Source organism: Streptomyces sp. NPDC037013 (genome assembly GCF_055607265.1).
The window spans coordinates 619,156-709,430 of the sequence record NZ_JBVJRV010000006.1; the positions used below are offsets into that span (position 1 = coordinate 619,156).

Annotated in this window: 82 protein-coding genes and 1 pseudogene (1 of these 83 running past the window's edge); 52 read left to right on the forward strand and 31 right to left on the reverse strand. The window is 72.0% G+C overall.

What is annotated here, in order from left to right; translation table 11 throughout:
- The 6 genes and pseudogenes from ACZ7DY_RS25070 to ACZ7DY_RS25095 form a co-directional block, all read left to right on the forward strand.
- Positions 1–913: the 3' portion of an aldehyde dehydrogenase family protein gene (locus tag ACZ7DY_RS25070; protein ID WP_471138580.1), read on the forward strand. 545 nt of this gene lie to the left of the window's left edge; only the last 913 of its 1,458 coding nucleotides appear in the window; its start codon lies beyond the left edge, outside the window; it ends in the stop codon at positions 911–913.
- Between the two features lie 131 nt (positions 914–1,044).
- Positions 1,045–1,779 carry a S1 family peptidase gene (locus ACZ7DY_RS25075; RefSeq protein ID WP_471138581.1) on the forward strand — a complete coding sequence of 245 codons (735 nt, stop codon included), beginning with the start codon at positions 1,045–1,047 and terminating at the stop codon, positions 1,777–1,779.
- Positions 1,780–1,909: 130 nt separating this feature from the next.
- Positions 1,910–2,461, forward strand: a complete 552-nt coding sequence (locus ACZ7DY_RS25080; protein ID WP_471138582.1) for a DinB family protein — start codon at positions 1,910–1,912, stop codon at positions 2,459–2,461.
- Between the two features lie 29 nt (positions 2,462–2,490).
- The gene (locus ACZ7DY_RS25085) at positions 2,491–3,132 is read left to right on the forward strand and encodes a PadR family transcriptional regulator (RefSeq protein WP_471138584.1); all 642 of its coding nucleotides are present in this window, start codon (positions 2,491–2,493) and stop codon (positions 3,130–3,132) included.
- A gap of 76 nt (positions 3,133–3,208) precedes the next feature.
- The gene (locus ACZ7DY_RS25090; RefSeq protein WP_471138586.1) at positions 3,209–3,985 is read left to right on the forward strand and encodes a MerR family transcriptional regulator; all 777 of its coding nucleotides are present in this window, start codon (positions 3,209–3,211) and stop codon (positions 3,983–3,985) included.
- Between the two features lie 149 nt (positions 3,986–4,134).
- Positions 4,135–4,782, forward strand: a pseudogene (locus ACZ7DY_RS25095) (DedA family protein); the annotation flags it as partial.
- 49 nt (positions 4,783–4,831) lie between these two features.
- Here the strand turns inward: ACZ7DY_RS25095 and ACZ7DY_RS25100 are convergent.
- Positions 4,832–6,505 (reverse strand): threonine/serine exporter family protein, encoded by a 1,674-nt coding sequence (locus tag ACZ7DY_RS25100; RefSeq protein ID WP_471138587.1) that lies wholly within the window; start codon positions 6,503–6,505, stop codon positions 4,832–4,834.
- Between the two features lie 117 nt (positions 6,506–6,622).
- On the reverse strand, positions 6,623–7,114 hold the full coding sequence (locus ACZ7DY_RS25105) for an inorganic diphosphatase (protein ID WP_055701044.1): 492 nt from the start codon (positions 7,112–7,114) through the stop codon (positions 6,623–6,625).
- Between the two features lie 124 nt (positions 7,115–7,238).
- Between ACZ7DY_RS25105 and dacB the strand changes: the two genes are divergently transcribed.
- The 7 genes from dacB (at position 7,239) to ACZ7DY_RS25140 (ending at position 16,122) form a co-directional block, all read left to right on the forward strand.
- A complete protein-coding gene (dacB, locus tag ACZ7DY_RS25110; protein ID WP_471138589.1) occupies positions 7,239–8,741 on the forward strand; it encodes a D-alanyl-D-alanine carboxypeptidase/D-alanyl-D-alanine endopeptidase in 1,503 nt (500 codons plus the stop codon).
- Positions 8,742–9,006: 265 nt separating this feature from the next.
- Positions 9,007–10,140, forward strand: a complete 1,134-nt coding sequence (locus ACZ7DY_RS25115) for a zinc-dependent metalloprotease (RefSeq protein WP_471138591.1) — start codon at positions 9,007–9,009, stop codon at positions 10,138–10,140.
- A gap of 233 nt (positions 10,141–10,373) precedes the next feature.
- Positions 10,374–11,411 carry a tRNA lysidine(34) synthetase TilS gene (gene tilS / locus ACZ7DY_RS25120; RefSeq protein WP_471138593.1) on the forward strand — a complete coding sequence of 346 codons (1,038 nt, stop codon included), beginning with the start codon at positions 10,374–10,376 and terminating at the stop codon, positions 11,409–11,411.
- A 53-nt stretch (positions 11,412–11,464) separates the two neighbouring features.
- Positions 11,465–12,025: a hypoxanthine phosphoribosyltransferase gene (gene hpt, locus ACZ7DY_RS25125; protein ID WP_055565725.1), complete on the forward strand. Its 561-nt coding sequence runs from the start codon at positions 11,465–11,467 to the stop codon at positions 12,023–12,025.
- Between the two features lie 198 nt (positions 12,026–12,223).
- Complete coding sequence (ftsH, locus tag ACZ7DY_RS25130; protein WP_471138595.1) at positions 12,224–14,245, forward strand: ATP-dependent zinc metalloprotease FtsH; 2,022 nt, start codon at positions 12,224–12,226, stop codon at positions 14,243–14,245.
- 141 nt (positions 14,246–14,386) lie between these two features.
- Positions 14,387–14,992, forward strand: a complete 606-nt coding sequence (gene folE, locus ACZ7DY_RS25135; protein WP_471138597.1) for a GTP cyclohydrolase I FolE — start codon at positions 14,387–14,389, stop codon at positions 14,990–14,992.
- A gap of 101 nt (positions 14,993–15,093) precedes the next feature.
- Complete coding sequence (locus ACZ7DY_RS25140) at positions 15,094–16,122, forward strand: aldo/keto reductase (protein WP_471138599.1); 1,029 nt, start codon at positions 15,094–15,096, stop codon at positions 16,120–16,122.
- Between the two features lie 115 nt (positions 16,123–16,237).
- On the opposite strand, the gene ACZ7DY_RS25145 is transcribed toward ACZ7DY_RS25140, so the two are convergent.
- From ACZ7DY_RS25145 to ACZ7DY_RS25170, 6 genes are all read right to left on the reverse strand, one after another.
- A complete protein-coding gene (locus ACZ7DY_RS25145) occupies positions 16,238–16,723 on the reverse strand; it encodes a DUF3180 domain-containing protein (protein WP_471138600.1) in 486 nt (161 codons plus the stop codon).
- A 46-nt stretch (positions 16,724–16,769) separates the two neighbouring features.
- Positions 16,770–17,381 carry a 2-amino-4-hydroxy-6-hydroxymethyldihydropteridine diphosphokinase gene (gene folK, locus ACZ7DY_RS25150; protein ID WP_471138601.1) on the reverse strand — a complete coding sequence of 204 codons (612 nt, stop codon included), beginning with the start codon at positions 17,379–17,381 and terminating at the stop codon, positions 16,770–16,772.
- On the reverse strand, positions 17,378–17,737 hold the full coding sequence (gene folB, locus ACZ7DY_RS25155) for a dihydroneopterin aldolase (RefSeq protein ID WP_471138602.1): 360 nt from the start codon (positions 17,735–17,737) through the stop codon (positions 17,378–17,380). Before folB ends, folK begins: the two co-directional genes overlap by 4 nt.
- Positions 17,738–17,982: 245 nt before the next feature.
- On the reverse strand, positions 17,983–18,513 hold the full coding sequence (locus ACZ7DY_RS25160) for a nuclear transport factor 2 family protein (RefSeq protein WP_471138604.1): 531 nt from the start codon (positions 18,511–18,513) through the stop codon (positions 17,983–17,985).
- On the reverse strand, positions 18,510–19,382 hold the full coding sequence (gene folP, locus ACZ7DY_RS25165; protein WP_471138606.1) for a dihydropteroate synthase: 873 nt from the start codon (positions 19,380–19,382) through the stop codon (positions 18,510–18,512). Before folP ends, ACZ7DY_RS25160 begins: the two co-directional genes overlap by 4 nt.
- A gap of 30 nt (positions 19,383–19,412) precedes the next feature.
- Positions 19,413–21,233 carry a phosphatidylglycerol lysyltransferase domain-containing protein gene (locus ACZ7DY_RS25170; protein ID WP_471138607.1) on the reverse strand — a complete coding sequence of 607 codons (1,821 nt, stop codon included), beginning with the start codon at positions 21,231–21,233 and terminating at the stop codon, positions 19,413–19,415.
- A gap of 249 nt (positions 21,234–21,482) precedes the next feature.
- Here ACZ7DY_RS25170 and ACZ7DY_RS25175 point away from each other — a divergent pair, with 249 nt between their 5' ends.
- Positions 21,483–22,601, forward strand: coding sequence for an alpha/beta hydrolase (locus ACZ7DY_RS25175; RefSeq protein ID WP_471138609.1), 1,119 nt, complete (start codon positions 21,483–21,485; stop codon positions 22,599–22,601).
- Positions 22,602–22,604: 3 nt separating this feature from the next.
- Here ACZ7DY_RS25175 and ACZ7DY_RS25180 read toward each other — a convergent pair whose 3' ends face one another.
- On the reverse strand, positions 22,605–23,762 hold the full coding sequence (locus ACZ7DY_RS25180) for an ABC transporter ATP-binding protein (protein ID WP_471138610.1): 1,158 nt from the start codon (positions 23,760–23,762) through the stop codon (positions 22,605–22,607).
- 158 nt (positions 23,763–23,920) lie between these two features.
- On the opposite strand from ACZ7DY_RS25180, the gene ACZ7DY_RS25185 reads away from it, so the two are divergent.
- From ACZ7DY_RS25185 to ACZ7DY_RS25200, 4 genes are all read left to right on the forward strand, one after another.
- The gene (locus ACZ7DY_RS25185) at positions 23,921–24,649 is read left to right on the forward strand and encodes an ABC transporter permease (protein ID WP_471138612.1); all 729 of its coding nucleotides are present in this window, start codon (positions 23,921–23,923) and stop codon (positions 24,647–24,649) included.
- Positions 24,646–25,308 (forward strand): ABC transporter permease, encoded by a 663-nt coding sequence (locus tag ACZ7DY_RS25190; protein WP_471138614.1) that lies wholly within the window; start codon positions 24,646–24,648, stop codon positions 25,306–25,308. Before ACZ7DY_RS25185 ends, ACZ7DY_RS25190 begins: the two co-directional genes overlap by 4 nt.
- Before the next feature lie 45 nt (positions 25,309–25,353).
- Positions 25,354–26,322: an ABC transporter substrate-binding protein gene (locus tag ACZ7DY_RS25195; RefSeq protein ID WP_471138615.1), complete on the forward strand. Its 969-nt coding sequence runs from the start codon at positions 25,354–25,356 to the stop codon at positions 26,320–26,322.
- Between the two features lie 98 nt (positions 26,323–26,420).
- Positions 26,421–27,575, forward strand: a complete 1,155-nt coding sequence (locus tag ACZ7DY_RS25200; protein WP_471138617.1) for a hypothetical protein — start codon at positions 26,421–26,423, stop codon at positions 27,573–27,575.
- A gap of 72 nt (positions 27,576–27,647) precedes the next feature.
- On the opposite strand, the gene ACZ7DY_RS25205 is transcribed toward ACZ7DY_RS25200, so the two are convergent.
- Both ACZ7DY_RS25205 and ACZ7DY_RS25210 read right to left on the reverse strand, forming a co-directional pair.
- Positions 27,648–28,973 (reverse strand): PH domain-containing protein, encoded by a 1,326-nt coding sequence (locus ACZ7DY_RS25205; protein ID WP_471138707.1) that lies wholly within the window; start codon positions 28,971–28,973, stop codon positions 27,648–27,650.
- A 62-nt stretch (positions 28,974–29,035) separates the two neighbouring features.
- The gene (locus tag ACZ7DY_RS25210) at positions 29,036–29,551 is read right to left on the reverse strand and encodes a PH domain-containing protein (RefSeq protein WP_471138619.1); all 516 of its coding nucleotides are present in this window, start codon (positions 29,549–29,551) and stop codon (positions 29,036–29,038) included.
- Positions 29,552–29,676: 125 nt separating this feature from the next.
- On the opposite strand from ACZ7DY_RS25210, the gene ACZ7DY_RS25215 reads away from it, so the two are divergent.
- Positions 29,677–30,840, forward strand: coding sequence for an NADH-quinone oxidoreductase subunit D (locus tag ACZ7DY_RS25215; RefSeq protein WP_471138621.1), 1,164 nt, complete (start codon positions 29,677–29,679; stop codon positions 30,838–30,840).
- Here the strand turns inward: ACZ7DY_RS25215 and ACZ7DY_RS25220 are convergent.
- A complete protein-coding gene (locus ACZ7DY_RS25220; RefSeq protein WP_471138622.1) occupies positions 30,805–31,866 on the reverse strand; it encodes an SAM-dependent methyltransferase in 1,062 nt (353 codons plus the stop codon). The two genes, ACZ7DY_RS25215 and ACZ7DY_RS25220, sit on opposite strands and share 36 nt — an antisense overlap.
- A gap of 105 nt (positions 31,867–31,971) precedes the next feature.
- Here ACZ7DY_RS25220 and ACZ7DY_RS25225 point away from each other — a divergent pair, with 105 nt between their 5' ends.
- Positions 31,972–33,174 (forward strand): DUF7134 domain-containing protein, encoded by a 1,203-nt coding sequence (locus ACZ7DY_RS25225; protein ID WP_471138624.1) that lies wholly within the window; start codon positions 31,972–31,974, stop codon positions 33,172–33,174.
- A gap of 117 nt (positions 33,175–33,291) precedes the next feature.
- Positions 33,292–33,963 carry a response regulator gene (locus ACZ7DY_RS25230; protein ID WP_471138625.1) on the forward strand — a complete coding sequence of 224 codons (672 nt, stop codon included), beginning with the start codon at positions 33,292–33,294 and terminating at the stop codon, positions 33,961–33,963.
- 24 nt (positions 33,964–33,987) lie between these two features.
- Here ACZ7DY_RS25230 and ACZ7DY_RS25235 read toward each other — a convergent pair whose 3' ends face one another.
- Positions 33,988–35,094, reverse strand: a complete 1,107-nt coding sequence (locus ACZ7DY_RS25235; protein ID WP_471138626.1) for a DUF5937 family protein — start codon at positions 35,092–35,094, stop codon at positions 33,988–33,990.
- 271 nt (positions 35,095–35,365) lie between these two features.
- Here ACZ7DY_RS25235 and ACZ7DY_RS25240 point away from each other — a divergent pair, with 271 nt between their 5' ends.
- Positions 35,366–35,611 carry a hypothetical protein gene (locus ACZ7DY_RS25240; RefSeq protein ID WP_471138627.1) on the forward strand — a complete coding sequence of 82 codons (246 nt, stop codon included), beginning with the start codon at positions 35,366–35,368 and terminating at the stop codon, positions 35,609–35,611.
- On the opposite strand, the gene ACZ7DY_RS25245 is transcribed toward ACZ7DY_RS25240, so the two are convergent.
- Positions 35,568–36,749, reverse strand: coding sequence for a threonine aldolase family protein (locus ACZ7DY_RS25245; protein WP_471138628.1), 1,182 nt, complete (start codon positions 36,747–36,749; stop codon positions 35,568–35,570). The genes ACZ7DY_RS25240 and ACZ7DY_RS25245 overlap by 44 nt on opposite strands.
- A 147-nt stretch (positions 36,750–36,896) precedes the next feature.
- Between ACZ7DY_RS25245 and ACZ7DY_RS25250 the strand changes: the two genes are divergently transcribed.
- From ACZ7DY_RS25250 to ACZ7DY_RS25300, 11 genes are all read left to right on the forward strand, one after another.
- Complete coding sequence (locus ACZ7DY_RS25250; protein WP_471138630.1) at positions 36,897–37,820, forward strand: Rossmann-like and DUF2520 domain-containing protein; 924 nt, start codon at positions 36,897–36,899, stop codon at positions 37,818–37,820.
- Between the two features lie 5 nt (positions 37,821–37,825).
- Positions 37,826–38,830, forward strand: coding sequence for a pantoate--beta-alanine ligase (panC, locus tag ACZ7DY_RS25255; RefSeq protein ID WP_471138631.1), 1,005 nt, complete (start codon positions 37,826–37,828; stop codon positions 38,828–38,830).
- A gap of 55 nt (positions 38,831–38,885) precedes the next feature.
- A complete protein-coding gene (locus ACZ7DY_RS25260; RefSeq protein WP_471138633.1) occupies positions 38,886–40,607 on the forward strand; it encodes an L-aspartate oxidase in 1,722 nt (573 codons plus the stop codon).
- 2 nt (positions 40,608–40,609) lie between these two features.
- Positions 40,610–41,608 carry a carboxylating nicotinate-nucleotide diphosphorylase gene (gene nadC / locus ACZ7DY_RS25265; RefSeq protein WP_471138634.1) on the forward strand — a complete coding sequence of 333 codons (999 nt, stop codon included), beginning with the start codon at positions 40,610–40,612 and terminating at the stop codon, positions 41,606–41,608.
- Positions 41,608–42,414: a type III pantothenate kinase gene (locus tag ACZ7DY_RS25270; protein WP_471138635.1), complete on the forward strand. Its 807-nt coding sequence runs from the start codon at positions 41,608–41,610 to the stop codon at positions 42,412–42,414. The genes nadC and ACZ7DY_RS25270 overlap by 1 nt, the downstream gene beginning before the upstream one ends.
- A gap of 95 nt (positions 42,415–42,509) precedes the next feature.
- Positions 42,510–42,722 carry a hypothetical protein gene (locus ACZ7DY_RS25275; protein ID WP_471138636.1) on the forward strand — a complete coding sequence of 71 codons (213 nt, stop codon included), beginning with the start codon at positions 42,510–42,512 and terminating at the stop codon, positions 42,720–42,722.
- A gap of 659 nt (positions 42,723–43,381) precedes the next feature.
- Complete coding sequence (locus ACZ7DY_RS25280; protein ID WP_471138709.1) at positions 43,382–44,020, forward strand: hypothetical protein; 639 nt, start codon at positions 43,382–43,384, stop codon at positions 44,018–44,020.
- 14 nt (positions 44,021–44,034) lie between these two features.
- Positions 44,035–44,214, forward strand: coding sequence for a hypothetical protein (locus ACZ7DY_RS25285; RefSeq protein WP_471138637.1), 180 nt, complete (start codon positions 44,035–44,037; stop codon positions 44,212–44,214).
- Positions 44,215–44,397: 183 nt separating this feature from the next.
- On the forward strand, positions 44,398–44,865 hold the full coding sequence (locus tag ACZ7DY_RS25290; protein WP_471138711.1) for a BlaI/MecI/CopY family transcriptional regulator: 468 nt from the start codon (positions 44,398–44,400) through the stop codon (positions 44,863–44,865).
- A 9-nt stretch (positions 44,866–44,874) separates the two neighbouring features.
- Positions 44,875–45,444, forward strand: coding sequence for an amino-acid N-acetyltransferase (locus ACZ7DY_RS25295; protein ID WP_471138638.1), 570 nt, complete (start codon positions 44,875–44,877; stop codon positions 45,442–45,444).
- A gap of 264 nt (positions 45,445–45,708) precedes the next feature.
- Complete coding sequence (locus tag ACZ7DY_RS25300; protein WP_471138639.1) at positions 45,709–46,047, forward strand: histone-like nucleoid-structuring protein Lsr2; 339 nt, start codon at positions 45,709–45,711, stop codon at positions 46,045–46,047.
- Here the strand turns inward: ACZ7DY_RS25300 and ACZ7DY_RS25305 are convergent.
- Positions 46,026–46,616: an SCO3374 family protein gene (locus ACZ7DY_RS25305; protein WP_471138640.1), complete on the reverse strand. Its 591-nt coding sequence runs from the start codon at positions 46,614–46,616 to the stop codon at positions 46,026–46,028. The two genes, ACZ7DY_RS25300 and ACZ7DY_RS25305, sit on opposite strands and share 22 nt — an antisense overlap.
- Positions 46,617–47,056: 440 nt before the next feature.
- Here ACZ7DY_RS25305 and ACZ7DY_RS25310 point away from each other — a divergent pair, with 440 nt between their 5' ends.
- A complete protein-coding gene (locus tag ACZ7DY_RS25310; RefSeq protein WP_363248329.1) occupies positions 47,057–49,585 on the forward strand; it encodes an ATP-dependent Clp protease ATP-binding subunit in 2,529 nt (842 codons plus the stop codon).
- A 96-nt stretch (positions 49,586–49,681) separates the two neighbouring features.
- On the opposite strand, the gene ACZ7DY_RS25315 is transcribed toward ACZ7DY_RS25310, so the two are convergent.
- On the reverse strand, positions 49,682–52,246 hold the full coding sequence (locus ACZ7DY_RS25315) for an NACHT domain-containing protein (RefSeq protein WP_471138641.1): 2,565 nt from the start codon (positions 52,244–52,246) through the stop codon (positions 49,682–49,684).
- Positions 52,247–52,311: 65 nt separating this feature from the next.
- Positions 52,312–54,873: an NACHT domain-containing protein gene (locus ACZ7DY_RS25320; protein ID WP_471138642.1), complete on the reverse strand. Its 2,562-nt coding sequence runs from the start codon at positions 54,871–54,873 to the stop codon at positions 52,312–52,314.
- A gap of 607 nt (positions 54,874–55,480) precedes the next feature.
- Here ACZ7DY_RS25320 and ACZ7DY_RS25325 point away from each other — a divergent pair.
- On the forward strand, positions 55,481–56,137 hold the full coding sequence (locus tag ACZ7DY_RS25325) for a M23 family metallopeptidase (protein ID WP_471138643.1): 657 nt from the start codon (positions 55,481–55,483) through the stop codon (positions 56,135–56,137).
- 34 nt (positions 56,138–56,171) lie between these two features.
- On the opposite strand, the gene ACZ7DY_RS25330 is transcribed toward ACZ7DY_RS25325, so the two are convergent.
- Positions 56,172–56,765 carry a TetR/AcrR family transcriptional regulator gene (locus ACZ7DY_RS25330; RefSeq protein WP_471138644.1) on the reverse strand — a complete coding sequence of 198 codons (594 nt, stop codon included), beginning with the start codon at positions 56,763–56,765 and terminating at the stop codon, positions 56,172–56,174.
- A 154-nt stretch (positions 56,766–56,919) separates the two neighbouring features.
- Here ACZ7DY_RS25330 and ACZ7DY_RS25335 point away from each other — a divergent pair, with 154 nt between their 5' ends.
- Positions 56,920–58,596 carry an MDR family MFS transporter gene (locus ACZ7DY_RS25335; protein ID WP_471138645.1) on the forward strand — a complete coding sequence of 559 codons (1,677 nt, stop codon included), beginning with the start codon at positions 56,920–56,922 and terminating at the stop codon, positions 58,594–58,596.
- A 141-nt stretch (positions 58,597–58,737) separates the two neighbouring features.
- Here the strand turns inward: ACZ7DY_RS25335 and cseC are convergent, their stop codons facing one another.
- From cseC to ACZ7DY_RS25360, 5 genes are all read right to left on the reverse strand, one after another.
- The gene (gene cseC / locus ACZ7DY_RS25340) at positions 58,738–60,111 is read right to left on the reverse strand and encodes a two-component system sensor histidine kinase CseC (protein WP_471138646.1); all 1,374 of its coding nucleotides are present in this window, start codon (positions 60,109–60,111) and stop codon (positions 58,738–58,740) included.
- A 124-nt stretch (positions 60,112–60,235) separates the two neighbouring features.
- Positions 60,236–60,949, reverse strand: coding sequence for a two-component system response regulator CseB (cseB, locus tag ACZ7DY_RS25345; protein ID WP_471138647.1), 714 nt, complete (start codon positions 60,947–60,949; stop codon positions 60,236–60,238).
- Positions 60,950–61,002: 53 nt separating this feature from the next.
- Complete coding sequence (locus ACZ7DY_RS25350) at positions 61,003–61,605, reverse strand: hypothetical protein (RefSeq protein ID WP_471138648.1); 603 nt, start codon at positions 61,603–61,605, stop codon at positions 61,003–61,005.
- Positions 61,606–61,634: 29 nt separating this feature from the next.
- Positions 61,635–62,174, reverse strand: coding sequence for a SigE family RNA polymerase sigma factor (locus tag ACZ7DY_RS25355; protein WP_055567865.1), 540 nt, complete (start codon positions 62,172–62,174; stop codon positions 61,635–61,637).
- A gap of 243 nt (positions 62,175–62,417) precedes the next feature.
- Positions 62,418–63,374 (reverse strand): HhH-GPD family protein, encoded by a 957-nt coding sequence (locus ACZ7DY_RS25360; protein ID WP_471138650.1) that lies wholly within the window; start codon positions 63,372–63,374, stop codon positions 62,418–62,420.
- 150 nt (positions 63,375–63,524) lie between these two features.
- Between ACZ7DY_RS25360 and ACZ7DY_RS25365 the strand changes: the two genes are divergently transcribed.
- Positions 63,525–65,165, forward strand: a complete 1,641-nt coding sequence (locus tag ACZ7DY_RS25365) for a sensor histidine kinase (RefSeq protein ID WP_471138651.1) — start codon at positions 63,525–63,527, stop codon at positions 65,163–65,165.
- Positions 65,166–65,239: 74 nt separating this feature from the next.
- Complete coding sequence (locus ACZ7DY_RS25370; protein ID WP_471138712.1) at positions 65,240–65,866, forward strand: response regulator; 627 nt, start codon at positions 65,240–65,242, stop codon at positions 65,864–65,866.
- A gap of 16 nt (positions 65,867–65,882) precedes the next feature.
- On the opposite strand, the gene ACZ7DY_RS25375 is transcribed toward ACZ7DY_RS25370, so the two are convergent.
- On the reverse strand, positions 65,883–66,626 hold the full coding sequence (locus ACZ7DY_RS25375; RefSeq protein ID WP_471138652.1) for a phosphatase PAP2 family protein: 744 nt from the start codon (positions 66,624–66,626) through the stop codon (positions 65,883–65,885).
- Between the two features lie 194 nt (positions 66,627–66,820).
- Here ACZ7DY_RS25375 and ACZ7DY_RS25380 point away from each other — a divergent pair, with 194 nt between their 5' ends.
- Entirely contained in the window at positions 66,821–67,660 is an 840-nt protein-coding gene (locus tag ACZ7DY_RS25380; RefSeq protein WP_471138654.1) for a hypothetical protein, read from the forward strand.
- 15 nt (positions 67,661–67,675) lie between these two features.
- On the opposite strand, the gene ACZ7DY_RS25385 is transcribed toward ACZ7DY_RS25380, so the two are convergent.
- Positions 67,676–68,665, reverse strand: coding sequence for a GlxA family transcriptional regulator (locus ACZ7DY_RS25385; RefSeq protein WP_471138655.1), 990 nt, complete (start codon positions 68,663–68,665; stop codon positions 67,676–67,678).
- Between the two features lie 96 nt (positions 68,666–68,761).
- Between ACZ7DY_RS25385 and ACZ7DY_RS25390 the strand changes: the two genes are divergently transcribed.
- Positions 68,762–69,055 carry a DUF1330 domain-containing protein gene (locus ACZ7DY_RS25390; RefSeq protein ID WP_471138657.1) on the forward strand — a complete coding sequence of 98 codons (294 nt, stop codon included), beginning with the start codon at positions 68,762–68,764 and terminating at the stop codon, positions 69,053–69,055.
- Between the two features lie 26 nt (positions 69,056–69,081).
- On the opposite strand, the gene disA is transcribed toward ACZ7DY_RS25390, so the two are convergent.
- Both disA and radA read right to left on the reverse strand, forming a co-directional pair.
- The gene (gene disA / locus ACZ7DY_RS25395) at positions 69,082–70,206 is read right to left on the reverse strand and encodes a DNA integrity scanning diadenylate cyclase DisA (RefSeq protein WP_471138659.1); all 1,125 of its coding nucleotides are present in this window, start codon (positions 70,204–70,206) and stop codon (positions 69,082–69,084) included.
- Between the two features lie 90 nt (positions 70,207–70,296).
- A complete protein-coding gene (gene radA / locus ACZ7DY_RS25400; protein WP_471138660.1) occupies positions 70,297–71,706 on the reverse strand; it encodes a DNA repair protein RadA in 1,410 nt (469 codons plus the stop codon).
- A 266-nt stretch (positions 71,707–71,972) separates the two neighbouring features.
- Between radA and ACZ7DY_RS25405 the strand changes: the two genes are divergently transcribed.
- Positions 71,973–73,802 carry a BACON domain-containing protein gene (locus ACZ7DY_RS25405; protein ID WP_471138662.1) on the forward strand — a complete coding sequence of 610 codons (1,830 nt, stop codon included), beginning with the start codon at positions 71,973–71,975 and terminating at the stop codon, positions 73,800–73,802.
- 57 nt (positions 73,803–73,859) lie between these two features.
- Here the strand turns inward: ACZ7DY_RS25405 and ACZ7DY_RS25410 are convergent, their stop codons facing one another.
- Positions 73,860–74,792 (reverse strand): DUF3109 family protein, encoded by a 933-nt coding sequence (locus ACZ7DY_RS25410; protein ID WP_471138664.1) that lies wholly within the window; start codon positions 74,790–74,792, stop codon positions 73,860–73,862.
- 71 nt (positions 74,793–74,863) lie between these two features.
- Here ACZ7DY_RS25410 and ACZ7DY_RS25415 point away from each other — a divergent pair, with 71 nt between their 5' ends.
- From ACZ7DY_RS25415 to ACZ7DY_RS25435, 5 genes are all read left to right on the forward strand, one after another.
- On the forward strand, positions 74,864–75,796 hold the full coding sequence (locus ACZ7DY_RS25415) for a Ppx/GppA family phosphatase (protein WP_471138665.1): 933 nt from the start codon (positions 74,864–74,866) through the stop codon (positions 75,794–75,796).
- A gap of 153 nt (positions 75,797–75,949) precedes the next feature.
- The gene (locus tag ACZ7DY_RS25420; RefSeq protein ID WP_471138667.1) at positions 75,950–76,774 is read left to right on the forward strand and encodes a sugar phosphate isomerase/epimerase family protein; all 825 of its coding nucleotides are present in this window, start codon (positions 75,950–75,952) and stop codon (positions 76,772–76,774) included.
- Positions 76,771–77,403 carry a TetR/AcrR family transcriptional regulator gene (locus tag ACZ7DY_RS25425; RefSeq protein ID WP_471138669.1) on the forward strand — a complete coding sequence of 211 codons (633 nt, stop codon included), beginning with the start codon at positions 76,771–76,773 and terminating at the stop codon, positions 77,401–77,403. Before ACZ7DY_RS25420 ends, ACZ7DY_RS25425 begins: the two co-directional genes overlap by 4 nt.
- 196 nt (positions 77,404–77,599) lie before the next feature.
- The gene (gene ilvD / locus ACZ7DY_RS25430; RefSeq protein WP_471138670.1) at positions 77,600–79,453 is read left to right on the forward strand and encodes a dihydroxy-acid dehydratase; all 1,854 of its coding nucleotides are present in this window, start codon (positions 77,600–77,602) and stop codon (positions 79,451–79,453) included.
- Between the two features lie 148 nt (positions 79,454–79,601).
- Positions 79,602–79,910 (forward strand): SH3 domain-containing protein, encoded by a 309-nt coding sequence (locus ACZ7DY_RS25435; RefSeq protein ID WP_471138714.1) that lies wholly within the window; start codon positions 79,602–79,604, stop codon positions 79,908–79,910.
- 61 nt (positions 79,911–79,971) lie between these two features.
- Here the strand turns inward: ACZ7DY_RS25435 and ACZ7DY_RS25440 are convergent, their stop codons facing one another.
- The gene (locus ACZ7DY_RS25440) at positions 79,972–82,275 is read right to left on the reverse strand and encodes a protein kinase domain-containing protein (RefSeq protein ID WP_471138672.1); all 2,304 of its coding nucleotides are present in this window, start codon (positions 82,273–82,275) and stop codon (positions 79,972–79,974) included.
- A gap of 176 nt (positions 82,276–82,451) precedes the next feature.
- On the opposite strand from ACZ7DY_RS25440, the gene ACZ7DY_RS25445 reads away from it, so the two are divergent.
- From ACZ7DY_RS25445 to proC, 5 genes are all read left to right on the forward strand, one after another.
- On the forward strand, positions 82,452–82,991 hold the full coding sequence (locus ACZ7DY_RS25445) for an EamA/RhaT family transporter (protein ID WP_471138673.1): 540 nt from the start codon (positions 82,452–82,454) through the stop codon (positions 82,989–82,991).
- A gap of 564 nt (positions 82,992–83,555) precedes the next feature.
- Positions 83,556–84,308, forward strand: coding sequence for a class I SAM-dependent methyltransferase (locus ACZ7DY_RS25450; protein WP_471138674.1), 753 nt, complete (start codon positions 83,556–83,558; stop codon positions 84,306–84,308).
- A gap of 55 nt (positions 84,309–84,363) precedes the next feature.
- Positions 84,364–85,221 carry an ABC transporter ATP-binding protein gene (locus ACZ7DY_RS25455; RefSeq protein WP_471138675.1) on the forward strand — a complete coding sequence of 286 codons (858 nt, stop codon included), beginning with the start codon at positions 84,364–84,366 and terminating at the stop codon, positions 85,219–85,221.
- Positions 85,218–85,955: an ABC transporter permease gene (locus tag ACZ7DY_RS25460; protein WP_471138677.1), complete on the forward strand. Its 738-nt coding sequence runs from the start codon at positions 85,218–85,220 to the stop codon at positions 85,953–85,955. Before ACZ7DY_RS25455 ends, ACZ7DY_RS25460 begins: the two co-directional genes overlap by 4 nt.
- 135 nt (positions 85,956–86,090) lie before the next feature.
- On the forward strand, positions 86,091–86,915 hold the full coding sequence (proC, locus tag ACZ7DY_RS25465; RefSeq protein WP_471138679.1) for a pyrroline-5-carboxylate reductase: 825 nt from the start codon (positions 86,091–86,093) through the stop codon (positions 86,913–86,915).
- A gap of 209 nt (positions 86,916–87,124) precedes the next feature.
- Here the strand turns inward: proC and ACZ7DY_RS25470 are convergent, their stop codons facing one another.
- Positions 87,125–87,703 (reverse strand): cysteine hydrolase family protein, encoded by a 579-nt coding sequence (locus ACZ7DY_RS25470; protein ID WP_471138681.1) that lies wholly within the window; start codon positions 87,701–87,703, stop codon positions 87,125–87,127.
- Between the two features lie 74 nt (positions 87,704–87,777).
- Between ACZ7DY_RS25470 and ACZ7DY_RS25475 the strand changes: the two genes are divergently transcribed.
- Positions 87,778–88,779 carry a GlxA family transcriptional regulator gene (locus ACZ7DY_RS25475; RefSeq protein ID WP_471138683.1) on the forward strand — a complete coding sequence of 334 codons (1,002 nt, stop codon included), beginning with the start codon at positions 87,778–87,780 and terminating at the stop codon, positions 88,777–88,779.
- Here ACZ7DY_RS25475 and trpS read toward each other — a convergent pair.
- Complete coding sequence (gene trpS, locus ACZ7DY_RS25480; protein ID WP_471138684.1) at positions 88,734–89,744, reverse strand: tryptophan--tRNA ligase; 1,011 nt, start codon at positions 89,742–89,744, stop codon at positions 88,734–88,736. The genes ACZ7DY_RS25475 and trpS overlap by 46 nt on opposite strands.
- Between the last annotated feature and the right edge of the window lie 531 nt (positions 89,745–90,275).

Consider the following 90,275-nt stretch of genomic DNA (forward strand, 5'->3'; position numbering starts at 1 on the left):
ACCCATTCTCGGCGGCGCCCTGGTCGCCAAGGTCTTCGAGGACGCCGGACTGCCCGGCGGGCTGCTGAACGTCGTCATCACCGACATAGCCGAGATAGGCGACGCGCTCATCGAGCACCCGGTGCCGAGCGTCATCTCCTTCACCGGCTCGGACGCCGTCGGCCGGCACGTCGCCACGGTCTGCGCCGCCAACTTCAAGCGTTCCGTCCTCGAACTGGGCGGCAACAGCGCCCTGATCGTCCTGGACGACGCCGACATCGACTACGCCGTGGACGCCGCGGTCTTCAGCCGTTTCGTGCACCAGGGCCAGGTCTGCATGGCGGCCAACCGCATCCTCGTGGACCGGTCCGTGCAGGCCGAGTTCACCGAGAAGTTCGTCGCCAAGGTCGCGTCGCTGAAGGTGGGCGACCCCGCCGACCCGGCCACCCACATCGGCCCCCTGATCAACTCCTCCCAGGCGGAGGCCGTGTCGACGCTCGTCGAGCAGACGGTCGGCGCCGGCGCCACGGCGCTGCTGCACGGGCGCACCGACGGCAACCTCGTGACCCCCTCGGTCCTCACCGACCTGCCCGCCGACTCCCCGGTCCTGGACCAGGAGATCTTCGGCCCCGTGGCGCTCGTCCTGCCCTTCGACGGCGAGGAGGAGGCGGTGCGCATCGCCAACGCCTCCCGGTACGGCCTGAGCGGCGCCCTGCACACCGGTGACATCGAGCGCGGCGTACGGCTCGCCAAGCGCATCCGCACCGGAATGATCCACATCAACGACGGCACCGTGCACGACGAGCCGATCGTGCCGTTCGGCGGCGAGAAGCACTCGGGCGTCGGCCGGCTCAACGGCGACGCGACGGTGGACGCCTTCACCACCCAGAAGTGGATCTCCGTCCAGCACGGCAGGTCGCGCTTCCCGTTCTGACCCGACCGCCCGAACGCCCGCCCATTCTCGTCGGGTTCACGCGGAACGCTTCTGCTCCGAGGGGTCTCTCAGTAGCTGTACGGCTGGAGTGGCCGTACGGCTGTTACCCCCTCTGAGAGGAGTTGTTCCGCATGGCGCGTCGCGTTCACGTACTGCTGCTGGCCATCCTGGCGTTGGTCGCGGGCTCGGTGTTGTCGTCCGCCCCGGCCTCCGCGGTCATCGGCGGATCGAAGAGCACCTATGCCCCGTGGGCGGTGCGCATGCTCGTCGACGGCAAACCGGCCTGCACCGGGACGGCGGTCGGCCGCCAGTGGATCCTCACCGCCTCGCACTGCTTCTACGAGCAGGCACGCCCGGTCCCCGACCGGCGGATCTCCTTCCGGGTGGGCAACCTCGACGTGCGCAGGGGCACCACGGTCCGCCCCATCCGCGGCAAGCGCGTGGGCAGTGCACACGCCGACATGATGCTCGTCAAGGTCCCGCCGATGAACGTCCGCACCGCGCGCCTCTCCACGGCCGCCGTCCACCGCGGCCAGGCCGTGCGCGTGTACGGGTGGGGCGCCACCTGCACCACGGACGAGAGCGCCTGCCAGTCCAAGGTCCTCAAGCAGTCGGAGCTGAAGGTCGTACGGGCCGACGACCCCAGCTGCGCCGGACACACCGCGCCGGGCGGCCCCGACTTCTGCATGAAGAAGGTGTCCGGGATCCCCGCCGGCGGTGACTCCGGCGGCCCGGTGATGACCGTCGGCCCGCGCGGCTCCGAGATCCTCGTCGGCGTCTTCAACGGCTCCGACCGGGAGAAGAGCGCCGAGGCCGGCGAGGTCTCGCAGCAGCTCTCCTGGATCCGCTCGGTCATCCGGCGGTAACGGCACGGGCGGCACGCACTTCACGGAGCCTTGCGGACAGAACCTGACCGCAAGGCTCCGTAGCGTCTGGGGTGTCGGAAAAACCGGCGGAACGGCGCCCGCGCGAGCGGGCCGGAGAGAGGCGGACACCATGGTCACCCACGTCAGCGCGGAAGCCCACGGCGACGAGCGCGGCGCTCTGCTCGCCTTCGTGGAGGCCCAGCGCGGCGGCCTGCGCCGCTCGGTGCTCGGCCTGACCGACGACGAGGCGAGGGCGCGGCCCAGCGCCAGCGAGCTGTCCCTCGGCGGCCTGGTGAAGCACGTCGCCGAGACCGAGCTGAACTGGCTGCGCATGGCCCAGCGGAAGCCGAACGACCGCGCCCGCACCCAGGAGACCTGGGGCGAGAGCTTCCGCCTCGTGGACGGCGAGACCGTCGCGGAGACCCTGGCCTTCTGGGACGAGGTCGCCCGTGAGACGGAGGAGTTCATCCGGTCGGTGCCGAGCCTGGACGACACCTTCCCGCTGCCCGAGGCGCCCTGGTTCCCGAAGGACGGCGCGGTGTCGATGCGCTGGCTGATGCTGCACCTCGTCGAGGAGATCGGCCGGCACGCGGGCCACGCCGACATCATCCGCGAGTCCCTCGACGGAAAGACCGCGTTCGAGCTGGTGGCGCTGGAGCAGGGATACCCTAGTCAAAATTGATGACCCGGGGGCGAGGAAGGGCGCGGTAGATGTCTGCGATCCGGCTGCTGGTACTGGGAGCCGTGCGCCAGCACGGCCGCGCCCACGGCTACCAGGTCCGCAACGACCTGGAGTACTGGGGCGCCCACGAGTGGTCCAACGCCAAGCCCGGCTCGATCTACCACGCCCTGAAGCAGCTGGCCAAGCAAGGTTTCCTGATCACTCATGAGATCGCGCCGTCCACGGCCGGCGGCCCGCCGCGCACCGAGTACGAGATCACCGAGAAGGGCACCGAAGAGTATCTGACGCTGCTCCGCGGTGCCCTCGTGGAGTACGGCCAGAAGCCGGACATGCTCACGGCCGCCCTCGGCTTCATCGTCGACCTGCCGCGCGACGAGGCCGTCGCACTCCTTGAGGAGCGGCTCGCCGGGATGGCGGCCTGGCGGAAGACCGTCACGGAGTACTACACCCCCGAAGAGGGCCCCGGGCAGCTCGGGCACATCGGCGAGATCATGAACCTCTGGGTGCACCAGGCCGACGGCGGCGCCGAGTGGACGCGCGGGCTGATCGAGCGGATCCGCGGCGGCGCGTACACGTTCGCGGGCGAGGGCGCCCGGTTCGTCGCCGTGCTCGCCGACGGCGAGGAGAACCCGTACGCGACGGGGGAGCGGCACACCGGGGACGGCGGCTGACGCCGAATGCGGCTTGCACCTCACGCGACGTGAGGACCCAGGCTGGTCCGCGTACGGAAGAAGAAGGGCGGAAGCCATGAGCTACTCCGTGGGACAGGTCGCCGGTTTCGCCGGGGTGACGGTGCGCACGCTCCACCACTACGACGCGATCGGCCTGCTCGTGCCCGGCGAGCGCAGCCACGCGGGCCACCGGCGCTACGGCGACGGGGACCTCGACCGGTTGCAGCAGATCCTGTTCTACCGGGAACTCGGTTTCCCCCTCGACGAGGTGGCGTCCCTCCTGGACGACCCGGACGCGAACCCGCGGGATCACCTGCGCCGCCAGCACGAGCTGCTGACCGCGCGGATCCACCGGCTCCAGGAGATGGCCGCCGCCGTCGAGACCGCCATGGAGGCGAAGAAGATGGGCATCAACCTCACGCCCGAGGAGAAGTTCGAGGTCTTCGGGGACCACGACCCCGACCAGTACGCGGAGGAGGTCGAGCAGCGCTGGGGCGACACGGAGGCCTACCGCGAGTCGCAGCGCAGGTCCGCCTCGTACACCAAGGACGACTGGAAGCGGATCAACGACGAGTTCGCCGCGGTCCACGCGCGCGTGGCCGACCTCCTTGCGGCGGGCGTGGCCGCAGGCTCCGAGCAGGCCATGGACGCGGCGGAGGAGCACCGCCGCTTCATCTGCGCGTACCACTACGAGTGCTCGCACGAGATGCACACCTGCCTCGGCGAGATGTACGTGTCGGACGAGCGCTTCACCGCCTTCTACGACGCCATCCGCCCCGGCCTCGCGGTCTACCTCCGCGACGCCATCCTGGCGAACGCGGCGCGCAAGGCACCTCACGGCGAGGGCCGCTGAGGCCGCGCACGGGCTGAAGGGGGGCCGGGAATCGCCCGGCCCCTGCCCCGTGAGGGAGAGTGGAACCCGGCCCGGCCGCCCGGCGTTGATAACTTTGGGCGGCTGCACCCGCCGCCGCACCGCCCCCTCACCCTCAGGAGCCCGGAACCGTGACGACGCTTGCGCTCGGACCAAGCTGGTTGGATCCGGATCATCTGCTGAACCAGTTCGGCATCTGGGGCCTGCTCGTGATCGTCTTCGCCGAGTCGGGCCTGCTGATCGGCTTCTTCCTGCCGGGCGACTCGCTGCTCTTCACCACGGGCCTGCTGATCACCACGCACAAGCTGGACTTCCCGCTCTGGCTCGCGGTGCTGCTGATCTGCGTCGCCGCGATCCTGGGCGACCAGGCGGGCTACCTCTTCGGCAAGAAGGTCGGCCCGTCGCTCTTCAGCCGCCCGGACTCCAAGCTCTTCAAGCAGGAGAACGTGGTCAAGGCCCACGAGTTCTTCGAGAAGTACGGGCCGAAGTCGCTGGTCCTCGCCCGTTTCGTGCCGATCGTGCGGACCTTCACGCCGATCATCGCCGGCGTCTCCGGGATGCGGTACCGCTCGTTCATCACGTTCAACGTCATCGGCGGTGTCCTGTGGGGCGCGGGTGTCACCCTGCTCGGCTCCTGGCTCGGGAACATCGAGTTCGTCCACAAGAACATCGAGGCGATCCTCATCCTGATCGTGCTCGTCTCGGTGGTGCCGATCGCCATCGAGTTCCTTAGGGCGCGCGGCAAGTCCAAGAAGGCGGCGGCGGCCGCGGGCGGCCCGCAGGCTTCCCGGGGCCGCCACGCGAAGCGCTGAATCCTCCGCCCCTGGGTCAGAAGCCCCTGGTCCGCTTGGCCGCGCGGCGGTTCGCCGCCGACGCGGCCCCCGGCACCTTAAGGATCAGCCGGGATACCTCGCTCCCCAGGTTCACGCCGATCGCGATGGCCAGGGCCGTCGCGACGGCCTTGGTGAGCGAGTTGATGCCCGTGTTCAGGTCGTTCTGGGCCAGGGCGAGCAGCCCGAAGTACGTCGCGCTACCGGGCAGCAGCGGGCCGATCGCGGCCGTCACGTACGGCAGTGACGAGGCGAACCGGTAGCGCGAGAAGAGCTGCCCGAACAGCCCCACCAGACCGGCCGCCACCGCCGTCGCGGCCACGGGGGAGAGCTCCAGCGGCGTCTGCGCGAGCGCGCCGAACATGACCCAGGCGATACCGCCGTTCAGGGTCACCATCAGCACGGTGTTACGTTCCTGCTGGAGCAGGATGGCGAAGGCGAGACTCAGCGCCATCGACGCCAGGATCTGGATGACGGGGCGCGACGAGGTCACGCCGAACTTCGTCTCCGGGGTCAGATTGGTCGCGTCGAGCATCACGCCGAGCGACAGCACGAGCAGCACGCCGCAGACGATGCCCACGATCAGGTACATGACCTCCAGCAGGCGTGCCGCCGCGGTGATGTAGTAGCCGGTCAGGCCGTCCTGTACGCCCGCCACCAGGGCCCGCCCCGGGATCAGCGCGAAGAGCCCACCGGTGATGACCGCCGACGCCATGGACGCCTCGGTGTGCACGAAGCTGAGGGCCACGCCCATCCCGGCCGGCGGCATCGCGGCGCCCACGAACTGGTAGAACTCCGGCAGCCCGCGCCCCGCGCAGAGCCACGCGAGACGGTCGCCGAGCATCGCGCCGACGGCGGCCACCAGGAAGACCAGCGCGCCACCGCCCACCAGGACGGAGGCGGAGCCCGCGAGGAGTCCGCTGGCGGCCGTGAGCGCCCAGCCGGGGTAGGGGTGGCGGTTGCGCCGGATGCCGGCGAGGCGGCGGTAGGCCTCCTCAAGGGAGACCTCCAGATCCGGGTCGCTGATGTCGTCCACGAGGTGGAACACGGCCGCGAGCCGCGTGTAGTCCGTGCCCCGGCGGCGCACCGTCCTGGAAGCCGTCACGGGGTCGTCCACCAGGGACGGCTGGTGCGAGATCGACAGGAGCGTGAACGTCACGTTCGGCTCGCAGCGGTCCAGGCCGTAACTGCGGCAGACGGCGAACATCGCCGCCTCCACGTCCTCGGCGCCCTCACCGCCCGCGAGCAGCAGCTCGCCGATACGCAGGGTGAGGTCGAGCACACGGGGAACGGCGGGCGCGGAATCGCCCTCCTGCTTCTGGGGGACCTCCGGCGCGGGCCGCTCGGTGACCGGCATGCGCAGCATGGTGCGCATCTGGTCCTGCCAGGGGACCTCCTTGGTGAGCTTCACCAGGGGGACGCCCTGGGCGGGCGTGAAGGCCGGCGGGGCGTTGCGGGAGCTGTAGGTGTGCGGCGTGGTGAACGCCGACTTCTCGGTCTCCTGGGTCGTCGAGGACGGCGCGGCCAGACCGGTGGGGACGGCGAACTCGGATGTCGTCTGGGACTCGTCCTCAGGAGCCGGTGCCTGCGCCGCCACACCGCTGGGCTGCACGAAGGCACTGCGGGCCTCGTCCGACTGAGGCTTTCGGTCCTCGGCCTCCTGCTCGGCCACTGATGCCCTCACTTCTCATAAGACTCGTACGCACCCTCCGTATGGCCAGTATGGGCACAGATACACGAACGGGCCGTGCGACCCCGTGGGTCGCACGGCCCGCCCGGGGCGAGTGGCTCAGTGGCCGCCCTCGTCCTTGAAGCGCTTGTAGGAACGCTCGATCTCGGCCTCGGCGTCGGCGCGGCCCACCCAGTCGGCGCCCTCGACGGACTTGCCGGGCTCCAGGTCCTTGTAGACCTCGAAGAAGTGCTGGATCTCCAGGCGGTCGAACTCGGAGACGTGGTGGATGTCGCGCAGGTGCTCGACGCGCGGGTCGGAGGCCGGCACGCAGAGCAGCTTGTCGTCGCCGCCCGCCTCGTCGGTCATCCGGAACATGCCGATCGCGCGGCACTTGATGAGGCAGCCGGGGAAGGTCGGCTCGTCCAGGATGACCAGGGCGTCCAGCGGGTCACCGTCCTCGCCGAGGGTGTTCTCGACGAAGCCGTAGTCCGCGGGGTAGCTGGTCGACGTGAAGAGGCGACGGTCCAGACGGATCCGGCCGGTCTCGTGGTCCACCTCGTACTTGTTCCGCGAACCCTTCGGAATCTCGATGGTGACGTCGAACTCCACGGGTGGCTCCTCCATGATCAGCACATACTTCGGGTGATTAAGTGTCCCTCACGCAGATGTGTGATCGCGAAAGGGGCTGGTCGTCGTGCCGGAGCTCAAGCCTTGGCAGCGGCCTCGACAGCTTTTGAGACAGCTGGCAAAGCCTTCCGCCACCAAGCCCGCCGGGTTCCCCGGGAGGCTCTCGACATGGCAGCTCACGGCTGGGTCCGCCGCATTCGGCCTGGTCATCGCGGTCGGGGCGGTGGCCGCGGCCGGCCCTTGGGACTCCACCGGTCAGCGTACGGCGGAGCGGGACCTGGCCGCTTCCCAGGAGGCCCGGGGTGGTGCAGATCACGCCGGTCGCGGGCCCGGCGGGGAGCCCGGCGCGGCCCCCAGCGCCCCGTCGGTGCTCACCGGGCTCGGCGCGCCCGCGGGCGTGGCGCCCGCGCCGACCGACCGCGCCCTGGCCGACGTGCTCGACCCGCTCCTGAAGGATCCGGCGCTCGGGCCCGAGCGGTCGGCCGTCGTACTGGACGCGGCCTCGGGCAGGCGCGTCTACGGCAAGGGGGCGGACGAGGGCCTCACCCCCGCGTCGACCATCAAGATCGCCACGGCGGTCGCGGCGCTCTCCGCGGCGGGTCCGGACCACCGCATCACCACGAAGGCGCTCATCGAACCCCCGTCCGGTTCGTCCGGCGCGCCGGACGTCCTCCTGGTCGGCGGCGGCGACCCCACGCTCACCGCCCGCAAGGACGGCCGCTACACCGACACCGCGGCGAGCCTGCGCACCCTCGCCGAGGACACGGCCCGCTCCCTGAAGAGCCGCAAGATCGACGAGGTCAAGCTCTCGTACGACACCTCGCTGTACTCCGGCCCCGACCAGCACCCCATCGGCCCCAACGAGAACATCACGCCGGTCAGCGCCCTGATGGCCGACGAGGGCCGCCTCGACGACTCCTCCAGCGGGCCCGCGCCGCGCACCGGGGACCCGGCGGGCGACGCGGCGAAGAAGTTCGCGGGCTTCCTCAAGGACCACGGCGTCAAGGTCACCTCGGACCCCGGCCCCGCCAAGGCCTCCGACCGCGCCGAGTCCCTCGCCAAGGTCGAGTCGCCGCCCCTGTCGGCCCTGGTCGAACGGATGCTGACGCACAGCGACAACGACATCGCCGAGGCGCTGGCCCGCCAGACCGCCATCGCCACGAAGGAACCGGCGAGCTTCGCAGGCGCGGGCACGGCGGTCCACGCCCAGCTGGAGAAGTTGAAGCTCCCGCTGGCCGGCACCAAGTTCGCCGACGGCAGCGGCCTGGACCGCGCCGACCGCGTCTCCGCCGACCTCCTGGCCACGCTCCTGGACCGCGCCGCCGACCCGTCCCGCCCCGGCCTGCGCTCCGTGGTGACGGGCCTGCCCGTGGCGGGCTTCACCGGCACGCTCGTCGACCGCTACCCCGAGGACTCCCCGGGCACCGGCGTCGTCCGTGCCAAGACGGGCACGCTCACGGGCGTGAACAGCCTCGCGGGCACGGTGGTCGACGCGGACGGCCGCCTCCTGGTCTTCGCCTTCATGACGACGGGCACGACGGACCCCCCGGCAGCGCAATCGGCCCTGGACCACATGGCCTCAACAATCGCCAACTGCGGCTGCCGCTGACACCCCCGAACCCCGACCGAGCCGAGGCGCCGCCCCCCCAAAGCCCCGGCCCGCCAAACGCCGACCGAGCCGAGGCGCCGCAAAGGGGCGCGGGGAACTGCGCGAGCAACCACACCCCACCCGCACCCGACAAAGACACACCACGCCACCCCACCCCACCCCACTCCCATCCCCCCACCCCCTAGGGGCCAAGCTCCCGGCTCCCGGGGCAACGTCAGGGGTGCAAGCCCCTCCACCAGAGGGAGCGACCACGTACCGTTGACGCATGACGAGCATCGGTGGTGCGGAGATGGTCGACTGGAACCTCGCGGTGGCGACCGCGACCCGGCTCGTACGGCCGGGCCCAGAAGTGAGCCGCGACGAGGCACGCGCCGTCGTCGCCGAGCTCCGTCGGCACGCCAAGTCCTCGGAGGAGCACGTCCGTTCCTTCACGAAGATGGGGACGGAGGAAACGCACGACACACCGGTCCTCGTGGTCGACCGGGCCGGCTGGATCCGGGCCAACGTCGCCGGTTTCCGGGAGATCCTCAAGCCCCTCCTCGACAAGATGCAGGACAAGCGCGGCGGCGGCCCGGGCGGCGCCGTCCTCGGTGCCGTCGGCGGCAAGGTGACCGGCGTGGAGCTCGGCATGCTCCTGTCCTTCCTCGCCTCCCGCGTCCTCGGCCAGTACGAGACCTTCGCCCCGGCCACCCGCGACCTCCCCGCCGGGTCGAACGGCGGCGGCAGGCTCCTGCTCGTCGCGCCGAACATCGTGCACGTCGAGCGCGAGCTGGACGTGGACCCGCACGACTTCCGGCTCTGGGTCTGCCTCCACGAGGAGACGCACCGCACCCAGTTCACCGCCGTGCCCTGGCTGCGCGACCACCTCGAAGGCGAGATCCAGTCGTTCCTCGGCGAGACCGAGGTCGACCCGATGACGTTCCTCGAGCGCCTCAGGGAAGCCGCCCAGTCGGCCGTGAGCGGCCGCGGCGAGACCGAGGGCGACGAAGAGGCGTCCGACGGAGGCCGCTCCCTCGTCGAGCTCGTGCAGAGCCCCGCCCAGCGCGAGATCCTCGCCCGGCTGACCGCGGTGATGTCCCTCCTGGAGGGCCACGCCGACTTCGTGATGGACGGCGTGGGCCCGGACGTGGTGCCGTCGGTGGGCGAGATCCGCGAGAAGTTCAAGGAGCGGCGGGCGCGCGGCGCGAGCCGCCTCGACCAGGCGCTGCGCAAGCTCCTCGGCCTCGACGCGAAATTGCGCCAATATCGGGACGGGGAGCGCTTCGTGCGCGCGGTCGTCGACCAGGTCGGCATGGACGGCTTCAACCGCGTCTGGACCTCGCCGAACACCCTGCCCACGAAGGCGGAGATCGCCAAACCGGCGGACTGGGTCGCGAGGGTGCACCGTAAGGGAGACTGACAGGCCGGATGCGGCCGATGGCAGGAGAACGCCCCCGCAATCACCCGTCCGAGGGACCGTAGGCGATGGGTAGGCGTGCAATGCTCGGGGAACGGCTCGGCTCTGTCACCATCGACACACTCTGAGTGACCGAACTCCAGGTGGAGAAGGACCCCGGTGGGTCCGGATCCTCCCGGTGGGTCCTGAGTGACTGGTCCGAGGCTCACCCCCGAACTTCATGAAGGGAACCGGACATGGGTCCCCATCCTGCGGTCGCGGCGATACGCCTGGCGGTCCGCCGCGTACTCCACGACGTACTGACAGACGTACAGCGCAGCTCCGAGAACGCCCCCCCAAGGCCCCCGCACGAGCAGCCGCCGACGCCGCTCGTGCTCGTCGCGTGCTCCGGCGGTGCCGACTCCATGGCACTCGCCTCCGCGCTCGCCTTCGAAGCCCCCAAACTCGGCATCCGGGCCGGCGGCATCACCGTCGACCACGGCCTGCAGCCCGGGTCCGACCTGCGTGCCGCCGAGGTCGTCGTGCGCCTCACCGCGCTCGGCCTGGCCCCGGTCGACTCCGTCGCCGTGCGCGTCGGCCGGGACGGCGGCCCCGAGGCCGCCGCCCGCGACGCCCGCTACGCGGCCCTGGACGCCGCCGCCGAGCGGCACGGCGCGGCCGCCGTACTGCTCGGCCACACCCGCGACGACCAGGCCGAGACGGTGCTGCTCGGCCTCGCCCGAGGCTCCGGGATCCGCTCCCTGTCCGGGATGGCCGAGACCTCGGGGGTCGCCGGCCGTTACCGCCGCCCCTTCCTGCAGATCGACCGGCAGACGGCCCGCAAGGCCTGCATGGTCCAGTCGCTGCCCGTCTGGGACGACCCGCACAACGCCGACCCGGCGTACACCCGCTCCCGGCTGCGCCACGAGGGGCTGCCCGCCCTGGAGAAGGCGCTCGGCAAGGGCGTCGTCGAGGCGCTCGCCCGGACGGCCCAGCTCTCCCGGGACGACGCCGACGCCCTCGACGCGTGGGCCGCCCAGGCGGAGGCGACCGTGCGCGACGCCGCGGGCCTGCTGGAGTGCGCCAAGCTCTACGCCCTGCCGCCCGCAGTGCGCCGCCGCATCGTGCGCCGGGCCGCCATCGAGGCCGGCGCCCCCGCCGGCTCGCTCTTCGCCCGGCACATCGAAGAGGTCGACCGTCTGATCACCGGCTGGCGCGGTCAGGGGGCCATCAATCTCCCGGGCAAAGTCGTGGCCCAGCGGCAGGGTGGCAGACTGGTGATCCGGCAAGGCTGAGAGAGCCCCGTGTTGGTTGCGGGCCCTGTCGGCCGGTGGGACGACCGAAAGTGATGCGGGTGGACGCGAAAGACATGGGCACCGACCTCAAGTCGGTGCTCATCACCAAGGAAGAGATCGACGCGAAGCTGGCCGAGCTGGCCGCCAAGGTCGACGCGGAGTACGCGGGCAAGGACCTGCTGATCGTCGGCGTCCTCAAGGGCGCGGTGATGGTCATGGCGGACCTGGCGCGTGCGCTGTCCACCCCCGTCACGATGGACTGGATGGCCGTGTCGTCGTACGGCGCGGGCACCCAGTCGTCCGGCGTCGTGCGGATCCTCAAGGACCTGGACACCGACATCAAGGGCAAGCACGTCCTGATCGTCGAGGACATCATCGACTCCGGTCTGACGCTGTCCTGGCTCCTGTCGAACCTCGGCTCGCGCGAGCCCGCCTCCCTCGAGGTGTGCACGCTGCTGCGCAAGCCCGAGGCGGCGAAGGTCGCGATCGACGTGAAGTGGATCGGCTTCGACATCCCGAACGAGTTCGTCGTGGGGTACGGCCTCGACTTCGCCGAGAAGTACCGCAACCTCCCGTTCGTGGGCACGCTCGCCCCGCACGTCTACGGCGGCTGACCCCTCTCGGCCCGGTCCGGGACGCGCTGCCCACGACGTCGGGGAACCCTCACCCGTTTCCCACCGTTGAAGCATGCGAAGGCGGTATTGCCAGCAGTCCCAGGCGGCTTCGGGTCACAATGCTGGGGTACCGTCCGAAGAACAGTCTTTATCAAACTCACTATGGCAGGAGGGACGGGGCGTCATCGCTCCGTATGGATGGACGTGAAGCGATACTTCCGTGGGCCAGTCATGTGGATCGTGCTGGCCGTCCTTGCCGTGGTCGTGTTGATGCAGGTCGTCGGCTCGTCCGGTGGCTACAAGACGGTGGACACCGGCCAGGTCGTCCAGGCGATCAACGACAACAAGGTCGAGTCGGCCAAGATCACCACCGGTGACGAGCAGATCATCAAGGTCGAGCTCAAGGATGGCCAGAAGGTCAAGGGCAGCAGCAAGATCCAGGCGAGCTACATCGGCGACCAGGGCGTCGACCTCGCCAAGTCCCTGCAGTCCAAGTACCAGACCAAGGACATCCCGGACGGTTATACCGTCTCGCCGTCGAAGCAGAACCCCTTCGTCGGCATCCTGCTCTCCCTGCTCCCCTTCGTCCTCATCGTCGTCGTCTTCCTGTTCCTGATGAACCAGATGCAGGGCGGCGGCTCCCGGGTCATGAACTTCGGGAAGTCCAAGGCCAAGCTCATCACCAAGGACACCCCGAAGACGACCTTCTCCGATGTGGCGGGGTCCGACGAGGCGGTCGAGGAGCTCCACGAGATCAAGGAGTTCCTCCAGGAGCCGGCGAAGTTCCAGGCCGTCGGCGCCAAGATCCCCAAGGGCGTGCTCCTCTACGGCCCGCCCGGTACGGGTAAGACCCTTCTGGCGCGCGCCGTCGCCGGTGAGGCGGGGGTCCCCTTCTACTCGATCTCCGGTTCCGACTTCGTCGAGATGTTCGTCGGTGTCGGTGCCTCCCGTGTGCGTGACCTCTTCGAGCAGGCCAAGGCGAACGCCCCGGCGATCGTCTTCGTCGACGAGATCGACGCGGTCGGCCGCCACCGCGGCGCCGGCCTCGGCGGCGGTCACGACGAGCGCGAGCAGACGCTGAACCAGCTGCTCGTCGAGATGGACGGCTTCGACGTGAAGGGCGGCGTCATCCTGATCGCCGCCACGAACCGGCCCGACATCCTCGACCCGGCGCTGCTGCGCCCCGGCCGTTTCGACCGGCAGATCGCCGTCGACCGCCCGGACATGCAGGGCCGTCTGGAGATCCTCAAGGTCCACCAGAAGGGCAAGCCGGTCGCCCCGGACGTGGATCTGGGCGCGGTGGCGCGTCGTACGCCCGGTTTCACCGGCGCCGACCTGTCGAACGTGCTGAACGAAGCGGCGCTCCTCACGGCGCGCAGCGACAAGAAGCTGATCGACAACCACGCGCTCGACGAGGCGATCGACCGCGTCGTGGCCGGTCCGCAGAAGCGGACCCGGATCATGTCCGACAAGGAGAAGAAGATCACCGCGTACCACGAGGGCGGACACGCCCTGGTCGCGGCGGCCTCACCGAACTCGGACCCGGTCCACAAGATCACGATCCTCTCCCGCGGCCGGGCCCTGGGTTACACCATGGTCCTGCCCGAGGAGGACAAGTACTCGACCACGCGCAATGAAATGCTCGACCAGCTCGCGTACATGCTGGGCGGGCGCGCGGCCGAGGAGCTCGTCTTCCACGACCCGACGACGGGCGCGGCGAACGACATCGAGAAGGCCACGGCCACCGCACGCGCGATGGTCACGCAGTACGGCATGACCGAGCGGCTCGGCGCGATCAAGTTCGGCGGGGACAACACCGAGCCGTTCCTCGGGCGCGAGATGGCGCACCAGCGGGACTACTCGGAAGAGGTCGCCGCGCTGGTCGACGAAGAGGTCAAGAAGCTCATCGAGACCGCGCACAACGAAGCGTGGGAGATCCTCGTCGAGAACCGCGACGTCCTCGACAACCTGGTCCTCCAGCTCCTGGAGAAGGAGACCCTCGGCAAGGAGCAGATCGCCGAGATCTTCTCGACCATCGTGAAGCGCCCGGCCCGCCCGGCGTGGACCGGTTCCTCCCGGCGTACGCCGTCGACCCGCCCGCCGGTGCTCTCCCCCAAGGAGCTGTCGCTGACGAACGGTGCGAACGGCGCCACCCCCGCGGTGACCGCCGGCCCGGAGCAGCCCATCGAGGTGGCCCCGGAGGACCGCCCCGAGAGCTGACCCCGAGCGCCTCAGCAGGCCCGGAATGGATGCCGCGCCCCCCTGGTTCTAGCCTGGGGGGCGCGGCTTGTTTTGTACGCCCGCAGAAGGCACGCTCACCCCCGCGCAGGCAGGCGCGGGACGCACAGGAACGAGGCACAGATGACCGACCCCGTGAGGCTCGACGGCGAGGGCTCGATCGGTGAGTTCGACGAGAAGCGGGCCGAGAACGCCGTGCGTGAGCTGCTGATCGCCGTGGGGGAGGACCCCGACCGCGAGGGTCTGCGCGAGACCCCGGGGCGGGTGGCGCGTGCCTACCGGGAGATATTCGCGGGGCTGTGGCAGCGGCCCGAGGACGTCCTGACGACGACGTTCGATCTCGGCCACGACGAGATGGTCCTGGTGAAGGACATCGAGGTGATGAGCTCCTGCGAGCACCACCTGGTCCCCTTCGTCGGCGTCGCCCACGTCGGGTACATCCCGTCCACCGACGGCAAGATCACGGGACTGTCGAAGCTGGCGCGGCTGGTGGACGTGTTCGCCCGCCGTCCGCAGGTGCAGGAGCGGCTGACCACGCAGATCGCGGACTCGCTGATGCAGATACTGGAGCCGCGCGGTGTGATCGTGGTCGTCGAGTGCGAGCACATGTGCATGACGATGCGCGGGGTGCGCAAGCCCGGCGCCAAGACGATCACCTCGGCGGTGCGCGGGCAGCTGCGGGACCCCGCGACGCGCAATGAGGCGATGAGTCTGATCATGGCCCGCTGAGCCGGAACCTCTTCGGCTGATCCTCCCAACTTCCCCGTTCGGGACGGGGGTTGTGGCGGAAAGCGCTGGAGGCCGCGGGCGGTGACCGAAAGACTGTGTTCATGACGAACGCAGGAACGAATACAGGCGCGAATACAGGTACGCGGTCGCTTCCCACCCGCAGCCTCGGCGGCCTGGAGGTCTCCGCCCTCGGCTACGGCGCCATGGTGCTCTCCCCGGGGGTCTACGGCGAGATCGACGACGAGCGCGGCGAGCGCGCGCTCCTCGCCGCGGTCGACGCGGGCGCCACGATCATCGACACCTCCGACGGGTACGGCGCCGACGGGCACAACGAACGCCTCATCGGCAGGGCCCTCAAGGGGCGCCGCGAACAGGTCGCGATAGCCACCAAGTTCGGGTTCCGGCTGCCGGAGGGCGTGGAGCCGCACCCCTTCCCGATCGGTTACGCCTTCGGGGAGCTGGCGGTCAACGGCGAACCCCGGCACGTACGCGGCTACGCCGAGGCGAGCCTGCGCGGTCTGGGGACGGATTACATCGATCTCTACTACCCGCACTTCCCGGACCCGCAGGTGCCCTTCGAGGACACCGTGGGCGCGGTCGCCGAACTGATCGAGGCGGGCCTCGCACGGCATCTGGGGCTCTCCAACGTGACGGCCGGGCAGTTGCGGGCCGCGCACGCCGTGCACCCCGTGGCGGCCGTGCAGATCGAGTGGTCGATGTGGAAGCCCGCGGACCCCGAGATGCTCGCGACCGCCCGTGAGCTGGGAGTGGGTCTGGTGCCGTGGTCACCGCTCGGCGCCGGGTTCCTGACCGGCACGGTCGGCCGGGTCGAGGAGGGCGACTTCCGGCAGAACGCGCCGCGCTTCGACGCGGCGAACCTGAAGGCGAACAACGACCGCTTCGCGCCGGTGCGGGGCGTCGCCGAGGAGCTGGGCATCACCCCGGCGCAGCTGGCGCTCGCCTGGCTGCTGCACCAGGACCCGAACGTGGTGCCGATCCCCGGCAGCCGTACGCCGAAGCACATCGAGGAGAACCTCGCGGCGGCGCACATCCGGCTGGAGGCGGACGTCCTCGCGCGACTTGACCGGATCCTGGGGGAGACGCAGGTCGAGGGCGGGTCGCTGCTGTAAGGGCCGCTGAGCGCCCTCCGGGGCTTCCGGGACTCCCGGGCCCCCGGAGTGGGTGCAGGGGCTCTCGGTGGCGCGCAGGGGCTCTGGTGGAGCGGCAGGGCGGCCCGGGGCGTGGTTACGCCGCCGCGGCCGTCCCGCCGTCCTGGTCGTCGTCCTCGGGGAGCTTGCAGACCCGCTCCATGAAGAAGCCGGCCGCTATCACCGCGATGCCCATCAGGACCGAGAGCCCGGCGTACACCGCCTGGTCGCGGCGGGCCGGGATGTCGAGGAGCTCGAGCAGGAAGAGGCCCGTGCCGCCGTACATCCCGGCGACGAGCGCCGCGACCAGAGCGCTGGCCTGGCCGAAGACGACGGCGCGGGCGGCCATCAGCGGCTCGACGCCCTTGGCGCCGGGGCGGCGCTCACGCTGGGCGCGCAGCCGGGAACGCAGCGAGAGCGCCGTCGCGAGCAGCACCACGGCGATGACCGCGAGCACGATGGGCGCGGCCAGCGGGACGCGGGGCAGCGTGCCCACGGAGTTCCACAGCCGGGCGCCGGACCAGGACAGCACGCCGGCCGCGAGGAAGAGGCCGACCAGCGTCCTGATGCGCAGTTGCTTCACGGGTGACCCTTCATCGCTTGCTTACCTCGACCGCCTTCTCCAACGACTACTCCGGCAGGCGGAGTTCCAGGTCGGAGCGGGCGGCGACACCTTCGCGGGGGACGGACTCGAGGAGCTGGGCCACCGGGCCCCGGCCTGCCAGCTGGGCGTTCGGATCGACATCGTGCCAGGGCACGAGGACGAAGGCACGCTCATGCGCGCGCGGGTGGGGCAGCGTGAGGACCGGGTCGTCGGAGATCACGTCGGCGTAGGCCACGATGTCGACGTCGATCGTGCGCGCGCCCCAGCGCTCGTCGCGGACGCGGTGGAAGGCCTCCTCGACCGCGTGCGCGCGCTCCAGGAGCGAGGCGGGCGGCAGGGTCGTCTTCACCACGACGACCGCGTTGAAGTACGAGGGCTGGCTGCCCGGGTCGACGCCCCACGGCTCGGTCTCGTACACCGGGGAGACCGCCTTGACGCGCAGGCCGGGGGTGTCCTCCAGGGCGTCGACGGCGCCCTGCAGCGTCTCCAGGCGATTGCCGAGATTGCTGCCGAGGGAGATCACGGCACGCTGGGGGTTGGACAGGGTGGTGTCCGCCGCGTCCACCTGCGCGACCACGGAGGTGGGCACCGGCTGGACGGTGGGGTCGCTCTGACCCGCTTTGAAAGGCGCAGTCATACTCGGCTCCGGGTGATGGTGACGGTCACGTCGTCGAACGGCACGGTGATCGGGGCGTCCGGCTTGTGGACGCACACCTCGACCTCCAGGACGCCGTCGTGCTTGAGACACGCCTGGGCGATGCGCTCGGCGAGCGTCTCGATGAGGTCGACGGGCTCGCCCTCGACGACGCCCACGACCTCTTCGGCCACGACTCCGTAGTGCACGGTCTTCGCCAGGTCGTCGTCGGCCGCGGCCGCTCGCGTGTCCAGACCAAGCACCAGGTCCACGATGAAGGTCTGGCCCTCTTCGCGCTCCCGCGGATAGACACCGTGGTGCCCGCGGGCCTTGAGGCCGCGCAGCGCGACACGATCCACGCGAATCACTCCTGCAATCGTCGGTATCGGCAGGCCTGCACCGAGTGCGGTCGGCACACCAGCCTCGATCGAATCTACCTGCGGGCACCGACAGCACTCGCCCGCGGGGCCCGCGGACCGCCGCGGCACGGGCCGGTCGAGCCGCGTTCCGGCCGCGGCTCGTGGCCGGCGGCCGCCCTTGGCCGACGGCCTGTGATCCCAGCCACTTCCCTGCGCCTACCCACTCAGGAGCCGCCCCCACCCTCTCAGGAGGGTGTCTCGTCGCTCTCCTCGTCGTCGGTCTCGGCGAGCACGGGTGAGGCGTGGTGCGACCACAGTTTCCAGCCGTCGGATGTGCGGCGGAACACATTGGTGGCGACCACCAGCTGTCCCACGAGCGGGCCGAGCTCGCCGCCGCCCTCCGGGGGCGGGCCGCCGCTGAGGATGTTCTCGGTGCAGGTCACCAGGGCGGTGTCGCCGGCCACCCCGACCTTCAGGTCGGTGAGGAAGAACTGGATGTACTCGGTGTTCGCCATGATCAGCGCGTACGACCTGAGGACCTCACCGCGGCCCCGCAGCACCGGCCAGCCGGGGTGGACGCAGGAGACCGCGTCCGCGTCCGTCTCCGTGGCCTCGGCGCCGTCGGCGTCCTCGGCCGGCTCCTCGGCGCCGTCGCCGTCCGCGCCGGAGTCCAGCCACAGGTCGGACACCTCGTCGAAGTCGCCGCGCTCCAGCGCTTCGTAGAAGGCGGTGTTGGCGAGCTCGACCTGCTCGATGTCGGTCCTGGCCGCGGTCACGGCCGGCCGCCCGCCGCGCCCGTGACGGCCCGGGCGACCCGGACCGCGTCGGCCGTCGCCCGCACCTCGTGCACCCGGACCGCCCAGGCGCCCTGGTGGGCGGCGATGGCGGAGACCGCGGCGGTGGCGGCGTCGCGTTCGCGGGCCGGTGGCGGGGCTCCCTCGGGGCCCGCGAGGACCCGGCCGAGGAACCTCTTGCGGGAGGCGGCGACCAGGATCGGGTGGCCGATCCCGCAGAGCCGGTCGAGACCGGCGATGAGCGCCAGGTCGTGCTCGGCCTCCTTGGAGAAGCCGAGGCCGGGGTCGACGACGATGCGCTCGGGGGCGATGCCGCCCTCGATGGCGGCCGCCACGCGTGCGTGCAGCTCGGTGACGACTTCGGAGACCACGTCCTCGTAGTGCGGCCGGGCGTGGATGTCGGTGAGGAAGCCGCGCCAGTGCATGACCACGAAGGGTGCTCCAGCGGCGGCGACCGCCGGGACCATGCGGGGGTCGGCGAGGCCGCCGCTGACGTCGTTGACCAGGACGGCGCCCGCGGCGAGCGCCTGCTCGGCGACGGTGGCGCGCATGGTGTCCACGGAGACCGTGACGCCCTCGGCGGCCAGGCCCCGCACGACGGGGACGACGCGCTTGAGCTCCTCGTCCTCGTCGACGCGGGTGGCGCCGGGACGGGTGGACTCGCCGCCGACGTCGACGAGGTCGGCGCCCTGCGCGACCAGGTCGATGCCGTGCTTGATCGCGGCGGTCGTGTCGAACCAGCGGCCGCCGTCGGAGAAGGAGTCCGGCGTCACGTTCACCACGCCCATGACCGCACAGCGGTCCCACTCCGGCAGCCCCTGGACCGATCCCCGCCCGCGCAACGTACTCATGCCTCCAGCCTAGGCCCGCGAGGACGGCCGCTACGCCGCCTGGACCTCGCGTTCCGCCGAGTGGTGCGGGCAGGGGCGGCGCTGGGGCGTGCCCTTGCGCAGGAAGCGGGGGAGCGCGAGCGTCACGAAGCCCTCGGCCTGCATGGCGGCGAAGCCGATGCGGGGCAGGTCCTTGCTGGAGCGGTAGACGACGAAGCGGGGCTCCCAGCGGGGCCGGAACTTCGCGTTGAACTTGTACAGGGATTCGATCTGGAACCAGCGCGAGAGGAAGACGAGCAGCCCGCGCCAGGCGCGCAGGACCGGGCCCGCGCCGATCTTCTCGCCGCGGGCGAGGGCCGCGCGGAACATCGCGAAGTTGAGGGAGACGCGCGCGATGCCGAGCTTGGGGGCGGCCTGCAGGGCGGCGACGATGAGCAGCTCGTTCATGCCGGGGTCGGCCGAGCGGTCGCGGCGCATGAGGTCGAGGGAGACGCCGTCCTTGCCCCACGGAACGAAGTGCAGGACGGCCTTCAGGTCACCGTAGGAGCCGGGGGCGGCGTCCGCCTTGTGGGCGGTGGCGATCAGACAGTCGCCGTCGTTCGGGTCACCGATGCGGCCGAGCGCCATGGAGAAGCCGCGCTCGGTGTCGGTGCCGCGCCAGTCGTCGGCGGCGCGCTGGATCCGGGCGAGCTCCTGTTCGCCGAGGTCACGGATGCGCCGTACGCGCGTCTCGTAGCCATTGCGCTCGATCCGCTTGACCATCTGACGCACGTTGCGCATCGCACGCCCGGACAGGGAGAAATCCGCGACGTCCACCACCGCCTCGTCACCCAGTTCGAGGGCGTCCAGGCCGGTTTCGCGGGTCCAGACCTCGCCGCCCGTCTCGGAGCAGCCCATCACGGCCGGCGTCCAGGAGTGCGCCTTCGCCTCGTCCATGAAGCGCTCGATCGCGCCCGGCCAGGCCTCCACGTCGCCGATCGGGTCGCCGCTGGCGAGCATCACCCCGGAGACCACGCGGTAGGTGACGGCGGCCTTGCCGCTGGGGGAGAAGACGACGCCCTTGTCGCGGCGGAGCGCGAAGTGGCCGAGGGAGTCGCGGGCGCCGTGCTTGTCGAGCAGCGCGCGCAGCCGGGTCTCGTCGTCCTCGGTCAGGCGCGCCGCCGGGTGTTCGGGACGGAACGCAAGGTAGATGGTGGTGAGGGCGGTCAGCATGCCGAGGGCGCCGAGGGAGAAACCGACCGTCCAGGACGTGCGTCCGTAGTAGTCGACGGGCCCTTCGAAGCCGAAGAGGCCGTACAGGACGTGCTCAAGGCGGTCCGTGATGCTCGGGTCGCCGATGACCTTCCCCGGGTGGACGCTGACGATCACCAGGCCCAGGACGATCGAACCGGCGCCGAGGAGGACGAAGTTGGCGAGTGCCCGCCACCGGCTGCGCGGGTCGGGCAGGGCCGTGAACTCACTCCGATGGCGCAACAGGAGCGCGAGAAGCGCGAGCGAGATCACCACGCCGATGACCGAGTGCCGGTACGCGAACTGGGCCACGGCGCCCACCGGAAGGAGCACCACGGCGGCCCGCCAGGCCCGCCGCTTGTGGCGCCGCAGACCGTGCGCGAGCATGAGCAGCAGGACGCCCGTGCTGAGCGCCATGGCGGCGGCGAACGGGCCGAGCGCGCCCGGCAGCACCTCGGCGATCGCGTGCATGCGGCTGTGCCGGAAGCGGGGGAACACACCTGCCGCGACGTTCAGCAGGCCGACGAGCGCGCAGGCTCTGGCGACGAGTGCCGGCACGGCCTCCGGCCGCGGGCCGCGCAGCATCCGGTGGAGTCGGCTGTCGCGGTGGCGCTCCTCACTGCCCGGAACCCCGCCCGACATTTCCCCATCTATCCTGACAGACATCGCATCCCGTAGTTCTGCGAGAGACCTTGAATCCGGTGCCAAAAAGGCATCCGGCAACATTGCGCCCTCTAGGACGGTCCTTCGGGGATACGGGTTCATTCCCGACCGGAAACCGCTGGAAAACTCCGGCAAGACCCCCGGCAGTCGCCGGCAGGGCTCGCGCCCGGGTCCGGTCACGCCGCGGCATCCGCCCGGCAGAGGTAGAAAGCGCAGGCAGAACACCCCATGGGTCTCACGAGCAACAAGGTACTCGCCTTTGCGGTCTTGCTGGCCGTACTGCTCTTCGTCGGCACGATCTGGCTCTGGCCGCGGCTCGCCCGCCGTAGCTGGAAGGCGGTCACCGGCCGCGTCGGGCTGCTCCTCGCCACCCAGCTCGCGGTCTTCGCGTCGGTGGGCCTGGCGGCCAATCAGGCGTTCGGCTTCTACGCCACCTGGGCCGACCTCTTCGGCCAGGAGACGGCCCCCGGAGTGGTGGTGGACCACGATCCGGCCAAAGGAGCGGGCCCCGTCAAGGTCGTCGACACCCAGACCGTGAACGTGCCGGGCGGCAGCCGGCCCGTCCTCGGGGGCCAGATCCAGAAGGTCGAGATCAGCGGCGAAGAGTCCGACATCGCGAGCCCGGCCTACGTCTACCTGCCGCCCGAGTACTTCCAGCCGCAGTACAAGAACCGCAGGTTCCCCGCGACCGTGGTGCTCACCGGCTACCCCGGCACCGCGGAGGCGCTCATCAAGGGGCTGCACTACCCGCAGACCGCCCACAAGCAGGCGGCCGACGGCACGATGCAGCCGACGATCCTCGTCATGATGCGGCCGACCGTCGCGCCGCCGCGCGACACCGAGTGCGTGGACATCCCCGGCGGACCGCAGGCCGAGACGTTCTTCGCCAAGGACCTGCGGGGAGCGGTGGCGGACCACTACAGGGTGGGCCTGAAGGCCGCGAACTGGGGCATCATCGGCGACTCCACGGGCGGCTACTGCGCCCTGAAGCTCGCCGTCCACCACCCCGACGCGTACGCCGCGGGGGCGGGCCTCTCCGCGTACTACAAGGCGCCCATCGACGTCACCACCGGCGACCTCTTCCACGGCGACAAGGAGTTGCAGAACCGCGCCGACCTGATGTGGTACCTCGACCACATGCCGCCGCCCAAGACGTCCCTGCTGGTGACCAGCAGCAAGAAGGGCGAGAACAACTACCGGGACACCCTGAAGTTCATCGACAAGGTGAAGGCGCCCACGCGCGTGTCGTCGATCACGCTCGAAAGCGGCGGGCACAACTTCAACACCTGGCGCCGGGAGATCCCCGCCTCCCTGCAGTGGATGAGCGGGCGGCTGAGCGCCGACTGACGGTCAGTCGGCGCCGATGGCCGTCACCGACTCGAGCTCGACCTCCGCGCGCGCGATGTCGCGTGCCTCGGCCGCCGTCGAGCGGCGCAGCGCCTCGTGCAGCCGGGCCGGGGTGAGCACGCCGAGGAAGCGGCCCTCGCTGTCCTTGTCGATGACCGCGATCCAGCCCGCGTCGTGCTGGAGCATCGTCGCGAACGCCTGCTTCAGGCTCGCCCCCACCGGAAGCCACGCCTCCATGCGGCGGGCGTGCTCGCGGACCGTGCCGCCGCCCACGCGCGCGTGCTCGGCCGAGATCCAGCCGTGCAGGTTGTTCCCGCCGTCCAGGACGACGGCCCAGCGGGCGTCGAGCTCCTTGGGCAGCGGGTCGTCGAGGTGCACCACGGGCGGCTGTTCCAGGTCGCCCTCCTCGATCGGCGTCACGGAGAGCCGCTTCAGGCCGCGGTCCGCGCCGACGAAGTCCGCCACGTACTCGTTGGCAGGCGCGCCGAGGACCGTCGACGGGGTGTCGAACTGCTCGATGCGCCCCTCGCCGTAGACGGCGATGCGGTCGCCGAGCCGGACCGCCTCCTCGATGTCGTGCGTGACGAAGAGCACGGTCTTGCGCACCGCCTGCTGCAGGCGCAGGAACTCGTTCTGCAGGTGCTCGCGGACCACCGGGTCGACCGCGCCGAAGGGCTCGTCCATCAGAAGCACCGGCGGGTCGGCCGCCAGCGCCCTGGCCACGCCGACGCGTTGGCGCTGGCCGCCGGAGAGCTGCTCGGGGTAGCGGTCGCCGAAGACCGCGGGGTCGAGGCCGACCAGGTCGAGGAGTTCGGCCGCGCGCTCACGGGCCTTGCCGCGCTTGACGCCGAGGAGGTGCGGGACGGTCGCCGTGTTCTCCAGCACCGTCTTGTGCGGGAAGAGGCCGACCTGCTGGATGACATATCCGATGCGGCGCCGGAGTTGGACGGGATCGATTCCGGATATGTCGTCGCCGTCGACGGATATCCGGCCCGAGCTCGGTTCGATGAGCCGGTTCACCATTTTCATCGTCGTCGTCTTGCCGCAGCCCGACGGGCCGACGAGCGTGACCAGTTCACCCTCGGCCACCTCGAAGGACAGGTCGTCGACGGCCGTGGTGCCGTTCGCGTAGCGCTTGGTGACGTGCTCGAACCGGATCATGGTTCCCCATTGTGGAGGGCGGTGGCGGGCTTTGCGTAAAGGCCGTGTTGCGGCCGTACAACGAGTCTCTGCGATTGTCGGTGCCTCGCGTTAGGGTCGCCAGACACGGGGGGACGTGTGTACGGCATACGTCCGGGGATTCGGGGGAGGTGGGGCGCGTGGCCGAGAAGAACTGTCTGGTGACGAACGACTGGATCTGCGGGGAATATCTCCGCAGCCGCAGCCAGGAGTTGACCGACGCGACCCTTCAGCACGTGGGCATCACCGCCGCCTCCGTGGCGATCGGCGTCGCGGTGGCCCTGCCGCTCGCGCTCCTCGCGCGCCGTTTCCGCTTCCTCGCCGGACCGATCCTCGGCGTGACGACCGTGCTCTACTCCGTCCCCTCGCTGGCGATGTTCTCGCTGCTCCTGCCCTTCTTCGGGCTCTCCGCCTCCCTCGTCGTCACGGGCCTCGTGCTGTACTCGCTCACGGTCCTCGTCCGGAACATCCTGGCCGGCCTCCAGGCCGTCCCAGAGGAGGCGCGGGAGGCCGCGAAGGGGATGGGGTACGGGCCGTTGCGGCTGCTGTGGGAGGTGGAGCTGCCGCTCGCGCTCCCCGCGCTGCTTGCCGGCGTCCGCATCGCCACGGTCTCCACGGTCGCCCTGACGACCGTCGGCGCCATCGTGGACTACGGCGGCCTCGGCACCCTCATCCTCGACGGCCTCGACACGACCTTCAAGGCCCAGGTGCTCACCGCGTCGGTGCTCTGCGTGCTCCTCGCCGTCGTCGCCGACCTGCTGCTCCTGGGGCTCCAGCGGTGGCTGACGCCGTGGACGAGAGCCCATCGGATACGGACGAGCCGCGCCGCCCGGAAGGCGGCCACGGCCAAGGTGGCTGAGCCTGTATGAACGCGATCACCGGGGCGTACGAGTGGCTGACCACCGACGCCAACTGGCAGGGCGAGAAGGGGGTGTGGCACCGCCTCGCCGAGCACCTGTACTTCAGCGGGGTCTGCCTCGCGATCGCCTGCGTCATCGCGCTGCCCCTCGCCCTGTACCTCGGCCACATCGGCAAGGGCGGCGCCCTCGCGGTCAACATCTCCAACGTCGGCCGTGCGGTGCCCACCCTTGCCCTGCTGATCCTGCTCACCCTCACCCCGCTCGGTGAGCACGGCGACGCGCCGACGCTGATCGCGCTGGTGCTGTTCGCCGTCCCGCCGCTGCTGACCAACGCCTACCTCGGGATGCGCGAGGTCGACCGGTCGGTGGTGGAGGCCGCGCGCGGGATGGGGATGAGCGGCCGTCAGCTGTTCGCCCGCGTCGAGCTGCCGCTCGCGTATCCGCTGGTCATGACCGGCATCCGCTCCGCCGGCGTACAGGTCGTCGCGACGGCCACGCTCGCCGCGATGGCGGGCGAGGGGGGCCTCGGCCGGATCATCACGGCCGGGTTCAACCTCCAGAACACCCCGCAGGTGGTGGCGGGAGCCCTCCTCGTGGCGCTGCTCGCACTGCTCGTGGAGGGGGTTCTGGTGGTCGCGGGCCGGCTCTTCGACCCGATGCGGCGATAGCGGCAGCGAGTTCTGATTCCTTCCTTTCGAAATGGTGGTTCACCGATGAACAGCACAACGCGTCGTGCGCGACGGATGGCAGGGGCGGCCGTGACCGTCGTGGCGCTGACCGCGGGGCTCGCCGCGTGCGGCGGGGACGATCTGGAGTCCAAGGACGGCGGCTCGGACAAGGGCGGCGGCAAGAAGGGCTCGGTCGTGGTGGGTTCCGCGCGATTCACCGAGCAGAAGGTGCTCGCCGAGCTCTATGCGGGGGTCCTGGAGGACGCCGGTTATGACGCTCAGGTCAAGACCGTGCAGAACCGCGAGATCTACAAGCCCGAACTGAAGAAGGGCTCGATCGACGTCGCGCCCGAATACGCCGCTACCCTCGCGGAATTCCTCAACCGCGAGAAGAACGGCCCGAAGGCGAAGCCGGTCGCCTCCAGCGATGTGGACGCCACGGTGAAGGCCCTGGAGAAGCTCGCGGAGCCGCAGGGGCTCAAGGTGCTCCCGGCCGGCGAGGCGGTCGACCAGAACGCCTTCGCGGTCAGCAAGGAATACGCCGCGAAGCACAAGCTCAAGACACTCTCTGACCTCGGCAAATCGGGTGAGAAGGTCAAGGTCGCGGCGGGCGACGAATGCGAGACCCGGCCGTTCTGCGCGCCGGGCCTGAAGTCGAAGTACGGCATCGACGTCACGGGAATCGACCCGAAGGGCGTCGGCAGCACCCAGTCCAAGCAGGCCGTGAAGAACGGCACGGACCAGCTGGTGCTGACCACGACGACCGACGCGACGCTGAAGAACTACGACCTCGTGGTCCTCGAGGACGACAAGAAGCTGCAGAACGCGGACAACATCCTTCCCGTGGTGAACGAGAAGGCGGCCGGTGACAAGGAGATGGCCGCGGCGCTCGGCAAGCTGACGGAGACGCTCACGACGGAAGACCTGATGGAACTGAACCGGAAGGTCGACGAGGAGCGGCAGAAGGAAGCGGATGTCGCGCAGGAGTATCTGAAGTCCAAGGGACTGATCTAGCTGTAAGGGGTGGGGTGTTGTGGTGAGTTTTGGATGCGGTACCTGCTTTTTGCCGGGTGGGGCACCAGACTTCGCCTACGCGCGGTAAGTTTCTGGCCATGCCACGTGGACGTCACCGCCATTCCCCACCCCTGCACAGGCTGCTTCCCCCCTCGACGGTCGCAGGCGTCTCGGTTCTCAGCGCCGGCAGCGCCTGGATGTTCGCGGAACCGGTCGTGCTCCGCGGCCTCGTCGCGGTCGCTGCTGCCGCCGCCGTCGCCGGATCGGTCGTCATGCGCCGCTGGGACCAGGCGGCCGGCAAGCGCGTCGCCGAGCTCGACCGCGCCCGCGCGAGCGCCGAGTGGCGCCACGAGGAACGGATAGCCGAGGCGGAGGCCGACCTCGAGGAGTCCCGCGAACTGCGGGGCAGGCTGGAGACGAAGCTTCGCGCCAAGCGCGCCGAGCTCGCCGCCCTGCGCAACGAACACGCCGCGCTCCTGCGGCGGTACGCCACGGCGGAGACGGAGCGGGCCAGCGCCCTGGAGGGCCGCCGGCTGCTCGCCATCGAGGCGTCGTCCCCGGCGTCCCCGGCGCCCGCGCTGCCCGCGGCCGGTGCGGGTGCCGGGACGGGTTCCGGGGCCGAGGACCTGGTGCCCGCGGTACGGGCGGGGGCGCCGGTGCGCGGAGCGTCTAACACGGCTCCCTCCGCACCCACGACTTCCTCTGCACCCACGGCTCCCTCTGCTCCTTCCGCTCCTTCAGCTCCGGCGGGTGCTTCCGCCCCTGCCGAGGCCGCGGCGTCCAAGGCATCCGCCCGGCCTGACACGAGTCCCACCTCCTCCCTGTTTTTGCGGGCCAACGCGGCCCTCGACCGCATGTCCACGGCGCCACGGGCCACGCCCGGGGCCCGGCCGGACGCGGAGGACGAGTCGCGGGGGAAGCCCGGGGCGGCCGACGGATACGGCGGGCACGAGCGCGCGGTCGCCGTCGCGCCGCCCGCGCAGCCGCGACGCCCGGGACCCCAGGGCGGTTTCGACTTCTTCGGCACGAAGAACGTGGCGCCCGCGGCGCTGGAGTCCGTGCAGAACACGGACCTCGCCGACGTGGTGGGCGAAGAGGCGCTCGCGGTCCACAAGGCGGAGGCCGAGGGGACGTTCAAGGACGCCCCCGAGGACGACGCGGCTCGGGGTGTCGGCCAGGTCATCGACCTGACGGCCCATGACGAGACGGAACAGATCGACGTGGCGGAGCTGCGGACGGCCCTCCGGGCGTGAGCGTCCTACTGGGTTGAGCGTTCTGCCCGGTGCCGGTGGCGTCGCGCACCCCGTGCCTCTGGAGGCGCGGGGTCAGGACATCCAGCGGTCCGGGAGAGCCTGTCTGCGGCCCGTGCGGGAGCGTTCCGCCTGGGATGCGAGCAGTTCCGCCGCCTCGGCGGCCGGCCGCAGCCGGGCGGTCACCGTCTTGTCGGCGCCCGTGTCCACCCGTACGTCGGCCACGCCCTTGTACCGCTCCCAGGGCCCCTGCGAGAGCCGCACGCTCTGCACCTTGGCATGCGGTACGAGCGAGAGGCGGCGCTTGAGCAGGCCGTGGCGGGCGGCGAAGACCTCGTCGGTGACCGCCAGGCCGTACCCCTTCCACCACAGCGGCACGCACCACGCCGCGCGCGCGGGCGGCCGCACCAGGCCGGCCGCGTCCGGCACGCGGACGCCCGGCAGGACCCGCCCGATCACCGCGTCGGCCAGCTCACGCGGCGCGACCGGCACCAGGACGCCGTTGGCCGAGCCCGCCACGTCCAGCTCGACCCGCACCCAGCCGCGCCGCCGCCACAGCAGCGGCTGCACGATGCGCACGGTCTGCACCCGGCCCGGCGGCACTGTCTCGTGGGCCTTGTCGAGCAGGCCGTAGTCGATGCGGAGGCCGTCGGGGGACTCGCCCACCGTCCAGTCGTACTCCTTGATGAAGCGGCCGCCGCTGCTCGCGAACGCGCCGCCCAGCATGGGCAGGGCGGTCACGACGACCGTCCACGCGTTGTGCGTGGCGACCCAGAGGAAGGTGGGGACCACCGTCGCCGCGAGCAGCAGCGTCCAGGGGCCGCCGGTGAGCAGCAGGGAGAGGGCGAGCATGCGCGGCTGGACGTGCAGCAGGTTCCGCACGGGCGCCTCGCCGACCTCGCGCGCCTCCTCGGGGGCGAAACCGGCGGCGCGCGCCAGGAGTTCGGCCCGCAGTTCGGCGGCGTCGCGCTCGCCGAGGTAGGCCAGCTCGTCCTTCTTCTCCGCGCCGACGACGTCCAGCTTGAGCTTGGCGACCCCCGCCACGCGGGCCAGCAGCGGCCGTGTCACGTCGACGGCCTGGAGGCGGTCGAGGCGGATGTGGGCGGTGCGCCGGAAGAGCAGGCCGGTGCGGATGCGCAGCTCGGAGTCGGTGACCGCGAAGTGGGTGAACCACCAGCTGAGGAAGCCGTAGAGCGCGCCGCCGACGATGACGGCGGTGGCGGCGAGCAGGAGGGTGGTGGCGGTCAGCTGGGAGAGTCGCTGCTGGGCGCCGTCCGGGTCGTGGACCGCCCAGCCGACCAGGACCGCGAAGGGCGCCCACGCGCGGCGCAGCGGCGTGACGGGGTGCAGCCGCCGCTCACCCACCACGGCCTTCCCGCCCGCCTCCGGCTTGCCCGGCATGGTGTCGCCCGTCCCGTCCGCTGCCGGACGGTCGTCGTCCTCCGCCGTTTCCCGTACGTCCGTCACAGTCCCGCCGATCGGGCCTCGCCGAGCTCCGTCAGGCGGTCGCGCAGGCGTTCGGCCTCCTCGGGGAGGAGTCCGGGGATGCGCGCGTCGGTGGCGGCCGCCGCGGTGTGCAGCTGGACGCTCGCGAGTCCGAAGCGCCGCTCCACCGGGCCGGACGTCACCTCGACGAGCTGCATCCGGCCGTAGGGCACGACGGTCTCCTCGCGCCAGAGCACGCCCCGGCTGATGAGCAGGTCGTCGGCGCGCTCGGCATACCGCCACGAGCGCCAGTTCCGGCCGAGGACCGGCCAGCCCCAGACCATGAGGGCGAGCGGCAGCAGCGCGAAGGCGGCCCAGACCGGGCCCGCGACCATGCCGAGCAGGACGCCGGTGGCCACCGTGAGCGGCACCAGCCAGACGACCAGGAGGAGCCGCCGCATCGTCAGCAGTCCCCGCGGCAGCCCGCTCCACACCGGCTCGCTCCCGCCGTGTGCCCCTGCCGGTCCAGCCGGCCCCACCGTCCCCGTTTCCATGCCCCAAGCGTACGTATGCCGTGTGACAGCCGCGTACGACCGGGTACGCGCGCATATGCCCGGCTCCGGACGCGCGCGGGGGAACGGGCGGTCCGGGGCGGTGGCGCGTGCGAGAGACTGTGGCCATGAGTCCCACGACGGAGACCACCACGGAGACCACCCTCGGCATCGGCGGAGCGGCCGAGAGCACCGACATGGTGCTCAACATCGGCCCCCAGCACCCGTCCACGCACGGTGTGCTCCGCCTCCGCCTGGTCCTGGACGGCGAGCGCATCCAGCACGCGGAGCCGGTCATCGGCTACATGCACCGCGGTGCGGAGAAGCTCTTCGAGGCCCGGGACTACCGGCAGATCGTGATGCTCGCCAACCGCCACGACTGGCTGTCGGCCTTCTCGAACGAGCTGGGCGTCGTCCTCGGCGTGGAGCGGATGCTCGGCATGGAGGTCCCCGAGCGGGCCGTCTGGATGCGCACCCTGCTCGCCGAGTTGAACCGCGTCCTCAACCACCTGATGTTCCTCGGGTCGTACCCGCTGGAACTGGGCGGCATCACACCGGTGTTCCACGCGTTCCGCGAGCGCGAGGAGCTGCAGAACGTGATGGAGGAGATCTCCGGCGGCCGCATGCACTACATGTTCAACCGCGTCGGCGGCCTCAAGGAGGACCTGCCCGCCGGATGGACCACGCGCGCGCGTGCGTCGGTCGCCTCGGTGCGTTCGCGCATGGACGTGTACGACCGTCTGGTGCTCGGCAACGAGATCTTCCGGGGCCGTACGCGCGGCGTCGGCGTCCTCACCCCCGAGGCGGTGCACGCCTACGGAGTGAGCGGTCCCATCGCCCGCGCCTCCGGGGTCGACTTCGACCTGCGGCGCGACGAGCCGTACCTCGCGTACGGCGAACTCCAGGACACCCTGAAGGTCGTCACCCGCCAGGAGGGCGACTGTCTGGCCCGCTTCGAGTGCCTCCTGGAGCAGACGCACAACGCCCTCGCCCTCGCCGACGCCTGCCTCGACCGGCTCGCCGAGCTCCCGCAGGGCCCGATCAACCAGCGGCTGCCGAAGGTCCTCAAGGCCCCCGAGGGCCACACGTACGCGTGGACCGAGAACCCCCTCGGCATCAACGGCTACTACCTCGTCAGCAAGGGCGAGAAGACCCCGTATCGCCTGAAGCTGCGCTCGGCCTCGTACAACAACATCCAGGCGCTGACCGAGCTGCTCCCCGGGCAGCTGGTCGCGGACATGGTGGCGATCCTCGGGTCACTCTTCTTCGTCGTCGGCGACATCGACAAGTAGCGGCCCGGCGGCCGGCAGCACCGCTTCGAGGCGCAGGCCGACCGGTTGCAGCAGCCACCCGAAGTCGCCGAGGCCGCCCGCCGCGGTGAGCTCCGCGGCCTCGCCCGCGCGCGCGAGTGCCCGTACGTACGCGGCCGGGTCGTGGGAGGCGAGGGCGAGCGGCGGGCGGGTGCCGCTCACCCCGAGCGCGCCGAGGGCCGCCCGCTGGGTGAGCAGCGCGGTCCCCTTCGGCGCGCAGGCGTCCAGCGCCACATGGGCGGTGATGTCGCAGCCGCCGTCGGGCACGGGCGGCGTCTCGCGGCCCTCCTTGAAGCCCGTCAGCGTCCCGAACGGCGGGCGGGCGTCCCGCGTGTGGGCGTAGTCGGCCGCGACCGCCAGACCGCGCGTCAGGGCCGCCACCGCCGCCGCCCACGCCTCGTCCCTGGGCCGCCCGATCTCCGCGCGCAGCCCCGGTTCGGGCGCCAGCGGCCACCAGCGGGCCAGCCAGTCGGCGTCCGCCCCCTCGACGGGGCCGCCCAGGGTCTCGGTCCCGTCGTCGTGCACGAGCACCCGGCGGGGCGTGCCGTCGGCGGCCACCTCGGCGACGTCCACGGGGACGTTGTCCAGCCACTCGTTGGCGAAGAGCAGGCCCGTGACGCCGGCCGGGGGTGCCGTACGCCACTCGACGCGCGGGTCGAGGCCCGCGGGGCGCTCCGCGCGCTCCACCGCGTACGCACGCACGCGTGCCGCCACATCGGCGTCCAGACCGTCCAGTGCGGCCAGGACGCCCGCCGTCAGCTCGCCGCGGCCCGCGCCCATGTCCACGAAGGCCACCTCGTCCGGGTGACCGAGCGCTGCGTCCACGCGGGCCAGCAGACGGGCCACGGCGGCCCCGTAGAGGGGCGAGGCGTGCACGGAGGTGCGGAAGTGTCCGGCGGGGCCTTCCGGGCGGCGGTAGAAGCCCCGGGGGCCGTACAGGGCGGCCTCCGTCGCCTCGCGCCAGCCGCGCGGGGCGACGGGACGCCCCTCACTGTCGTCGTTCGTCACAGACCGCAGGCTATGGGGCCTCCACCTTGGGGAGTACATGTGCTCGACAGGGATCGCACCTCCGGTTGACCCGGGGGCGCCGCGGGGCTGCCTACGCTGGGTTACGTGCAGCGCCTCTATGACTTCCTCCGCAGACACCCGACCTGGGTCGACGGCTTCTGGGCCTTCGTCCTCCTCGGGATCTCCGGGATCGGTCTGGTGGTCATGGCCGAGAGGAACGCCCACGAACCGGGCCTCGCCGCGATCCCGGTCGCCGTGGGCCTCTCCGTGGTGGTGGCGCTGCGCCGGCGGGCTCCCGAGAAGATGCTGGTGCTCGCTGTTGTCCTCGGCCTCGCCCAGCTCGTCCTCGACGTGGGGAAGCTGCCCGCGGACTTCGCCCTGCTGGTGATCGTCTACACGGCGGCGGCGATCGGCACGACGTGGGCCTCGCGGCTGGCACTGGTGGGCGGCCTGTGCGCGGCCCCGCTGTCGATGCTGCGCTGGCCGTCCGAGAACACGGGCATCACCGGAAACGTACTGGTAACGATCTTCCAGATCGTCCCCTTCGCCCTCGCCTGGGTGCTCGGCGACTCCATCCGCACCCGCCGCGCCTACCTCGCCCAGCTGGAGGAGCGCGCCGCCCGTCTCGAGCGGGAGCGCGAGGCGCAGTCGAAGGTGGCCGTCGCGGCGGAGCGGGCCCGTATCGCCCGTGAGCTGCACGACGTCGTCGCCCACAACGTCTCGGTGATGGTGGTCCAGGCCGACGGCGCCGCCTACGTCCTGGACACCGCGCCCGACCAGGCGAAGAAGGCGCTGGAGACCATCTCGGGCACCGGCCGGCAGGCGCTGGCCGAGATGCGCAGGCTGCTCGGCGTGCTGCGCACCGGCGAGCCCGAGGAGAGCGGTGAGTACGTCCCGCAGCCCGACGTCGAACAGCTCGACGAACTCATCGAGCAGGTGCGCACGGCCGGGCTGCCCGTCGACTTCAAGGTGGAGGGCACCCCGCGCCCGCTGCCGAGCGGCGTGGAGCTCACCGCGTACCGCATCGTGCAGGAGGCGCTCACCAACACCCGCAAGCACGGCGGGGAGAACGCCGGGGCGAGCGTGCGCCTCGTCTACTTCGACGACGGCCTCGGGCTGCTCGTCGAGGACGACGGCAAGGGCGCTCCGCACGAGCTGTACGAGGACGGCGGGGCCGACGGCAGCGGGCACGGTCTGATCGGCATGCGCGAGCGTGTCGGCATGGTCGGCGGCACGCTGGACGCGGGGCCGCGTCCCGGCGGAGGATTCCGGATCAGTGCGCTGCTGCCGCTCAAGCCCGCGCATTGACACCTGCCACCGGGCGGGCCGACCCTGGCCCCGCCGCCTCCCTGACCCCCCTTCCGAGCTCCTGACCTCCCCGAACTCCCCGGTACTCGCCGGAACTTCCCCGAAGGGACCGCCTTGATGTCGATCCGTGTGATGCTCGTGGACGACCAGGTGCTGCTGCGCACCGGGTTCCGGATGGTGCTCGCCGCCCAGCCGGACATGGATGTCGTCGCGGAGGCGGGCGACGGCGTCGAGGCACTGGAGGTGCTGCGCGGCACCGAGGTCGACGTGGTCCTGATGGACGTGCGCATGCCGAAGCTCGACGGCGTGGAGACGACCCGGCGCGTCTGCCAGGGCGCGAACCCGCCGAAGGTGCTGATCCTGACCACCTTCGACCTCGACGAGTACGCCTTCTCGGGGCTGAAGGCGGGCGCGTCCGGCTTCATGCTCAAGGACGTGCCGCCCGGCGAACTGCTCGCCGCCATCCGCTCCGTGCACAGCGGCGACGCGGTGGTTGCGCCGTCCACCACCCGCAGGCTCCTCGACCGCTTCGCGCCGATGCTGCCGAACACCGGCGGCCAGCCGCAGTTCAAGCAGTTGGAGCGGCTGACGGACCGCGAGCGCGAGGTGATGATCCTGGTCGCCCAGGGCCTGTCGAACGGCGAGATCGCGGCGCGGCTCGTCCTCTCGGAGGCGACCGTGAAGACGCACGTGGGACGCATCCTGACCAAGCTGGACCTGCGGGACCGGGTGCAGGTGGTCGTCCTCGCGTACGAGACGGGTCTGGTGCGGGCCGGCGGCGGTTCCTGACGCCGCCGGGCCCTGGGACACGCCCTAGCGCAGTACGCCCTCGATGAAGTCGCTGCCGAGGCGGGAGACCACGCTGATGTCCAGCTGGTGCTGGACGTAGCGCCCGCGGCGGCGCGTGGTGATCAGGTCGGCCTTCTTCAGGACGCTCAGGTGCCGGGATATCTCCGGTGCCGTCATGCCGTGCGCGTCGGCCAGTTCGCTCGTCGTGTACGCCCCGCGCGCGAGGTGCCGGCACAGCCGCATCCGCACCGGGTGGGCGAGCGCGGACATGCGGCGGGTCAGCTGCTCCACGGTGGGCGGGGCGGTGAGGGCGGGGGCGCCGACCGGATACGTGATCGTCGCCTGCCAGCCCTTGCGGTGCAGCACCATGAGGTGCGGCCAGCCGAGGCTGGTCGGCACCAGGACGAGGCCTCCGGAGCCCGTGGCGGTGTGCCCGGAAGTGATCTTGTCGACGGTGATGACCCGGCCGCTCTCGTCGAGGGAGAGCGCGGCGGAGACCGACTTCAGGGCCTCCCCGAGGCCCTTGTGCCGCAGCAGGTCGGTCTTGTGCCGGGCGTCCGCGGCCAGTTGATGGCTGAGCCGGGCCCAGGTGTCGGCGAAGAAGGCCTCGTCGCAGTCCTCCATGAGCGAGCGGAACCAGGCGCGGACGGCGGGCGGATCGTCGAGCAGCCGCTGGGTGAAGCGCACCTGGTGCGGGCCGCGGGCGGCGGCCAGGTCCAGCGCGCGCCGCCGCACGGCGGGGTCGGTCAGGAAATCGCTGTCCGGCTCCGTGGACATCGACTGGCAGGTGAACTCCAGGGCGGCGTCCACGAACTGTACGTCGGTCAGCTTGTCCAGCAGGTCGAGCTCCTCGGCGAGGGTGGCACCGGGCAGTGCCGTCCGCCCCGGCACGCCCGCGAAGGGCGCGAACACGTCCGAGAACGTCGTGCGCCACAGGAAGTCCGCCTCGCACATGCGGTCCGCCAGGCACGGGTTCAGGCGCGTGGAGACGGCCGTCGTCCAGCCCTGGAGCCGCGGGTGGTGACCCGGCTCGGAGAGGGCGTGCAGCGCCATTCCGAGCTCGGCGAGGGGCGAGGGAACGACATGGATGCGCTCCTGCGCCAGCCCGGTGATGTCGATGTTCACGCTCATGGCCCCATGGTGCACCGCGCCACCGACAGCGCGGCCGACGATTGACGGCGCTCGTCAATCGACGCGACGAGGGCGGACCACGAGGGGCAGGCTGTGGGTCATCGGGAGGCACGGCAGCGCCGCCGTCGCCGCTGACCCGCACGCCGGGTGACCCGCCGTCGCCGGCGGCCCGCACCCTCCGGACCATCCCCGCATCCGACGACAGATCTCCCCGGCACGACCAGCCCATCGATGTCCGTTAAGTACTCTTTATACCGAGAGGTGTTCCGTCATGAGCGTCACCCAGCAGTACCTCCTCGACGCCTACCGCGCCGCCCAGCACGGCGCGCCGACCCCGCCCGCCCCCGGTCACCACGACTGGCAGGCCGTCCGCGAGGTCCGCGACTACGGACGCTTCCGCGCCGTCGTCGAGGAACGCCCCGCGCACGGCAGGTTCCGCGCCGCCCTGGCCAGGTTCGCGGGCGGCGGCCGCCTCAGCGGTCGATCCGTCGCACGAACTCCGCGACCGCTTCCCTGACGTCACCGGCGGTCCACGCCAGGCCCTCCTCGGTCACGGTGACCTCCGTGACCGAGAGGCCGGGCGGACCGTCCGGGAACCAGCGCCCGAAGAGCAGCGTCCCGGTCTCCTCGGCCTGCCCGAGGCAGGCCTCGTTCAGCACGTCCGGCGCGTACGGCAGCCACACCTGGAACTGGTGGGTGTGCGGGGGCTCGGGGTGTACGCGCGACCAGGGCACCCCGGCCGCGGCGAACCCCTCCCGCAGCGCCTCGGCGACGACCCGCGCGTGGGCGACGTACTCCGGCAACCTGGGCAGGACGTGCTTCAGGCCGAGCAGCGCCGAGACGGCCGTCGGGAACTGCTGGAAGACCTGGCCCCCGTAGCGGTGGCGCCACGTCCGCGCCTCCTCCACGAGCGTGCGCGGGCCGGCCAGCGCGGCACCGCCGAGCCCTTCGAGGGACTTGTAGAACGACACGTACACGGAGTCGGCGAGCCCGGAGATCTCCGCCAGGTCCCGGCCCAGGTGGGACGTGCACTCCCAGAAGCGGGCGCCGTCGAAGTGCACGACCGCGTCCCGCTCGCGGGCCGCTGCCACCACCTCCTGAAGCTCCTCCCACTCCGGCAGGACGAAACCGGCGTCCCGGAGCGGCAGTTCGAGCATCAGCGTCCCGAAGGGCTCGCCGAAGTCCCGCACCTCGTCCGCCGTGGGCAGCCGCGGCTCGCCCGTCGGGTGCACCGTCCGCAACCCGCTGACCACCGAGAAGGCGTCCCTCTCGTGGACCTCGGGATGCGCCTTGGGGTGCAGGGCGACCGTCGCGTTCCCCGTACGCCCCGCCCAGCAGCGCAAGGCCACCTGCTGGGCCATCGTGCCGGTCGGGAAGAAGGCGGCGTCCTCCTTGCCGAGCAGCCGCGCGACCTCGCCCTCCAGAGTGGCGACGACGGCGTCCCCGTAGAGGTCGGCCGGATCATCCGGCCCGACGATCTCGGGGGCCGCGGCCGCCAGGGCCGAAAAACGGTCGACGAGCGGGATGTGCAGGGGCGAGCGGTGCAGGGTCCTGGCCGCCCCGCGGGAGGCAGCCCTGCGCCGGGCCGACAGGAGCCGGTAGGCGTCTGGATCCGGGGGCGCCGGCTGCTCTTGTGCTGTGCTGTTCGAGGGCATCCTCAGAGCATGACCCCGCCCCCTGCCGCCGGTCACATGAATAACCACAGCCTGTGGACAGCGGCAGACGCGGCACCAACCGATCGCGTTAACATGACGAGAAATCGTCCGGTACCCCGAGCGGACTGGAACGGAAGGCGCCGCCGCGTGAACGCATCGCATCAGCCAGACCCGCGGGACCGCCCCGCGAGGCTCACCGTGGGAGTCGTGGGAGCGGGCCGGGTGGGCCCCGCCCTCGCCGCGTCGCTGCAGCTCGCCGGGCACCGCCCGGTCGCCGCGTCCGGCGTCTCCGACGCGTCCGTACGCCGGGCCGCGGTCATGCTGCCCGACATCCCCCTCGTCCCGCCCGCCGAGGTCCTCGGCCGTGCCGACCTGGTGCTCCTGACCGTCCCCGACGACGCCCTGCCGGGGCTCGTGGAGGGCCTCGCGGAGACGGGCGCCGTCCGCCCGGGCCAGCTCCTCGTCCACACCTCCGGGCGGTACGGCACCAAGGTCCTCGAACCCGCCCTGCGCGCCGGCGCTCTGCCGCTCGCGCTGCACCCCGCCATGACGTTCACCGGCACCCCCGTCGACGTACAGCGGCTGGCCGGATGCTCCTTCGGCGTCACCGCCCCCGACGAGCTGCGGCTCGCCGCCGAGGCCCTGGTCATCGAGATGGGTGGCGAGCCCGAGTGGATCGCCGAGGAGAACCGCCCGCTCTACCACGCGGCGCTCGCCCTGGGCGCGAACCACCTGGTCACCCTCGTCGCCGAGTCCATGGAGCTGCTGCGCGACGCCGGCGTCGCCGCCCCGGACCGGATGCTCGGCCCCCTCCTCGGTGCCGCCCTGGACAACGCCCTGCGCTCGGGCGACGCGGCCCTCACCGGCCCCGTCGCGCGCGGCGACGCGGGCACCGTCGCGGCGCATGTCGCCGAGTTGCGCAAGCACGCCCCGCAGACCGTCGCCGGGTACATCGCGATGGCCCGCGCCACCGCCGACCGCGCCCTCGCCCACGGCCTGCTCAAGCCGGAGCTCGCCGAGGACCTCCTCGGCGTACTGGCGGACGGCGGCACGACGGGAGGAGACCGGTGAACGCGATGAACGCCACTCTCCTGCACACCGCCGAGTCGCTGCGCACGCGCGCGCGTGCGGGCCGCCGCGCCGTCGTCATGACCATGGGCGCCCTGCACGAGGGACACGCCTCCCTGGTCCGCGCCGCCCGCCGGATCGCCGGACCCGACGGCGAGGTCGTCGTCACGGTCTTCGTGAACCCGCTCCAGTTCGGCGCCGGCGAGGACCTGGACCGCTACCCCCGTACCCTCGAAGCCGACGTCAAGATCGCCGAACAGGCGGGCGCGGACGTCGTCTTCGCCCCCTCCGTGGACGAGGTCTACCCCGGCGGCGAGCCCCAGGTCCGCATCGGCGCGGGCCCCATGGGCACCGTCCTCGAAGGCGCCACGCGCCCCGGCCACTTCGACGGCATGCTCACCGTCGTCGCCAAGCTGCTGCACCTCACCGCGCCCGACGTGGCGCTGTTCGGGCAGAAGGACGCCCAGCAGCTCGCCCTGATCCGGCGCATGGTCCGCGACCTCGACTTCCCCGTGGAGATCGTCGGCGTCCCCACCGTCCGCGAGGACGACGGCCTGGCACTCTCCAGCCGCAACCGCTACCTCTCTCCGGCCGAGCGGCGCACCGCCCTCGCCCTCTCGCAGGCCCTCTTCGCGGGCCGCGACCGGCATGCCGCGCAGGAGGCCCTGCGCGCGCGGGCCGCCAGCGCCCCCACCACGCGCGCGCGTGCCGTCGCCCTCAGCGAGATCGGCGAGACCCGCGCCGCCGCCGACACCCACGCCGTGGCGCACTCCGCCGAGCCCTCCGCCACCGCGGGACCCGCCGCCGTGGTCGCCGCCGCCCGCCTGGTCCTCGACGAGGCCGCGCGCCTGCGGCCCCCGCTGGAGCTTGACTACGTGGCGCTGGTGGACCCGGCCGACTTCACCGAGGTCCGCCCGGGACACCGGGGCGAGGCCATCCTCGCGGTGGCCGCCCGCGTCGGCTCGACCCGACTGATCGACAACCTCCCGCTGACGTTCGGAGCCGCCGTATGAGCGCGCACCGCACGCCCCCGAGCGCAGCCTTCGTACGCCCGATCGGAGTCCCCGCATGAGCACCACCGGAATACGGCTGCATGCACCCGCCCCCGGCTGGTCCCTCGACGCCGACGTCGTGGTCGTCGGCTCCGGAGTGGCCGGACTGACGGCCGCCCTGCGTTGCTCGGCCGCCGGCCTGAAGACGGTCGTGGTCACCAAGGCCCGCCTCGACGACGGCTCCACCCGCTGGGCCCAGGGCGGCATCGCCGCCGCGCTCGGCGAGGGCGACACCCCCGAACAGCACCTGGACGACACCCTCGTGGCGGGCGTCGGCCTCTGCGACGAGGAGGCCGTACGCGCCCTCGTCACCCAGGGCCCCGACGCCGTACGCCGCCTCATCGAGACCGGCGCCCACTTCGACCAGGGCCCCGAGGGCACCCTCCAGCTGACCCGCGAGGGCGGCCACCACCGCCGCCGCATCACGCACGCGGGCGGCGACGCCACCGGTGCGGAGGTCTCCCGCGCGCTCGTCGAAGCCGTCCGCGCGCGGTCCATCCCCACCGTGGAGAACGCGCTCGTCCTCGACCTCCTGACGGACGCCGAGGGCCGCACCGCGGGTGTCTCCCTGCACGTCATGGGGGAGGGCCAGCACGACGGCGTGGGCGCCGTCCACGCCCCCGCCGTGGTCCTCGCGACCGGCGGCATGGGCCAGGTCTTCTCCGCCACCACCAACCCGCCCGTCTCCACCGGCGACGGTGTCGCGCTCGCCCTGCGCGCGGGCGCCGAGGTCTCCGACCTGGAGTTCGTGCAGTTCCACCCCACCGTGCTCTTCCTCGGCGCGGACGCGGAGGGCCAGCAGCCGCTGGTCTCCGAAGCGGTCCGGGGCGAGGGCGCGCACCTCGTGGACGCCGACGGCGTGCGCTTCATGGTCGGCCAGCACGAGCTCGCCGAGCTCGCGCCGCGCGACGTCGTCACCAAGGGCATCACGCGCCGCATGCAGGAACAGGGCGCCGAGCACATGTACCTGGACGCCCGGCACTTCGGCGCCGACATGTGGGAGAACCGCTTCCCGACGATCCTCGCCGCCTGCCGCGCCCACGGCATCGACCCGATCACCGAGCCCATCCCCATCGCCCCGGCCGCGCACTACGCCTCCGGCGGCGTCCGCACCGACCCGCACGGCCGCACCACCGTCCCCGGCCTGTACGCCTGCGGAGAGGTCGCCTGCACCGGCGTCCACGGCGCCAACCGGCTCGCCTCCAACTCCCTGCTCGAAGGCCTGGTCTACGCCGAGCGCATCGCCGCCGACATCGCCGCCCTGCACGCACAGAACGCCCTCCACGCGCGCGTGCCCGCTCCCGTGACCCGGCCCGAGACCCCGGCGCACCCCCTGCTGCCGCCCGAGGCCCGCTTCACCATCCAGCGCGTCATGACCGAGGGCGCCGGAGTGCTGCGCTCCGCCGACTCCCTCAGCCGGGCGGCGGCCCAGCTGGCCCGCGTCCACGCCGAAGCCGCCGGCGCCCTCGCCGAGCACGGCAAGACCGCCGAGCCCGGCGTCGACACCTGGGAGACCACCAACCTCCTGTGCGTGGCCCGTGTCCTGGTCGCCGCCGCCCAGCGCCGCGAGGAGACCCGCGGCTGCCACTGGCGCCTGGACCACGCCGACCGCGACGACGCCACCTGGCGGCGCCACATCGTCGTACGCCTGAATCCCGACAGGACGCTGGCGGCCCACACGACGGAGACCCACGACTTCCCCCCGACCCGCCCCAGCCCCAGTCCCCAGGAGCAGTGACCGTGAGCACCCCCGACGACCTCCCCCTCGCCACCCCCTCAGCCGCGGGCGGTGGCTGCGGCGACGCCTGCGGCTGCGGCGGTGACGACGCCTTCGACCCCCTGGAGTGCGGTCTCGACCCCGCCCTCGCGCGCCTCCTCGCCGAGGCGGGCCTCGACCCGCTGCAGATCGAGGACATCGCGCACATGGCCATCGAGGAGGACCTGGCCGGTGGCGTGGACGTCACCACGACCGCGACCATCCCCGAAGACGCCGTCGCCACCGCCGACTTCGCCGCCCGACAGGCCGGCACCGTGGCGGGGCTGCGCGTCGCCGAAGCGGTCCTCTCCGTGGTGTGCGAGGACGAGTTCGAGGTCGAGCGGCACGTCGAGGACGGCGACCGCGTCGAGGCGGGGGACGTCCTCCTCAGCGTCACCACCCGCACCCGCGACCTGCTCACCGCCGAGCGCAGCGCGCTGAACATCCTCTGCCGTCTCTCCGGCATCGCGACCGCCACGCGCGCGTGGGCGGACGAGCTCGACGGCACGAAGGCGAAGGTCCGCGACACCCGCAAGACGACCCCGGGTTACCGCGCCCTGGAGAAGTACGCGGTACGCATGGGCGGCGGCGTCAACCACCGCATGTCGCTCTCCGACGCGGCGCTGGTCAAGGACAACCACGTGGTCGCCGCCGGCGGCATCACGCAGGCCTTCAAGGCCGTACGGGAGCAGTTCCCGGACGTCGCGATCGAGGTCGAGGTCGACACGCTGCACCAGCTGCGCGAGGTCGTCGACGCGGGCGCCGACCTGATCCTCCTGGACAACTTCACGCCGGGCGAGACCGAGGAAGCCGTCGCCCTCGTGAACGGCCGCGCCTACCTCGAGTCCTCCGGCCGCCTCACCCTGGAGAACGCCCGGGCGTACGCGCGGACGGGCGTCGACTACCTCGCGGTGGGCGCGCTCACGCACTCCTCGCCGATCCTCGACATCGGCCTCGACCTCCGGGAAGCGGTGCGGGACTGATGCTGCTCACCATCGACGTGGGGAACACCCACACCGTCCTCGGCCTCTTCGACGGCGAGGACATCGTCGAACACTGGCGCATCTCCACGGACGCCCGCCGCACGGCGGACGAACTGGCCGTGCTGCTCAACGGGTTGATGGGCATGCATCCCCTCCTCGGCGAGGAGCTGGGCGACGGCATCGACGGCATCGCGATCTGCTCGACCGTCCCCTCGGTCCTGCACGAGCTGCGCGAGGTGACCCGCCGCTACTACGGCGACGTCCCCGCCGTCCTCGTCGAGCCCGGCATCAAGACCGGCGTCCCGATCCTCATGGACAACCCCAAGGAGGTCGGCGCCGACCGCATCATCAACGCCGTCGCGGCCGTCGAGCTCTACGGCGGGCCGGCGATCGTCGTCGACTTCGGCACGGCGACGACGTTCGACGCGGTCTCCGCGCGCGGGGAGTACGCGGGCGGTGTGATCGCCCCCGGCATCGAGATCTCCGTGGAGGCGCTCGGGGTACGCGGGGCACAGCTCCGCAAGATCGAGCTGGCCCGGCCGCGCAGCGTCATCGGCAAGAACACGGTCGAGGCCATGCAGGCGGGCATCCTGTACGGGTTCGCCGGCCAGGTCGACGGAGTGGTGAACCGGATGGCGCGCGAACTCGCGGGCGCGGGCGGCGATCCGGACGACGTGACGGTCATCGCGACGGGCGGACTCGCGCCGATGGTCCTCGGCGAGGCGTCGGTCATCGACGAGCACGAACCGTGGCTGACGCTGATCGGTCTCCGCCTCGTCTACGAGCGGAACATCGCCCGTACCTGACCGATTGCTGACGGCCGCGTGTGCACGACCCGCCTCCTTCTGCAAGAGTCTGCGCAGGGACGGGACTTGAGCGGGTGTTGGGCGGGCTGGGACGAATGAGGCGCAAGAGACACTTCGGCGCTGCGGTGGTGGCGGCGGCGCTGGTCGCGGTGGTCGCCGACCCCGCGTCGACGGCCCACGCGACGCAGCCGTCCGTGGACCTCGCCGGGGCGGGGGCGGGGATCCTGCCGTGGCTCGCGGTGGCGGCGGTGGCGGCGCTGGGCATCGGAGCGGTGACGTACGCCTTGCTCCGCCGCCACCCCGACTGACCCCGCCACGCGGTGCCGTCCCCCTCTTCCCTGCTCCCCACCTGGCGCACCCGAACAACCCCGCCGCTCCGCGGCGGATGCTCCCACCCACCCACCCGTTTACCCCGCACCGCAGGGCGGGAGTAGGGGCGGGGTGGGGGTGCGTTACCCCGCGCCGCGTGGCGGGAGCGCGGGTGGGGTGGGCGGGTTTCTCCGCGCCGCGTGGCGGGGGTTGGGGCGGGGTGGGGTGTGCCCCGTGGCGCGGGGCCGGAGTCGAGGGTCCCGGTGGCTGCCAGCTTCACCGGGCCGCAGGCGCGCGCGAGACGGGAGGGGACGTGGGGGTATGTGCGCACGGAGCACCGAGCGAACCATGGCGCCTTTGTTCGTGCAGCGGGGCGCAGGGATAGCGAGTACGCACATACCCCCGCGGCGCCGCACCCACAGACGGACAGCACGCGCACACCCCCGCGGCCCCGCACCCCCAGACGAAGCCGAGGCGCAGACACCAGCCACCGCGCAGCCGCACACCTCCGCACCCGCAACCGAACCCAAGGCGCAGAAACCAGCCCAAGCCCACCCGCACCCGGTGCGGGCCACGCCAGGATGTGGCGTTAAGCCGATTTTGTCCGTTTGGCGCGTATCGTCGGTCCATGCCCACGCCATACGGATCCCGGGGCGGCATGGCCTTCAGCGCGGAGGAGCTGCGTGTGCTCCGTCGTGCTCTGGCGCTCGCCCTGCACCCCAGCCCCGTCCGTGACGAAGACGTCCAGGACTGTCTCCGCCTCGCCGAATCGGTCGACGAAGCGGTGCGCGAGGGCGCCAGGCTGCGCGCCTTCCTCGTGGCCGACCTCGCCCGCTACCGCGCCGCCCTGCCCGGCACCGCATCCGGTTACCTGGGCCTCCTCGACGACGTCCTCGCCACCGGCTACCAGCCCGTCGCCGACGACCTCGCGGCCCTGCGCGCCCTGCGCGGCAACCCCGTCGCGGCCGCCCTGCTCGACCGGTGCCGCGCCCTCGCGGAACGTGCCATCCGCGCCCGTCTCGCGGGCCGCGCCGTCCCCGTACCCGTACCCGTACAGGAGCGCGCCACGATCCCCGCCCCGGCCTCCCGCACCCGCCTCCTCGCCCTCCCCGGCGGCCTGGGCGAGGCCAAGGGAGAAGGGGCCTCCGCCCCCGCCCCGGGCCCCCGCCCCGTCCCCACCCCCGCCGAGGTGTTCCCGCCCAAGCGCCGCCCCGAGCCGGCCACCCCCGCCCCCGCCCCCGCCCCCACCCCCGCGCCCGCACCCACGGGCCCACCGCACCAGCTCGCCGCGGGCTAGCTACTCTGGGGGGCATGGACTACGTTTCCGCGCTCGTGCCCCCCGTAGTGATGGCCGTGTTCTTCACGGGCCTCATCGTGACGATCGTGAAGACCCAGGGCGGCGCCAACAAGGCCAAGGAGGACGCGGCCGTGGACGCCGCGATCACCCGCGCCGAGGCCGCCCGCCAGACCCCGAAGACCGGCGGCGCCTGACCGGCCCCGGACGCCTGACCGGTCCGGGTCCCACCCACCGCCTCCGTCCCCGGCGCCCCGCGCCCCCGGCGTACGACTCGTGAGCGTTCCGAGTCGTACGCCCTTTTTGTTGCGGAAAATAGCGGTACGCCACGTCCCTCACGCATCACGCCAATAGTGACGTCTCCCACTATTGTTTCGACTGTGCCTCGTCCATTGGGAGAACTCGAAGACTCAGTCATGACGCGGGTGTGGAAGTGGAACCGCCCCGTGACCGTTCGAGAAGTCCTGGAAGACCTTCAGCAGGAACGGTCCATCGCGTACACCACCGTGATGACCGTTTTGGACAATCTCCATCAGAAGGGCTGGGTGCGCCGCGAAGCGGAAGGCCGCGCCTATCGATATGAGGCGGTCTCCACTCGTGCCGCCTACGCAGCCGCACTGATGAACGAAGCGTGGTCGCGCAGCGACAACCCGGCCGCCGCACTCGTCGCCTTCTTCGGCATGATGTCGGCGGAACAGCGGGAAGCGCTGAGCGACGCGATGCGTATCGTCCAGGGCCCGGAGAACCCCGCGCCCCCCGCCCGTATCGCCCAGGGCGCCGAGAACCCCGGGGGCATCGGCCCGGAGCCCGAGAACCCCGGCGCCACGGAGCCCGGCGCCGAACGATAGCGTCCGCTCATGCCAGCAGAGGTCCCCGAACGCAACGAACCCAGCGAACGCAACGAACTCAGCGAACTCAGCGCAAAAGCGGTCTCGGTCCGCAGGGCGCGAACCTCCGATGTGCCGGCCGTCCGCCGGCTCCTCGACTCCTACGTCCGCGAGCGGATCCTCCTGGACAAAGCGACGGTGACGCTTTACGAGGACATCCAGGAGTTCTGGGTGGCGGAACGCGACGACAACGCGGAGTTGGTCGGCTGCGGCGCTCTGCACGTGATGTGGGAAGACCTCGCCGAAGTCCGCACTCTCGCGGTGAACTCCGAGGTCAAGGGCGCCGGAGTGGGGCATCAGCTGTTGGGCAAGTTGCTGCAGACCGCCCGCTGGCTCGGCGTCCGCAAGGTTTTCTGTCTCACCTTCGAAGTCGACTTCTTCGCGAAGCACGGCTTCGTGGAGATCGGCGAGACTCCGGTCGACGGAGATGTCTACAGCGAGCTCCTGCGTTCCTATGACGAGGGCGTCGCGGAGTTCCTCGGCCTCGAACGAGTGAAACCGAACACCTTGGGCAACAGCCGGATGCTTCTGCATCTGTGATCGTCACGTCGGTATCCGCACGCCGTATCGGCACCGTATCCTCACGCCGGTATTCCTGGCGGCAGCCTGCCCAGGTGCCCTATGTCCGAAACGCGCATGTTTCCGGGCTTCCCGGGGTCCCAGGTCTCTCCCAGGGGTTTGTGTTTTTCCGGCAAAAGCGGTTTGCTTTCCGACGTACTGCAGTACTGCATATAACAGGGGCCGGTGAATCGGCGGCGTGCGTCGCGCGGGCCGGGCTCACAGTTATCGATGAAAGGAAATCCGGTGGCACAGAAGGTTCAGGTCCTTCTTGTCGATGACCTCGACGGTGGCGAGGCGGACGAGACCGTGACGTTTGCGCTGGACGGCAAGTCCTACGAGATCGACCTCACCACGGCCAACGCGGACAAGCTCCGCGGTGCCCTCGAGGACTTCGTCAAGGCCGGCCGGCGCACCGGTGGCCGCGGTTCCGGCGGTCGTGGCAAGACGCGCGCCGCTGCCTCGAGCAGCGGTCAGGACACCGCGGCGATCCGCGCCTGGGCGAAGGAGAACGGTTTCGAGGTCAATGACCGCGGCCGCGTTCCCGCCTCCATTCGCGAGGCCTACGAGAAGGCCAACGGCTGACGGCTGCGACGCCGCAACCGGACCCGGTGGCACTGCGTGGCCGCCGTGTCCACGAGCCGTACGAGACCGGAGCCCACGGCGGAATCGCTGTGGAGCGCCGTCCCGCCACCCCCCACGGCGGGCAGGGACACGAGCGCGGGCAGCGTCGGCTCCACCTCACAGCCGGGCTCCGGGGGTCGCAGCCACACGGCGGCCCCCCGCGAGCCGGACCGGCCCGGGGGCGTCGGCGCGTCGATCCGCCCGCCCGCCCCGACCGCGGTGAGGCCGAGGGGGATGTCTCCCCACTCCAGCCAGTCGAGCAGCCCCGGCAGCTCGTCCGCGCTCCCCGCGCCCACCAGGAGCCGCATGGTGTCCCCGCACAGCGCCACCGGGGCCTTCGGGCCGAGGTGCCGCAGTGTCGCGAAGCCCGCCTCCGCGGGCAGCTCCAGGACGTCGAAGCGCAGGCCTGTCAGGAGACGCACCGGACCGGGTCCGGGGGCGGTCGCCCAGCCGAGCTCGTTCTCGTACCAGTGCCGCACCGGGTCACCCTGCTCGACCGGCACGCGGGGCTGAGGGACTGTGAGGGCCATGTCCGGGCAACAGCCGGAAGGGCCCCGGAGTTACGGAAGGTAGCGGCCCGGATGCGTTACGTACCCGAGAAGGGGGCGTAAAGGCGTGCTCGGCGGCGCAAGGGTGTTCGCCCGTAGCGGAGGGAACCGGGGCGCGCCGCATGGAGTGTCAGTCCTTGCGGGTAAGACATCCCTAGTGGGAAGGGGCGACACGCGGTCTTCGGCGCCTCACGTTCGCCATCGGCGTAGTGATGGTGGGGGTAACTGCCTGGCCTGCGGGAACATCGTCTCGCACCATCGGGTTGGAGCAGTTGTCGGCGTTCGAGGTCAGGACTTCCCCTCGGAAGGGGACCGGGTGTCGGCAGTTGGAATGAGCGGTCCCCGCTTGCGGGACTAAGCTGCGGAAGGACAGGGAGGGGACCGACCCCTTACTGCCTGACCGCTCTGAGGAGCGATTAACGATGTTCGAGAGGTTCACCGACCGCGCGCGGCGGGTTGTCGTCCTGGCTCAGGAAGAAGCCCGGATGCTCAACCACAACTACATCGGCACCGAGCACATCCTCCTGGGCTTGATCCACGAGGGCGAGGGTGTCGCCGCTAAGGCCCTGGAGAGCCTCGGGATTTCGCTCGAGGCGGTCCGCCAGCAGGTGGAGGAGATCATCGGGCAGGGCCAGCAGGCTCCGTCCGGCCACATCCCCTTCACCCCCCGTGCCAAGAAGGTCCTGGAGCTGTCGCTCCGCGAGGCCCTTCAGCTGGGCCACAACTACATCGGCACGGAGCACATCCTGCTCGGCCTGATCCGCGAGGGCGAGGGCGTCGCGGCCCAGGTCCTGGTCAAGCTGGGCGCCGATCTCAACCGGGTGCGGCAGCAGGTCATCCAGCTGCTCTCCGGCTATCAGGGCAAGGAGACCGCCACCGCCGGCGGTCCTGCCGAGGGCACGCCCTCCACGTCCCTGGTCCTCGACCAGTTCGGCCGGAACCTCACCCAGGCCGCTCGTGAGTCCAAGCTCGACCCGGTCATCGGGCGCGAGAAGGAGATCGAGCGGGTCATGCAGGTGCTGTCCCGCCGCACGAAGAACAACCCGGTCCTGATCGGTGAGCCCGGCGTCGGCAAGACCGCCGTCGTCGAGGGCCTCGCCCAGGCCATCGTCAAGGGCGAGGTGCCCGAGACCCTCAAGGACAAGCACCTCTACACCCTCGACCTCGGCGCGCTGGTGGCCGGCTCGCGCTACCGCGGTGACTTCGAGGAGCGCCTGAAGAAGGTCCTCAAGGAGATCCGCACCCGCGGCGACATCATCCTGTTCATCGACGAGCTCCACACCCTGGTGGGTGCGGGCGCCGCCGAGGGCGCGATCGACGCCGCGAGCATCCTCAAGCCGATGCTGGCCCGCGGTGAGCTCCAGACGATCGGTGCCACCACGCTCGACGAGTACCGCAAGCACCTGGAGAAGGACGCCGCGCTGGAGCGCCGCTTCCAGCCCATCCAGGTCGCGGAGCCGTCGCTGCCGCACACCATCGAGATCCTCAAGGGCCTGCGCGACCGTTACGAGGCCCACCACAGGGTCTCCATCACGGACGAGGCGCTGGTCCAGGCCGCCACCCTGGCCGACCGGTACATCTCGGACCGCTTCCTGCCGGACAAGGCGATCGACCTGATCGACGAGGCCGGTTCCCGGATGCGCATCCGCCGGATGACCGCGCCGCCGGACCTCCGCGAGTTCGACGAGAAGATCGCGGGCGTCCGTCGCGACAAGGAGTCGGCCATCGACTCCCAGGACTTCGAGAAGGCGGCCTCTCTCCGCGACAAGGAGAAGCAGCTGCTGGCGGCGAAGGCCAAGCGCGAGAAGGAGTGGAAGGCCGGCGACATGGACGTCGTCGCCGAGGTCGACGGCGAGCTGATCGCCGAGGTCCTCGCGACCGCCACCGGCATCCCGGTCTTCAAGCTGACCGAGGAGGAGTCGAGCCGCCTGCTGCGCATGGAGGACGAGCTCCACAAGCGCGTCATCGGCCAGAAGGACGCCGTCAAGGCGCTCTCGAAGGCGATCCGGCGTACGCGTGCGGGTCTGAAGGACCCGAAGCGTCCCGGCGGCTCGTTCATCTTCGCGGGCCCGTCCGGTGTCGGTAAGACCGAGCTGTCCAAGGCGCTCGCCGAGTTCCTCTTCGGCGACGAGGACGCGCTGATCTCCCTCGACATGTCGGAGTTCAGCGAGAAGCACACGGTTTCGCGTCTCTTCGGTTCGCCCCCCGGTTACGTGGGTTACGAAGAGGGCGGCCAGCTGACCGAGAAGGTCCGCCGCAAGCCGTTCTCCGTCGTCCTTTTCGACGAGGTCGAGAAGGCCCACCCGGATATCTTCAACTCGCTCCTGCAGATCCTGGAAGACGGTCGCCTGACCGACTCCCAGGGCCGGGTCGTCGACTTCAAGAACACGGTCATCATCATGACGACCAACCTCGGCACCCGTGACATCTCGAAGGGCTTCAACCTCGGCTTCGCGGCCCAGGGCGACACGAAGTCCAATTACGAGCGGATGAAGAACAAGGTCAGCGACGAGCTGAAGCAGCACTTCCGCCCGGAGTTCCTGAACCGCGTGGACGACGTCGTCGTCTTCCCGCAGCTCAGCCAGGACGACATCCTCCAGATCGTCGACCTGATGATCACCAAGGTGGACGAGCGCCTGAAGGACCGGGACATGGGCATCGAGCTCTCCCAGTCCGCGAAGGAGCTGCTCGCGAAGAAGGGTTACGACCCGGTGCTGGGCGCGCGTCCGCTGCGTCGCACGATCCAGCGCGAGGTCGAGGACACCCTCTCCGAGAAGATCCTCTTCGGCGAGCTGCGTCCCGGCCACATCGTGGTCGTCGACACGGAGGGCGAGGGCGAGACCGCCACGTTCACCTTCCGCGGCGAGGAGAAGGCGGCACTGCCCGACGTGCCGCCGATCGAGTCGGCCGCCGGTGGCGGCGCGGGCCCGAACCTGAGCAAGGAGGCGTAGCCCTTACGGGGTGCGCCACAGGGGCTGCCCCGGAACCGTTCCGTACGGTTCCGGGGCAGCCCCTTTTTCGTACGCCCGTACGGGAGGGGGTCGCCGTCAGGCGGTCATCGTCACGCCCTCCGGCACGTTCCGTACGCGCGGCAGGCGCGGGTTGACGCGCAGCACCCGCAGCGAGGGGAAGCGGGCCAGCCACGACATGTCCGGGTCGGGCAGCTCGGCGTTGATCCACAGATGCGTGAGCGGGCCCGCGACAAGCCCCGAGAGCAGCTCGTCGGTGCGCATGACGCCGGCCACCTGGATGCGGGGCCGCCCGCCGAGCTCCCGCAGCGCCGCCAGCTCGGCCGCGTCGGACACGGGGAAGTACAGGCCCTCCGGGTCGAGGTGGGCGATGATCTCGTGCGCGTACCGCTCGGTGTCGAAGTGCCGCCAGGGGCGGGCCAGCTCCGCGCGGATGGCCTGCGAGGAGCGGGTGCGCAGCCGGGCGAGGTAGTCGATCGCCGCGTCGTCCTGCACGCGGGTCGCGGTGATGGCGAGGAGCAGCGCCTGCTGGTCGGGGACCTGCTCCGGGTCCGGCAGCTGCTCCAGGACGATGGGTCCGACCCAGCCCAGGCTGCGGGCGCCCTGCTCGGTGGTGGGGCGCAGGAGGTTCTTCGTGCGCCGGTGGACGAGCTCCTGCATCGCCGGGTCCAGCTCGCTGACATGTTCGAGGCAGGCGGCGGCCATCAGGCGCCGGTGGTTGACGTACGGCCTGCGCAGGTGCGGCGCGGCGGCCAGCAGCCGCTCCAGGAAGTGGGCGCACTCGTCGGGGCGGGCGTGCGCCGCCGACATGCGGATGACCTCCTCCCACTCCGGCTGGTGGGCGTGGTCGACGAGGGTGTGCAGACGGCCGCGGGCCACGATCTCCTTGGCGGCCAGGTAGTCCTGGAAGGTGCGGTGGATGAAGTCCACCGAGACGCCCGCCTGTTCGCGCAGGAGCCCGGTGCGGTGCAGCAGATGACGGAAGATCTTCTCGCCGTCGCCCGCGGCGCGGGCCGAGGGGATGGCGGGCAGCGCCTGGTCGAGGACCTCCACGACCCGGTGGCGGGGCAGCTCCGAGAGCCCCTCCGCGAGCATGGCGTGGGCGAGTTTGCGCAGCAGCAGCTCCCGGGCGCCCTGCTGGAGGCGCACGTCGTCCGCGTACAGCACGTCGCGTTCGGGGTCGCGGCGCTGCAGGAGCATCTCGAGCGCGGCGTCGTAGAGCTCCTTGCGGCCCTTGGGCAGGGAGCCGGAGCGGTCGCGGTTGAGGGCGCAGATCAGCCCGCACATGAGCGGGTTGGTGGCGAGCTGGCGCAGCTCGCGGTAGATCCGTACGGAGTGCAGGAGCCGCTGCTCGTACTCCTTGAGGTCGTCGCGGTCGTGCTGCTCCTCGTCGCCCATCGCGGCGGCGTGCCAGTCGCGGATGAAGCGGGTGACCTGGTCGCGGGACATCGGCGCGAGCGACAGCTCGGTGAAGCCCTCCTCGGCGAGGCGCTCCTGGGAGAGCCAGCCGTCCTCCACGGCGGAGGGGCGCGAGGTGACCAGGCAGGCGGTGCCGGAGAAGATGCGCAGGAGCCGGCGGAGCTGGTCGCGCAGGGCGCCGCGGGTCTCCTCGGGGGCCTCGTCGATGCCGTCGACGAGGAGCAGGGCGCGGCCGGCGAGGAGCGTGCGCACCACCCAGCCCTCGGGCGCGCTGCCGGCCAGCGGGTGGCGCACGGCGCGCAGGAAGTCGTCCGGTGCGGGGAACCCCTCGCGGGCGAACCGGCGTACGGGCAGGACGAACGGCACCCGGGCGCCCTCGCGGGCGGCGGCCACGGCGAGCCACTGCACGAGGGTGGTCTTGCCGGAGCCGGCGACGCCGCGCAGCAGGACCCGTTCGTGGCCCTCCAGGGCGCGGTCGGCGAGGAGCACGGTGCGCTGCTGCCCGCCGGGGCCGGGCACCGCACCGCCGCTGCTCTCCTCGGCCTGCAGGCTGAGGTAGGTGTCCTCCAGGGGCCAGCGGTCGGGCGCGTTCGAGAAGTCGACGCCGACGATGGTCAGCCAGCCGTGCTGGCGCACCACCTCCTGCGCGTACGCGGCCTCGAAGTCGGCGTCCTCCCGGGAGGGCCGGGGCCGGCGGACGGTGGCGGCGGCCTCGGCGTCGTTTAGGTCGACGAGCTGGCGGATCCGGCTGGCGCGTTCGGGCAGGTGGCGCTGGATGTACGGGGAGCGGCGCACGAGGTGGTGCAGGACGTGCAGGCAGACGGCGACGAGCAGTTCGTCGTGGAACCAGGCGGCGTCGGGGCTGAGGCGGCGGTCGGCGCCCTGGACGGCGCCGCGCAGCCGCCGGGCGTAGTCCTGCGGGCCGAGGCGCACGGCGTCGGCGTCGGTCAGGTCGAGCTCGCCGACGGCGAGGAGGGTGCGCGTCAGCACGTCGGCGACGGCGGGGAGTTCGCGGGTGGGGGTGGTGTGCGTCTCGGCGGCTAGCTGGATGAACTCGGCGGCGGTGCGGTGGACCTCGTCCGGTCCCGCCGGCGCGTCGGGGCCCCGCCAGGTGGTGAGGGCGGCGATCAGGTCGGGGGCCCTGGGGGGCCGGGGCGGGACGCGGAACAGCCGCTGCACGAGGGGTGCGGAGAGGGTGGACGGGGTGCGTACTACGGGCTCCATGGGCATCGCGGTCCCTGGGTCGGGTCGTGCCGTGGCCGGGTCTTGCCGCAAGGCTCAAGTCTAGGTCAAGTGCCGTGCTGCTCAGGCAAGTTGACGCGTACGCCGGGCGGTATCCGCCGGAGGGCCTCGGCGTCCTTGGCGTGCGCCAGGTCGACGTCGGTGAGGAGGGGGAAGGCCGCCAGCCAGCCGAGCCCCTCCACGGGGTGGGGCGCGTCCAGGGCGATGCGGGTGAGCCGTTCGGGCACGAGGAGTTCGACGAGGTCCTCGACGCGGTAGGCGCCGACGACCTCCACGCGCGGCCAGCCGCCGATGGAGAGCAGGGCGCGCAGGTCCTTGCGGCCGTGCACGGGGACCATGGGCCGCTGGGTGAGGTGCGTGAGGACTTCCCGCAGGTAGAGCTCGCGGTCGAAGACCGGCCAGGCGCGCGCGAGGACCAGCTGGACCTCGGGGTCCGGGTGGTCGCGGAAGTACGTCAGGTAGTCGAGCGCCGCCGGGGTGCCGACCCTGGCGGCGACCAGCGGCACCAGATGGGCGTGCTCGCCGTGCACCTGCTCGGGCTCGGGCAGCAGGTCGAGCACCAGGTCGCCGCCCGCCTCCGCCAGTTCGAGGGCCTCGCGCTCCCGGCGCGGCGGCACCAGGGACCGCAGGCCTTCCTCCACCATCTCCCGTACCGCGGGTGCCACCTCGGCCGCATAGGGCAGGGAGGCGGCGGCGAGCAGTTTGCCGTGCGCGGTGTCCTGTTCCATGAGGCGCCGCAGCATCAGCTCCGCCTCCTTGGGCCGCGCGTGCGCGACGGCCAGCAGGATGACGTCCTCCCACTCCGCCCGGTCCGCGTGGTCGAGGAGCAGGTCGAAGTCGAGCTCCTGGACGGCGAGCCGGGAGCCCAGGTAGTCCTGGAAGGTGCGGTGCAGGAAGTCGACGCGGCCCTCGGACGGTTCGCGCAGCAGGCCCGAGCGCAGCAGCAGCGAGGCGTAGATCTCCTCGCCGCCGCCGTCGAGGCCCATCGCGGGCGCGGCGTCACCGAGGATGCGTACGGCGTCCGAACGGTCCATCTCCGCACGGCTGTTGCGGATCAGCCACCAGGCGAGCTTCTGGAGGAGCTGTACCTGGGTGGCGAACGACAGACGCGCGTCGTACGCGGGGTGGAGCCCCCGCTCGACGTCCCTGCGTTCGAGGAGCATCGTCAGGGCGGCCTGGTACAGCGACTTCCTGTCCTGCGGGAGGAAGCCGTGCCGGTCCCGGTGGAGGGCGCAGAGCATGCCGCACATCAGCGGGTTCGTGGCGAGCCGGTTGAGCTCGGGGGCCCGGTGCACCGTGCGCAGCATGGCCGTGCCGACCGCCTCGTCGGCGCCCGCCGCGTGGTGCCAGCGCCGGACGAACGTGGCGACGTGGTCGCGGGCCATCGGGCGGAGCGTGACCTCGGCGAAGGCGGCGGCCTCCAGCCATCTGTCGGGCACGGCGGAGGGGCGGGAGGTGACGAGCCACAGATTGCCGGGGAACGTACGCGTCAGATCGCGCAGCCACCGCTTGGCCGCCGCCCGCCGGTCCTCGGAGATCTCGTCCATCCCGTCGACGAGCAGCACCCCGCGCCGCGCCCGCAGGACGCGCTCCACCCAGCCGTTCGGCTGCTCCCCGGCGACGAGGCACCCGACGGCGGTCAGGAAGTCCTTCGGGATGGGCAGCTCCGCCCCTGGCCTGACGATCCGCCGCATCGGCAGCACGAACGGCACGCGCCCGATGAGGTGGGTGAGGCCGTGCGCGTACGTCTGGTCGGCCGTGGTGACCGCGAGCCACTGCACGAGCGTGGTCTTGCCGGACCCGGCGACACCGCGAAGCAGTACGTGGTCCTCCTGGGCGAGCATCCGCTCGGCGGAGACCGGGGCGCCGCCCTCGCCGGGGTGCTCCCGGCTCGCCTCCAGGCTGAGGTAGGCGGTGTCCAGGGGCCACTCGCTGGTCCCGGCGTAGACGTCGAGCCCGTAGATGGTGAGCGTGCCGTGCCGCTCCGCTATGTACGCCGCGTACCGCGTCTCGAACGCGGCGTCCTCGCTCGACTGCGAGGGCAGGCGTTCCAGGAGTACGTCGACGGCGTCCACGAGCCGCGCGAGCTGCCGGCTCTGGGCGGTCTGGAGCCGGGCGATGTAGGTGGAGCGCTGGGTGAAGAAGTTCAGGATGTGCAGGGCGGCGGTGAGCAGCAGCCGTTCGTAGAAGAGTTCGGCGTCCCGGCCGAGGGCGAAGGTGGCGATGGTGACGGCCGTCTGTGAGCGCAGGGCGCGCGCGAACTCCTCGGGCCCGAGCGCGACCGCTTCGTAGTCCTCGATGGTGAGGGTGCCGAGGGCGGCGAGGGAGCGCGCGAGCGCGTCCCTGACGGCCACGGCCTCCGACGCCTCCACGGGCCGCTCGCCGGGCCCGGCGGCCTTCAGCGCCCTGCGGACGAGCTCGTCGGCGATCTTCACGACGTCCTTGGGCGTGACGTCGCGCTTCTCGCCGGAGAACGAGACGAGGGCGGAGATCCGCACGGGCTTGGCGACCAGCCCCGCGCCGGGCCCTTCCTTGACGAAGAGCTTTCTGACGAGCGGCGCGACCGCACTGGAGGCGAGACGGGCACCTAGGGCTCCGGGGTCGACCATGTGTCGAGGTTAGGTCAACGGGCCGTGGAGCGCAGGGAGTTGGGTGCGGGCGGGGCGGCGGGGCGGGGTGCCGGGAGAGCGCGGCCCCGAACCTCCGCGGACGGGGTCCGGGGCGTAGCGCCCGTCACATTCGGGGCGGGGTGGATCTTATGTCCCGGTGACATGCCGCACAGGGGTTTTGTCCGGTACTAGGCGGAATAGTGGATACGTCGGGACTCCTGGCCGGGACCTTCGGCCCGCAACCTCCGGGACGTCCGCCGCGTCCGGCCGGGACCTGTGGGGGCCCGCTGGGTCCGGGCGCGGGGAGCGCCTCCGACGTGGGGTTAAACCGGCGGGGCGGGATGGAATTCCATTACCAGATCGGGGGGGTAATTGTCCGGATTTAGGAGTGTCAAGGGGGCGAAATGCCCTGGCCCGGCTACGGCTTTGCGTAGTAGATGGGGGTTTTGTGTGTACGTCGGGGTCGGGGTTACCAAGGGATGGCCGACCCGGTGAAGCGCGGTCCGCGGGTGACCCACCCGCCGCTGCCGCCCGCCGGGTCAGTCCATGCCCCCCTCGGTCGCCGCGTCAGGCGTCGCCCAGTCGTCACACCCCGGAGGACATCCCCATGTCGAAGCGCACCACGTCGCACCGTTCCGCCACGTCGCTGTTCCGCACCCGGGCGGCCGTCGTCGCCCTCGGCGTCGGAGCCTCGGCGGTGCTCGGAGCCGGTGCCTCGGTCGCCGCCGGGGAGACCAAGAGCGGCGGCGTGCTGCCGGGCGTCACGGTGGACTCCCTCCAGGCCCAGGCCACCGCGCAGGCGAAGAAGGCGGCCGACGTCAAGAAGGCCGCCGCCGCCAAGGTCGCGTCCTGGGTCGACCCGGTCAAGAACTACACGCTCTCCGCCAGCTTCGGCCTCGGCGGCAGCATGTGGTCCCACAAGCACTCCGGCCAGGACTTCGCCGTGCCGGTCGGCACCCCCGTCGCCTCCGTGCACGGCGGCACCGTCGTCAAGGCCGGCCCCAACGGCGCCGGCGACGGCCCCGCGTACGGCAACGCCGTCGTCATCAAGCACAGCAACGGCACCTTCTCCCAGTACGCGCACCTCTCGCGGATCGACGTCCGGGTGGGCCAGGCCGTCACCACCGGTCAGCACATCGCGGCCTCGGGCAACACCGGCAACTCCAGCGGCCCGCACCTGCACTTCGAGATCCGTACGACCCCGAACTACGGCACCGCCGTCGACCCGGTCGCCTTCCTCCACTCGGTGGGCGTGAAGGTCTGACGCGTGCGGGTCTGACCCCGGCACCGGACATGCCCTAGGCGCCCGTGTGCGCCCGGGTCACCAGATCGATGGCGACCTCCAGGATGGCCCTGCGCTTCTCCTCGGGGTCGCCTTCGACGTCCTTGAGCACGAACATCCCGCCGTGCATGGTGAACAGCGCGCTGAAGCACCGCACCTGGTCGGCCATCGGCGCGTCCGGGTCCTTGAGGATCTCGTAGAGCGCGAGCATGCGGTCCTTGAAGCTCTCGCCCGTCTTCAGATCGCGCATCGTGGCCTGGTTCTCCTGCATGAAGCGGAAGAGTGGGGCCGCGTCGACGAGGATCTCGCTGTAGCGGCGCAAAGTCTGCTGCTTGGTCTCCAGGGAGACGGGCCGCGGCTGCTCGTTGCCCCAGCTGATCAGCTCGTCGATCGGCCTGGTCAGGTCGTCGAAGATGCTGGTGAGGATGTCTTCCTTGGTCTTGAAGTGGTAGTAGAGCGCCGCCTTCGTGACCTCCAGGCGCTCGGAGATCTCGCGCAGTGACGTCTTCTCGTAACCCTGCTCGGCGAAGAGTTCGAGGGCCACGTCCTGGATGCGCTGACGGGTGTTCCCGCGGCGCTGCTGCTTGCTCATGCCTGTACCCGTGCCCATCGGGGTGCTCCTCGACTCCTTCATAACTTACTTGACGCCCGGCTAGTTGGGGGTCTACCTTCCCTCAGTGTAGACAGCTAGCCGGGCGGCAAGTAAGTGCCGGGGTCCCGGAAGACGGCCCAGGACGGTGCGGGGAGCACGGGGAGTGGGAAACATGCCGGACAAGACCATCGAGAAAGCCGGGCCGGTGACGGCCGGATCCGGAGCGACGAAGGCCGCACCACGGGCGCGCAGCGTGCGCGTCGTGCTCATGGCCCTGATGATCACGATGCTGCTCGCGATGCTCGACAACATGATCGTGGGCCCCGCGATGCCGACGATCGTGGGCGACCTCGGCGGCATGGAGCACCTGTCCTGGGTGGTGACCGCCTACACCCTGGCCACCGCCGCCTCCACCCCCATCTGGGGCAAGCTCGGCGACATGTACGGGCGCAAGGGCTCCTTCCTCACCGCCATAGTGATCTTCCTGGCCGGCTCCGCGCTCAGCGGCATGGCGCAGGACATGAACCAGCTCATCGGCTTCCGCGCGGTCCAGGGCCTCGGCGCCGGCGGACTCATGGTCGGCGTCATGGCGATCATCGGTGACCTGGTCCCGCCGCGGGAGCGCGGCAAGTACATGGGCATGATGACCGGCGTCATGGCGGTCGCGATGATCGGCGGCCCGCTCGTCGGCGGCTCCGTCACCGACCACCTCGGCTGGCGCTGGGCCTTCTACCTGAACCTGCCGCTCGGCGCCATCGCCCTCGCCATGGTCACCACCGTCCTGCACCTGCCCAAGAAGAAGGCACAGGGACGCATCGACTACCTCGGCGCGGCCCTGCTCACCGTCGGCATCAGCGCGCTCGTGCTGGTCACCACCTGGGGCGGTACGGAGTACGCCTGGAGCTCCGCCGTCATCATGGAGCTCATCGGCATCGGCGTCGCCTCGCTCGTCGGCTTCCTCTTCGTCCAGAAGAAGGCCGCGGAACCGGTCATGCCGCTGCACATCTTCCGCAGCCGCAACTTCTCGCTGATGGCCGTGATCGGCTTCGTCACCGGGTTCGTGATGTTCGGCGCGATGCTCTTCCTGCCGCTCTACCAGCAGACGGTGCAGGGTGCCTCCGCGACCAACTCCGGTCTGCTGCTGCTCCCCATGCTCCTGTCGATGATGGCCGTCTCGGTGGTCGCCGGCCGCGTCACCACCGCCACCGGAAAGTACCGGGCCTTCCCGATCGTCGGCACGCTCCTGATGGTCGCCGGATTCTTCCTGCTCTCGCGGATGGACACCGAGACCTCCCGCCTCACCTCGGGCCTCTACATGGCCGTGCTCGGCGCCGGCATGGGCTTCCTGATGCAGATCACCATGCTGGTCGCGCAGAACAGCGTCGAGCTGAAGGACATGGGCGTCGCCTCGTCCTCGGCCACGCTCTTCCGCACGCTCGGCTCCTCCTTCGGCGTCGCGATCATGGGCGCGATCTTCAACAACCGCGTCCAGGAGGTCATGGCCGACCGCGCCGGATCCCTCGGCGGCAAGATCACCGAGTCGCAGGCACAGCTGGACCCCGAGCGCCTCAGGCAGCTGCCCGAGGTCATCCGCGACGCCTACCAGCACGCGGTCGCCTCCGGTACGCACTCGGCCTTCCTGCTGGGCGCCGCCATCAGCGTCGCTGCGCTGCTCGCCGCCTTCTTCGTGAAGGAGATCCCGCTGCGCGGCTCGGGCCCCGCGGACAAGCCCGCCGCAGCGGCCGGAGCGACGGACCGCAAGAGGGCCGACAGGGCGGAAGAGACGGCCGGGAACGCGGATGGGGACTCCGCGCGGGCGGCAGGGCAGACGGTCGCGGAGCCCGTCTGACCCCATGCCCCCGCCCCGGCGGACGACGGCCCCCGACGCGACGAGCGCCGGGGGCCGTTTTCGTGGTGCGGGCCGTTTTCGTGGTGCGTCGGGTGTACGGGGTGGTGGTCCCGGTCCGGGCCCCGGCCCCGGCCCCGGCCCTCAGAGGTTGTCGGGCAGTTTGAGCACCGGGTAGCTGCCCGTGTTCGTCGGCGCGTGCTCCGGCAGCCACAGCACCGCGACCGCGCCCTCGGCGGGCTCGCCGGGCGCTGCCCCCGCGGGCCGTACGTTGCGGAAGGTGAGCCGGGCGCCGAGCACCCGGGCCTGGCCCGCGGCGATCGTCAGGCCCAGGCCGTGCCCGTGCCCCGCCCGGTCCGCGCTGCCCGTACGGAACCGGCTCGGCCCCTCGTCCAGCAGAGCCTCGGGGAAACCGGGCCCGTGGTCGCGGACCCGGACCACCCGGCCCTCGACGCTGACCTCGATGGGCGGCTTGCCGTGCTTGGTGGCGTTGGCGACGAGGTTGCCGAGGATGCGCTCCAGGCGGCGCGGGTCGGTGGTGACCTCCGACTCGTGCACCACCGTCACCGTCACGTCCGTGCTCAGGATCGCCATCCGCCGGGAGACGAACTCGCCGAGCGTGATGTCCTGCAGCTCGGCCCGCTCGGCGGCGGAGTCGAGCCGCGCCACCTCCAGGACGTCCTCGACGAGCGTACGCATCGCCTGCGCCCGGTCCCTGACCAGCTCGGTCGGCCGCCCCGGCGGCAGCAGCTCGGCGGCGGTGAGCAGTCCGGTCACCGGCGTGCGCAGCTCGTGCGCGATGTCCGCGGTCACCCGGCGCTCAGCCTCCAGGCGCTGCTTGAGGGCATCGGCCATGGCGTCCACGGCGCTCGCCACGTCGTCGGTCTCGTCCCGTACGACACCGCCGATCGCCTCGCGGACGCTGACGTCCGTCTGGCCCTGCGCGACCTCGCTCGCCGCCGTCGCCGCCTTGCGCAGGCGCCGCGACAGCTGGCCGCCGATGAGCACGCCCAGCGCGCAGCCGCCGAAGACGACCGCGATCGAGCCGATCACCAGGGCCTGGTCGAGGTCCTTCATGACGGTGGCGCTGCGGTCGGTGAAACGGGAGTGCAGCGACAGGACGTGCCCGTCGGCGAGCGGCACGGCGGCCCAGATGTCCGGCGCGCCGTCGGACTTCTCCTCGACGAAGGTGGCCCGGCGGCCCTTGAGCACCTTCTGCCGCAGCTCCTGCGGCAGCTCGGGGTCGTCGACCTTCGTGCCGAACTGCAGGGTCTGCCGCTGGGAGGCGGAGGAGTAGAGCCGCAGGGCGAACTGGATGCGCTCGTCCTGGACGTCGCGCGAGTTGTCGAGCATCGAGACCCGGGCCGCGTTGTGCACGACCAGGCTCAGCGCGATGGCGACCAGCGCCCCGACCAGCGCGATCGCCGCGGCGATCTTCCAGCGCACGCCCGTGCGCAGGTGCAGGCCGGAACGGAACCTGTCGCGGACGCGCTCGACCGCCCTGCGCCCCCCGTTCATATACGTCGTCCCCTGAGTGCCCTGTGTCCGATACAGCCGGTGGTTCCGGTGTACGTGGTGCCGGTGCGCCGCGTGGTGCCGGTGCCCGTACCGCTTCTACCGCTCGTGCTCGTCACGCGTGCGCTCACGCCTTGAGCTTGTAGCCGAAGCCGCGGACGGTCTCGATGCGGTCCTGTCCCACCTTCGTGCGCAGCCGCTGCACGTGGACGTCGACGACGCGGGTGTCGCCGCCCCAGCCGTAGTCCCACACCCGCTCCAGGAGCTTGTCGCGGGAGAGGACCGTGCCCGGCGCGGACGAGAACTCGAGCAGCAGGCGCATCTCGGTCGGCGTCAGCGCCACGGGCGTACCGCCCCGGTGCACCTCCATGCCGACCGTGTCGATCTCCAGATCGCCGAAGTGCAGCACTCCGCCGTCGGCCGCGGAGCTCTCCTCCGGGCCGGACGCCGTGGAGCCCGGCCCGCTGGCGTGGCCGAAGCGGCGCAGGACGGCACGGATGCGGGCGACCAGGACGGCGCCGTCGAACGGCTTGGTCACGTAGTCGTCGGCGCCGGCCTCCAGGCCGAGCACGACGTCGATGGAGTCGGCCCGCGCCGACAGCATGATCACGGGGACCGTCGACTCGTCACGGATGCGGCGGCACAGCGAGACGCCGTCGAGGCCCGGCACCATCACGTCGAGCAGGGCGATGTCCGGCCGGTCGGCGCGGAAGGCCTCGAGGCCCGAGAGCCCGTCGGGCATGGCGGTCACCGCGAAGCCGTCGCGCTCCAGGGCGAGCTGGGTGGCCTCGCGGATGACGTCGTCGTCCTCGACGAACAGGACGTGGGTCTGCTCTGCCATCGGGTGCTCTCAGTCCTTCTCGTGCGTCGGTGCGTCTTGGGTCGCCGGGCCGGTCAGTCCGCGGACGGCTCACTCGGCTCGCCGCCCACCGCGTTGCCGAAGTCGTTGCGCGTACGCCCCGACTCGGTGAAGTGGTGCGCGGACCAGTGGTAGGTGATCACTTCCTCCCCGGAGGGGTAGGCGACCGAGTCACCCTTCTCGTACAGCTGCTTCGTCACGACCAGGTCGCCCCGGTCGATCTCGGCGTAGACGGAGGCGGGCTCCTCGGCCTTGAAGACATTCTCGTACTCATCGCCCTGAGCGCGATACACGTAACTGCCGATGCCCACCGCGTCACCGCAGGTCAGCACGTTCACCACGACGTCCGACGCGGCTCCGCCGGTCAGGTTCCCGTACGACACGTCGATCGGGTACGCCTTCCCCACGCACGGCTTGAGCTCGCGCTTGATCGCGGGGCTGACCTGTGGATCGTTCTTGACGAGCCGGACCGCGTCGATCTTCTTCGCCGGCACGGAGACCGTGGCCGACGGCGACGGCGCCGTGGACACCACGGGCTCGCTGCTGGCGGGCCCCTCGTCACGGGCGCCGGAGCCGCCGGTCGCGCAGGCGGAGAGCAAAAGGCCGAGGGCGGCGAACGCGGCCACCGCCGCACTCACCGCCTTGACGCCTCGTCGGACCCGCAGGCCTAGGCCGCGCAACTCTCCCGCTCCTCACGTTCGAGCGCGCGGGCGTCCAGGTCGCGGCTCTCCAGCTCCTGGCGGAGCCGGGCGAGCGCCCGGTGCAGCGTGCTCTTGACCGTGCCGGCCGACATGCCGAGGGCGGCGGCCGTCTCCTCTGTGGACATCTGCTCCCAGTGTCGCAGCACGACGACGCTGCGCTGCTTGGGTGCGAGGACCTTCATGATGTCCATCAGCAGCGCGCGGTCCGCGTGCTGCTCGGTGGAGTCTTCCACGCTCGCGTCGGGCAGCTGCTCGGTGGGCACCTCTTCGAGCTTGCGGGCCCGCCACCACTCCGTACGCGTGTTGATCATGACGCGGCGCAGGTAGGCGTCGGCCAGCCGCTTGTCGGCTATGCCGTCCCAGCGGCCGTACGTCCGCACGAGCGCGGTCTGCAGCAGGTCCTGGGCGTCCACGGGGTCCGGAACCAGGCGCCGGGCACTGCGCAGCAGAGCATCCTGCCGAGTGCGGACGTACTCTTCGAACTCGAGCACCTCGCCGTGCGCCATATCAAACCGCCTCCGTTCCATCCCCATTGCCGACCGCGGTCCCTGCTGTGCGGTACGGATATGAAGGTACGGAGGCGTTGTCACGAGGTTGTGCGGAGCAGCCAGCGGCGGACGCACGGCTGTACGTCGGTTGTGTAACAGACGTAGGAATGAGTTAAACACCTGCGTTTGGCAGGGGCCCCGTTGCCGCCGCCGTCGGGTCGAAGGCGGCGGTCGGGCGTGGCGGGAGGGGCCCCGTCCCCGTCAGGTCTGCGGCAGCCGGTACAGACCGCCCTGCAACGGCTCGACGAGACCGTCCGCGACCAGCCCGTCCAGCGCGCGGGCCCGCTGCACGGGCTCATCCCACACCCGGTCGAGCACGGCCTGCGGCACCGGCGTCACGGCGTCGCGCAACACGGCGAGCAGCTTGCCCCGCACCTGCCGGTCCGTCCCCGCGTACGTCTGGCCGCGCCGGGCCGGACCCTCGTGCGCGGGCTTGCCCGCCGTGCGCCAGGCGCACTGCGCGGCGATCGGACACTGCCCGCAGTTCTCGTTCTTCGCCGTGCAGACCAGGGCACCGAGCTCCATCGAGGCGGCCGCCCAGCGCGATGCGGTGCGCTCGTCCTCGGGCAGCAGGGCGCGGGCCAGCTTGCGCTCGGCGGCGGTCGTCGCGTTCGGCGGGTACTGGACGCCCGTCACAGCCCGGGCGAAGACCCGGCGGACGTTGGTGTCGAGGACGGCGTGCCGCTGCCCGTACGCGAACGACGCCACGGCCGCCGCGGTGTACTCCCCGATGCCGGGCAGCGCGAGCAACTGGGCGTGCTGCGTGGGCACGTCGCCGCCGTGCCGCTCCGTTATGGCGACGGCCGCGCCGTGCAGCCGCAGGGCGCGGCGCGGATAGCCGAGCCGGCCCCAGGCGCGCACGGCCTCACCGGGCGCCTCCTTGGCCAGGTCGGCGGGGCGGGGCCAGCGGGCGAGCCACTGTTCGTAGACGGGCAGGACGCGGCTGACCGGGGTCTGCTGGAGCATGAACTCGCTGACCATCACGCCCCACGGCCCGGCGTCCTCACGACGCCACGGCAGATCACGGGCGTGCGTGTCGAACCACGCGATGACGGGGGTGTGCAGGGCCGCACCGGTCTCACCGGCGGGTTCGGGGACTTCTCCGGGGGCGGGGCGGGGGGCGGGGCTGTTCGGCATGGGCTTCGTGGGCGCAGTCATGGCACATCCGATCCTGCCACGGGGGCGGCGGGGTACGGGCCAACCGCGCGGTCGGCCCGGGCGGTTTTACGGGGGACGGCCCTCGGTGGCGGCCAGGACCTGACGATCGGCAGGGGTGGGAGGCGGCGCGGGGCACGTAGCGTCACAGGGGTGGAGAGACGTACCGGGGACGCACTGCTGTGGGCGGCGCTTGCCGTACCCGTCCTGACCGTGGACCGGCTGGGCCTGAACGAACCCCGCCCCTTCGCCCAGCAGCTCGCCGGCCTCGCGGCCCTCGCCCTCGCCGCCGCCCTCGGCCGCACCCGGCCCCTCCCCGCCTTCCTGCTGCCGGCCGCCCTGGGCCTCGCCACGGCCCCCTCGCTCTTCACCCTCGCGTACGGACCGGCCCTCGCCGTCTTCGCGCTGCTGCTCGGCCGCCGCGCGGCGCACGCCCGCCCCGCCCTCCTCGCCTTCGGCGGCATCGCCGTCGCAGGCACCGTCAAGATCGCCGTACGGGACGTCGATCCGACGGTGGAGTGGCTGGTCCTGATGGCGACCCTGCTGTTCGGCGCGGTCTTCCCCTGGCTCGCGGGCCGCTACTGGCGCCAGGGCCGTGAGCTGGCCGCCGCCGGCTGGGCCCGCGCCGGACAGCTGGAGCGGGAGCAGCGGATCGTCGCCGACCGCGCCCGGCTGCGCGAACGGGCCCGCATCGCCCAGGACATGCACGACTCCCTGGGACACGAACTGAGCCTGATCGCGGTACGGGCGGGCGCCCTCCAGGTCGCCGCCGACCTGCCGGAACCGCACCGGGAGGCCGCGGCCGACCTCAGGGCCGCCGCCGCGCAGGCCACCGAGCGGCTGCACGCGATCATCGGCCTGCTCCGTGAGGAGGGTGACGAACAGGCGCCGCTGGCCCCGGCCGGCGAGAGCGTCGCGGCCCTCGTCGCGCGTGCCGAGGAGTCGGGCCTGGACATCACCTGCACCGACGACGGGGAGGAGAGCGGCCACGAGGTGGGGAGCGACCCGGCGCGCCGCGAGGTGACCCGGCGTACCGTCCACCGCGTCGTCCAGGAGGCGCTGACCAACGCGGCCAAGCACGCGCCGGGCGCCCCGGTCGCCGTGTCGGTGACGCGGGATGCCTCCGCGACGACGGTCACCGTCACCAACGGCCGCCCCCACAAGAGGGATCCGCTCGGAACGGCGCTGCCGCCCGGCGGCGGTGGCTCCGGGCTGCGGGCCCTTGGCACCCGCGTCGCCGACCTGGGCGGCACCCTCACCGCGGGCCCGCACGGCCCCGGCTTCCGCGTCACCGCACACCTCCCGTCCACCGCGACGTCCCCTGTGCCGCACACCGCCGAGGCGCCGCCCGCCCCCACAGGCGCCCACCTCCTCACGTACGCCCGGCGCCGCACCGTCCTGGCCTTCGGTGCCGCCGTCACCACGGGCGCGCTGCTCATCGGGGGGACCTTCGCCTGGTACGCGTACTCGCGGACGCACTCCGTCCTCACCCCCGCCGACTACGCGCGCCTGCGCATCGGCGAGAGCCGCGCCGCGGCCGACCGCGTGCTGCCGGACCGGACCGTCGCCGACCCGCCGCTGGAGCGCGCGCCGACCCCGCCGCCCGCGGACGCCGACTGCGCGTACTACCGGGCGAGCGGTGAACTCTTCACCGCCGTGGCCCACTTCAGACTCTGCTTCGGCAGGCACGGCGCCACGAGCGGCCGCCTCGTGGACAAGGCCGTCATCCCCACGGCGACCGACAGGGCAGGGAAAACCGGCAGGGCAGGGAAAGGCGAGGGACGAGCACGGTGAACGACGACGCACGAGCAGCTGAGGGAGGAGCGGCGGCCTCGGCCATCCGCGTCCTGCTGGCCGACGACGAGGCCATGATCCGCGCGGGCGTGCGCGCCATCCTCGCCGCGGGACCGGATGTCGAGGTCGTCGCGGAGGCCGGGGACGGCAGGGAGGCGGTCGCGCTGGCCCAGGCCCACCGCCCCGACGTGGCGCTGCTCGACATCCGCATGCCACGCCTTGACGGACTCGCCGCGGGGGAGGAGATCGCGCGCACCGTGCCCGGCACCGCCGTCGCGATGCTGACGACGTTCTCCGAGGACGCGTACATCGCGCGGGCGCTGAGCGGCGGGGCCACCGGCTTCCTGCTGAAATCGGGCGACCCGCACGAACTCATCGCCGGGGTACGGGCGGTGGCGGGCGGCGCCGCCTTCCTCTCGCCCCAGGTCGCCCGGCACGTCATCGACGGCTTCGGGGCCCGGCGCCTGGGCCGCGGCGCCGAGGCCCGCACCCGCGTCGAGGCGCTGACGCCGCGCGAGCGCGAGGTGCTCGGCCTGGTCGGCGCGGGCCTGTCCAACCCGGAGATCGCGGCCCGGCTGCATCTCGTGGAAGGCACGGTCAAGGCATACGTGAGCGCGGTCCTGGACCGGCTCGGGGTGCGGAACCGCATTCAGGCGGCGATCGTCGCGTACGAGGCGGGGCTCGTCCCTGAGACGGACTGACGGGCCCCGCGCGGCGTCAGTGCCGGTGCGAGTCGTCGCGGCGGAAGGTCATGGTCGGCGAGTCGTACGCCGCCGGGTCGTACGGAGCCGGAGCCGGAGCCTGCGCCTGTGCGGGGGCCGGCATCGGGGCGGGCCGGGACGCGGCGCGGGCCCGCACGGGGCCCGGCCCGGCGAACCACTTCACGATCCCCGTGGACGAGCCGCGCATCGCCAGCGTGACCCGCGCCACCGGGCGCGCGGTGACCCGTACGAGCACGAACACGATCAGCGCGCCGAAGACCAGACCCACCGCCACGTCGTGCGGGTAGTGCACCCCGACGAAGACCCGCGAGAAGGCCATGAGCACGGCCATCGGCACCGTCAGCGCCGCGAGGCGCGGCCAGGCGAGGGCGAGCCCGATGGCGGCCGCGCCCGCGATCGTGGAGTGGTTGCTGGGGAAGGACCAGTCGCCGTGCGGCGGGCACGTGACGAGCGGATTCAGCGCGCCGGTCACCGCCCGGCACGGCCGCTCCTCGTCGATCGCGGACTTGGCCAACTCGCTGCAGACGTACGCCACCGCGGTGGCGAGCGGGGCCAGCACCGCGATCGCCAGGGCGCGGGGCTCCCCGCGCCGGGCCCGCCACCAGGCGACGACGAAGAGCACGCCGAAGAGCAGCAGGCCGAGCTCCGTCCACACCTCCGCGAGGTGCTGGAACCACGACGGTGTGTCGTGGGCGAAGTCGGTGATGTCGCGGTAGAGGTCGTCCGTCATGGTGTCCATGATTGCGGACGGTACGGAGTGGGGCCGAATCGTCACACCTGGCGATCGACCCGTCACAGCCCCTGCCGATGGACAGGGGCCCAGGGCGCCGCGGACCGCCCCGGAACCCGTTCCGGGATGATGATCCGCAAACTTTCCCGCCCAACGCGGCGGGTGGGGCGGGAGATGGACCGGATCTCTCGTAAGGTTTGGGCGTGGGATCTCTGCGCAATCCGGTCGGGCCGCTTCCCTCCACCATCTACTGGCGTCGGAGGGCCGTTCTGCTGTCCGTAGTAGGCCTGCTGGCGCTCCTCGTCGTCTGGATCGTCACCTCAGGTGGCGGCGGCGGCAGGAACGACGCCGACGGGCCGGGCGGCAACGGACCCGCCACGTCCATCACTCCCGGACCCACCGAGTCCGGACCCGCGATCAGTGAACACCCGGGCGGGCGGGACGAGTCGAGCGAGGGCTCCGGCTCCGGCTCGGGCGGCTCCGGGGGGCCGGGCTCGGGCGGCTCCGGCGGCTCGGAGGGCGGGTCCGGCGGTTCGGAGGGTTCCGGCGGCTCGGGCGGTTCCGGGGGCTCCGGTGGTGCCGGGGACGATGCCAAGGGCGGGGGCGGCTCGGGGGACCGGCTGCCGGCCGGTTCGCGGCTGCCCAACTGCACCAGCGGGGCCGTGAAGTTGAAGGTGCGCAGCGTCAAGAACACGTACGCGATCGACGAGAAGCCGAAGTTCGAGCTGATCGCCGAGAACGACGGCGGCAAGGCCTGCAAGCTCGATCTCGGCGGCAAGGGCACGGTGCTGACGATCACTCAGGCCGATGGCGACGACGAGTTCTGGTCCTCGGCCGACTGCCCCTCCGGGAACGGCAGCCTGCTGCTGCGGGTGCCGGCGGACGGCCGGGTCACGCACGCGGTGCGGTGGGACCGGCGGGCCAGCGCCCCGCAGTGCGCGACGCCTTCGGCGGGGACGGCGAAGCCGGGCACGTACCTCGTCGAGGCGAAGGCCCCCGGCCTGGGCACGGCCCGGACCTCCTTCGTCCTCGAAAAGGACTAGCAGGGACCGGAGGGGCTAGCCGCGGAAGGTGCGGCGGTACGCCGCCGGGGCGACTCCCGCCTCCGCCGCGAGGTGCCGCCGCAGCGAGGTGGCGGTGGCGAAGCCGACCTCGTGGGCGACGCGCTCCACCGGCAGATCGCTGGACTCCAGCAGGTGCCGGGCCCACCGGACCCGCTGCGAGGTCAGCCAGCGGCCGGGGCTCAGACCGGTCTCCTCCTTGAAGCGCCGGGCGAAGGTACGGGTGCTCATCGCCGCGTGCGCGGCCAACTCGTCCAGCGAGAGCGGCAGTTCGAGCCGTTGCAACGCCCAGTCGCGGGTCGGCCCGGTGCCGGTCGCGCCCGCCGGCGGCAGGGGCCGCTCGATGTACTGGGCCTGCCCGCCGTCCCGGTACGGCGGCATGACGCAGAAGCGGGCGGCCTGGTTGGCGGTCTCGGTGCCGTGGTCCTTGCGCAGCAGGTGCAGACAGACGTCGACGCCACTGGCCGCCCCCGCCGAGGTCAACACGTCCCCGTGGTCGACGAAGAGGACGTCGGGGTCGAGCTCGACCCGGGGGAACAGTTCCCGGAAGCGGTCGCCGAGCGCCCAGTGGGTGGTGGCCCGGCGCCCGTCGAGGAGACCGGTGCCGGCCAGCAGGAAGGCGCCGCTGCAGATCGACACCAGACGGGTGCCGGGCCGGACGCCGGAGAGCGCGTCCAGGGCCTTCGGGTCCGGGACGGCGGCCGGGGCCCCGGTGATCGCGTACCCGGGGATGATCACGGTGTCCGCCTCGGCCAGCACTTCGGGTCCGTGCCCGGGGGTGACGGTCAGGTCCGAGACGGTGCGCACGGGCCCGCCGTCCACGCTCGCGGTCACCACCTCGTAGCGGCCGCCCGCGGTGCCCAGGACGTGGTGAGGGATGCCGAGTTCGAAGGGGTAACTCCCGTCGAGCACCAGGACGACCACTTTGTGGGCGCCGGGAGCGGCGGGGGCGCCCGGAGCGGCGGGCGAGGCTTGGTGGGCGGGCATGGCGTGAATGTATCGGAGGCTGACCATTCCGCCATGGCCCAGGCCGGCTCGCACGGCAAGGATCAAAGGTGTCCGGCCGCATACAGGAGGTTCCCCATGACCAAGGGCTACTGGGTCAGCGTCTATCCCGTCATCTCCGACCCCGAGATGCTGACCGCCTACAACAAGCTGGCGGGGGAGGCCGTCCGGGCCGCGGGCGGGCGCGTCCTGTCCAGTTTCGGGCGAGTCGCCGCCCGCGAGGCCGGCATCGCGCACCGCGTCGTCCTGGTCGAGTACGACAGCTTCGAGCAGGCGGTCGCGGCCTACGAGAGCGAGGCCTACCAGAAGGCGCTGGCGGCCCTCCCCGACGGCTTCGAGCGCGACTTCCGCATCACCGAAGGCAACGACTGACTTAGGCGCGGGCCACCGGCGGGAGGCTAGACGTAGCGCTCCAGGATCGACGACTCCGCCAGCCGCGAGAGTCCCTCCCGCACGCTCCGCGCCCGCGCCTCGCCGACGCCGTCCACCGTCTGGAGGTCGTCCACGCTGGCGGCGAGCAGTTTCTGCAGACCGCCGAAGTGCTCCACGAGGCGGTCGATGATGGCGCCGGGGAGCCGCGGGACCTTGGCGAGGAGGCGGAAGCCCCGCGGGGAGACCGCGGAGTCCAGCGCCTCGGGCGAGCCCGTGTACCCCAGGGCGCGGGCCACGGTGGGCAGTTCGAGGAGCTCCGCGTGCGTGAGGGAGTCCAGTTCGGCGAGGGCCTCGTCGACCGTGCGCGACCGCTTGGCCGTCGGCTCGGGCACGTAGTCCCGGACGACCAGCTCGCGCTCGGGCTCGACGCCCGCGATCAACTCGTCCAGCTGGAGGGCGAGGAGACGCCCGTCCGTGCCGAGCTCCACCACGTACTCGGCGATCTCCGTGGCGATGCGGCGCACCATCTCCAGGCGCTGGGCGACGGCGGTGACGTCCCGCACCGTCACCAGGTCCTCGATCTCCAGCGCGGAGAGCGTGCCCGCGACCTCGTCGAGGCGGAGCTTGTACCGCTCCAGGGTGGCGAGGGCCTGGTTGGCGCGGGACAGGATCGCCGCCGAGTCCTCGAGGACGCGCCGCTGCCCGTCCACGTACAGCGCGATGAGCCGCATCGACTGGGAGACCGAGACGACGGGGAAGCCGACCTGCTTGCTGACGCGGTCCGCCGTGCGGTGCCGCGTGCCCGTCTCCTCCGTGGGGATCGTCGGGTCCGGCACCAGCTGCACGCCGGCGCGGAGGATCTTGGTGATGTCCTTGTCGAGGACGATGCCGCCGTCGAGCTTGCACAGCTCGCGCAGGCGCGTCGCCGTGAACTCGACGTCCAGGATGAAGCCGCCCGTGCACATCGACTCGACGGTCTTGTCCCAGCCGAGGACGATCAGGCCGCCGGTGTTGCCGCGGAGGATGCGCTCGAGTCCGTCGCGCAGTGCCGTGCCGGGCGCGACGGCGCTCAGGGAGGCGCGCATCAGCACATCGGCACCGGAGCTTGAACCCGGCTTGCCGGGAACCGCTGCCCGGTCGTTGGCTGCCACTGCACTCCCTCGGTCGCAGGTTGTCCAAGCCTCTGCCGGCACCTTGCTTCGTACGGCGCTTCGTACGGACGGGCGAGACCAGGGCAAAGTCTACCGGCGCTCCTCCTCCGCTCGCGGGGCCTCTCGGCGACGAGACCTCGGAAGGACACGCAGGGCGTCCCCCATGTCGGCGACTTCGATGACCTTCATACCGGCGGGGATCCTGCCGGGGTCGGCCGGTACGAGGGCGTGGGTGAAGCCCAGGCGGTGCGCCTCGGCCAGTCTGCGCTGGACCCCCGTGACCCGCCTGACCTCGCCCGCCAGGCCCACTTCGCCGATCGCCACGAGATTCTTCGGCAACGGGGTGTCGCTCGCCGCGCTGGCCAGCGCGAGCGCGACGGCGAGGTCGGCGGCCGGCTCGGAGAGCTTCACGCCGCCGACGGTCGCGCTGTAGATGTCGCGCTTGCCGAGGGCCGTGATCCGGCCGCGCTGCTCAAGGACCGCCAGCATCATCGAGACGCGGGAGGTCTCCAGGCCGGAGGTGGTGCGGCGCGGGCTCGGGATCTGCGAGTCCACGGTGAGCGCCTGGACTTCGGCGACCAGCGGGCGGCGCCCCTCCAGGGTGACGGTCAGACAGGTGCCGGGGACGGGCTCGGCGCGGCGCGTGAGGAAGAGGCCGCTGGGGTCGGCGAGACCGGTGATGCCCTCGTCGTGCAGCTCGAAGCAGCCGACCTCGTCCGTCGTCCCGTAACGGTTCTTGACGCCGCGGACGAGGCGCAGGCGCGCGTGCCGGTCGCCCTCGAACTGCAGGACCACGTCGACGAGATGCTCCAGCAGGCGCGGGCCCGCGATGGCGCCGTCCTTGGTGACGTGGCCGACCAGCAGCGTGGCCATGCCGCGCTCCTTGGAGGCGCGGATCAGCGCGCCGGCGACCTCGCGGACCTGCGCCATGCCGCCGGGCGCGCCGTCGATCTCCGGGGAGGCGACCGTCTGGACCGAGTCGAGGACCAGGAGGGAGGGCTTGACCGCGTCCAAGTGACCGAGGACGGCGGAGAGATCGGTCTCCGCCGCCAGATAGAGGTGGTCGTCGATGGCGCCGATGCGGTCGGCGCGCAGCCGGACCTGGCTCGCCGACTCCTCGCCGGTCACATAGAGGGTGCGGTGCTCCTCGCTTGCCGCCTTCGCCGCGACGTCCAGGAGGAGGGTGGACTTGCCGACACCCGGCTCGCCCGCGAGGAGCACCACGGCGCCGGGGACGAGCCCGCCGCCGAGCACCCGGTCCAGCTCGGGCACGGCGGTGGAGCGCGCGGTGGCCTGCCTGCCGTCGACCTCGCCGATCGGCACGGCGGACGAGGTGACCCGGCCGGGGGCGGTGGTGCGGACCGCGGGCGCGCCGTACTCCTCGACGGTCCCCCAGGCCTGGCACTCGGGGCAGCGGCCGAGCCACTTGGCCGTCTGCCAACCGCATTCGGTGCAGCGGTAGGACGGACGGTCCTTGGTGGATTTCGTACGGGCAGCCATGGTCGAAACCGTAGCCGAGCCCACTGACAACGCGGCCGGGCTGCCACGGAACGGCATCTTCCGGCCGCTCTCCCGAGCGCCTCGCGGTCATCCGGCGCTCGCCCCGCGCTCACGCCGGGTTGGTTCCTCGCTCGCCCGGCGTGCGAGCCAAGGCCACGGAATCAGGAGTTCCTGTCCCCTTTTGAGGGATCTGTTCACCCGTAAGGATTAAATCTGCTCAAGAGGGAGGAAGGGGCCTGCATCATCCGCCTAACTTCGCACGGGTGATGAGCAGCAGGCCGGAAACCTCTACGAACGCAACCGGCGCACACCGGGCGCACCGTGACGCGCGCAAGCGCGTGGTGCCCCGCCCGGCGCCCCGGACGACGCCGTCGCCGCGCTACGAACCGTGCCTGGACGGCCTGTTCACGTACTGCCTGTCCGTGCTCTGCGATCACGACGCGGCGACCGCGGCCCTGGGGGACGTGCTCCACCTCGCCGAGCGCCGGGGGGCCCGCGGCCCCGAAGCCGAGGCCGACCTCAAGCCCTGGCTCTACGCCCTCGCCCGCTGGGTCTGCCTGCGCCGGCTGGCCGAGGCCAAGCGGAGCCGGGAGGGCAGACACGCGCAGGGCTCCGGTAAAGCGGCCACGGGCGCCTCCGACGCACCGACCGACACCTCCAGCACCACCAATACCCCCGACACCTCCAGTACCCCGGGCATCTCCGGCACCCCCGGCACAACCCCCGCCTCGCCCACCACTCCCGCCTCGCCCACCACCCCGGACGCCCCCACCGACGAAACCGCCCGCCGGCGCCGACGTGAACTGGCGCAGCTCGCCTGGCCGGAGGCGGCCGGCACCACCCCCGAGCAGCGCGAGGCACTCGAACTGGCCGTGCGCCACCAGCTCGCCCCCGCGCAGGTCGCCGCCGTCCTCGGCCTCGACCTCGCCAAGGCGCGCGGCCTGCTCGCCTCCGCCGCCTGCGAGGTGGAGCGCACCCGTGCCGCGCTCGCCGTCGTGGAGACCGGCAGCTGTCCGATCGTGGCCCGCCTCACCGGTGACGATCAGCTGCTGCTCGGCACCGCCCTGCGGCGCGAGCTCGTCCGGCACGTCGACGACTGCCCGCGCTGCCGCCGCACCGCCGAGCGCGCCGGGTCGAGCGCCTGGCCGGGCACGGCCGTCAGCCCGGCCGCACTGCCCGTCGTCGAGGCGCCCAGGGCCGCCCTCCACGCAGCGATGGCGCACGCCCCGCGCGCGCGGGGCGGCGGTCCGCGCTATGACCGGCGCGGTTTCCCGATGGACCCCAAGGACCACGCGGCGCGCCGCGACCGGCTGCGCGCGCGTGCCGTCACGACGACCGTCGTCGCCACCGTGGTGGCCGCGCCCGTGCTCGCCCTCTGGGCGGCGTACCGGGGGGCACCGCTCACCGGTGAGGGGCGCGACGGCCGGTCCGTGGCCGCCAGCGAGGACGGCCGCGGGGGTCTCGGCAGCGACCGCGCGCGGGACAGCTATGAGAACGCGGGCAACGCCCGCAAGGGACCCGAGCCCCGTTTCACCGCCGGCAGCCGCTCACCCGACGTCTCCGTAGAGGTCATCAGCGGCGGCTCCGGGTCCCGTTCGTCGACCGGTCCGGGACGGCTGACCGTCGAGGCGAGGCCCAGCGGCGACACGACGCTCATCACGCTGACGGCGTCCGGCGGCACACCCGTCCGCTGGTCGGCGGGCGAGAGCGCGTACTGGCTCTACCTCAGCCGCTCGTCGGGGACGCTCGCGCCGGGCGAGTCGGTCACGATCCAGGTCTACGTCGCCCACAGCCGCGAGCCCTCGGGACACTGGAGCGCGCGGGTCTCCATCGCGCCCTCGGGCGCCATCATCTCGATCGACGGCTACGGGGACGGGCGCCCGCCGCACACCCCGCGGCCGCGGCCCACCCCCACCGACCCGGGACCCGACCCCCACCCGTCCGATCCGGGCCCCTCGCACCCGGGCCCGTCCGACCCGGGCCCCTCCGACCCCGATCCCACGCCGACGCCGACCGACCCGACGCCCGACCCGACCGACCCCGGCCCGGGCGACTCGACGCCGCCGTCCGACGACGGCGGCTCGGGCCCGGGCTGACGGCCGGACGGCGGGAGGGGCGGGCCGGTGGGTGCCGGTGCCCGGCGTCCAGGCGTCCTACTTCCGCGCGGTCGTGGGGTCCGCCGGGTGCGGTGCCAGCATCGGCAGCTGCGCGGCGAGCCGCTGCTCGCACAGCTCCACGAGCCGGTCGTACCCCTCCTTGCCCATCAGCTCGATCAGCTCCGGGCGGTAGGAGACGTACACCGGGTCGCCCGCGCCGTGCGCCGAGGTCGCCGACGTGCACCACCAGTGCAGGTCGTGGCCGCCGGGGCCCCAGCCCCGCCGGTCGTACTCGCCGATCGACACCTGGAGGACGCGCGTGTCGTCGGGCCGGTCGATCCACTCGTAGGTCCGTCGCACCGGCAGCTGCCAGCAGACGTCCGGCTTCGTCTCCAGCGGCTCCCGGCCCTCCTTGAGGGCCAGGATGTGCAGCGAGCAGCCGGCGCCGCCCGCGAAGCCGGGGCGGTTCTGGAAGATGCACGAGCCCTTGTACGGGCGGGTCTGGCGGTCGCCGTCCTCGTCCGTGGAGACCCAGCCGGTCTCCCGGCCCACGTCGTGGTGCTGCCAGATGTCGGGCGTGAGCCGCTCCACGTACCCGGCGACCCGCTTCTCGTCGTCCTCGTCCGAGAAGTGGGCACCCAGGGTGCAGCAGCCGTCGTCGGCGCGGCCCGCCTGGATGCCCTGGCAGCCGTTTCCGAAGATGCAGTTCCAGCGGGAGGTGAGCCATGTCAGATCGCAGCGGAAAACCTGCTCGTCGTCCGCGGGATCAGGGAACTCCACCCAGGCGCGGGCGAAGTCGAGGCCCTTCTCGTCCGGCTCCGGCGCCCCGGACGCGCCCTGCTCGGGCAGCTTGGCCGGCTTTCCGGACTTGCCCGGCTTCTCCGCCTTCTCCGGCTTTCCCTGTTTCGTCGGCTTCTCTGACGCGGCCTGCTGGGTCGACGGCTTCCCCGACTTCGATTTGTCGGTCTTCGCCTTTTTCGTCTTTGGCACGTCTCCAGGGTATGCGGGCGGCCGACCGCCCGGGGCCAGTCGATCTCCCCACGCGGCGTAGCGTTCCGTACATGAGACTCGGTGTCCTCGACGTGGGGTCGAACACGGTGCATCTGCTCGTGGTCGACGCCCACCCCGGTGCGCGCCCGCTGCCCGCGCACTCGCACAAGGCCGACCTGCGGCTGGCCCAACTCCTCGACCCCGCGGGGGCGATCGGGCCCGAGGGCGTCGACCGTCTGGTGACCGTCGTCCGCGAGGCGATGGAGGCCGCGGAGGACAAGGGCGTGGAGGAGGTCCTGCCGTTCGCCACCTCGGCGGTGCGCGAGGCGACCAACGCCGACGCGGTCCTCGCCCGCGTCAAGGAGGAGACCGGCGTCGACCTCCAGGTCCTGTCCGGCGAGGAGGAGGCCAGACTGACCTTCCTGGCCGCCCGGCGCTGGTTCGGCTGGTCCGCCGGCAAGCTCCTCGTCCTCGACATCGGCGGCGGCTCGCTGGAGATCGCGTACGGCATGGACGAGGAACCGGACGCCGCGGCCAGCCTGCCCCTCGGCGCGGGCCGGCTCACCGCGGCCTGGCTGCGGACCGATCCGCCGGAGCCCTCCGACGTGAAGGCGCTGCGGCGCCACGTGCGCGCCCAGATCGCCCGCACCGTGGGGGAGTTCAGCCGCTTCGGCGCCCCCGACCACATCGTGGCGACGTCCAAGACGTTCAAGCAGCTCGCCAGGCTGGCGGGCGCCGCCCGCTCGGCGGAGGGCCTCTACGTACAGCGGGAGCTGAAGCGGAAGTCCCTGGAGGACTGGGTGCCGCAGCTCGCCGCGATGACCGCGGCGGAGCGCGCGGAGCTGCCCGGCGTCTCCGAGGGGCGGGCCGGGCAGCTGCTCGCGGGCGCGCTCGTCGCGGAGGGCGCGATGGACCTGTTCGGGGTCGAGACGGTCGAGATCTGCCCGTGGGCGCTGCGCGAGGGCGTGATCCTGCGTGAGCTCGACCACCTCCCGGCGCCGTGAGCGGGCCTCATGCGCGCTGAGCACGGCGGCCCGGCACGCCCCGGGCACAGCGACGGTGCCGGTCAGGGGCCACATCCGGGCGGCGCGGTCCCCGACCAGCGCGGTACGAGGCCACCTCCCCGGCGTCCGGACGGGGCCCGTACGCTGTCCTTCGTGGCAGAACCAGTGGTGCGCATCCCGGATGCGAAGGTCGCCCTGTCGACGGCCTCGGTCTATCCGGAGTCGACGGCGACGGCCTTCGAGATCGCCGCGCGCCTCGGTTACGACGGCGTCGAGGTCATGGTCTGGACCGACCCCGTCAGCCAGGACATCGAGGCCCTGCGCCGGCTGAGCGACTACCACCAGATCCCGATCCTCGCGGTCCACGCGCCCTGTCTCCTGATCACGCAGCGCGTCTGGTCCACCGACCCCTGGGTCAAGCTGCAGCGCGCGAAGGCCGCCGCCGAGAAGCTGGACGCGTCGACGGTGGTCGTGCACCCGCCGTTCCGCTGGCAGCGGCAGTACGCGCGCGACTTCGTCGACGGGATCTGGCGGATGGCCGGCGAGACGGACGTGCGGTTCGCCGTCGAGAACATGTACCCGTGGCGCTACCGCGACCGCGAGATGCTCGCGTACGCGCCCGACTGGGACGTCACCAAGGACGACTACCGCCACTTCACGGTCGACCTCTCGCACACCGCGACCGCCCGCACGGACGCGATGGAGATGATCGACCGCATGGGCGACCGGCTCGGCCACGTCCACCTCGCCGACGGCAACGGCTCGGCCAAGGACGAGCACCTCGTCCCCGGCCGCGGCACCCAGCCGTGCGCCGAGCTCCTGGAGCGCCTCGCGGCCACCGGCTTCGACGGCCACGTCGTCATCGAGGTCAATACGCGGCGCGCGATGTCCAGCGCCGAACGTGAGGCCGACCTCGCGGAGGCGCTCGCCTTCACCCGGCTGCACCTGGCCTCCGCGGTGCGGGTGCCCCGCTCATGACCGGGGGCGCGCGGCCACCGGCGGCCGCCCCGCGCCGCCGGGGACGCCCTTCCCGTACGGAGGCGGAGACCGGACCCGCCACGCGCGACCAGATCCTGCGGGCCGCCCGCGAGGAATTCTCCGAACGCGGTTACGACAAGACGTCCGTCCGCGGCATCGCCAAGGCCGCCGGCGTGGACCCGGCCCTCGTGCACCACTACTTCGGCACGAAGGAACAGGTCTTCGAGGCGGCCGTCACCGTCGCCTTCGCGCCCGCGCTCCAGGCGCCGGCCGCGATCGAGGAGGGCCCGCCCGAGGGGGTCGGCGAGCGCCTGACCCGCTTCATCCTCGGCATCTGGGAGAACCCCGCGACGCGCGCGCCGCTGCTCGCCATCGTGCGCTCCGCGATGAACAACGACACGGCCGCGGCCGTCTTCCGGCGGCTGATCGCCGCCCAGCTCCTCGGCCGCATCGCGGCCCGGCTCGAACTGCCGGACGCGGAGCTGCGGGCCGAGCTCGCCGCCGCGCAGCTGGTGGGCGTCGCCATGCTCCGTTACGTGATCAAGGTCGAGCCGCTGGCGTCGGCGGACGTGGAACAGCTCGTGGCGCGGGTGGCTCCGGTGGTACAGGGGCATCTGACGGGGGCGTGAGGGGGGACGGGCGGGCGCGCGCGGGCCCGCCGCGATGCGGTCGCTCACCGAGACGGCCGTCCCGCCATCCGGACAGCCTGTCCAGATCCTGGAGCCGCGGCGTACGCTCGACAGCAGCCAGCACCACCTCTCCGTAGGCACACACGGATCCACCCGCATACCAACGGATCGCCGAATCCTGAAGGAGCGAGCGACGATGCCCGAGCTCAGGTCCCGCACAGTCACCCACGGCCGCAACATGGCGGGCGCTCGCGCCCTTATGCGTGCCTCCGGTGTACCCGGGGCCGACATCGGGCGGAAGCCGATCATCGCCGTGGCCAACTCGTTCACGGAGTTCGTCCCCGGCCACACCCACCTCCAGCCGGTGGGCCGCATCGTCTCCGACGCCATCCGCGAGGCCGGCGGCATCCCGCGCGAGTTCAACACCATCGCCGTGGACGACGGCATCGCCATGGGCCACGGCGGAATGCTGTACTCCCTGCCCTCCCGCGACCTGATCGCGGACTCGGTCGAGTACATGGTGGAGGCGCACTGCGCCGACGCCCTGATCTGCATCTCCAACTGCGACAAGATCACCCCCGGCATGCTGATGGCGGCGCTCCGCCTCAACATCCCGACGGTCTTCGTCTCCGGCGGCCCGATGGAGGCCGGCAAGGCCACCCTCGTCGACGGCACGGTCCGCAAGCTCGACCTGGTCAACGCGATCAGCGACGCGGTCGACGAGAGCATCTCGGACGAGGACATCCTCCGCATCGAGGAGAACGCCTGCCCGACCTGCGGCTCCTGCTCCGGCATGTTCACCGCCAACTCGATGAACTGCCTGACCGAGGCCATCGGCCTCTCGCTGCCGGGCAACGGCTCGGTCCTCGCCACGCACACCGCCCGCAAGGAGCTGTACGAGCGCGCGGGCGCCACGGTCGTCGACATCACCAAGCGGTACTACGACGGCGATGACGCCTCCGTCCTGCCGCGCAGCATCGCCACGCACGCCGCGTTCGAGAACGCCATGGCGCTGGACATCGCCATGGGCGGCTCGACCAACACGATCCTGCACCTGCTCGCCGCCGCCCGCGAGGCCGAGGTCGACTACGACCTGACCGACATCGACGCCGTCTCGCGCCGCGTCCCCTGCCTGGCCAAGGTCGCGCCGAACGCCGCGCCCACGACGACGTACTACATGGAGGACGTGCACCGCGCCGGCGGCATCCCCGCCCTCCTCGGCGAGCTGTACCGCGGCGGCCTGCTCAACGAGGACGTGCACACCGTCCACGCCCCCTCCATCAAGGAGTGGCTGGACACCTGGGACATCCGCTCCGGTTCCGCCTCCGCCGAGGCCCTGGAGCTGTGGCACGCGGCGCCCGGCTGCAAGCGCTCCGCCGAGGCCTTCTCGCAGTCCGAGCGCTGGGACACCCTCGACACGGACGCCGCGAACGGCTGCATCCGCGACGTCGCCCACGCCTACTCCAAGGACGGCGGCCTCGGTGTCCTCAAGGGCAACCTCGCGGTGGACGGCTGCGTGGTGAAGACCGCGGGCGTCGACGAGTCGATCTGGACGTTCGAGGGCCCGGCGGTCGTCTGCGAGTCGCAGGAAGAGGCCGTCGAGAAGATCCTCAACAAGGCCGTGAAGGAAGGCGACGTGGTCGTCATCCGCTACGAGGGCCCCAAGGGCGGCCCCGGCATGCAGGAAATGCTCTACCCCACGTCCTTCCTGAAGGGCCGCGGCCTCGGCAAGGCCTGCGCCCTGGTCACCGACGGCCGCTTCTCCGGAGGCACGTCGGGCCTCTCGATCGGCCACGCCTCGCCCGAGGCGGCGTCCGGCGGCACCATCGCGCTGGTCGAGGACGGCGACCGGATCCGCATCGACATCCCGAACCGCTCGATCGAGCTCCTCGTCCCCGAGGAGGAGCTGGCCGCCCGTCGCGAGGCGCTCGGCGGTGTGTACGCGCCGAAGGCCCGCGAGCGCAAGGTCTCCGCGGCCCTCCGCGCCTACGCGGCGATGGCGACCAGCGCCGACAAGGGCGCGGTGCGGGACGTGTCGCGACTCGGCTGAGCCGGAGCGTCGGGCCGGAAACCTTTTGGGGCGCGGGCGCGTCCTTGGTGTGGGAAACACGCCGAGGGCGCGCCCGCGCCGTCGTTCACGTACGGGGGAGAGCACTGTGAGCGAGAACGTCATCACACCCGAAGTCGCCGACGAGCCCATGACGGCCGACGAGCCCATGACGGCCGGCGCGGCCATGACCGCCGACCAGGCCATCGAGGCCCTGGCCGCGCGGACCTACTCGATCGCCGCGGACGTCAACGTCCGCTCGGGTCCCGGCACTTCGTACGGCAAGGTCGGCAGCCTGCGCGCGGGCACCCGCGTCAGCATCGCCTGCCAGAAGCCCGGCGAGACGGTCACGGGACCGACCGGCACGTCGAAGATCTGGGACCGCATCGGCAGCGGCCGGTACGTCTCGGACACGTATGTCCAAACGGGCAGCAACGGATACGTGGCGCCGCGCTGCTGACGGCCTACCGCACCGCCTCGCCCTCCCTCCGGGAGGTACCCATTCCGGGGGGAGGCGGGGCTCAGCCGGACTTCGGCGGCTTCGTCGCGTCGAAGGCGAACACGGTGTTCTGCGCGGCCGCCACGACGACCACGCTCCCGGCGACGGTCACGCGCGGGCTGGCGTTCTCCTCGCCCGCGAGCCCGTCGGCCCGCGGATCCGTCGTCCCCAGCACCTCGCCCTTGCGCGACGAGAGCATGACGACCCGGCCGCTGGCCGAGCTGAGATACAGCACCCCGTGGCCACCGCCACCGCCCGCCACCGGCCCCGACGCACCCTCCACGCCGGTCTGCCGCGACCACTTCATCCGGCCCGTCCTCGGGTCGAGGGCCGTGACGAGCCCGGTCCGCCCGCTCACGAAGACGGTGCCGTCGGCAAGGCCGGGCGTCCCCGCGTACGCCTTCGGCAGCCGTGTGTACGTGGCGTTGTGCGCGTCCCGGTCGATCCGCGTCATGCCGTCGAACCCCGTCGACCGGTACCCCTCCCGGTGCTCGTGGAGGAGGACGAGATCGCCGTCGACGCTGCCGACCGGCTGGGCGGGGCCCTTGACGGCGATGGCGCTGCCGAGCCGCCCGGAGGCCAGGTCGACGACGTGCAGGGTGGGGTGGCGCACCGTGCTGCCCGCCACCTCGGAGCGCGGCGCGCACATCGCGTACAGCCGCTGGCCCGCGGGGACGGGGGCGCACTCCCTGCCCGCGGGGAACGGTGCCTTCCAGCGGACCTGGCCGCCGTGCGCGCGCCGGGCCTCCAAGCGGGTGTCGGACGCGTCGACCGTCACGACGGTCGAGTCGATCACCACGGCGTCCTCGGTGCGTCCGGTGACCGCCGTCGACTGGGCGCCGGACGGCACCGACCAGAGCTCCCTGCCCTTGGCGGCGTCCAGCGCGACCACTTCGGTGGCGGGGCCGCCCGGCGCGTCCTCGGGCGCGAAGCGGTAGCCGACGACGGTGTCATCGGTGGCGCCCACCAGGTGCATGCCCTGGACCGGGACGCCCGGGCTTTTCTCCGTCCAGACGCGGGAGCCGTCCGAGAGCCTGAGCCGGGTCGCGACGACCCCGCCGCCCCCGCAGAACAGCGCGTCGTCGCGCGCCACGCACCGCAGCTCGTCCAGGATGTCCGCACGGCCGCCCCGCACGGTCTTGCGCCACGGCTCGAACCCGCTCGGCAGCCGCGCTCCGGCCGCGGCGATGTCCTCGCCCTTGCCCTCGGCGCCGCCGGGACCGTCCGTGCCGCCGGCCCGCATCACGGCGACCCCGCCGCCGATCGCGGCCACGGCCACGGCGGCCGCGAGCACCGGCCGCCAGCGCCTGCGCAGCCGCCGGCCGATGAGGGTCCCGGACCCGGCGCCGGTCTCTGTTCCGGTGTCATGCGCGGCCGGGGCCGGGGCCGGGGCCGGGGTCGCGGCGGGGGCCGGGACCGGGACGGGGGCCGGTGTGTCGTCGTCCGTCGAGAGGTGGTGCTGGGTGTCCGTCTCGCGCGTGCTGCGCGGAGTTACGGCGGGGTCCGTGGTGCGGCCCAGGTCGGAGGGCAGGTCCCGGAGTCGTACGAGGAGTTCGTCGGCGGAGGGCCGGGCGTCCGCCTCCTTGGCGAGGCACGGTTCGACCACCGCGCGCAGCGCGTCCGGCACCGCGCCCAATGACGGGGCCTCGTGGACCACTTGATAGGCCGTCATGTACGGGCTGTCCGCGTCGAAGGGGCCCTGCCCCGTCGCCGCGTACACCAGCAGCGTGCCCAGCGAGAACACATCGGAGCGCGGCCCGACCCCGCGCGGCGCCTGCAACTGCTCCGGCGACATGAACGGCGGCGTGCCGATCACCCGCCCCGTCATCGTCAGCGTCTGCTGGTCAGTGGCGCGCGAGATGCCGAAGTCGATGACGCGCGGGCCCTCGGGGGAGAGCACCACGTTCGACGGCTTGAGGTCCCGGTGCACGACACCGGCGCGGTGGATGTCGCGCAGCGCCTCCGTCAGGCCGATGGCGAGCGTGCGCAGCTCGGCACCGGCGATGGGGCCCTTCTTGGCGATGTGCTGGGCGAGGGTGTGGCCCTCGATGAACGTCGTCGCCATCCACGGGTGCTCGGCCTCGGGGTCGGCGTCGATCACGGCCGCGGTGAAGGCGCCGCTGACCCGGCGGGCCGCCGCCACCTCCTGCCGGAAGCGGATCCGGAACTCCTCGTCGTCCGCGAACTGCCGGTGGATCAGCTTGATCGCGACGGGGCGCCCCGACGCCGTACGCGCCAGGTACACCGTGCCCATGCCACCGGAGCCGAGGCGTGCCTCGAGCGGGTAACCGCCGATCTCCTCCGGGTCCCCGCCACGGAGCGTCATGCCCACCGACCTCCCCCGGTTCCCCGGCTACGACTTATCCCGCCCAAAGTAACTGCCGGACGGTGCGGCCTGGCAAGGCGGGGGACGAATAGGGCGCGCCTGCGCGTCGGCTCGGACATCGCGGGGCGCGGGTCGCGGGAGGCGGGTCGCCCGGGGCGGCAGGCGATAATCAAACGGTGAGCGAAGAATCCGGCACCCAAGGCCCCTCCGGCCCCGCAGGCACCGCCTCCGGCCCCATCCCCGGCACCGCGCCCGGCCCGCGGCCCGAGCCCCTCCGCTTCTTCGGCACGACCTGGCTCACCCACGACGGCGGTTACGGCGCCCGCCGCGCCGGCGTCGCCGTCGGCTCGCTGGTCGCCGCCGCGGTCGGCTGTTTCGTGCTGCGCTTCGCGTACGAGGGCCTGACCATCGCGGCGGTCGGCAAGTTCGTGAACCTCCTCGTCGTCGTGATGTTCGCGATCTGCAGCGCCATCGCCTTCCGCCGCACCTGGGACGGGTTCTCGCGCCGCCACGACGCGGCGTCGCAGGCCTCGACGCGCGGCCTCATGACGATCGGCTTCATCGGCAGCCTCCTCGCCTACTTCTTCCGTTCCTTGAAGGAGGCCCCGGGCGAACGGCTGCACCGCGAGGAGTACGAGGCGGCGCTGGAGCAGTACGAGAAGCGCACGCAGCGCCGGACGGGCAACCCGTCACGAAAGAACAACCGCAAGCGCTGAACGGTCCCGCTGCCCGAGCACCACCCTCCACGCGCCCGTGCCGCCCATGCCTTCATGACCGCACCCGGCTGCGTGACCGCGCCCGGCTGCGTGACTGCACCCCGCCGCGCGACCGCGCCCGGCTGCGTGGCCGCGCCCGGCTGCGTGGCCGCGCCCGGCTGCGTGGCCGCGCCCGGCTGCGTGGCCGCGCCCGGCTGCGTGGCCGCGCCCCGCCGCGCGACCGCGCCCGGCTGTGTGATCGCACCCGGCTGCGTGACTGCGCCCCCGCCGCGCGACCGCGCCCCGCTGCGCGACGCGCCTCACCGTCGCCTTCATCCGTGGTGGTCAGACGGCCGAGGGCTAGGGGCGCGCCGTGGGGCACGCCCCTAGCCCCGTCGCGCCCGAGCCGCGCCCCGCGCCGGCCACCGACTGACTGACCGCGCGCCCACGCCTTCTTGACCGCACCCTTCCGCGCGCCCGTGCCCTCAGGGTGCGGTCATCCGTGCCTTCATGACCGCACGCATCCGTGCGCGCCCGCACCAGCCGTGCCTTCATGAGCGCACCCCTCCGCGCGACCATGCCCCCATGACCGCATCTCCCTCGCGCGCCCACTCCTTCAACGCGGCCGCCGCCCGGTACGCGGCCCACCGCCCCTCCTATCCGCGCGCCCTCTTCGACGCCGTCGAGCGCCTTGCGGCCCGGCCTCTCGCGGGCGCGCGCGTCGTGGACGTGGGCGCCGGCACGGGAATCGCCACCGCCCTGCTGGCCGACCGGGGCGCGGAGGTCGTCGCGGTGGAGCCGGGGGCCGGCATGGCGGAACAGTTCCGCCGCGCCCTGCCGCACGTACCCCTCGTACGCGCCGACGGCAACGCCCTGCCCCTGGCCGACGGCTCGGCCGACTTCCTCACGTACGCCCAGGCCTGGCACTGGACGGACCGGAACCGCTCCGTCCCCGAGGCCCTGCGCGTGCTGCGCCCCGGCGGCGCCCTCGCCCTGTGGTGGAACGTCCCGGACCACGGGACGCCGTGGCTCCGCGACCAGGCCGGGCGCATCGCCCGCTTCATCGGCCGGGAGAACGAGACCCGGCACACGGCCGACCGCACCGCAGGTCTGCCGTCCGAGCTCGACCTGCGCGGCGACCGGCTCCGCTGGAGCCGCCGGGTCCCGCTCGACACCCACCTGGCCAACATCGCCACGCACTCGGTCTTCCTGGTCCTCGGCGAGGGACGCACGGCCGCCTTCCTCGCCGAGGAGCGCGCGGAGCTGCTGGAGGTGTTCCCGGACGCGATGGTCGAGGAGAGCTACTTCGTGGACCTGGTGGTCGCGCTCCGGCCGTAGTTCACCGGCCCCTCCCGTCTTGACGAGGGGGAGCACCGCGAGGATTATTCATCACATGGTGAATAAAAGCCCGGCGACCGCCTCCGAGGCTTCGGCGGCCCGGCCCGCGCCCCCGTCGTCGACCGCCACCGCCGAAGCCCCGGCCGTCCTGGCCGGGAACCTGACCGTCGTGCGCGGCCCCCGCACCGTCCTGCGCGGTCTCGACTTCACCGTGCCCCGAGGCCAGATCACCGGGCTCCTCGGCCCCTCCGGCTGCGGCAAGTCCACGCTCATGCGCGCGATCGTCGGCACCCAGGCCAAGGTCACCGGCACCCTGAAGGTGCTCGACCACCCCGCCGGAGCCCCCGCCCTCCGCTCCCGCATCGGCTACGTCACCCAGCACCCGTCCGTCTACGACGACCTCACCGTCCGCCAGAACCTCGACCACTTCGCCGCCGTCCTCGACCCGGGCCCCGGCCCCGCCGCCGAACGCCGCCACGCCCACGTGGCCCGCGTCCTCGACGACGTCGCCCTCACCCCGCACGCGGGCTCCCTCGCGGGCAACCTCTCCGGCGGCCAGCGCAGCCGCGTCTCCCTCGGGGTCGCCCTCCTCGGCACCCCCGAACTCCTCGTACTCGACGAGCCGACCGTCGGCCTCGACCCCGTCCTCCGGCGCGACCTGTGGGACCTCTTCCACACCATCGCCACCGACCGCGGCGCCACCCTCCTCGTCTCCTCCCACGTGATGGACGAGGCGGAACGCTGCCACCGCCTCCTCCTCATGCGCCAGGGCCGGCTCCTCGCGGACGAGACCCCCGACAGCCTGCGCACCCGCACCCGCTCCGACACGGTCGAAGCGGCCTTCCTCCACCTCGTCGACGCCGCCGCTGCCGCCGACACCGGCCCGTCGACCCCGCCCGGGAGCCCCCGATGAACGCCTACCGCACCCTCGCCACCGCCGCCCGGGTCCTCAGCCAGCTCCGCCACGACGTACGGTCCATCGGGCTGATGATCCTGGTCCCCTGCCTGATGCTGCTCCTGCTGCGCTACGTGTTCGACGGCAGCCCCCAGACGTTCGACTCCATCGGCGCCTCGCTCCTCGGGATCTTCCCGCTCATCACCATGTTCCTGGTGACCTCGATCGCCACCCTCCGCGAACGCACCTCGGGAACCCTCGAACGCCTCCTCGCCATGCCCCTCGGCAAAGGCGACCTCATCGCCGGCTACGCCCTCGCCTTCGGCGCCCTGGCCGTCGTCCAGTCCACCCTCGCCACCGGCCTCGCCCTGTGGGTCCTCGGCCTGGACGTCACCGGCTCCGCCTGGCTGCTGCTCCTGGTCGCCCTGCTCGACGCGCTCCTCGGCACGGCGCTCGGCCTCTTCGTCTCCGCCTTCGCCGCCTCCGAGTTCCAGGCCGTCCAGTTCATGCCGGCGGTGATCTTCCCGCAGCTCCTGCTCTGCGGCCTGTTCACGCCGCGCGACCAGATGCAGCCGGTCCTGGAGTGGGCCTCCGACGCCCTCCCCATGTCGTACGCGGTCGACGGCATGAACGAAGTCCTCCGCCACCCCGACGTCACCGGCACCTTCCTCCGCGACGTCGTCATCGTCGCCGCCTGCGCCGTCCTGGTCCTCGGCCTCGGCGCCGCCACCCTGCGCCGCCGCACGGCCTGACCGGCCCGCGCGCCCTGACCGGCCCGCAAGCCCTGCCTGCCCGCACGGCGTTCCGCCCACCGGACGCCGCCGCTCCCCTCGGCACCCCAATGCGAGGATGGCCCCCGGACGACGCAACCCCGGAGGCCACCGTTCATGAGCAGCAACACGCGCCAGAAAGTCGCAGTCCTCGGCACCGGAAAGATCGGTGAAGCCCTGCTCAGCGGCATGATCCGCGGCGGCTGGGCGGCCGCCGACCTACTGGTCACCACCCGCCGCCAGGAACGCGCCGACGAACTCCGCACCCGCTACGGCGTCACCCCCGTCAGCAACGCCGACGCCGCCAAGCAGGCCGACACCCTGATCCTCGCCTGCAAGCCGCAGGACATGGCCAAGCTGCTCGACGAACTCGCCCCGCACGTCACCCCCGACCGCCTGATCATCAGCGCCGCCGCCGGCATCACCACCGCGTTCATCGAGGAGCGCCTCCCCGACCGCACGCCGGTCGTCCGCGTCATGCCGAACACCCCCGTCCTCGTCGACGAGGGCATGTCCGTCATCTCCGCCGGCAGCCACGCATCGAGCGACGCACTGGCCCACGCGGAGGCCGTCTTCGGCGCGGTCGGCAAGACGCTCCGCGTCCCCGAATCGCAGCAGGACGCCTGCACGGCCCTGTCCGGCTCTGGCCCCGCGTACTTCTACTTCCTCGTCGAGGCCATGACGGACGCCGGCATCCTGCTCGGCCTGCCCCGCGACAAGGCCCACGACCTGATCGTCCAGGCGGCGGTCGGCGCGTCCGTCATGCTCCGCGACAGCGGCGAGCACCCGGTGAAGCTCCGCGAGAACGTCACGTCCCCCGCGGGCACCACGATCAACGCGATCCGCGAGCTCGAGAACCACGGGGTGCGCGCGGCGCTCATCGCGGCCCTGGAAGCGGCCCGCGACCGCAGCCGCGAGCTCGCCTCCGGCAGCACCGGCTGACCTCGGGCGGTTCGGGTCGGACTGGTGTCCGCGCCTTGGGTTCGGTTGTGGGTCGGGGCCGCGGGGGTATGTGCGTACTCGCTATCCCTGCGTCACGCCGTGCGGACAAAGGCGGCACAGTGGGCTCGGTGCTCCGTGCGCACATACCCCCACGTCCCCTTCCGTCTCGTGGGTGGGTGCGGGCCGTCTTGTTGTTTTTTGCGGGGGCGTTATGCCGCTGCCTTGCGGACCGATTCCGTGGTCACGACCTTCGCGAAGCCGCCGCCGTGCAGGGAGACCGCCGTGGCCTGCGCCAGTTCCTCCGCCTCGCGCCGCCAGCCGAAGGGGCCCGTCAGGTCGAAGGTGTACGTCGCGTCGAGCGGGAACACCACCTCGTACCCGAGGTTCCCGCCCATCCGTGCCGTCGTCTCCGCGCACATGTTGGTCTGGATCCCGACCACCACGAACTGGCCGATCCCCTCGGCTCTGAACCAGGCGTCCAGGTCCGGCGTCCCGTAGAAGGCCGAGTTCACGGTCTTGGTCACCAGGAGCTCGGCGCCCTTCCCGCGCCGCTCCTCCACGTACTCCTTGAAGTCGTTGCCCACGTACCCCGACCGCAGCGGCGACGTCGGCTTCGGCGAGTCATGCCGTACGAACACCACCGGCCTGCCCGTCGCCTGCCACACGTCGATCAGCGAGGCGATGTTGTCGTCCGCGTCCGGATTGTTCCGCTTTCCCCAGAACTCCTCCTCCTCGAAACCCTTCTGTACGTCCACCACGACCAGTGCTGCGTTCTCCGCGATCTCCATGACCACGATGCTGCCGCCGAGCGCCTTGTCGCCCCAGAGGGGTGAAAGCCAGCGATCGATGGTTTACTGCCAGTGTGTCGTCGAGCCGTCCTTCTCCTCAGCGCATCGCTCTCCTCTCCTTTGTCGGCATCCGCGCCTTCGACATCTCCGTCATCACCGAGGTGTGGGGCACCGACCGCACCGACCGGGGCGCCCCCGCCTTCGAACTGCGGCGCGTGGCCGCCGATCCCGGACCCGTGCCCATCCGGGGCGGCCTGACCCTCACCCCGGACCGCCCCCTCCACTGGCTGGCCGGCCTCACCGGCACGGACCTGATCGTCGTCCCAGGCCTGGACGACCACCTCACGCCCGCCCCGCGGCCCGTGCTGGAAGCCCTGCGCGAGGCGCACGCCCGGGGGATCACCATCGCCGCGCTCTGCGGCGGCGCCTTCACCCTCGCCCAGGCAGGACTGCTCGACGGCCGCCGGGCGATCACCCACTGGAACCTCGTCGACCTGCTCCGCACCCATCACCCCCTCGTCTCCGTCGAACCCGACGCCCTCTTCATCGAGGACGGCAACATCTGGACCGCCGCGGGCACAGCCGCCGGCATCGACCTGTGCCTGCACCTGGTCCGGGTCTCCCATGGGTCCGAAGCCGCCGCGACCATCGCCCGCTCGATGGTCACCGCCCCCTTCCGCTCCGGCACCCAGGCCCAGTTCATCGAGCACCCGACCCCGCGCGCCGACCGCGACGCCGATGCCCTCGCCTCCGTACGCGAATACGCCCTCCGTCACCTCCATGAGCCGTTCACCGTCGCCGACCTGGCCGCCCGCGCGGGCATGTCGGCACGCTCCTTCGCACGCCACTTCACCGCCGCCACCGGCACGACCCCGCTCCGCTGGCTCCTCGACCAGCGCATGGCGGCCGCCCAGAAGCTCCTCGAACGCACCGACCTGCCCATGCCCGAGGTGGCCCGCCGCGCCGGCTTCGGCAGCGAGGTCACGATGCGCCAGCACTTCGCATCGCGCCTCGCCACCAGCCCACGCGCCTACCGCGCTTCGTTCACCGGCGGCAGCAGCCCGATCGCCCTATAGGCGCCGTCCACCGTCGGCTTGGCCATGTCCCTGGCCCGCTCGGCGCCTCGCCGCAACACCTCCTCCAAGTACGCGGGGTCCGCCACCAGCTCCTTGTGCCGTTCCTGTACGGGCCTGAGCAGCTCCACCACGGCCTCGGCGGTGTCTGTTTTCAGTGCGCCGTACGACTCGTATACACCGCTCAGGGCTTCTGGGTTCCCACCTCGGCACGCCGCGAGGATCTCCAGCAGGTTCGAGACCCCCGGCTTGGACGAGCGGTCGAACTCGACCACGCTGCCGCTGTCCGTGACGGCCCGCAGGATCTTCCTGCGGATCACGTCGGGCTCGTCGAGCAGATAGATGATCCCGGCGCCGGCCTCATGGGACTTGCCCATCTTCGAGGTGGGGTCCTGAAGGTCCATGACCCGCGCCGCCACCTTCGGCGCGATGGCCCGGGGCACCACGAACGTCTGTCCGTAACGCTGGTTGAACCGCGCCGCCAGATCCCGCGTCAGCTCGACGTGCTGCGTCTGGTCGTCCCCGACCGGCACCTCGTCCGCGTTGTACGCCAGGATGTCCGCGGCCATCAGCGCCGGGTAGGTGAGGAGTGAGAGCCGCACGCTCCCGCCCCGCGCCCGCTCGCGCGCGGACTTCTCCTTGTACTGGATCATCCGCCGCATCTCGCCGTCCGTGGCCACGCACTCCAGCAGATACGACAGCCGGGCGTGCTCGTCCACGTGGCTCTGGACGAACACGGTGGCCTGCTCGGGATCGATCCCGGACGCGAGCAACAGCGTCGCCGCCTGCCGACTGAGCCTGCACACCCGGCCGGGATCGTGGTCCACGGTCAGGGCGTGCAGGTCGACGATGCTGAAGAGGGAGTCGGCCCGGTACTGATCGACCTCGGCCCACTGCCGGATGGCTCCCAGGTAGTTGCCCAGGGTCAGGTGTCCCGTCGGCTTGACCCCGCTGAAGATCCTCGTCATCTCTCCGCCTCCTGGTCGGGACCGCCGGCCCGGCCGCCGGGCTCCAGGTCCTCCGGGGGGAGAAACAAGAACGGCCGCCGAGGCGGCGGCCGTTGAGTACATGCGTATGTACGGCCGCCCTCAGGCGGCCCACCACAGTTGGGCGTACGCACGTGTAGTCACGCCTCTCAGAGTAGACCCGAGGAGGGCCCGCTGTCCGGGGTTGACACTCCGGGAGGCGCTACGTAGTGTTCTCCGAGTTGCCCGACGTGAGCGTCGACCACATGGTCGGTCCCCGGGCAGCCATTCCGCAACAACCATTCAAGCGATCGATGTCGTGTGCCCTCAGGGTCTGCGCCTTCGCCTCGTTTTCATGTGTATTTGCGAAATGAGGAATCCGCGTTCGAAAGGACGCCCCCGATTAGGTCGGGAGCCAGGATTCCGCTAAAGTCTCACTCGTCGGAACGGCCCAACAGCCGTGAGGACAACGCCCGCTGACTGGGAGTCAGGCCCGAAAGGATCTGATAGAGTCGGAACCGCCGGAAAGGGAAA

Excerpts from the sequence above, each read along its gene's own strand:
- ACZ7DY_RS25075 (WP_471138581.1), top strand. The coding sequence starts at position 1,045 with ATGGCGCGTCGCGTTCACGTACTGCTGCTGGCCATCCTGGCGTTGGTC.
- ACZ7DY_RS25080 (WP_471138582.1), top strand. The coding sequence starts at position 1,910 with ATGGTCACCCACGTCAGCGCGGAAGCCCACGGCGACGAGCGCGGCGCT.
- ACZ7DY_RS25085 (WP_471138584.1), top strand. The coding sequence starts at position 2,491 with ATGTCTGCGATCCGGCTGCTGGTACTGGGAGCCGTGCGCCAGCACGGC.
- ACZ7DY_RS25090 (WP_471138586.1), top strand. The coding sequence starts at position 3,209 with ATGAGCTACTCCGTGGGACAGGTCGCCGGTTTCGCCGGGGTGACGGTG.
- ACZ7DY_RS25115 (WP_471138591.1), top strand. The coding sequence starts at position 9,007 with ATGACGAGCATCGGTGGTGCGGAGATGGTCGACTGGAACCTCGCGGTG.
- tilS (WP_471138593.1), top strand. The coding sequence starts at position 10,374 with ATGGGTCCCCATCCTGCGGTCGCGGCGATACGCCTGGCGGTCCGCCGC.
- hpt (WP_055565725.1), top strand. The coding sequence starts at position 11,465 with ATGCGGGTGGACGCGAAAGACATGGGCACCGACCTCAAGTCGGTGCTC.
- ftsH (WP_471138595.1), top strand. The coding sequence starts at position 12,224 with ATGGACGTGAAGCGATACTTCCGTGGGCCAGTCATGTGGATCGTGCTG.
- folE (WP_471138597.1), top strand. The coding sequence starts at position 14,387 with ATGACCGACCCCGTGAGGCTCGACGGCGAGGGCTCGATCGGTGAGTTC.
- ACZ7DY_RS25140 (WP_471138599.1), top strand. The coding sequence starts at position 15,094 with ATGACGAACGCAGGAACGAATACAGGCGCGAATACAGGTACGCGGTCG.
- folK (WP_471138601.1), bottom strand. The coding sequence starts at position 17,381 with ATGACTGCGCCTTTCAAAGCGGGTCAGAGCGACCCCACCGTCCAGCCG.
- folP (WP_471138606.1), bottom strand. The coding sequence starts at position 19,382 with ATGAGTACGTTGCGCGGGCGGGGATCGGTCCAGGGGCTGCCGGAGTGG.
- ACZ7DY_RS25170 (WP_471138607.1), bottom strand. The coding sequence starts at position 21,233 with ATGTCGGGCGGGGTTCCGGGCAGTGAGGAGCGCCACCGCGACAGCCGA.
- ACZ7DY_RS25175 (WP_471138609.1), top strand. The coding sequence starts at position 21,483 with ATGGGTCTCACGAGCAACAAGGTACTCGCCTTTGCGGTCTTGCTGGCC.
- ACZ7DY_RS25180 (WP_471138610.1), bottom strand. The coding sequence starts at position 23,762 with ATGATCCGGTTCGAGCACGTCACCAAGCGCTACGCGAACGGCACCACG.
- ACZ7DY_RS25190 (WP_471138614.1), top strand. The coding sequence starts at position 24,646 with ATGAACGCGATCACCGGGGCGTACGAGTGGCTGACCACCGACGCCAAC.
- ACZ7DY_RS25195 (WP_471138615.1), top strand. The coding sequence starts at position 25,354 with ATGAACAGCACAACGCGTCGTGCGCGACGGATGGCAGGGGCGGCCGTG.
- ACZ7DY_RS25200 (WP_471138617.1), top strand. The coding sequence starts at position 26,421 with ATGCCACGTGGACGTCACCGCCATTCCCCACCCCTGCACAGGCTGCTT.
- ACZ7DY_RS25205 (WP_471138707.1), bottom strand. The coding sequence starts at position 28,973 with ATGCCGGGCAAGCCGGAGGCGGGCGGGAAGGCCGTGGTGGGTGAGCGG.
- ACZ7DY_RS25210 (WP_471138619.1), bottom strand. The coding sequence starts at position 29,551 with ATGGAAACGGGGACGGTGGGGCCGGCTGGACCGGCAGGGGCACACGGC.
- ACZ7DY_RS25215 (WP_471138621.1), top strand. The coding sequence starts at position 29,677 with ATGAGTCCCACGACGGAGACCACCACGGAGACCACCCTCGGCATCGGC.
- ACZ7DY_RS25230 (WP_471138625.1), top strand. The coding sequence starts at position 33,292 with ATGTCGATCCGTGTGATGCTCGTGGACGACCAGGTGCTGCTGCGCACC.
- ACZ7DY_RS25235 (WP_471138626.1), bottom strand. The coding sequence starts at position 35,094 with ATGAGCGTGAACATCGACATCACCGGGCTGGCGCAGGAGCGCATCCAT.
- ACZ7DY_RS25240 (WP_471138627.1), top strand. The coding sequence starts at position 35,366 with ATGAGCGTCACCCAGCAGTACCTCCTCGACGCCTACCGCGCCGCCCAG.
- ACZ7DY_RS25245 (WP_471138628.1), bottom strand. The coding sequence starts at position 36,749 with ATGCCCTCGAACAGCACAGCACAAGAGCAGCCGGCGCCCCCGGATCCA.
- panC (WP_471138631.1), top strand. The coding sequence starts at position 37,826 with ATGAACGCCACTCTCCTGCACACCGCCGAGTCGCTGCGCACGCGCGCG.
- ACZ7DY_RS25260 (WP_471138633.1), top strand. The coding sequence starts at position 38,886 with ATGAGCACCACCGGAATACGGCTGCATGCACCCGCCCCCGGCTGGTCC.
- ACZ7DY_RS25270 (WP_471138635.1), top strand. The coding sequence starts at position 41,608 with ATGCTGCTCACCATCGACGTGGGGAACACCCACACCGTCCTCGGCCTC.
- ACZ7DY_RS25275 (WP_471138636.1), top strand. The coding sequence starts at position 42,510 with ATGAGGCGCAAGAGACACTTCGGCGCTGCGGTGGTGGCGGCGGCGCTG.
- ACZ7DY_RS25280 (WP_471138709.1), top strand. The coding sequence starts at position 43,382 with ATGGCCTTCAGCGCGGAGGAGCTGCGTGTGCTCCGTCGTGCTCTGGCG.
- ACZ7DY_RS25285 (WP_471138637.1), top strand. The coding sequence starts at position 44,035 with ATGGACTACGTTTCCGCGCTCGTGCCCCCCGTAGTGATGGCCGTGTTC.
- ACZ7DY_RS25295 (WP_471138638.1), top strand. The coding sequence starts at position 44,875 with ATGCCAGCAGAGGTCCCCGAACGCAACGAACCCAGCGAACGCAACGAA.
- ACZ7DY_RS25305 (WP_471138640.1), bottom strand. The coding sequence starts at position 46,616 with ATGGCCCTCACAGTCCCTCAGCCCCGCGTGCCGGTCGAGCAGGGTGAC.
- ACZ7DY_RS25310 (WP_363248329.1), top strand. The coding sequence starts at position 47,057 with ATGTTCGAGAGGTTCACCGACCGCGCGCGGCGGGTTGTCGTCCTGGCT.
- ACZ7DY_RS25315 (WP_471138641.1), bottom strand. The coding sequence starts at position 52,246 with ATGGAGCCCGTAGTACGCACCCCGTCCACCCTCTCCGCACCCCTCGTG.
- ACZ7DY_RS25320 (WP_471138642.1), bottom strand. The coding sequence starts at position 54,873 with ATGGTCGACCCCGGAGCCCTAGGTGCCCGTCTCGCCTCCAGTGCGGTC.
- ACZ7DY_RS25325 (WP_471138643.1), top strand. The coding sequence starts at position 55,481 with ATGTCGAAGCGCACCACGTCGCACCGTTCCGCCACGTCGCTGTTCCGC.
- ACZ7DY_RS25330 (WP_471138644.1), bottom strand. The coding sequence starts at position 56,765 with ATGGGCACGGGTACAGGCATGAGCAAGCAGCAGCGCCGCGGGAACACC.
- ACZ7DY_RS25335 (WP_471138645.1), top strand. The coding sequence starts at position 56,920 with ATGCCGGACAAGACCATCGAGAAAGCCGGGCCGGTGACGGCCGGATCC.
- cseC (WP_471138646.1), bottom strand. The coding sequence starts at position 60,111 with ATGAACGGGGGGCGCAGGGCGGTCGAGCGCGTCCGCGACAGGTTCCGT.
- cseB (WP_471138647.1), bottom strand. The coding sequence starts at position 60,949 with ATGGCAGAGCAGACCCACGTCCTGTTCGTCGAGGACGACGACGTCATC.
- ACZ7DY_RS25355 (WP_055567865.1), bottom strand. The coding sequence starts at position 62,174 with ATGGCGCACGGCGAGGTGCTCGAGTTCGAAGAGTACGTCCGCACTCGG.
- ACZ7DY_RS25360 (WP_471138650.1), bottom strand. The coding sequence starts at position 63,374 with ATGACTGCGCCCACGAAGCCCATGCCGAACAGCCCCGCCCCCCGCCCC.
- ACZ7DY_RS25370 (WP_471138712.1), top strand. The coding sequence starts at position 65,240 with ATGATCCGCGCGGGCGTGCGCGCCATCCTCGCCGCGGGACCGGATGTC.
- ACZ7DY_RS25375 (WP_471138652.1), bottom strand. The coding sequence starts at position 66,626 with ATGGACACCATGACGGACGACCTCTACCGCGACATCACCGACTTCGCC.
- ACZ7DY_RS25385 (WP_471138655.1), bottom strand. The coding sequence starts at position 68,665 with ATGCCCGCCCACCAAGCCTCGCCCGCCGCTCCGGGCGCCCCCGCCGCT.
- ACZ7DY_RS25390 (WP_471138657.1), top strand. The coding sequence starts at position 68,762 with ATGACCAAGGGCTACTGGGTCAGCGTCTATCCCGTCATCTCCGACCCC.
- radA (WP_471138660.1), bottom strand. The coding sequence starts at position 71,706 with ATGGCTGCCCGTACGAAATCCACCAAGGACCGTCCGTCCTACCGCTGC.
- ACZ7DY_RS25405 (WP_471138662.1), top strand. The coding sequence starts at position 71,973 with ATGAGCAGCAGGCCGGAAACCTCTACGAACGCAACCGGCGCACACCGG.
- ACZ7DY_RS25415 (WP_471138665.1), top strand. The coding sequence starts at position 74,864 with ATGAGACTCGGTGTCCTCGACGTGGGGTCGAACACGGTGCATCTGCTC.
- ACZ7DY_RS25425 (WP_471138669.1), top strand. The coding sequence starts at position 76,771 with ATGACCGGGGGCGCGCGGCCACCGGCGGCCGCCCCGCGCCGCCGGGGA.
- ilvD (WP_471138670.1), top strand. The coding sequence starts at position 77,600 with ATGCCCGAGCTCAGGTCCCGCACAGTCACCCACGGCCGCAACATGGCG.
- ACZ7DY_RS25435 (WP_471138714.1), top strand. The coding sequence starts at position 79,602 with ATGACGGCCGACGAGCCCATGACGGCCGGCGCGGCCATGACCGCCGAC.
- ACZ7DY_RS25440 (WP_471138672.1), bottom strand. The coding sequence starts at position 82,275 with ATGACGCTCCGTGGCGGGGACCCGGAGGAGATCGGCGGTTACCCGCTC.
- ACZ7DY_RS25450 (WP_471138674.1), top strand. The coding sequence starts at position 83,556 with ATGACCGCATCTCCCTCGCGCGCCCACTCCTTCAACGCGGCCGCCGCC.
- ACZ7DY_RS25455 (WP_471138675.1), top strand. The coding sequence starts at position 84,364 with ATGGTGAATAAAAGCCCGGCGACCGCCTCCGAGGCTTCGGCGGCCCGG.
- ACZ7DY_RS25460 (WP_471138677.1), top strand. The coding sequence starts at position 85,218 with ATGAACGCCTACCGCACCCTCGCCACCGCCGCCCGGGTCCTCAGCCAG.
- proC (WP_471138679.1), top strand. The coding sequence starts at position 86,091 with ATGAGCAGCAACACGCGCCAGAAAGTCGCAGTCCTCGGCACCGGAAAG.
- ACZ7DY_RS25470 (WP_471138681.1), bottom strand. The coding sequence starts at position 87,703 with ATGGAGATCGCGGAGAACGCAGCACTGGTCGTGGTGGACGTACAGAAG.
- trpS (WP_471138684.1), bottom strand. The coding sequence starts at position 89,744 with ATGACGAGGATCTTCAGCGGGGTCAAGCCGACGGGACACCTGACCCTG.